The sequence below is a fragment of the Rhodovulum iodosum genome, from assembly GCF_041020385.1.
Taxonomy (GTDB): domain Bacteria; phylum Pseudomonadota; class Alphaproteobacteria; order Rhodobacterales; family Rhodobacteraceae; genus Rhodovulum; species Rhodovulum iodosum.
In genome coordinates this window covers 55,618-164,796 of record NZ_JBEHHI010000002.1, presented here as the reverse complement: position 1 = coordinate 164,796, position 109,179 = coordinate 55,618, and the positions used below count along the sequence as shown (strand labels likewise).

Here is a 109,179-nt window from a genome sequence, read left to right as displayed (position 1 = left end):
TCGTCCTCGTATTCGAACTCGATCACTTCCAGCGTGGCCGGGTGGACCGTCACCTCGATTCGGCGCCCCTCGGCATCCCGACCGTCGATCTCGTAGCAGCCGTCGTCGATCTTGATGCGGCGCACCGTCCAGCCGTTCTCCTCGGCAAGCCGGGCGACGGCGTCGCGCGGCTGCCAGTCGGCCATCGGCACGAAGCAGTCGTCGTCCGCCAGCGCGACGCCGGCCGGGAAGACCGCGAGAAAGCCGAGAATTGTCAATGTCTTCTTCATGGGCCAAACTCCTCGTCGCTCGCCTCTTAATGCACTTCATGCGCGGCGAAGCTGACGGCAGCCTGAAGGGGCTTGGCCCATCGGCTTCAGCTTCGCGTCAGTCAGACGGATCATGGAGGGTCATCGGGACAGGACGGGGACGACCATGCGCATACTGCTGATCGAGGACGACACGACTCTCGGCGCGGCCGTGCGCGACCAGATCGCGGCGGATGGCCAATCGGTCGACTGGGTCATGCGGCTTGACGCGGCGGGCGACGCGGTGCGGGCCACGTCCTACGACCTCATCCTGCTCGACCTCATGCTGCCGGACGGGCGCGGCATCACCTTCCTCAAGGGCCTGCGCGCGCGGGGCGACGTGACGCCGGTCATCATCCTGACCGCGCTCGATCAGGTATCGGACCGCATCGAGGGCCTCAACGCGGGTGCCGACGATTATCTGGTGAAGCCCTTCGACCTTGCCGAACTCTCCGCGCGGATCGGGTCTGTCGCTCGACGCTACAGCGGAAACCCTAATCCAATCGTCACCCACGGGCCGCTGGAAATCGATCTCGCCGCCCGCAGCGTTCATCGCGAGGGCAAGCCGGTGCAACTGACCGCAAGGGAATGGGCGCTGTTCGAAGCCTTCCTCGCACGTCCCGGTCAGCTGCTGTCCAAGGCACAGCTAGAGGAGAAGCTCTACGCCTTCGACGCCGAGGTGGAGAGCAACACCATCGAGGTGCATGTAAGCCGCCTGCGCAAGAAGCTGGGGACGTCGGTCATCGAGACTGAGCGCGGCATGGGCTACAGGCTGGGCCGTCCATGAGATGGCCCGCGAGCCTTCAGGGCCGACTCGGCCTGTCGCTCGGCTTGGCGCTTACGGTGCTGTGGCTGCTCGCGGCGACGGTGACGGCCGTGATCGTCCGGGGCGAGCTGGACGAGGTCTTCGACAGCGCCCTGCGGGAGACTGCGGAACGGATCCTGCCGCTTGCGGTGACCGACATCGTCGGCCGGGAAGATCAGGGCGTGACGCAACGGCTCGCGCCCATCCGGGAGCACGACGAGCTGTTCACCTACCTCGTCCGCGATGCCGAGGGGCGCATCCTGCTGCAATCGCACGCGGCCGACCCTGCCGTGTTCCCGCACTGGGAGGGTCAGGGGTTTCGGCAGACCGCAACCCACCGGCTCTACAGCGACGCGGCGCTTCAGGACACGATCCGGATCACCGTGGCCGAGCCGCTGGCGCATCGAACGGCGGTCGCGCGCGAAATCCAGATGGGCCTCGGCCTGCCGCTGCTGATCGTCCTGCCGGTCGCGCTTGCGGCCATCATCCTGGCGGTCCGCTTCAGCCTGGATCCCCTGCGCCGGTTCCGCGCTCGGCTGGAGGCGCGCAACGCCCGTGACTTGTCGGAGGTTCCCGCGAGCGATCTGCCGACGGAGAATGGTCCGCTGGCCACGACACTCAACGGCCTTCTGGCCCGGCTGCGCGATGCGTTCGAGGCCGAGCGCAGCTTTGCCGCGAACGCGGCACACGAGTTGAGAACGCCGCTGGCCGGCGCAATCGCTCAGGCGCAGCGGCTGAAAACGGAGACGCACGAGCCGGCGACCGAAGCTCGTGCCACTGAGATCGAGGCGACACTCAAACGCCTGACCCGACTCTCCGAACGCCTCATGCAGCTCGCGCGGGCGGAAGGCGGGAGGCTGCGGATGGACCGGAGCGCAGACCTGAGGGCGGTCGCACGCGTCGTGGTAGACGATATCGGACGCGCGGGCGCTCCTGGCCGCATCGTGCTGAATCTTCCCGACGCAGCTGTCATGTCGGACCTTGACCCCGACGCCTTCGCCATCTTGTGCCGAAACCTTGTGGAAAACGCTCTCCGTCACGGAGCGGAAAATTTGGCAGTCGAGGTGACGCTGACGGCGGACGGCCACCTCGTTGTCGCGAACGATGGTCCCGTGGTGCCGCGCGAGATGCTCGACCGCCTGACGGCACGCTTCGAACGGGCGAACGCAAGCACCGATGGCAGCGGGCTTGGCCTTGCCATCGTCGCGGCCATCGCGAACCGGATCGGAAGCTCGCTCGTTCTGAAATCGCCGCGACCTGGTGGATCTTCCGGCTTCGAGGCATCACTCATTTTGCCGACCGATAGCCCCGGGTTCGGCGCCGGGCGCGACGCGTAATCCGCGACAAGTGCCGGAGGATCAGCGCACCCGCGCCTGTTCCCGCATCACGGCGTAGTCGGCAAGCATCTCGCCAATGGCCCAGCCATGCGGCAGCAGGGCCAGTTCCTCGGCCGCCCGCGCTTGGAACTCCCGGCTGTACTCGACCACGGGCGGGCACGTCGCGAGCCTGCCGTCCTCAGAACGAACCGTCGCGCAGCCGCTCAGCAAGCTCGTGGTGATCACGAGGGCGGCGAGCCGCAGCCTCCAGCATCCGGCGGTGGACATCATTGGCCTTCTCCGTGGTCTCAAGGCGTTCGGCGAGGCGTCCCGCTCGCTCCCCGGAGCGCCGAAGCGAAAGGAGGAACAGGAGCACGGCGAGGACAATGGCGCCGTAGCGCACCGCCGCCCGCACCCACGGGCTGGCGGCGAACCCGGTGAGCAAACCGGCAATCACCGCCGCCCCCGACGCCAATCGTCGAGGCGGGCGTAAATCGTGACCGCGATGCCGCCGAGCGCGACGGCGATGAACACCCAGCGCAGCGTGGCAAGATACGGCACGAGCGGCAGGATGGCGGTCTGCGTCTCGGCCAGCACCTGTTGCGCCACCTCCACGCCGGCCGCACCCAGCGTTGCGACGCCAGCCGCCCCTCCGCCTTTCATCGTGCGGCTCTGCACCAGGATCTCGCGCGCCGGCGGGGTCTCGGCCGCGAATGGCGCCGGGCGCGCAGGGAAGCGCTCGCCCCATTGGCGCGCGGGGCCGAGGTCGATGTGCATGAATCCGGACCGCGGGTAGAAGCCGAAGCCGAGGAACCCGACCTTGCGCGCAGCCGCCTCGAACGCCACGGGATCGTGGTTCGCCATGGCGATGTCGAATGCAGCGCCGTCGAGGTGCTTGGAGCGGGTCGCACCACCGACCGCGCGGTTGTGCTCGGGGCTGCGGTAGGCCGAGCGGACGATCAGCGGCTTGCCGAGCCGGTCACGCAGCGCCTGCAGCTTGTCGAGCGCCTGTTCATTGACCAGCAGCTTGCCGGTGCCCCGGCACGCGATTTCGTCCGGGCTGAAATTCGGCCAGCGCCAGTCATCCTCTGGCACCTCGCGCCAGTGGTCGTAGAAATTCGTGGTCATAGGGGGTCCTCCAGAAATGAGAAAACCCGCCTCGAAGGGCGGGTCCGGTGGGTCAAACATGTCGGATGGCTGGGACTACGGGCCGTTGCCGAAGACCTTCAGCTTGATGGCGACGCCCGCGAGCAGCGCGAGAAGGATCGCGGTGGTGACCGCGCGGACGACCGTCTGCACGGCCGTGCGGCGCACCAATCGGAGCAAGTCCAGCATCGAGCGCAGGTCGCGGATGTCGAGCGCGGCTTCGTCGCCCTCGAGTCCGACATCGGCCAGTGCGCGCTTCGCGCCTTCCTCGGCCGCCCGCGCAAGGATCGCCTCGAACTCGTGCTCGGGCATGCGGACGAACCCGTCCTCCGGGCGTTGTGGGGCCATGGCGTGCCTCCCTCAGCCGATCTTGGCCCCCCAGAACGAGGTCTGGTCGGCGGCGAAGTAGCCATCCGCGGCGCGGAAGTTGCCCTGAAGCTCGACGGTGTCGCCGGCGGTGAGCGCGACCATCGTGTGAAGCGAGAGGGCCGTCGCCTCCGAGACATGCGCGCCGCTGATCTCGCCGAACGAGCCGCGGATCTCGGTCGTGCCGTTCAGCACGAGCCGCCCGCTCATCCGCGCCGACGTGCTGGCGTTCATCTTGTAGAGCAGCGTGCCGCCGAAGATGTAGGTGCCGTCCGCAGGCGCCACGAAGTGGTTGTTGGCGGCGTCGAACGCCCCCTGGTCGTTGTAGTCGGCGTTGTTGAGGCCGATCTTCGTCCAGGCCCCCACACCGACATAGTTGTCGTAGTTGGTATAGGCCTTGAACCGCGGCAGCCGGGGCTGGTCGACGATGCCGGTGGCGTTGTCGACGCTGAGCCCGTCGAAGAAGGTGCCGCCGTCGGCGGAGACCGCGAGGCGGAAACGGTCGGAGCCGAAGAGCCCGACCAGCGCCTTGGTCACGAAGCCGGTCTGGAGCGTCAGCCCGAGGTCGTCGCCCGCGGCCTCCTTGTTCATGGTGTAGAACAGATCGCCGGTTCCGCCTTCGGCGACGGTCTTCGCTGTCCAGAGCGCCGCGTTCAGCTTGGCCGAGAACGGGTTCGACGCATCCGCCGTCGTGCCGAGCCCGAGGAGCGCCATGTTCTGCAGCGCCGCGGGCGTCGTGCCGATCCAGCCCGCGCCATCGTAGACCAGCAGCAGGCCCTCGTCTTCGACCCACGCCCGCCAGCCAGTCCGGGGCGGCAGGCGCAGCCACGCGCCGTCGGTCCAGAGTGCGACGTTCAGGTCCCACCCCGCCCAGTCGCCCGTCGCGCCCGAGGCGACAATGTAGCGGTCGCCGTCCGCCGGGCCTGCCGGGGGTGCTGCCAGATCGCGATCAAGGACGGAAAGCTGCACGAGCCCGTCGAGGATCCGCAGCGCCTCGTTGTGGGTGGCATGCTTCTGGGCCTGCGCCGCCAGGATGTACGGCAGCAGCAGATGGGTCGTGGCATCGGACATGGGCGGTCTCCAGAACGAAGAACGCCGCCTGCATGGCAGACGGCGAGCAATGGCGCGGCGATGGACTTTGGCGGGCTACCCGTGTTCGGGCGTCTCCCCTGGGATGGCCGAGAGAACCGGATCGGGCTTCGGCGCATCCCACTTCGCGGTCATCGCGGCCCAGCGATCGATTTCCGCTCGGAATGCCGGATCGTCGATCCGCAGATGGAAGGTGTAGAGCCGGTCCACGATCTCACGCATCAGCGCACGCATCTCGTCGTCATTGATCCGCGAGACCTCGGACCACGGAATGCGTCTGCCCGCAGCGTCCTCGACGATGACGTCGGTGCCATCACCCGTGTGTGACACGGGCGTGAGGCCGGCATGCAGGGTCTCGAGCTGCGTGTTTCGCACGCAGGCCACGGCCATCACTCTGGAAAGCTTCGCGGCAATCCGGTCTTCGTCCTCGGGGCGCATGTCCCGAGCTTACGCCGCAGAGCGCGCGGCCGGCCAGAACTCATTGCGCGGCCTCAGAAGCTCAGCGTGACGGTTTTCGGCGCGCCCCGCCCAACGAGGGCGGAGAGCTGGAAGATGCGGACGTCGAGCGTGTCGCCAGGGGCGAGCGGCCCGCCCCAGTCGGCGGTCTGCTGGGCAGCGGTGTAGACCACGCTGGTGGTGGCGGTGGACAGCACCCGCTTCACGGTGGCGCCGTCGAGAATCTCGACCTCGTAGGCTTCCAGTTCCTCGCCCAGCGGCACCTCGAGCCCGCCCCAGCTGTCGGCCGCGAGAGCTCGGGACCGGCGTGTCCAGCGGATCGTCAGATCGCCGGGCGCGCGTGGAGTGCGCCATGGCTGCTCGATATGGGCGACGGAAAACGGCCGCAGCCCGACGCCCGCTGGCTTGAAGGCCTGCGCGACATAGGTCTCGTCGGTCACCGGGCGGCTCGCGGGGCCGATGCGCCAGTTCCACGGGATGCCGAGGTCGGCCTCGGCGATCGGCAGAGATGCGAGGCTTTCGTCGAGCACGACGACCCGAGCACCCGCGGGCGCCGGATCGCCCATAGCACCTTCCGTGCCACGCTGACCGCGGAGGAGCCGGGTCAGGCGATACCGACCGGGCGCCAGCAGTTCCGCCGCGCCTGCCTGCACGATCTCCCAGACGCCGGGCGCGGTCTCGATGGCCAGCGCGTTCGCACCGCCGAAGAGCGTCAGGTCCGTCACACTTTCCAGCGTGCCGGACAGTAGATCGACCACCAGCACATTTCCGGGGTCGAAGCGCGAGGTTGGCCCGGCGTACAAGTCCGAGACCAGTGTCCCGATCCGGGCGCGCGTGCCGAAGCTGGTGAGCAGCTCGAAGCCGTCCGTTGAGGGGCTGCGGAACACCGCGATCTCGCCCGGCCAAGGGGCGGCACGCGCCGCGGCAAACGGACGGTGCGCGGGCTGATCCTCGGTGAGCTGCGGCAGGTCCAGCAGCACCGCCTCCGGCAAGCCGAAGACGACGGCCTGTGACAACGCCGAGGGCCGCGGCGCGCCGGGCGGCAGGTCATAGGCTTCCCGGTCCTGGCGGACCGCCTCGACGCCGCGGGCATCCGCATCGGCGACGGAGACGAGCCGCAGCGGGATGGAGCGCCCGTCATGGACGAACGACACGACATCGGCCGGGTCGAGCGCGAGGCGCGAGGGCGGCAGTCGGAAGACCGCGCTCTCGCGGCCGGTCCAGGCCTCCATCAGCGCGCGGCGGCAACGCCGTTCGGCCTCCTCGGGCGGGACCGCCATCGGGAAAGACTCGGACGCGATGCGCGTCGTGTCGACGGTGATGCGCCGGGCCTCGACCTGCGCCGCCTCGTAATCCTCGTCGGCGCGAGCGACCTGCCATTTCAGGGCCTGCGGCAGCTCGGTCTCCTGGCCGCGGGTCAGTTCGAGGACATCGCCCTCGCGGGCGGCGACCAGGTCGTCGGGGCTGACGCTCGCCACCGCCGCCCGGCCGCGCATGACGAAGCGGATCACCCCCTCGGTCTCGACCGCGTCGAAGCCGAAATGCCGCGACAGCGTGGTGATCGAGGCGCGCGGGCTTTCGAGTGCGCCGATGGCATATCCCTCGACGGCGCCCCAAAGCCCGGTGACGTCGATGCGATCCTCGGGAAGTCCGGCGCGCAGGCAGAGGTGCCGGACCAGCGCCGCGAGCGACACCGCGCCGAGCCGGCCGGTCAGCCAGTGGCCGAGCCGCCAGTTCGCCCCGTCCGTCCAGACGTCGGTCAGCGCCGGAAAGAACGGATAGGGCCGCGCGTCCCAGGTCCAGGCGGCGCACTCGGGAACATGCACCATCCGGCCGCCGTAGACCGAGGACACCGGGTTGTTCGCGGCCTCGCCCCACCAGAGATACGTCGCCTCGAGATAGGCCCGCTGGATCGCGTCGTCGCGCCAGCCCCGCGAGAAGTGCGGCACAAAGCTTTCGGAGGATTTCGGATCGAAGAAGACGTTCGGCTGGTTCGTCCCCCGGTCGATGGCCGGGCAACCGAGCTCGGTGAACCAGATCGGCTTGGACTGCGGCACCCACGCTGTCGGCGTCCCGCTCTCCACGCCACCGGGGCGGTTGTAATGCGCGTTCGACCACCAGGCGCGGAGATCCTTGTAGCGAAAGACCCACGGCTTGCTGGCCGCTCCGTCGCTGATCGGCGTGCGCAGTTGCGCAGAGCGATCCGGAGCGCTGGCGTAGAACCAGTCGAAGCCCTCGCCACCCGCGATGTTCCCCTGCAGGTAGGCGCGGTCGTAGATCGCGGGCCAGCCCTCGGCCGCGTCGAGATGCTCGAACCCGTCGCGCCAGTCCGACAGCGGCATGTAATTGTCGATCGCGACAAAATCGATCTCCGGATCGGCCCAGAGCGGGTCGAGGTGAAAGAACACGTCGCCCGATCCGTCGCCCGGCTGGTGCCCGAAATACTCCGACCAGTCGGCTGCATAGCTGATCGCGGTGCCCGCGCCGAGGATTGAGCGCACGTCGGCCGCGAGATCGCGGAAGGCCTGCACCGCCGGATAGGCGCTGGCGCCCGAGCGGATCGTGGTCAGCCCGCGCATCTCGGTCCCGATCAGGAAGGCGTCGACCCCGCCGGCCGCCGCGCAGAGATGGGCGTAGTGCAACACCATGCGGCGCAGACCCCAGTCGCCCGGCGCCCCGGTCCAAGCGACGGTCTCTCCCGAGACGGCAAAGTCGGAAGGGCTCGCCCCACCGAAAAAGGCCGCGATCTGGTTTGCCGCGGTGGCCGTCTTGTCGGCGCTGCCGGCATAGCCCGCCGCGGGCGAGCAGGTGATCCGGCCGCGCCACGGGAATGCGGGCTGGCCCGTCTCGGCGGCGTTGTCGCTGTACGGGGTCGGCAGCGTGTTGCCGGGCGGCACGTCCATCAGGATGAAGGGATAGAAGGTCACCCTCAGCCCGCGCGCCTTCATCTCCTGGATCGCCTGCACGACAGAGAAGTCGGCGGGCGTGCCGCCATAGACCGGGCGGTCTTGGTCGTCGCGGCTGACGAGGAAGGCATTGGCGCGGCTGACGCCATTCACCGACCATGTAGCGGGCGTCGTCGACTTGGCCGACACCTCGACGCCCGGCCGGATCGTGCACTCGCCCACGCGGAGGTCGTTCCCGAACCATGCGACGACGAGGCTGACGCTCTCGACCTTGGGCGCCATCGCCTGCAGCCGGTCGAGCGCCACGACCATGTCGGCGGTGTCCGAGAGCGCGTTCAGGTTCTCAGGCGTCTGCGCCCCGCCGCTGCCCTTGCGGATGCCGGTCGTCGCATAGGTGAACTCGCCGGAGGCCGGGATCATCGTCACCGCGCAGGTCAGTCCCTCGGCCGTGTCGGGATCGGCGAGCGGCCGGAACACCTCGAAGGAGAGCTGCGGCAGGCGGTTGCCGTAGTTCCCGAGAGGCAGCTCCTCGAAGACCACGTAGGCCGTACCACGATAGGCCGGCGTGTTCGCGGCGCCCATCTTGGTCGCGATGAACGGGTCCGCCGTCTGCGTCTCGTCGCCCGGGTACCAGCGCCAGGTGACCCCGGCGGTGTCCAGCAGCTTACCGTCCGCCCAGATGCGACCGATGCCGGTGATCGGCCCCTCGCAGAGCGCCACCGCGAAGCTGGCGTAGTAGAGATACTCGGTCGTCTTGACCTTGCCGCCGCCTCCGCCGCCCTTACCGCCGCCCTGTGCCGTGGTCTTTGTCTCCTCGCGGAAGTCGGTCGCCCAGATCACGTTGCCGCCCATGCGCATCCGGCCATAGATGCGCGGGATGACCGCGCCTTCGGTCGAAGACGTGATCCGGAGGCTGTCGAGCCGCGGCCCCTCGATCCGCTGGGTCGGCGCGAGCGATGACACGATCCAGCTGTCGACAACCGACCCGATGGTTGAGCCGACAAAGCCGCCGATGGTCGCGGCGCTCACGCCGAGGATTGCGCCGCCGATGCTGCCGCCAATGGCGGCGCCGGCTGCGCCGAGAACGAGAGTGGCCATAGGGATGCTTCAGCGTTGCGGGAACAGGAAGGCGAAGGCGATGCGCCGCCCCCAGGCTTGTGTCAGCGGTTCCTCGATCACGCCGAGCCGCTCATAGGCATGGAGGAAGCTGTCGGGCCCGGTCAGGATCCCAACATGCTTGGCGATGGCGCGCGGCATCATTCGGAACAGCACCAGCGCGCCGGGACCGGCCTCGGCGGGCGACACCTCGATCATCATGGTGCGAGCGCTCTTGGCCAGCACCTCGCGCGGGCCGGTCTCGCCCCAGTCCCGGCTGTAGGGCGGGATTCGGAACGGCTCGGGGCCGACGACCTCGCGCCAGACGCCCCGCGCGAGCCCGAGGCAATCGCAGCCGACGCCGCGCAGGCTCGCCTGGTCGTGGTACGGCGTTCCCAGCCACTCGCGCGCCGCGGCGATGACCCTCTCCGAATCAGCCCGCGTCACAGCACGCCCCCTTCGTGGCCGCCGTCCTTGGTCGCGTAGCGCAAGATGGTGTCCTGGCCGGGGATGTGCGGGAAGCCGCGGAAGTTGGCGGTGTTGGCGAATTTCGCGCCGCAGGTCTCGATCCGCTTGTCGCAGCCCGCGCGGATGGTGAAGCTGTCGCCCTCGGCGATCGCGCGCACCGGCGCTTCGAGCAGGGTCAGGATTGCGACGCCGTCCGTGACGTCATGACCAAGCACCTCGGCCCGACGCCCCGCATTAGCGCCGCTGGACCACTCGATGGTCCCAAAGGTGAACCAGCCGGAGGCGAAGACGCCTAGCCCCGAGGCGGTAAGGGCTCGGTCGCGTAGTAGGTCGATCACCGCGCCCGTACCCTTGAACGCCGTGTTCTCCAGATTGACGCCGCAGCGCGCGTCCCCGAGCGCGGCGTCGCAGGTCGCCTGGAAGGTCCGCCCGACCGTCTGGCCGAGCACATGGGCGAGCGAGCGTACCTCGGCCACGAAGGCCAGCCGCCCGCGCCGGATCTGGCCGATGGCTCCCCGGCGCATCACCACGCGCTGGCTCGTATGGGCCCAGTTCACCCGCCAGACTTCGACCTCCGCATTGTCCCAGCGGCCGTCGAGGATGTCGGTCTCGGTGATCCGGTCGGAGTTCAGCACGCCCTCGGCGTCCTGCGCATCGACCGAAAGGTCCGATCCAGACCGAACCTCGGAGGCGGTCAGCCCGCTTTCCGGCTCGAAGTCGGTGCCGTCGAAGGCGAGCGTCCGGTCGTGGTCGGTGAAGCCGAAGGTGACGCCATCGGCCCGCGTGATGCGCCAGCACCAGGCGAGCGTCGTGGTGCCCTCGTCGAGATGGGCCTGCAACGCCGGCGAGAGGGATTTCATCGGCGCAGTTCCAGAAGCGGAATGGAGGTGATCGAGCCAAGCCGCTCGAGGTCGAGCGTCACGTCGAGCGCGTCAGTGTCAAAGCGGACCGGCACGTCGAACTCGAACCCCGCGGTGATGGCAACGCCCTCAGCGGGCGCACCATCGAACGTCACGACGCCGGTGGTCGTGTCGACGGACCACCCGCTGGGCTGTTCGGCACCATCGAGCGCGATGCGCACCGTGTCGGCGACCGGCTTTGCGATCGTCCGGCTCCAGGTCTGGCTGCCCGAGGCGTAGCGCTTCACCAGCTGGAACGCGGTCGTCGCGCCGTCGCCGGTGCCGATGACCTGATCGGTCGGCGATGGCGTTCCTGAAGGCGGACAGGACTTGTGGTCGCCCCAGTCCTTGAAGCGGAAGCCATGCAGACGCCCGTTGCGCGCCTCGAAGAAGGCGACCACCGCCGCCAGATCGTCTGCGCGGCGGATGCCATAGGCGACATCGTAGCGACGGCGCGAATTGGCCCAGCTGGCGTTGCGCTCCTCGTCGCCCGAGGCGAGCTCGACGATCTGGGTTCGCCGTTCCGGCCCGCCCCGCGCGCCCCGGCTGATGTTGTCGGGAAACCGGACCTCGTGAAACGCCATCACATACCCCTCCGACCGAGGGACACAGCGCGGGCGATATCGGCGGCCACCTGTGTCCTTGATTGCCGGAAGCTTTCGGCGTCGCGCGCCATGATGGTGACGTTGACCCCGCCGCCCGCGCCGTAGCTCTGCGCCTCACGCCGCGACAGCACACGCTCACCGCGTTGCAGGATCGCGGGCACCTCGTCGTGGCGAAGCCCGGCCATGCCGCCTGAATGCATTCGCGGGGCGGCAGCGAAAGCCATGGCCGGGACCATGCGCGACGGCCCCGCAGAGCCGACCATGCCGCCCGCATGCAGGACGTTGGCGAAGATGCCGCCCGCACCAGCGAAGACACCCGAGAGCGCATTGGCGATCGGCCCGAGGATGAACCGCCGCGCCGCGAGCTGGGCGAGATCGGCCAGCAGCGAGGTGACCAGATCGCGGAAGTTCAGTTTGCCGGTCTTCACGAACTGGCCCACTGCGTTCTCGGCCGACTGGAAGGCGCCGACGAGGCTCTGGCCGATATCGCCGCCGATGTCGCGGGCGCGGCTCGCGTAGTCCGACAGCGCTGCCGTGACCGCCTGCCAGCCGGTGACGGCTGCCTCGGTCGCGGGCTCTGCCGCAGCGGCGGCAGCTCCGGCGGCTGCACCGGCACCCGTCGCCGCACGTCCGGCGTCACCAAGCGCCGTCTCCAGCCGCTGGGCAGCACCGGTGGCCTCGGTCAGCGCATCGGCACTGGCTTCGTCGGTGCCCCGCACGGCATCGCGGAGCGCCTGCCAGCTTTCGAGGGGCGCACGTGCCCCTTCCGCCAGATCTCGCGCGGCGCCGCGGTAGGCATTCGCCGACTCGAGCGCCCGGTTTGCCGCCTCGGTCAGACCAAGGTCGGGCGCGGTGAGCGGGTTGTCCTCGAAGGCCCGGTCGAACGCCGCCTGCGCCGCTGTCGTCGCCGCCGTCGCCGCACCCTCGAAGCGGTTCTCGATCTGCCCAAGGTCAAGATCGGGGATGACGGAGATGCGTCGCTCGGACCCGAGGGCTTCCAGGCCCTGGTTGATCCCCCCGATGAAGCCGTTGATGCGCGAGACCACGCCGTTCAGCATCGCCTCGACACCGTCGACCAGGCTGTTGGCCGCCTGGAACGCCAGATCGCCGATGGCGGCGGGCAGCAGGCCCCAGATCGCCTTGATCGCCTCGTAGGCCCCCTCGAACGTGTTCGCGGCCGTGTTGCCGAAAGCCACAACGCTCTCGATGGCGCTCTGCATGCCCGACGCCGCATCGGCCTTCAGGTCGAAGAACATCGCCGTGGCAGCCGCACCCGCCGCAGCGGCGCCCATCTTGATCCGCTCCCAGACCTCGACGGCGAGGTCTTTCAGCAGCGACATGGCCTCACCGAAGCCACCCGCGCCGGAGACGAGACGGGTGAACTGGTGGACGAGCTCGCCCGCGCCGACGATCAGCGCCCCGATGCCGGTGCGGATCAGTGCGCCGCGCAGGACGACCAGCGCCGTGGCGAGGCCACGGACCGAGAGCGCCGCAGCGGCCATACCGGCTACCCAGCGGCCCGCGAGGAAGGCCGCGAAGGTGGCGGCATAGGTGGTCAGGCGGCCGATGTTGTCGAAGAGACCGCGGATCGCGATGCCGAGCGGGCCGGTGCGACTGGCGACCGCCGCCATGGCGTTGGCCACAGCTTCCAACGCGGGGGCTGCGGCGACGGCCAGCTGGTTCGAGAGGCCGCGCCAGATGAGGCCGAGCCGGGAGATGGCGTCGTTCGTGCGCTCGATCTGGTCGGCATCCTGCTCGGAGACGACGACACCGAAGGCAAGGACATCCTCCGTCGCCTGGCGCAGCGTCGCCGTGTCGATCCGCGACATGGCGATGGAGCCTTCCTCGCCGAAGAGCTGGCCTGCCACGGCCGCGCGTTCGGCGGCGGGCACGAAATCCTCGATGGCCGCGTTGATCGCGCCGACCCGCTGGTCCAACGGCAGGGCGATCAGGTCGTTGGCCGAAAGCCCCAGCCGATCCAGCGCATCCGCGGCGGGGCCGGTCCCGGCGGCCGCCTGGCTGAGACGGCGCGTGAGGTCCTTGGTCGCCTGCTCGATGCCGGACATCGAGACGCCCGCCAGTTCGCCCGCGCGCTCCAGCGTCTGGATCGAAGCAACGGTGGTCCCCAGCGACTGCGCGAGTTTGGCCTGCGCATCGACCGTCTGCAGACCGGAGCGGATCATCGCCACGCCAGCGGCGGTCGCGGCGGTAACTGCGGCAGCGGCGGCCACGCGAACCCGCCGTGAGAAGGCCGCGAGCCGGGCGTTGGCCGCTTCCATCTCCCGGCTCAGCCGCCCGAAGCCGCGCGACCCGGCTTCGCCCACGCCTTCCAGTTCGGCGCGCACCTGTCGCCCGCCGACCGCGGCGAGGCGGACGGACACACGCTTTTCAGCCATTGTGGCGTTCCATCTGTTCGTTGAGCTTGGCCACCATCACCGCCTCGACGGCAGGCAGCAGTTCGGCCATGGCGAGCGGCGGCACGCCGAGCGCGTCACCGAGCGCGAGCGCCGCCGACATATCCCAGCCGATCACCGCGCCGGGCAGGACACGCAGCTGGCCGCCGAGACGGCCGACGAGGTCCCAGACCTGCCAGCCCTCCGGTGTTTCCGGACGGTTCAGCCGCGCCGGGCAGTCCGGGCAGGCTTGCGCACAGGCTTGGCAGTACCGCTCGCCCCCGCCGAAGGACCATTCGGCGAGAGCGCGGAGGCGTTTTTTTCCTGTTCCAGCAGCAGGCCCTTGGAGACGTAGGTCAGCTGGAACGCCTCGAAGATCGGCCAGATGTCGAGCAGCGCGTCGATGGCCTCGGGGCTTGGATCGATCGCGTTCCCATCGGCGTCGCCGATGCCCTCCCAGGCGAGCACTGCGCGCCGCGCCAGCGCCTTGGCGAAGGCGACGGCGCGTTCCTCATCCGAGGCCTCATCGGGCACGGCCTCGACAGCCGGATCGCTTCGGGTCGCCACCATCAGCGCGGTGGTCAGCGGGCGCAGCTGCACGCGGACGCCGGTAGCGAGATCGTGCCAGCGCGGGGCGTTGGTGAGGTCGAGCGTGAGCATCAATACGTCTCCACGTCGTTCACGAGGGTGGCGGTGCACATCCGGCCGACGACGCTGTCGCGGGCCGCCTGCCAGTCGAAGGTTACCTGAACCCCCTGCGGCCCGGAGATCTCGATGCGGGGACGCGGCAGGTAGACGGCGTGCACCGTGAAGGTGAAGCTCTCGCCGGACGGCAGAACGTAGGCGAACTCCATCTCGCAGGCCTCGCCGTTGATGGCCTGCGTCACCAGCGTCTGGTCGGCGAAGCGCACCTCGATCCGGCCGGTCAGCGCCGCGATGGACGGGTCCGCGCCGTCGATGCGCCCGTCCGAGCGGATGGTCTCGATCCGGTCGAGGTTGTTGGCATAGGTGATCTCGGCCGAGACCACGTTGCCGAGGGCCGAGCCATTGCGGGTGATCGCGCCGTTGAAATGGCCGAAGCGCTTGAGCTCGAGCGCAGCGGGTGTCCCGGCGCTGGTGGTCGTCCCGACCGTCTCGCCCTGCGCCACCAGCCGCGCGGTAGCCGTCAGCAGGCCAGACCGCTGCATCTGCCAGGTGATCTGGTCGAGCACGCAGCCCGAATACATGGCGTAGCGCGGGACCTCTGGCATGCCGGTCTCGATGGAGAGGCTCGGCAGCGTCCAGGCACCCGACTGGAACTCGTGGCTATAGGGCGCCTCCACGCCCGTTGTCGTGGGCGCGCCGAAGGCCGCCTTCAGCCAGAAGCCAAGTGCCTCTGCATCGAGCGGCATCACGACATCGCCGTCCGCCGTCACCGCGTCCTTGATCGGCGCCAGCGGATCGCGGCCGTAGCCGAGAAGCTCGGAGTTCAGCAGCGGTTGCTCGGCACCGAGCGAGGTGCTGGCGAAGGGCATGCGGGTGAAGCCGCTGGCGGGCGGCGTTCCATAGGTCGTCTCGAACGCAAGCGCCATCAGCGCCCGCGCCCCCTGGGCTCGTGCCATGGTAGTCTCCTTTCATCGTCTCGCGGGACGGATCGCATGAGGCGGCGTTGCTGCCTCGCGACGCTGGGCTTAGTCTGCCCCCATTGGGCTGGGAGCAAAGCTGCTATGGATTTCAAGGACCTGCTGCGCATTCAAGGATACGACCCGGATGCCAGGGAGCGCATCGTCCTGCTGCGCCATCGGCCTTTCGAACCCCGTCTCGCGCGGGCAATGCCGTGGATAATCGAAGAACGCCCGAACCTTTTTGAAACCTACCAGTCGGTCCCCGGCCGACCTGAAACCGCCCTGCGTCGGGCCGAGTACGTGGCAAGCTTCGTCGGCGTGTCGCCGGGCAAGGCGCATTTCGTCGGGCTTTATCGCATTGGTGAGGCGCGCGAGCTCGACCATGACGCCTTCTGGCGGATACCGGGGAACCTGATCCTCCGGGACATGGGATACGAAGGCTTCACCACTGAAGAGGCCGAAAGGTTGGGTTCGCGCTTTCAGTTCGATCTGGAACGCCTGCCGTTCTACAGCGACTGGCGCGGGCGACTGGTCATCGATTTTCCGCCGCCAGAGCGCTCATGGTTCCGGTGGGTGGACCGTGGCACGTTCCCCGTGAGCGCGATCCTAGAGGAAAGCGCGTTCGCGGCTCCACCGCCCGACTGGCGTGACATCGACCTGACCTTCGCAGAGCTCGCAACCTTGCCAGGCTCGTGGCGGGCGCGGCTGGCCGAATGGCGCGGGATTTACCTCATCTTTGATGAAAGCGACCGCCGCACCTATGTCGGTTCTGCCTATGGTCGCGACAACATCCTCGGTCGGTGGCAGGCCTACGCCCGGGATGGTCATGGTGGAAACCGTGACCTCCGCGGTCGTGACCCTCGCCATTTTCGGTTCAGCATTCTCGAACGCCTCGCGCCGGACCTGCCGCCAGAGGACGTCATCGCCCGGGAAAACAGCTGGAAGCTACGCCTTCACTCCCGGCAACCGTTCGGGCTCAACGCCAACTGAGTCACCCGCCGAGAGGATCGTCAGTTGAATAATGCAAGACCACCGGAATGACCGCCGCCTTCAGGGTGGCCGCGCCCTCGACGGGCAGATCGACCGGCCGTGGCGCTTCCGCCTCGACCCAATCGCAGAGCCCACCCAGCGTCCGGTCGGCAGCGAGCGCTTTGCCGACGCTGGCGGTCAACGTGTCGAAAGCGGCGTCACGGCCAGCGCCTTGTACGACCGCCTCGATCTCCGCCCGGTGCTGGTAATGATAGGCAAGCGGCGACATCGTTACCTCGGGCTCCCCCGGCTCGCCGTCGCGCAGGATCAGCAAACCTTCGACCGGCACACGCTCGGGCAGCACCTCACCGCGCAGGGCGGTGGCAGGCAGCGCCGAGAGCCGCGCGTGCAGCGCGGCGAGGATGGTTTCGCGGGACATGGGCATTTTGGTAGATCACCATGAAGACGGTACGTGGCTTTGGGCGCGAGAACTATGCTTTGGATCGCACGGTAACGGCTCTACGCCCAGGCGAACTCATCTGCTCGGCCGTTTTCTATTGATCATTGGAGACGCGAATTTGTTGCAGCTGAGCGGAGTAATCGTCATTTCTGTTGCAAGTCATCCGGAGGTATAACGCGTGATCTTGGGAACGGCGAAGCAGCATTTCGACGAAGATGTTCAGCGCGCAAGGGACATTCAGGCCCATGCTGCTGGTCTAGCGGATGGACGCTTGAAGGATGATCTCCTCAGGTCTGCTTGGATGGCTGGAGTGGGGGCGAGTGATGCATTCTTCTGCGATGCCTATGCAGACCTGGTCACTCGAACCCTCCGTGCAAAGGAGCGTCAGCCCTCTGGAAACCTTCAGGACAAGCTCAACAACCTCAAAGTGCCCGTTGTTGCAGTCCTCAATTCCAGCAACGGGTGGCGTTGGAGGATGGCTGCGCGAGAGATGATCGAGAAAGAGAGCGTTCTATCCATCCAGCAGATAAAAGATCTGCTGAACATCTTCTGCCGAGATCAACACAAACTCCTGACCCAAGAGACCGTCGAGAGTTGGATTCTACATGCTGATATGAAGCAGCGCCAATTTGGGATCACGAGGCATGCCTACCAACAGACGCCAGCGGGCGGAAAAGCAAAGGCCAAGAAAAACGCCTTGGAGAAATTTGGGCGGCGAATGCAATCCGTTTTTCAGCGGCGCCATGACTGCATCCACAACTGCGATCGCCCCAGATCGGCAATTCAGGCTATTTCAGCGGATGCGACACAAAAGGCGCTCGAGGACGTTTCGTTTCTTGTGAATCGATGCACCGATCACATGCGAGGAGAGTACACGCACTACCTATCAAGTAGGGGCTTCACCGGGCAGACGAGAAACCAAGTCGGCGCCTAAGTCGATTTGGACGTTTTGTCCGGCTACATCTTCCCCTCCACCCAGTTCGCTACGATCAGCCCCGGGACACCATCCAACGCTTGGTCCGCGTCCCGCGTAAGGTCCAGCCGCTTCGGCAGCTTCACCTGTGGCACCAGCAGGAAGATCGGCGCGGTGACCTGGTTGCGGCCGGTCTTGGCGCGCGACGCCACCGCCTGGCCGCGGGTGTTGATGCGGGCCCTGTCGGCGACGAGCAGGCTCGGGCCGCGCCGGCGATAGACGAAGCGCAGGCGCAGGCCGCGGCGGCGCTCCCATTCGCCGGGGGTAAGCTTGGCGCCGCGCAGACCTCGGCCAGCGGCTTCGGTCGGGATCGCCAGCCAGAAGCCTTCCTTCGAGCGGATGAGCGGGCCGGTGTCGTGGGCGCCGACGATAACCGGCGCCTTTGACCAGACCAGCGCCGCGGCGTTCAGGCTTTCGCCGGCCTTCGGGTAGGTCCGGCTCCGGATCGAGTTCGCGAGCCGTCTTCCGAGCCCCGCGCCCGTGATCTGGCCGCGCCAGGCGGTCTTGAGCCCGGTGCCGACCTCGCGCATGGCGGCGGTGACGGCCTTCTCGCCGGCCTTCACCTCCGCGGCCATCGCAGCGACGAGATCGGGCGTGATGTCGAGCTTCAGCTTCATCGGTGTCAGGCCGGCCTCAAATCCACGGTCCAGACGAGCCGCTCGCGATCGCGGACAGGCTCGCCCTGGATGAGGAAGGCCTCGCCGTCGATCTCGATGCGATCGCCCGGGCACGGACTCGCCACCTCGGCGAGGCGCAGATCCAACCGGGTGGTTTCCGACCAGATGCGCGCCTCGCCGAAGCCGGTGACGTCATCCGGCCTGCGCAGGATCGCGCGGACCAGTGCGGGCGCGCCGCCCTCGGCGGTGTAGACGACGTCGCGCGCGAGATGCGCGTCCGCGAAGAGCGCGTCGAGGGTGGCGGCGAAAGCGGTCATCAGAAGCTGCCGTTCAGGCGCACCCGGCCGATGGTGTCGCCCGCGCCGCCTGCGACCGCCTCGACGGCGACGCCGATCAACGTGTTGTCGGTTGCGACCGTGGTGCAGCGCTTGTTGGTGTCATCCCAGTAGACCTTGGCGCCGGCAGTCCAGGCCTGCGAGCCGATCTTGGTGAGGTCGAAGACGCCGGTGAGCGCAGCCTCAACGGTGGCACCGTTGGCGGCATCGCCGGCCGCCACGCCGAAGATCGAGCCGACGAGCAGGCCGTCGCCGGAGGTCACGGCATAGGGCGCGGTCAGGGTGAGGGTGTTGCCCGGTTGGACGTAGTTCTTCATCGCGGGTTCCTTTCGCGGAACGACGACGGGCGGCCCATCAGGACCGCCCGTGCGTCAGGGATCAGGGGTCAGCGGGATGGCCCGGCTTACGCGCCGGGGTTCTTGTAGAGGCCGCGCCAGTCGATGGCCTTGGCGCCGAAGTCGAGGCGGCACTTGATCTCGACGCCGTCGACGTCGAAGCCGTTGCGCGTCTCGATGTACGCGCCCTGCTGGCCCTCGAGATAGGCGTACTCGATGGTGTCGATCTGGTTCGGGCTTGCCGCCAGATACCAGGCGGTCTCGCTGGCCGCGTCGAGCCGGGGCTCGGCGATGGGCGAGAGCGTGCGGATCGACTGCGGCACCACGTTGCCGCTCTGGGCGGGCACGAGGTTCTGGGCGACCAGTTGCTCGGCCTTCAGCTCGAGCGCCGCCGGCACGATCAGGAAGGCGGGCCGGACGTTCAGCACCGTCTTCTTGTCGAGCCCGGTCTGCTTGCGCATCGCCGCCCGCGCGAGGCCCACGCTGTCCACCCCGAGCGCCGCGCCGCTGCCTGCGAGGTTCTTGTGGGTCGCGTGGAACAGCGCCGTGCCGTCCGCCATGGCCGGGTTCGACGTCACGATGTCCCAGACCACGTCCGACTCCAGCTGCGCGATGGAGTTGCCGTACATCGCCGGGATCCGGGTGAAGGCGTCGAGATCGTCGTTGATCAGCACCTGCCGGGTGATGGCGACGACGCGGCCGTAGGTCTCGATGCGGTAGCTCTCCTTGCTCTCGCCGAGCGTGCCGCGCTTGAACTCGCCGCTTTCGCCGACTTTCAGGAGCTGCGGCGCCTCGCCCAGCTGGACCCGGTGCATCGCCTTGAAATCGGTGGCGAGCACCTGCCGGCAGAAGAGCGGGAAGGTCCGCGGATAGGCCTCGTAGGCCTGGCGAAGGGTCTTGTTGGTGACGGCCGCGAGGATCTCGGGGAAGTCCGATGTCGAATGCAGCGCTCGCGTGGCCACCTCGTCGCGCGAGAAACCGCGGGTGCTGGCGCCCGCCGTCTCGAGGCTTTCGCGGGCGAGTTCCATCAGCGTCATGCCGCGGTACTCGCGCGCGGCGTCCTCCAGCGGGAACAGCGTCGGGCTGTAGCGGTGCAGGAGCGCGTTCGAGATCGCCTCGCGCCGGGTGACCGTGGCGTCCCGTCCTCCGAGCGGGATCGAGACATGCGGGAAGGTCCGCGTCTCGTCGGCCTTCGCCGCGACCTGGTCGAGGATCAGCCGGCGCGCCTCGTCGATGGAGACTCCGCGCTTGATCAGGTCGTCGGCGAAGCCGCGCTCGAGCTGGAGCTTGTCGGCGAGCCCGTGGATCGTCGAGACGCGCTCGCGCTCCTGCGCGCGGGCCTCGCTCACCAGCGCGTCGGTGTCGACGCTGCGGCTGCGATCCTCCGGCGCCGGGTCGGCTGTCGGCTTCGCTTTGGGTTTAGGCTCGGCGGCGCGGGTCTGCGTGTCGGCAGCGCCGGTGGTGTCGTCGGTCATGCTCGTCTCCTCGGGCGCTGCCGTGGTGTTGCTCTGCGCGGCCGTCTCGGCCGCGGTCTCGGTCCTGTCGGTCATCGGGGATGCTCCTTCGCTGGTGGGGGCGTCCCGGCGGTGGAGGACGCAGTCGTGATGTTCGCTGTTGGAACGGAAGCCCGCGGCGGGATCGGCGCCGACCGGCACGGCGGAGATCTCGAACGGGGTCCAGTCCACCGCCCGCCAGAGCTCGCGCTGTTTGTCGGGCTTGCTGATCTCGAAGCGGTGGACCTGGTAGCCGATGGAGACCGCGCGGATGTGCCCGGCCTCGATGTCGCGCCAGATGTCTCCCACGGCGTTGCGCTCGGAGAGCCGGATGCGGGCGATACCCTGTCCGTTCTCGATCCGCGCCGATCCCGGCACGACCGAGCCGATCACCGCGTCGAGATCGTGCGCCTCGTGCACCTTCAGGAACGGCGCGCCCGCGTTCAGCCGCTCGAGCCGCACATGCTCGGGCGCCATGCTGAGCTCCTCGTCATGCGGCTCGCCGAAGAGCGCGGCGCGCCGCACGCGGGCGCCGGTCGACCAGATCACCTCGACGCTGCGCGTCTCCGGGTCGATGCTGTTCGGCGATAGCTCCGCCGACCGGCGGAACGCCGGCAGTTCGATCGTCTGCTCCATGAATGGATCCTCGTCAGGCCCCGTCGCCGGGTGTTTCGTCGCCTACCGCTTCGCTGCTTGAGGCGGTGTCATCCGGATAGGTCGCGGGGTCGGCCGGCGCATTGGATTGCGCGCTGCCGGTCTTGGTGACCCGGCGCGGGTCGCTGTCGAGCACGAGGCCCAGCTCGTCGAGCTTCACGTTCGTTGCCGCGATCTCGGCCAGCACCGCGTCGGGGTTGCGGCCCTGCCGGGCGATTGCCTCGGCGAGCGTCATGGTGCCGGAGCGGATGGCCAGCAGGTCGGCCATCGCGTCCTTCTGCGGATCGACAGCCTCGAACTTCGGCGGCGACCACTCCACCGGCACGTCCGGCGTCGGGATCCGCCCCGCCGCCCATGCGGCCTCCGTGAACCAGCGCCAGACCGGCGCACAGAACATCGGTATGAAGAGCTGCCACTGCACCGCGTCGATCATCCGGCGGAACTCCACGAGCCCGGCGCGGATCGACGAGTAGTTCACCTGGCTGAGATCCCCGGTCAGCAGCTCGTAGGGCACGCGGAAGCCCGCCGAGATCGTATGCAGGCTCGCCCGCTTGTACTCGCCGTAGCCGCCCGTGGCCGCGGGCTGGTTGAACCGGATGTCCTTGCCGCCACGGGCATAGGCGATGAGACCTGGCTCGAACTGCTCCACCCGGTTGCCATCGGCGTCGACCACCGCGGGGGCGATGCCCTGCTGCGCCTCCTCGTCGCCGAAGACGATGGCGGTGACGCAGGCCTCGGTCTTCTTGCGGACGATCTCTGCCACCTCGTAGTCGTCGAGATCGCGCAGGGCCCGGATCACCGGCGCGCCCCAGGGCACGCCGCGCGCCTGCGTGCGCTGCTTCTCGTAGACATGGGCGATCTCGCTGGCCGGGACTGCCCGGCTGGTGAGCCCGCTGGTCAGGCTGAGCGTGGCGTCGCCCGGATGCGCGCCGAAGAGCCAGTAGGCCCGGCGCCGGCCGAGCGCGTCGAACTCGATCCCCTGCACCGCCTGGCCCGCGCCGAGCGCGCCGTTGCGGGTGGCGTCGAGGAAGTCGGCCTCGAGCAGCTGCAGCTGGACCGGCGGCACGACGCCGTCGCCGGGGCGGCGCGGGCGACGGCGGACCAGCACCTCGCCGGCCTCGACCATCTCGCGGCAGACGAGCGTCTGCAGCCCGTAGAAGTCGAGCTGACCGTCCGCGTCACAGCCCCGCGCCCAGATCTCGAAGAGCCGGTCCACCTCGCGGTCGAGGGCAGCGTCGCCGCTGGCCGCGCGCGGCATGATCCCGGCGCCGACGATGTTGTTGACCAGCACCGACACCGCCTTGGCCGCATGCGGGTTGTTCCGGACCAGGTCGCGCATCCGGTCGCGCAGCAGCGCGCCGGCCCGGCCGATCTCGGCGTCGGCCGAGGATCCCGATGCGTGCCAGCCGTCGGTGCGCCGGCCGCGGGCCGCACCCTCGTAGGAGCGGGCGAGCCCCTCGAAGGCCTGCCGCGCCAGCACGCGGCGCGTGGCGGTGCGCGGGGCGACGCTCGCGATGGCCCTGTCGAGCCAGGAGACCATCAGCGGTCCCCGCGCGAGAAGCCGGCGAAGCCGGCGATGGGCCGTGCCGTCGTCCCGGCGATCTGGCGCTCGATGGTGCGGATGCGCCCGAGCAGGTCCTCGGCCGAGCCGTAGTCCACCGTCTTGCCGTCGTAGCTCACCCGCGTCGTCCCGCTCGCATATGCACGCCGGAGCGCCGCGAGTTCAGCCTCTGTCCAGTCGGCCATCGTCAGAACCATCCTTCCCGCCGTCCGAGCCAGTCGGAGCGGCGCTTGCCTTGCGTGCCCGCATCAGAGCGACCGATCAGGCCGGCCGGGCTGTCCATCCCACTCGGCACGCCGAGTTGCGCCTCGAGATCGGCCCATGTCGCCTCGGGCCAGCGATCCGCGCCGGCGATCCAGGCGGCGGCGCGGGCATAGACCCGGCAGTCCAGCGCCTCGTTGCGCTCGCGGAGCTTCTGCCATTCGAGCTTGGCGAAGCCGCGCCGGTTGCGCACCGTCACGAGTTGTTCGGCCGTCAGCTGCCGGATCCACTCCGTGTCGGCCCAGCCGGGCAGATGCGCCGTGCCGGGCGGGAACGCCGCGCCGGCCTCCAGTTCCTCGGTCGTCGGCCGTGCCAGCCGCAGGAAACGATAGGTCTCGGCCTTGAAGGTCGATGTCGCCACGGTCCAGAGCCGCGCGCCGCGGCGCAGGCGTTTCCCGCCCGCGGTGGCGTCGACGAAGGTCGGGCCTGAGACCGGACTTGAACGGTTGAAGCCCTCGAGCCCCTTGACCGGCGCCACCAGCGCGAAGCCGACCGAGCGGGCCCAGCCATAGACCGCCGCCGTCTCGTAGCCGGTGTCGATGGCGAGCCGGGCGAGGCCCAGCTCCGCGCCGCCCGCATGGCGCCAGCTGCGGCCAAGCAGATCGGTCAGCGCGGCCCACGCGTCGGGTTGCGCCGGCCCGCCCTCGATCACGACATGATCGACGAGCCAGCTTTCGAGGCCGCGGCCCCAGGCCCAGACACCGACCTCGATCCGGTCCTTCTGCACATCGGCGCCGGCGGTCAGGAACAGACCAGCGGCAAGTGCTCCCTCAACGGTTCTCGCTGCCGCCCAGCATTGTAGAATGCTTTCGATCGAAACGGTTTTGCAGATGCCTTTATCGTGTTGCCTGAAAGCCGGGACACGATAGAGGTTGAAAAAGATCACTATAAATTCGGCCCCTCATCTTACTGCCGCGCTCAATGAGGCTACCCATCAGATAAATTTGATTGAAGCTCCCAGGTCTTTCTATCCACCCCTTCGGAACAACAATAAACTCATCCTCACCCGTCATCAGCGCATGAACCTTAAAACGGCCAGATGGCACCTCAGGATTGCTCGGATGAGCGTAAAAGCTGAACACACCCTCGACCAACCAATCGTCAATTGTAACGCCGTCAAGAATGAGATCAAAAGAAGTTGGGCCTTGGCTGCAATAGTAGTAGCCGGACCATGTGCCGCGCAACTCGTTGGCGGCGGCGACCAGCGGCATCATTAAGATCAAAAGGCAGGACAAGACTAAAGTTCGCATAATCACATCTCCAAGTGCATCACCTGCTTGCGCTTACATAAATGTTTGTTATGCCCGATGTAAACCGAGATCGGCCGGGTAAGCATCGACCTCGTCGAGGAAGACGTAGCGGGCGGGCATCGAGCGCAGCCCCACCGCCGAGTTGGCGCCGGTCATCACCAAGACGCCGCCGGGGAAATCCTTCGACAGCTGCGTGTTGCCGCTGTCGCGCGCCCGCGCCGGGCGGACGCGCTCCTTCAGCGCCGGGCTTTCCTCGATCAGCGGGTCGATCCGCTGGCGCGAGTTCCGCTTGGCCAGCTCCACCGTCGGCTGGACGGCGAGCATCGGGCCCGGCGCGTGGTGGATCACGAAGCCGATCCAGTTGTTGCCGGCCTCAGTCGCGCCGACCTGCGCGGCCTTCATGAACACCACCCGCTGCGTCGGATCGCCGGGCGAGAGCGCGTCCATGATCGCCCGCATGTAGGGCGTGCGCTCGGTCCGGTACCGGCCGGGCTCGGCGCTCGCGCGCGAGCTCAGCCAGCGATGCGTGTCCGACCATTCCGAGACGGTCAGCCAGGGGTCGGGCGTGAGCCCGCGGCCCCAGGCCCGGAGCAGCGCCTCCGCCCCGTCAAAGGCCCCGATATCCTCAGAGGGCGATCCGGGGCTGGGCGAGTTCCTCGAGATGGGCGCGGACATGGGCCTCCAGAACCTTCTGCATGGCCGCCGTCTCCGTTCCCAACTCCGCCGCCATCAGCGCAGCCACCCGCGCCGGCCAGTTGACCCACGCATCGCGTTCCTCGCGCGCGAGCCGGAAGACCAGCGCCGTGGCGCGGTCGCGATCAACCAGTTCGCCCTTCAGCTTGGCGAGCCGGATGCGCCGCTCCTGCGCCTTCAGCACCTCATGCGCCGTCTTCGCCTGCAGGAACGTTGTCCCGCCGCCCGTTGCGGGTGCGGCGATCCCCTGTTCCTTCAGCGTGTCGCCGACCGCCGAGACCGCCGCCTCTGGCACCGGCTTCAGCTTCGGCGCGGGTGCCGTCCTGGTCTTGGAAGGGTCGGTCGCCTCCGCCCGCAGCCGGTCCGAGGCCGCGGCGTCGATGCTGCCATCCTCGTGCAGGACGAGCCGGCCGGCGGCCTTCGCCTTCTGGATTGCGCCGCGCGACAGCCCGACATGGGCGGCGTACTGGCGCTCGCTCATGCCCTGCATCGCCAGCCCCGATTATCATTCAAAGTCAGGCGCTTATCGAGTTGATAAGCCGGGCGCGTGGAGCGAACGTCCGATCACAAGGACGATGCAACTCACCCGGAGGCAACACGATGACCACCCGCCTGAACCCGATCACGACCCCGCGCCACGAACTCCGCGCCGAGAAAGCGCGCCGGAACAAGGACGCAGCCCTGAATGCCTTCATCGGCAAGAAAGCCGAGATCGACGAGATGCTCGCCCGCCTTCAGGCGCTCAGCGACGACCACTTCAACGCTCACCCCGATGAGGTGAACTGGGGCCATGTCGGCACCCTCGAACACTACGCCAGCCTCCTGAAGCGCATCACCGACAGCGCCTTCGGCGAGGGCGAGCACGCCGACTGATCTCCGGCCCAGCCGGAACTCCCGCCGCGCCGACGCGCGGCTCGGGGTCGTAGGAGGGTCGCGACGGTCGCGGCCCCGAAACCGGAGACCCCAGATGACCAAGCTTTCCGACACCCAGCTCGTGATCCTCAGCGCCGCCGCGCAGCGCGAGGACCGCAACGTCCTGCCGCTTCCCGGCTCCCTCCGCGGCGGCGCCGCCGCCAAGGTGGTCGGCGCGCTGCTCTCCCGCAAACTGATCGTCGAGACGACGACGGACAGCCAGACCAAGGCTGACGCCGCCCTCAACCGCATCTGGCGCAACAACGAGGACGGCAACGCCATCCTCCTGCACATCACGAATGCGGGCCTCGCCGCCATCGGCGTCGAGCCGGAGAGCGGCGACAGCGCGCCCACGGGCGCCGACGAAGCGCCGAATGCGGAGGCCTCGCAGGACGCGCCCGCCGAAGCCGATCCCGCGCCCAAGGCGCGCACACCGCGCATGGGCACCAAGCAGGCCAAGCTGATCGAGATGCTCCGCGCCGGGGGCGGCGCGACCATCGACGAGATCGTTGCCGAAACGGGCTGGCAACCGCACACGGTCCGAGGCGCCTTTGCCGGCGCGCTCAAGAAGAAGCTCGGGCTCGAAGTCACCTCGGAGAAGGTCGAGGGCCGCGGTCGGGTCTACAGCCTGCCCAGCGACTAGAGCCGCAGAACACCACCGTCCGATGCCGCCGTCCCGCTTGGGGCGGCGGCTTCCTTCTCTCAGAGCGAGATGTTCCAATAACCGAGCACCTTGCGGACCTCTTCCCGCGGATAGTGCGGACCAGCGGATGCTAGATCTTTACGAATGGCGGCCTTCCTGCGGTCTGCAGCCGCCTTGATCCGAGGCGAGAACTTGGCCGTGCCCAGCGGGAGCGTCGTCCGACCCGGTTTGGGCCAGCTTTCCGGATAGGCGTCCCAATTCGCCCAGTCGGCGACCTGATCCGCGATGTCCGCTACGTCGTCGTGGTCGCAGGACCAGCCGTAGAGGTGCAGCGCACAGACGCGAAGCATCATCTTTACGTCGGTCATGACGTCCGTGAACGCCTTCAGAGGCGTCGGCAGCAGGACCATATTCGCGACGCAGGAGAAGAAGCGTCGGTCCTGAACCACTGCGTTGCTGACTTGGTAGAACGCGTCGTCGACGCCCCAGATGTGGCAGCATGACCAATTCGGTCGTTCTCCAGCCCGAAGGCCGAGAGCAAGCGTCAGCGCCTTGTTCGCATGCACGTTTCCTTCGGACTTGTGGATGCTGACGCCGGTCTGTCGGTTTCGGTTCATCTGCGGTTCGGACCAGTTGGCCTTGTAGAACAGCGCGCGTCGCGCATGCTCCGGGTACCAGACCGGCAGATACTCGAACGTCGTCGGGTCGACCCATCGCGCGGTGCGCTCGATCAGGCCCATCACGTCCGAGAGGCTCAGTTCCCGCCGAAGGGCCTCGAGGCCATCCGGCAAGGTGTCGGAATTCGTCGTCTGCTCGTCTGAAGCCTTCAAGATCTCGATCCCGTCGATTGGCCTGGACGGGAAACGGTTCCTCATGCCCATCCTACACTTCGAGAAATCATAGGAACTGAAAAGGATAGCGACAACTTCGAAACCGACCGTTGGCTCTCCGCTAGTTGGGTCGGTCGTTACTCGACGCGACCCGGATCGCTTCGAACAGCCGCCGCAGGGCGAAGGAACGCGCGATACTCACCACCGTGAACACCGCGCCCATCTTGAGGTTCTGCGCCAGCGTCGTGTGCAGCCCGAAGACCGGGAAGATCAGGATCTGCGTCACGACGGCGACGCCATACCCGACCGCCACGTTGGCGACCGCCTCGACCAGCGACATGGCCCGGCTCTGCTTCACTCCGCCCCCTCATCCATCGGCCAGCAGTTCAGCTGCGAGAGTTCGGAGCGCATGCGCCGCGACCAGCGGGACCACTCCGTTGCCACAGAGCCGAAGCCGGTCCACCCGGTGGGCCAGCCCATCAGCGCCTCGACGAACAGCGGGTTCAATGTCCGGGGCGTGTCGCAGGAACTCCCGCCAGCCATCGGCGTCACCAGGACCTGGCGGCCAAGCAGCCCGTTCACCGGCGTGTTCGCGAGGCTCGTCGCCCCGTCCTTGTGATCCCGCGCCGTCGGCGTCATCCACATTCGCGTCGCATCGCTGAGCGTCGTCCCGTCGTTGCGCGGGCGCGCCGTCTCGCTGCGATTGCACGTCCGGTTCCGCGTGCCCTTGCTGTCGCCGGCCAGCGGCGTCGGCCAGAGCCGCATCATCTCGGTCCGGTTCCCGCCGCTCGACCGCGTCCCAGAGCAGGCGCGCGGGGTCGGCCAGGTGGTCGCGCTCGCGGTGGGCGAGGATGAAGAGCCGCTCGCGCCGGTGGGGCGCACCGACTTCCGCCGCCGTGAATAGGCCTGCCGCAAGCTTGTAGCCCATGCCGACCAGTCCGCTGGCGACTTCGGGGAAGCCGAGGCGGAGATGATGGGCGACATTCTCGAGGAAGACGAACGGTGGCTCCACTTCGCCGATGATGCGGGCGACATGCGGCCAGAGGTGGCGCGGGTCGTCCGCGCCCCGACGCTTGCCCGCGACGGAGAATGGCTGGCACGGATAGCCCGCAGTAACGATGTCCACCGCGCCGTGCCACGGGCAGCCGTCGAAGGTGGCAACGTCGTCCCAGACAGGTGCCGGATCCAGGGCCGGGTCTTCCATCCGCGCCACGAGGACCGCCGCGGCGTAGGCGTCCCGCTCGACGTGACCCACAGTGCGATATCCGGGGCATGCGAGGTGCAGCCCGAGATCGAGCCCGCCGGCGCCGGAGCAGAGCGAGAGGCCGAAGAGGCACGTGTCGCCGGTTCCGGCAGGCAGGCCGGAGGAAGGTAGAGCCACGCCATCCACGTCGTCAGGCCGCGTGGGCCCCCTCGGCCGCGGCCGGGGTCTCGCCCAGCCGCTCGGCCTTCACCTCGGCGAAGGTTCGGCCGTCACCGTCGAGGATCGCGTCGCGGCCGGTCTCGGCCTGCCAGCGCTCCACGGCGACATCGACGTAAGCCGGGCTGATTTCCATCGCGAAGACGCGGCGGCCGTTTGCCTCGCCCGCCATGATCTGCGACCCGGAACCCGAGAACGGCTCGTAGCAGAGGCCGCCGCGGGCGACGTGCTGGCGCATCGGGATGCCGAAGGCGTCGAGCGGTTTCGGCGTCGGATGGTCGGGGCGTTCATCCTTTGCGAAGGACGGCATCTCCCACGTCGAGGGCAGCGTCTGCTCGGCCACCTTCGGCGGACGGTTCGGACGGCGCCAGCCCATGAAGCAGGGCTCGTGTTTCCACAGGTAATGCGACCGGGTCAGAACCCCGCGGTCCTTCACCCAGATAATCTGCTGATGGACGAAGGCGCCCGCCTTTTCCCAGCAAGCCTCCAGCATCGCCTGGCGGCGCGAGGCGTGCCAGCAGTACCAGGCGGCGTCTTCGGCGATGGCCTCGGCGACCGCCGCAGCGATGAAGCCGTCGTAGAGCTCCGCGCCCTGCGAGGAGTCGTCCCAAGTTGTGCCATAGGACGCGGACCAATCCTTGTTGCGGGTCGGATGGTTCGAGCCGTCGTAGTCGACGAGATACGGCGGATCGGTCGCGAACAGGATCGCCCGCTCGCCATTCATCAGGCGGCGCACATCGGCAGCGCTGGTGCTGTCGCCGCAGAGCAGCCGGTGGTCGCCTAGGATCCACAGGTCGCCCGTCCGCGAAGCCGGATTGCGCGGCGGTTCGGGGATGGTCACCGGCGGCACGGAGCCCCTGGCGCCACCTTCTTCGTCACCGCCCCCGTCCGGATCGAAAGCCAGGAGCTTGTCGAGCTCGCCATCGGAGAAGCCGACCAGCGACAGGTCGTAGTCGTCCGCGAGAAGGTCCTGCAGCTCGGCCGAGAGAAGCGCCTCGTCCCAGCTGCCGAGTTCCGTGAGCTTGTTGTCGGCGATGCGGTAGGCGCGCCGCTGCGCCTCGGTCAGGTGGCCGAGCACGATAACCGGCGCCTCGGTCAGCCCGAGCTGCTCGGCCGCCAGCACCCGGCCGTGGCCCGCGATCAGCTCGCCGTCCTCGCCGACGAGGCACGGCACGGTCCAGCCGAACTCGGCCATGCTGGCGGCGAGCTTCGCGACCTGGTCGGGCCCGTGCACCTTCGCGTTCTTCGCGTAGGGCTGCAGGCGCGCAAGCGGCCAGGTCTCGATCCGCTCGGGGGCGAAGGCGAGGGTCATGAAGGTTCCTGTCGATGGTCGATCGGCATCCGCCGGGTGGACTCCGGCACGGCGGGGTCCACCGGCCTCCGCCTGGACTCCGGTATCCGCGGGGTATCCACCCCGCGCGGCCCGTCAGATGTTTGATTTCACGAAGATTTCCGGGCGTCGCGGCTGGACCCCGGACTCCGGTGGCTTCCCAAAAAATCGGCCCTGTCGCTGGCGATATTTCGCGCCAAGCCCGCCAGCATACATAGTCGCCAGGAAGGAACCATTGAATTCAATGGGTTGGCGGTATGGACCCCGGCTGGACCCCGGAAGCCAGCCCCGGTGGCCACCTCGAGATCAGCGTCGGTTCGCCCGAGCGCACGACCCCGAGTATATCTCCATTGATAGCGTCGGCAGGGCGATCCGTCTCGCCGCCCGGTGTCTCGCAGGAAATTGTCTCGGTCGTCGGAAGCAGCTTGACACCACCTACCGCATGTCGACCGCACCGCATCGCAGCACACATCATCTGGTTGGCGTCGCGACCAAAGTCTGATATGTTTCCACTCTGTTCCCGTGGGCGGGGATGCCTGTTGGCCTCGCAGTTCATCGCGGTGCCCGAAACAGTTCAGACGGCGAGGAAATCGGCATGAAACCCCGTACTATCAAGGCGTTACCCGTCAAAAACGATGGAGAGGAAATCACCCAAGGTGTCCTCGATCTGGGTATTGAAAAGGACACCGAGATCAATGGAATCGGCATGGGCGTGCTCTCGGACGGCACGCCATACTTGAATCAGCGGGGACTCGCTGCGCTGTGCGGCGTTCAGAACGCACATATCGGCACGATCAGTGCTCAGTGGGACGACGCAGATCCGAAGCCGAGGATCAAGGCCATCAAGGGGATCCTGTCCAAGCTCGGCCTTGAGGCTTCGGTCGCCCATATAGAAGTGCCGCACAACGGTGTCGTGCACTATTGCTATCCGGCCGAGGTGTGTCTGGCGATTCTTGAGTATTACGCGTTCGACGCCGGGACGAACTGCCAGCCAGAGGCCCGCGACAATTTCCGTATCCTCGCTGGGACGAAACTCCGCGAGATGATCTACTCGCAGGTTGGTTACGACCCGACCGGACGCGCGCGTTTCGACAAGTGGCATGAGCGCATTGCCTTGAACTATCAGTCCGCGCCCAAGGGATTCTTCAGCGTATTCAACGAAGCTGAGACCCTGATCTACGAGATGATCGTGGCAGGCGCACCAGTCGACGAGAAGAACGTTGTCGACATTTCGATCGGCCTGCATTGGTCGAAGTTCTGGGACGAGAACGGCTTCAATGAGCGGTTTGGCGATCGCAACAAGTTCCCTCACCGGTACCCCGATAGCCACCCGCAGGCGAAGTCCAACCCTCAGGAGGCCTGGTGCTATCCGCTCGAAGCATTGGGTGCGTATCGGGAGTGGCTGCAGGATCACTACATCGGCGGCGGCAAATTCCGGAAATACATCAATGACAAGGCGAAGAAGGGCACCATTCCGCCGTCTATAGCGCAATTGACGATTGCGAAGATCGAGGCCCCGCAGATTACCAACTATTGAGCGGCTCGGCGGACCACGAACTCCATCGACCGCTTGCCTGGTACCCGCCTCCCGTTCAACCGCCATACGATGACCGCGATGCCGTATTGCCAGCGCCGGTTCGCCGTGGCGCGGCTTATGCCGAGCTCCCAACAGATGGGCTTCCAAGGCGTGCGGTTGGCGCGCAGCCAGACGAGGCGAGCGTCGTCCTTCTCGAGCCAGCGCAGCCATAGCATCGCTTCCTCGGCCTCGGTGATCTGGCGAGGGCTCGGGCGTGGCCGACGCATCTGCGGCTCCTGACCGACCTGGTCGGCGAAGCTGTGGAAATACTCGGGCCACGCGTTGAAGTAGCCCTGCGGCTTCACCGCGGGCTGCTGCGCGAAGACGTCGGCTGCGAGTTCCAGGCGGTCCTGCACTTGCGCGATGGTCCAGTCAGTCATGGCGCACCTCCCGGACCGCGGGTGGCTTGCCATAGAGCTTGTCCCCGAGTTGACGGATCAACTCTCGCTCCGGCCAGGTGAGCCGCTGGTCGTCCAGCGAGACCGCCAGCATCCGCTGTTCGTGCCAGCCCTCGCGCTTGACCTGCTCGGGGTCACGGCGGCGGCCGCCATAACCCTTGGGCGTGTAGCGCATCCTGCTCATGCCACGCCTCCTGCGGTCTCGATCGCCCAGAACAGGATAGCGATGGCGTCGGCCTCGTTGTCGTCGGCCGGGCTGAACCCGCGGGCGCGGGCCGCCGCGATCATCGCCTCCTTCGGGGCGTTCCCCTTGCCGGTTGCGTGGCGCTTGATCGTGCCCACCGGGACGCCCTGATAGGGCACGCCCGTCGTCTCAGCCCATGCGGTCAAGGTGGCGAGCAGGCCGCCGAAGACGTGGGCCGCGTCGGTCCCGACATGCCGGCGCACCTCCTCGAAGTGGATCGCGCCGATGGGCCCTGCATCCGCGGCCAGCCGCTCCAGCCAAGCGCGGAAGCGGACATAGCGCATGCCGCCGCCGTCGTAGCGGCTCGGCCGGAACGACACCGTGCCGCTGGTGATCAGCCCGTCCGCGGCGCGCAGCGCCCAACCGGTAGTGGTGCCGAGGTCGAGGGCGAGAAGGACCGGCGTGCCGCCCACGGGCGTGATCGCGGGCGACGGGGTGAGGGATGCATGGGCCATCGGGGGCTCCTTTCCTGTCTGCTGCTCGATGAAGGGATGAGGGCGGCGCGCGGGGCTCATCGGTCGAGCTCCCGCAGCCAATCCGGGCGCGGTGAGGCCTGTGAGCCTGCCGCGGGAGGCTCACACGGAGGTTCACACCCGCAACCCGTTGAAACGACGATGCTTTGTGAGCCTTGTGAGGGTTGTGAACCTTTTCCGGCATCTCCTTTCGTGCGCACGCGCGTGCACGCACGCGTAAGGGTGGAAAAAGGTTCACAAGGCTCACAAGGTTCACATTTCGGTTTGGTATCAGAGCGTTGCGCATGTGAGCCTTCGTTTTCGAGGCTCACACGACCGGCCCGAGGCTCACACGGATCGGCGCTGCGGCGGTCCGCTGCCGAGGGGCGCTCGTCCTCGGTGACCTTCAGCTGCCACTTCGTGGCGCGCCGGTAGGTGCCGGCTTTCACCAGCCGGACGCGGAGATCGCCGAGGCGGAACACGCGGTCCCGCATGCGCCCGATGGACATCCCAAAGCTGGTCTTGCGGGCCTGCTCGTTGGCGCCGCTCATCGGCGGCGGCGGATCGCAGAAGAGCGCGATGTCGTAGACCTCCGCGGCCGTCACCTCGGCGGTGCCGAACCTGTCCCACCAGGCGCCGATGAAGACGTTCCAGGCGGCGCCCTCGCTGTCGGAGGACTCCATCATCTCTTCGAGATTGCCGAGGAAGCCCGGGATGCCCGCCACCTCGAGCACGCCGCCGAGCACATGGGCCCAGTTCTCGAAGGAGCCGATGCTGCGCCCACCGCGGGGCCGGCCGGCGGCGATCCACGCCTGGCAGAGCGTCAGGCAGGCCGCGACCAGCCGGGCCCGGTTGGCGCGCACCCAGCTCATCAGGTCGGGGTGGCGGAAGTCCGAGCGCTGCCAGGGGCGGTCGGTGTGCGGATCGAGCCGGATGCGCACGAGACGCCGGGCCATTTCGTTGGAGAACTCCGGGTTATTCCCGGTGGCGATCCACAGGCAGCGGATCGGCAGCCGCGCCATCTCGGAATGACCGAGGATGCGGTCCTCCCAGAAGGGCGCCGTGAGCGCGGCAGCGAGCGCCGAGCTGTCGAGCGTGGCGCGGAGGTTGTCGATCAGCACGATGGAGGGGATCTGACGGAGCTTCGCGGTCACGCGCTTGCGCCATTCCTCGTCGTCGCGCCCCTCGGTCATCACGCTGGCGCCCGCACCGGTCAGGATGCCGGTGATCGCATCGACCATCAGCGTGGCCCCGGTCCCGGGCGCGGGCTTCTCGATCAGATGCAGTGGCGTCGGCCCGTCGATCATGCCGCGCAGGAAGCCCAGCAGCAGGAGCGCCACGACGTGGGAGCGCTCGGCATCGCCGGTGAAGGGGAAGTCCCCGAGCAGATCCTCGCAGATCAGCGCGCGCGCCGCGGCGATTTCGGCCGGGGTTGGCTTGGCGGGGATGTCCGGCACGGCGAAGCCCGGCGCCGGGACGTAGAGCAACCGCGCGTCGGGATGGTAGCCGGGCGTGGTGAGCAGCGTGCCGTTCCGGCCGAACACGGGGGTGTTCACGATGCCCGTCAGCACGGGAAGCGCGGGATCGGGCGTGGCGAGGACCGACTTGACCACCGGCAAAGGCGGCGGCGCCGAGATCGGCTCGCCCTTGGCGTTCACGCGCACCCAGCGGGCAAGCCGCGCAAGCATGTGGCGGAGCTTCTCCTCGTTGAGCGCGGTGGCGACGGGCCGGCCCTCGTCGTCGGGGACGACCCATGTGGGCTGGCCTGCCAGGCGGAAGAGCCATGGACAGCGGTTCGAGGCCATGAGCAGGCTCCAGACCTGCTCGTTCGCACGCGCCAGATCACCCTCGTCGGCGCGCAGCGTCGGGACCGTGTCGCCCGAGCCCTGATAGTTGAGCGGGCGGTGCTGCCCGATCTGCATCACCGTCTCGGCCTCGACGACCGACTCCGCCGCGGCGATCACGCGCGCCACGGCCGCGGGGCCGTCGCTCAGCAGCAGGTCGTTGAAGTCCTGGCCTTCCTCGGGGGGCACGGCGATGGCGACATCGCGCCCCTGCGCGCGCAGCCGTCGCGCGGCGGCATCCGCGGCGCGAAGGCCGGCGCCCGAGGCGTCGTTGTCGGCGAGGATCACGACGCGCCGGGCGGCCGGCGGCAGCTCGACCTGTTCGAGGCCGGAAGTCGAGAGCGTGGCCCAGACCGGCAGATCGGGACAGGCGGTCATGGCCGCGAGGCCGGTCTCGATCCCCTCCGAGAGCGCGAGCCTGTCGCCGTCGCCGAGGGGCGCGAGCCGCACCGCGCCGCCGGCCACACGGCCGAGCATCTTCTTCGCCTTGTCGAGCGGCGCCTTGCGGATGCTGCCGTCGGGGTCCGCCGCGAGCCAGGTCCGATGCAGCCCGATGACGTCGCCGTCCCGGTCGCGCACCTGACCCACCAGCGCCGGATAGCCCGCCTTCGTCTCGTAATGCGCCAGGTCGGGATGGAAGAGCAGATCAGCCCCAGTGGGGACATCCAGACCGCGTCCCGCTAGGTAGTCCGCAGCCGGCGTCCCGGCGATCGGCTGGGCCGACGACAGGATATGCGCGATCTCCCGAGTGGCATCGCGCTTCGGCGTCGGCGGTGTCGCGGGCGCGCGGCGCTCGGGGGCGCCGGGGGTGACATCGGCGATCTCGGCGGCCCGCGCGATCAGGGCGCGGCCATCGAGCCCGGTCGCCTCCTCGATCGCGCTGATCGGCCCGCCGCCATGGTTGCCGTCAAAGTCGATCCAGTCGCCCGCATGCGCGCCGCGCAGCGTGATGACGCAGGAGCCGGTGTTGCGGGGCGCGTCGCCCCGGATGTTGGCGAGCCGCCACTCGTCGCCGGAGCGGCGACCGCGCGGGAAGAGGTCGGGCACCCAGTGCGGGGCGGTCTCGCGGAGACGCTCGACGATCAGGTCGAGATCGTAGCGCGGCGCCTCGGTTGCGGGCGGGAGGGCGTCGTTCAGATCAAGCAAGGATCACCAGCCCCCGCTCGGCCCGCGTGATCGCGGTATAGAGCCAGCGGTTCCTGTCGGCCGCCGAGCGGCCGAAGCCATCGTCGAAGACGACCACGTTCTCCCATTGCGAGCCCTGCGCCTTGTGGCAGGTGATGGCGTAGCCCCAGCTGGTCTCGATGAGACCGCGCTTGATCTGCCATTCGCGGCGTCCGCGCTCGGGGTCGTAGGCGATGTGGTCGGCGTATTCGCCGCGCCAGAGGCTCTGCCGCCCGGCGATGGTCTCGCCGTCCTCGGTCTCCACCATTGCGCTGAAGGCGAAGGTGTCGTCGGGGTCCTGGCGCACGTCGCTGAGCGTCAGGAACATGCCGTTGATCAGCCCGAGATCGTGACGGTTCTTCAGGCAGATGATCTTCTCGCCGCTGCCTGTCGGATAGTCTGCCGCGAACCCGGCCGCGCGCTTCATGGCGGTGTTCAGCCAGCGCCGCGTCGCGTTAGTGCCGCAGAGCACCTGTCCGCCGCGCAACATCTGCTCCGGGCCGACCTCGTGGCGCGACATCTTCCAGACATGGTCGTCATGCGCGCCCATGGGGATCGGCGCGCCCTGCCGCGCCAGCGTCGCCAGCCGCAGGATGGCGCTGTCCTTGGCCTGCCGGTGCACCTCGGTCAGCATCACGTCGGGCGCGGCCTTAGTGAAGAACCCGGCGCCCTTCACCGGGGGCAGCTGGCCCGGATCGCCAAGCACGAGGATGGGCTTGCCGAAGGCGAGAAGGTCGCGCCCAAGGTCCTCGCCCACCATCGACACCTCGTCGAGGACGAGGAGGTCCGCGTCGCGCAGGATCGACTGCTCGTTGATCAGGAACTTGGGCTGGTGGATGTCCTCGAGCCGCATCTCGAGCTGGGCGATCCGCGTCATGGCGAAGTCGCGCTCGGCCGGCCCCATGCGCGGCAGCTCGCGACGCAACTCCGCCAGGTCCTCGGTCACCCGCTCGATCTCTTCCGGCGTCGCCTCGGAGACGCGGTAGATCAGGCTGTGGATGGTCTGCGCGGGCGTGCCCTTGCGCGTCATGACGAGCGCGGCCTTGCCGGTGAAGGCGCCGAAGAGCACGCCGCCCGGCGCGCCGGGGGTCATCGGCGCCAGCCCCAGCGCCTCGATCGCCTGCGCGGTGGTCGTGGTCTTGCCGGTGCCGGCATAGCCGAAGACCCGGAACACCTGCTGCTCGTGGCGGCGGGTCTCGTACCAGTCGCGGATGGCCGCGATGGCGCGGCTCTGCATGTCGGAAAGTGTGACGGTCATGCCCTGGCCTCCGGCCGTTCGCCGCTGAAACGCTCCACCGGAGCGTTTCCGGGACGCGGCTCACCCCAGCAGCGTGCCGAGAACGGGCAGAACCGGCAGAGATAGAAATCGGGGTTCGTCGCGATCCGCGGCAGCAGTTCGCCCGCATCCGCGGCGCGCAGCACGGCGACCGCCTTGTCGGACAGTTCCTGCGCGGTCGCCGGGTCGAAGAGGACGTGCTCGTGGTAGAGTTCGCAGCTGTCCTTGTTCAGCGCGGTGAAGAGCGCCGACCCGAGGCCCATATAGGCCATGTAGATCTGCAGCTGGCCGTAATAGACGGGCTTGGAAACCTGCACGCCCTTCTTCGCCGTGTCATTCCAACTGGAAGCTTTCAGCGCCTTGTGCTCCCAGAGAACGGGCCAGGTCAGGCCGAGAGCCGGGCCATCGACGATCACCCCATCGACATGCCCGCGGATCCGGCCGCCGGCGGTCTCGAAGCCGAACTGGCCGCCCTCGCGGGTCTGGGTCCGCAGGTCGAATCCGGCCAGCCGCAGCCAGCGGATGGCGAGATCCTCGAAGACGTGACCCGCCTCGAAGATGCGCAGGGTCCGTCCCTCGAAATCCTTGCCCGGATCGACCGGCGTCTTTCTGAACTCGTAGACGAGGCGGCGCGCGCATGGCTCGCCGATCCGGCTGGCCCCGAGATAGTCGCGGGGCCGCTGGCCAGCGCGCTCCGCCACGAGCGCGTCATCAAGCAGCGCGTTGATCCGGGCGCCGAGCGGCGGCGGGGCATCGGCGGCGCGGCCATAGACGAAGCCCGAGCGGTGGTTGAGATCGATCATGGATGGCGAGCCTTCTTCTGGCCCTTGATCCAGGGACTCTGCTCACCCGTCCGGTTCTTGCAGTATTCGAGGAAGCCGGGAGCGTTCAGGTTCTCCTTCTGCGTGCCCCATTTCAGGTTGTCGGCCCGGTTGTTCGCAGCGTTCTCGTCGAGATGCATGACGATGGCGCCGTCGAAGGGCGGCGGGCCATGGAAGGCCTCCGCGACGAGCCGGTGCACCTTGTAGGTCTTGCGCTTCACCTGCACGCAGAACCGACCATCGGTCTTGTTCCAGACGCCGAAATACGGCTGACCGCCATAGGGCCGCACGCCACCGCCCGGCATCGGGTATCGGTAGGGCGTGACCATCACCCGCCCCTCGCTGCTTACGAGGATGCCAGGGACGCTGGGAACGTCGCGCCAGATTTCTCCGAAACTCATCGGCAGTTCTCCGTGATCAAAATGGGCAGTCGCCGGCGTCGGACTGGCGCTGCATGGACGCCTGAAATCCGTCGACGCAGGCCTCGATCAGGCGGTCGATGTCCTCGGCCGGCCGGTCGAAAAAGGGCGCCATCAGCCCCATCTCCGTCAGCGCCTCGGCCAGCTCGCGGCGCGCCTCGCGGATCGCGCGGGTTTCCATGTCGGTCTTGTCGATCATGCCGTGGTTCCTTTTGGCGTTGGCCGAGCCCGCCGTGAGGCAGGCCATCGAGCAGAAGCGGTGACGGGCATGGCGGTCCCAGCGCAGGCCGTGGCAGTAGCCGAAGCCCCGAGCTTCCCGGCCGCAGAGCGCGCAGGGCACGCGACGGCCAAGTTCGGCGCGGGATAGAGGGCTCCGCCCGTTCGCGGCTGGAACGCTCCCCGTTCGGCGGGGAAACGCGCCACTGGCGCCTTTCCCGCTCCGCCTCACCCTTCCCGAGACGCCGCTCACCCCATCAGGAGCAGGTCGAGCGCGTCTCGCTCCTCCTCGTTGGGCGCGGCGGTGCGGCGCTCGGAGGCCAGCACGATGAAGCGGCTGATGGCGTTGGAGGCGATGCATTCCAGATCGCGCCGGGTGAGGCTGGCGATGGGACGATCGAGCCGCCCGCGCGCCTCGAGCCAGCGCCCCATCGCAAGGGCCGCTTCTGTGGTGACATGCGCCTGCCATTCGTCCGGGCTCACGGGTTGAGCCAGGCCGGGCCGCCCGCGGCCTTCGGCGCGGCGGGCTCGGACGCAGATTGGGCGGCGGGCTGGGCGGCGGGCGACGACCACGCGGGCGCGGCTGGCGCCGCGGCGGGCTGCGACTGCCCCCAGGCGGGAGTTGCGGGCTGCGCGGGCGCAGTGGCCGGCCGGGGCTTGTTCGAGGGCTGCGCCGGCACCGTTTCGCCGGCCATCACCCTCTGCCACTCGGGCGCGGTGGGCAGCACGACATGGTCGAGCTTGTTGGCGTCCTTGTAGGCGGGGTTGCGGTTCGGCTCGATCTGGATCTTCGCGACGAATGTGATCCCGTCGAGATCGGCGAGCCCGCGCAGCACGCGCTTCGCCTTGGCCGCTTCGCTCATGTCCTCCGGGTTCAGGCCGAGCGCGCTGTCGATCATGGCCCGGAACTGGCTCTTGGAGATCTTCCAGCCGATCGACTGGCCCTGTTCGTCGAGCTTGCCGCCCTGCACGGTGAAGTTCTGCCAGAACTTGCGCCGGGCATGCGGTCCCTCGGCCACCGTGAACTCGGCGTCGAGCATCAGCACGTCGCTGCCGGGCTGGTTCGAGGGCTTCAGCAGCCCGCGATCCACCTCGCTCGCCCCGTCAGTGCCGCCCTTGCGGATGGACATGGTCACCTTGGCGAAGGTGCCGTCGGGGATCAGGTCGCCGGATTGCTGCGGCGCCACGTCGTTCATGTCGAAGGTCATCTCGTTCATCCTTTCGGTGCGTGGTTGATCTTGGAGAGGAGCGCGCCGAGATCGGCCGGCTCGGTCAGGTCGAGGCGCCCGGAGCGATCCTTTGCGGGCAGGCCCCACGGGTTGCCGGAGCGGCAGACGAGGCGGCGCGTCCCGCCCTTCTCGGGGTCGTGCCGCCACGCGGTCGCACCGTCCGGGCCGGTCTCGGGGCTGAAGAGGCCAAGCGTCATCACCTGGTCGACGATGCCGGGCAGCTCGCGCGCGGCCTTGCCGCCCTCCATCTGCGGCTGCCAGATGGTGCGGTTCATCTCGTCGGTGATCCGCTCGAGGATGCCGACGAAGATCACCGTCCGGCCTGGCGCGTGCTGGAGGTGCTTGAGGAGCCCGATCACCTCGCGGGCGAGCAGCCCGTAGGCGCCGCGCGTGTCCGGCTTGCCGGTCCGCTCCGACATCGCCTCGGGCCGGGTCTTGGCCCAGGCCATCGCCTGCCGCGTCAGGTCAGTGATGCTGTCCACGAACACGATACGCTTGGCGTCGAGCCGCTCGGCAAGCTCCGGGTGCTGTCCGCGAAGATGCGCGTGGTGCGCCTCCGAGAAATGCTCGTCGGGCTGGGCCGCGGGGTTGGCCCCGCCGATCAGGCAGGCGATGTCCACGGCGTCGGCGAAGCGGCGGATCGGCAGGCTGTCGCCGCGCCAGTCCTGCACCGATTTCAGCCCGGCCTCGAGATCGAGGCAGACGGTTTCCTCGGCCGGCAGCGTCTTCAGCAGCGTGGTCTTGCCGGCGCCGCTCGGGCCGAACAGCGCCATGGTGGTCTTGCCCTGCGCCTCGCGCAGCCGCTCGTCGGCGGTGACGATCCGGAGGCTCATGCCGCGCCTCCCTGCGGCAGAAGCTCCACCTTCAGCGCTCCGGTGCGCACGGTCCGCGCGGGCTCGAACACCGCCCGGATGTTGTCGGGCCAGGCGGCGTATTTGCGCTCCGGCACCTTGATGGCGATCTCGACATACTGGGCGGGGTCGTCGCCCGAGCCGCGGATGCGCTCGACGATTTCGCCGAGCCGATCCTGGTCCCAATCGACCCGCTTCGGCAGATCGGCCACCACGGTGAAATCGCCGTCGTCGAAGCGGACCGTCCCGGTATCCTTGGCCCGGGCCTGTCGTTCCTCGGCGGCGCGCATGGCGTAGCGGATGGTCAGCGCGGCATCGAGGCGGGCCTTCGCCGCCTTGGCGCGCTTCAGCGCCTCATCGGTCTCGCGCTGCAGGATGGCGAGCAGTTCGACGGGAAACTGCGCGAGGTCGGCGTCGGGGATGCCCGGCAGGTCGTCGGGCGTGGGGCTGTTGTTCGGCCAGGGCATGAACGGGTCTCCGTGATCGGCGAAGGGGGTCCGGATGGGGGATGTCACGCCGCCTGCTCCTCGAGCAGCAGCGCCGACAGCGAGGCGGCGGCGGCCTTCGGCTTCGGGCGTGCGACGGCGATGTAGGCGAAGCGGTCGGAGCCCACGCGCTCCTGCACGAGGTGGACGAGGCCCTGCTCGGCGGCCCAGAAGGCGCGCGACCCGAGCCGCGCCAGTTCCTCCCGCTCGCGGTCCGCGAGGCGGCCAAGCATCGGGAAGATGTCGAGCACGAGGAAACCGCGATGGTATTCGAGCCGGTCGCCGGGCGCGGCCTGCGCCACCCATGCGCAGAACTCGATCTCGGTCAGCGGGCGGCTGGCGCGGACGGTGATGAAGGGGGTGTTGCCCATGAACATGATCTCCTCCACGCGCCGCTAGGCGGCCTGTCGGGAAATCGGCCCGACCGGGCGGGTGCGGAGACCGGCGACCGGGGCGGCGGCGGCAGGATCGGCCGGGTCATCGCCGTCACAGGCGGCGTAGACCGCAAGGAGCGGCGTGCCGTCCTGATGCGCGCCGGCATCCTCGATCCGGTAGGCCTGGTGGTTCTTCAGAACCTCGGGCAGTTCCCAGCGCCGATAGAGGCCCGGGATCCTGACCATCTCGGCTGCGGGGACTGGGTGTCGTTCCTGCATGGTCCATCCTTGTTCGTGCTGTTCGGCGGCGTGCTTGCCGGTCACTGGGGAAAAGCCATCCGGCGCCCCGGATCGGGACATCGGGTCAGACGATTTCCTGGAGGCGATCGCGGAGCCTGCGGGTGGCGCGCTGGTATCGCTTGCGGGCGGCGGCTTCGGTGAGGCCCAGCTGGACCGCCGCTTCGGCCTGCGAGCAGCCCTCTACGGCGACGCGGTTGACGAGGTCCGCGTCGCCGCCGATCAGCGTGCGCATGTCGTCGACGAGCCGCGCGCGATGCAGGGCTCGGTCAGGCTCACCCTGCGCCGCGGGGATCCCATCGGGATCGATCTCGGCGGCGACGCCCTGCCGTTCCGCTTCACGCTTTCGCGCCCGGATGATGTCGCGCTCGACGTTCCGCAGGACCGTGGCGGCGATCGAGGTGACGCGGTCGGGATCGAGGCTGCGAATAGCCTCGGTCGTCCGGGCGAGAATGTCGGAGACGATTTCATCGGCGGGCGCGATCCTGCGCGCCATTGCGCGACGTCGGATCGCGTCGAGCCCGGGCCAGAGGGCCAGCAGCAGCACCGTCGCGGCGCAATCGGACGCGCCATCGTCGTCCTGCGCCGCCGCGATCAGCGCTCTGAGGATCCGGTTCTTGCCGGCCGGGCTGTCGGGACCGCGGTGCAACGCTTCGAGAAGCGCCGCCCGGTCCGGAAACCGTGCGATGGATCCGTGCGCGCATCGGAGCGCGTCGAAGCTGCGCTGGAAGCCGAGAGTGGAAGAGGATTGCATGAGGTGGTCGCGGATTTCGTGCCACGCGAAGGACATCGGACGCCTGCCTTCCGGCCAGGCGTCCGGCGCCTTGTGGTGGCCAGGTCAGGACGTCGCGCGTCTCTGCTGTTTCAGGGGGGGTGGGTGGATGCGCGCGTCAGCGCGCGGGTGCGGTCGCGTGGTTCAGCGTGCCGCAGCCGCGACAGGTGGCCTGAACCGGGAAGCCCACGAGATACTCGTGGCCTCGCGCGAAGCGCAGGTGCATGCGGCCGTCGCGGCAGACGCCGAGCAGCTTGTCGCAGCGCGTGCAGCGCCAGTACGCAGTGGTGGGATTTGCGTTCGCGGCGCCGGATCGCCTCGTCGGGGCCGCCTGGCGCGATGGGAAGGGAGTCGGCATGGAAGTGCTCCTCTGAAGTGGAGCCCTTCCAGTAATCAGCCGCTTGTTAGACCGTCCCGCACGCCATGTTAGACCGTTGTTAGACGGCCGCCTCGGGCGACGCCCCGTCGATCACCAGCCGCCAGTAGCCGCGCTTCTCGCCCTTGGCGATGTAGACGTTCAGGATGCTCTCCCAGGTCTTCGGCCGGAATGCCTGCTGGGGACTGCGCGAACCGAGCCCGTCCATCAGATCCTTGACCTGCACGTCCGGGCTGCCCGTCTTGGAGGCTGCCACAAGACGCTCGAAGATCGTGATCTGGTCTGGGCCGGTAAGAGGCAGCGGATCCTTCCCCGGCACATGCAGCATCCCCGACTGCTTGCCGGAGCGGAGCACTTGCGGTGTCGCGCCGCCGCGTGCCAGCGCGAAGTTGCTGCGGAACGCCATCTCGAGCCCGTCGCGCGCGACCGCGAATTCCTCCTCGGCCGGCGCGATGTTCGACAGCAACGGCACCACGACGTTCGGCCCGAGATGGGAGGGCATGTCCTCGCTGGCCGACAGCACGATGCCGACGCCGGCCTGGTTGCGCGCGCGCATCGCCAGGTCCAGCCGTTCGACGGTCTTCGGGTCGTTCAGCCGCCGCGCGAAATAGAGCGGCACCTCGGCGCCGCCGATCTCCATCGCGCCGAGCAGGGTCAGGTCCGGGTCGAGGATCTGTTGCGACCCGCGCCGCGTCAGCAGCGGTTTCAGCAGCCGCAGGATCGTCTCGCGGAGCCAGTCCGCGTTGAGCGAATACTTGTCGAGATCGCCCGCGGGCACGTCGCCGGCTTCCTCGCCGAAAAGCCCCACGGTGCGGACCATCCCTGGCTTCTCGGACGGTTTCACGGCTCCTTCGCCATCGATGTCGCCATCCTCGATCAGTACGACGTCCTGGCGGTCGCGCCGCTCGAGCAGCCCGCCTTCGATCAGCCGTTGAGCGTCGAGACCGAGCTCACGCAGGTACTGGCCCGTGACCTCGTCTTCGACGCGGTCGTGCAGCTTGATCAACTCGGCGAACATCGCTCGCAGGTCTGACGGGTCGATCTGACGGAAGGCGCTGAGGATGCCCCACTCCTGGAGCAGCATGAATCCGAGGCTGCGCTCTTCCGGATCCTTGTGGCTCTGGAGATTGCAGCTCTTCGTGCCCGAGATCGTGATGTTGAGCGTCCGCTCGGTCGCATCGCCGGCCCGGCTGTAGACCACCGCGATGCCGATCCGGCTGAAACGCTCGGCACGCCGGAACACGTTGCGCGCGCCGAGGTACTGGTCGGCGACCTCCTCGATGTCGTCGTCGATGGTGACCTTCAGCAGCAGCTTTCGCCGCCAATGGCCGAGGCGCACTTCCGCCTCCAGAACGCGGGCGTCGCTGATGTCGTAGCCCTCGATGGCGGGGCGTTCGAGCGCCAGCGAGGTCCGGAAGCGCGTGAGGTTGTAGCGCTTCCAGGTGAGCGGCTTCTGGGAAATGTCGTGGTTGAGCGCGACCTCGGCGAAGGTGTCGCTGACCTGTTGGCGGACGAGCGGGCTGTCCGCGCAGACCTCGATCTGCTGCAGCGACGGCGTGTAGATCAATGTCGCCTCGTTCGGCGGGCGATAATAGATCGCCGCGCGCCGGCCGTCGTCGCGATGGTTGTATACGCTTGAGAGCGGCCCGCCATGGCGCACGATCAGCATGATCGACGCGGGGTGCGCGTCGGTCTTCGGCAGGTCGAGCGCGCGGACGGTGCAGGAGATCGCCGGCTTGAGCTCGAGGACCTCCTTGATCCTGATCGACAGCGCCCGCTCGTCGACGGACGCCGCATCGAGCGGCGTTGCGGTTTCCAGATCCACCTCGAAGGCGTCATAGAGCTTGCGGTGGTCGCGAAACTGTCGGGCGAAGTGGAAGCTCTCCGCGTCTTCGAAGGTCTCGCGGGCATTGAGAAAAGCCCAGATGCTCCTGCAGAGCGGGTCGGGCTGATCGTCGAATTCCTGCGCCCGTTCGTGATCGAGCTTCTGGGCCACGATGGTTTCGAGCGACGTGACGCCCTTGCCGCTGGCGAGCGCGCGCATGCGGCGTGACCGGGTTTCTGTTGGGCGAAGCTCGTCCGGGTCGAACTCGGAGAGGATCTCGATCAGCCGCTCCCGAAACGCATGGGTGGCGTCCTCGTCCTCGAGATCGGGCATATCTTCGGGCAGGTCGAATTCGGGTTCGCTATCATCGTCCCGAACAGCGAGCGCCGCGCAAAGTAAATCGATCCGCGCATCTTCGATCAGACCGAGGGATTCGGGGCCCAAAGGAAGAGACTTGCGCGGCATGAACACACCTCACTCAACTGCTGCTCGATAGGGATTCAACCGGAGAGGATCGCGGAGTCGCAGGCCGCAGGCAAGCATTTTTGTTCCTTGTCTGTTCCAATGGCCGGTGTGGGTGTCCCATCGGGGCACCGAAGGTGGCTTTTCCTCTGTGACGACACCACAGACACCGGCCCCCTCGATATGAAGCGCCCCAATCCCCTGCCGCCCGACCGGATGACCGCCGCCGAACGCCGCGCCGAGCTGTGCGGATTGCTGGCGCTCGGGCTGGTTCGGTTGCGGATGCGGGAGACGGGCGAAGTATCTGACGATACTGGAGAAAGTTGCCTACACTCTCCGACCGACCGATGCCGTCATGCAACTCCAACTCACCGGAGACCCGCATGACGACCCACGATCCCATTCCCGCGCGCCTGGCCGCGCTGAAGACCGCGACGACGCCGGAGCTGAAGGCGCAGTGGCGCGACCTGTTCGACAGCGAGCCGCCGCCGTTCAACCGACGCTACCTGGAGAGCCGGCTCGCATACCGCATCCAAGAACTCGCCTATGGCGGCCTGAAGCCCGAGACGATCCGGCGGCTGGAGCGGCTGGGCGAAGAGCTCGACGGCGGTGACAGGAAAAAGAGCCGCGTCCGCGCCGACACCATGCCCATCGCCGGCACCCGGCTGATCCGCGAGTGGCAGGGCGTCGAACACGTCGTCACCGTCACCGCGGACGGCTTCGAATGGCAGGGGCGGCCCTACAAGTCGCTGTCCGCCATCGCCCGCGCCATCACCGGCACGAGGTGGAACGGGCTCGTGTTCTTCGGTCTTAAGAACCGGCGGAGGCGGACATGACCAAGCCGGTCGTCCGCAAGCAGCGCTGCGCGATCTACACTCGGAAATCCTCGGAGGAAGGGCTCGAGCAGGAGTTCAACTCCCTTCACGCCCAACGCGAGGCCTGCGAGGCGTTCATCGCCAGCCAACGATCCGAGGGCTGGGTGCCGGTCCGCGACCAGTATGATGACGGCGGCATCTCCGGCGGTACGCTCGAGCGCCCCGGCCTGCAGCGGCTGCTGGAGGACATCGAAGACGGGCTCGTAGATGTGGTCGTGGTCTACAAGATCGACCGGCTCAGCCGCTCGTTGGCGGATTTCGCCAAGCTGGTCGAGGTGTTCGACCGAAACGGTGTGACCTTCGTCTCGGTCACGCAGAGCTTCAACACGACCACGTCCATGGGGCGACTGACGCTCAACATCCTCCTGTCCTTCGCCCAGTTCGAGCGCGAGGTCACCGCCGAGCGCATCCGCGACAAGGTCGCCGCCAGCCGAAAGAAGGGCATGTGGATGGGCGGGGTGCCGCCCTACGGCTATCGGGTCCAGAACCGGAAGCTGGTGATCGATGACGAAGCCGCCGAGCATGTCTGCTGGATCTTCGCCCGCTTCCTCGAGATCGGCTCGGGCACTGAACTGGCCCGCGAGGTGGCGAAGCGCGGCATCCGCACGCCCCGCGGCAACCGGATCGACAAGAAATACCTCTACCGGATGCTGAACAACCGCGCCTACATCGGCGAGGCGGTCCACAAGGGCGAGAGCTACCCGGGCGAGCACGGCGCGATCATCGACCGAGAGACGTGGGATCGCGTCCACGCCATCCTGCAGGAGAGCCCGCGAAAGCGCGCCGCGCGCACCCGCGCCGAGACGCCCGCCTTGCTGAAGGGCCTGCTGTTCGGCCCAGACGGCGCGGCCTTCTCCCCGACGCATACCCGCAAGGGCGGGAAGCTCTATCGCTACTACGTCAGCCAGACCGTGCTGAAGCACGGCGCCGGATCGTGCCCGGTCGGCCGCGTGCCCGCGGGCGAGATCGAGGCGGCCGTCATCGACCAGCTCCGCGCCGTGTTCCGCCAGCCCGAGATCGTAGCGGGCACGTGGAAGGCGGCGCGCGCCCATGCCGACGCCATCACCGAGACCGACGCCCGCGCAGCGTTGCACCAGATCGACCCGCTGTGGGACGAACTGTTCCCGGCCGAGCAGGCGCGCATCGTGGCGCTGCTGGTCGAGCGGGTCGACATCGGCGTGGACGGGCTAAACGTCCGCCTGCGCGTCGACGGCCTCGGCGGTCTGGCCCGCGAGATGCTGGCCGGTGGAATCGGAGAAGCAGCGTGACATGCGGCGCGCCAGTCCCCGACATCGTGACACTCCACGTCCCGTTCCGCATCGTGAAGCGCGGCGGGCGGAAAGAGATGAAGATGCCCGAGGGCGCTGTGCAACCACGGCGGACTGACAACACGCTGGTCAAGGCGCTGGCGCGCGCCTTCCGCTGGAAACGCATGCTGGAGTCGGGCGAGTTCGCAACCATTGCCGAACTGGCCGAGCGCGAGGGGATCGCGCCCTCCTACATGACCCGCGTCTTGCGGCTCACGCTGCTCGCGCCCGACATCGTCGAAGCGATCCTAGACGGGAAGCAGGCACCGGGGGCGACGCTGGCCGGATTGCTCAAACTAAGGGAGGCGCGCTGGAGCCGCCAGCACCTCATCCTCCAAAGCCAAGATGCGGACACGGATGCTGCTTGCTGATAGTGGCCACGCAGCGAGCCCTCACCGTCCATCTTTCCTCCGCCTCCTCTGTCAAGATATTGTCTTCACCTTTGAGCCCAAGCCCACTATCGTGTATTTGAGGGTTGGGTGATGAGCCTGCGTCATCGCGGGGTCGCGCGCCTAGCCAAGGGTTGCGGGACAACAACGCCAGCCGCAGCGAAACGAGAGCAAAGCAAGAAAGCAAGTCCTGTGAACTATTACCGCTCGCTTCCCGAACGTCCCCTTCAAGATACACTGCGGGTCGTCGACCTTTTTTGCGGAGCCGGCGGCCTCTCATGCGGCTTTGATAATTTCAATGGCGCTAGGCGGTTCAAAACAGTTCTCGGGATCGATAACGATCCATCGGCAATTAAGATCTTCAACAGGAACTTTCGCAGCCTTGGCGACCGAGCTTCACTGCCTATCGGCCGTGTCGCTGATATGACATGGTTCCAGCACCCTACTGAGATACGCCTTTTTTATCTCGTTCACCTCGCGGGTTCGTCTTTCCATCCCGAGCTATTCGAGCGCCTCAATGAAATCGGCTTGTCGGAATTTCTTGCGCGAATTCGCAATATCGACAAAAAATTCTCATCACTTGCTGCCGAGATTTCGCAAAGTGATGACTACGTAGAAGAGTTGTCTCGTGTACCGCCGCAGACTTTCACACTCGCTTTAGTCAAAGCGTTCGTAAACAGGTTAGGAGTTTCCTCGTTCAGTAGGCCGTTGGCAAGCACGCGGAGTCTCCCGTGGGGTGAAGAGTGTGAAAGCCTCCTCGAAAACGCCGAGGGGGAACCAGCCCTTGGTTTTCCAAATCGTGAACTGGTCCATGATATGGAACAAGAGTGGTCAGCACGATTCAATGAAATCCAAGAAGCCGCCGGTAAATCTGGCCGCGGCCAGAATTCTAACAACTCGAAACGCCTTACACGACTTTGTGAGTTTCTGAGCACCGACGCATTTTCCAGGCTGAAGGAAGCATGGATCGATTGGCGTGCCTCACGTGCATCTGTCCGTGCCGAATTCTGCCTTGAAAACAAGTCGCAGCTTGAGGAGCTCTATTTTGATCGATATCGGGCGCACATCGTGCTCGGCGGACCACCGTGCAAGGGATTCAGCCGTATTGGGCGACCGGTAATCCAAAGCCTCCGAGACCAAGGAGTGCATGCGTGGTCGCACAAAGAATATGGTGACGAGCGCAATGCTCTCATGGTGCAATATGTGCTCTTTCTCGAGGCGCTTCAGCCCGAAGTATTCCTCTTTGAGAATGTATCCAACTTCCAGTCGGCACTAAAAACTCCGAATGGCACCTTCGATGCTCCCGCCTTGCTAGTTGAGCTGATTGAAGAATTGGCCACCGATAAACTGACGTATCATGTCAGTCACCAGGTCATTAACGCTCGTGATTATGCGGTACCTCAAGACCGTCGCCGCTTCATAATGTTTGGCGCGAAGGCTGGGGCTGCTCCTCACAATATTGCTTCGAAGTTCTTTGAACTTAAGTCCGCTGCTGCGGACGTGCCTCTGCGTGTGGCGCTCACTGGCTTGTCTGATCCGCAAGAGTTTGATCCAAAGGGTGGGATAAAGACAGATCATTCAAGCGCAGTGTACGACGTTTGGGATCCCAAGCTTCCTCCGGAGCAACGTGATTATCTGTCTTGGGTTCAGCAGCCTGACCCCGTCTCTGGAGTAAGGCCAGCCGCTACTGATGCTCACATCTTCCGAAAGCCGCGTGATGATGATCGCGTCTTCGCGTCTTTTGTCGCCCCTGGTATAAGGTGGATGGATCTCAAAGTTGACCGTTCGCAGACCCTTCAGGACCTAAGAGACGGCATAGAAGCCGCCATTGAAGAGGTTCAATCGTCAAAGACAAAGCACGCACTTGAGAATCTGCTTGGCAAAGTAGATGGAAGCCTGATGCTTCGTCTCCTTTTGGAGCACACCAAGGAGAGGTTCAAACTTCCTGAACAGCACTTGTTGCTCGAAGGCTACCTGAAGAACGGTGGATCAACACATGGCGACTGGTTCGAACGGCTTTCTGCAACAAAGCCGTGCAGGACTATCGTGGCACACATCGGCAAGGATACCTATGCATACTGGCACCCGACGGAGCCTCGGTCTCTGACCATCAGGGAAGCGGCTCGCGTCCAATCGTTCCCTGATTTTTTCCGTTTTGATGTTTCAGGGGTCGTAGATACGTACTCAGCTATAGGAAATGCCGTGCCACCTTTGTTGTCTCGCTTGTTTGCCGCGCGGATTTCCGAGCTTGCAGAAGAAATTCAAATCTTCCCGCACGAGGGGGAATGTGCCAATCATAAGACAGATCTTCTTTCTGCGAGCTGACAGCCACTATGCAAGATAAACGTATCTATTTTGGGAGCGGGAATTTGAGCTTGATAAGGTCAATCAAACACCCAAGCTCGTGAAAGAGAGCGCCACGCTCTGCTAGAGAAATCTTGTTTTCGACGTGGGGGATTCCGACCTTCGAGACAAAAACGTAGTCGAAGAAAGATGCGTCCATAGCTATGAGGTTTCGCGGCATGTCGCGTTCTACATCTGGTCCTTGACTATTTCTACCACCTTCCCTGACCATGTCGGCTGTGGCAAACACGTAAAGCACTTCCGAGACGTCTGAGCCAGCGGGTGCCGTGAGTCCCCATTTGTCCAGGCAATACTCATCATCAATTGTGTCAAACAGAAGCTTCCACATGGTCCCAATGTGGAAAACTTCTTTTAAACGAGTCTTCGCGCTGATGACTACCGCATTAAGCGGATTTCTTCTGGAGAATATGGCCATGTCCCCTTCAATTGGGATAGAGATGTCCATATCTCCCGTCTTAAGTGGAACGGTCCTTCTCAACTCAAGAGCGGCTTTCAGTGCGGGTGGAAGGCCCTTGTCTATGAGAATCTCGTCCTGATCCGAAAGCGTGTCGGCCAAAGCATAGACAATAAGATTTACAAAGTTCTCGCCAACATTCTTGGCAACGCCTTGCGAAAGGGTGGTTCTGAATCCTGCTTCGTTTACGAGGCCAGGATTCAGTCTCTCGGCGAGCTCTTCTGCAATATCGTAGCCAAACAGAAGCTCTGTCAGCTTATTTAGAGCCTCCCTGTGCGCGATGGCTCGATCAAGGCCAGCTGAGATTGCGACATCCACTGCTTCCATGTACTTCTGGCGAACGCCATCGAATGCTGCAGGACTTGTGTGTTCCCTTATTGGGAGGTCGCCTTCAAGCCAGCTCTTGACCATCCTGTTGAACTCAGGAGCGGGAACGCCGTCGGCACCGTAGAGTCGGGCCTTTCGTGCTCTTTTTGCCATGTGACTTCCATTCGGATCTTCTCGAACTCCCTCCTAGGTCAGACAAGCAAGATCATCTAGACCCAGACAGCCACACTGCCCCTTACAGGAGGCTTGACCGCAAAACGGAGCATCTCCAACGGTCTTCACGCGATTGACCTCCTGGCGCCTGGGCCACCGCGGAACGAGATCGATTGTGCAGCGACTGCTGCCCCCGCAGGAGTATGCATCGTCAATCGAACTGGCTTAAGCTTAGTATATGTCTGATGTCGTCGACGCCGTCACTCGTTCGCGGATGATGGCTGGGATCAAGGGAAAGAACACGAAGCCTGAGATGGCTCTTCGGCGGGCGCTGCACGCACGCGGCTTCCGCTACTGTCTTCACTCGAAGAAAGTCAAAGGTAGGCCTGACCTCGTCCTCCCGAAGCACCGCGCGGTCATCTTTGTGCACGGGTGTTTCTGGCATCGGCATGAGGGGTGCCGCTACGCTACCACTCCCGCGACGCGCGTAGCGTTCTGGCAGGCAAAGTTCGACGCGAACGTTGCGCGGGACAGCGCGGTTCGGGGCGCGCTGCTTGCGGCGGGCTGGCGCGTAGCGACGATCTGGGAGTGTGCCCTTCGAAAACCGGAACAGATCGCGGCAGCGGCCGACCAGCTTTCAACTTGGTTGCTCTCCGAAACGGAGACGCTCGAGCTCGGCGAACGCGGGGTCTCGCCACCTACAGGAGAAGGCGAATATGTCAGCTCGTCCAGCTGATTGGTTCAGCCCTCAGGGTATAATGCGCCTGTTGAAAGTTCGATCTGAGTGTCATCTTGCGCACGCCACTGGCGCCGAAGTGTTTAGCCGGGAACTCCGAAAAGCCATCTTATTTCAGAGTCTTGCAACCTGAACACCAAACTCCCGCAGTCATGAGGTCCAGAGAATACCGGCAATGAGAGACCGCCTCCGGGCCTCCGGGCACCGAGGTCGGTGCTCAGCCCGTCCCGCATAACCCTCGAAAACAACGGAAAAATCCGGCCGGAGCCGGATCGGGAGAACGCTTTCGCGGGGGCAGGTGGCGGAGAGACAGTCCGAAAGTGCTTTCTTTCCATGTACCTAAATGACTGAATTTGCGAAAATAATGGGCTTCTCGTGTTGCGGTTTGTGCAGCAAAATGTGCAGCAAAAAGCTCAGGGTGGGCCATCCGAATTAATCAGGTGGATAGCCGTGCGAGGTTTTTGGTCAGGAGGCCCCCTACCGCAGGTCGCCAAAAAAGCATCGAAGTCACGCCACCAAGAGTTCCGGGGCTGAAACGGCTTCATTGGTGTCATAGATCGCTATGCGAAGCTGGTCTGCATACTCGCTTACTGCCTCAGAGGGTTCCAGACCTCCGTCGATCAACTCGAAAACAGGTTGGAAGCGGCTTTGAAGGATTTCGATGGCTCGAGCATCGTCCATTGCGCTGGGGCTGCGCAAGCGGCCATCGATTTCGCGTGCAGCAACTGCGTCTCCAAGAATGGCCCGTGCGAGCAAGATCAACGACTCCAACCGCGGCATCTGTTCCGTCAGCGCAGTCAGCCGTTCGATGTCCTCGCTCGCGAGCGCCTCTTCGAAAGCGGCGGCAACTGGCGGAAGCGCCTGTTCTGACGCATGCCAGAGGTTGTGTCGCGCTGCGAGGATTTGAGCATAGGCAAAGCTCGGGTCGGTATTCAGTATCTCCTGCAACTCCTCAACGGCAGATGCATCACTCTGCAGGCGCTGACGCAAGTGCCGCAGATGTCCACTGCGTCCGAGTTCCGCGATTACTTCGTCGCTTGAATCGGCATCGACAGCGTCAATCACTCTTTTCCGAGCAGCGGCCAATAGAGGGAGCGGTTTGCCATCATCCAAGTAGGAGCGCCATTGCGTCGGAATAGCATTCTCAGAGTCGATCGTGAGGCCATCTTCAATTGCCGTGCGCGCTGCTTCCATATCTCCCCTATTGGCCAAGAGGCGGGCAAGAATTGCGTAGGTCACGGCATTGAAAGCCTGCGCCTCAATTGCGTCGTCGAGCAAGGCCAAAGCCACGTCTGCTTGATCCAGCGCAATCAGGATTTCAGCCAATTCGTTGCGCATCAACGGATTACTCGGAAACCGGCGAACTGTTTCCCATCCAAGCGCGACCGCAGCATCGTAAGCGCCGCCACTAAACAGCGCGTCGCGCCAAAGCCCCCATGCAATCGGGTTGCGGGGTTGATATCGCAGTGTTTTGCGAGCCAAATTCTGCGCAAAACGTGCTACTTCACTGTGATCATTCACAGAATTCCGAAGCAGAATGTTGCCCACGTTACAGAAAGATCGCACCAGAAAATAGACGTCTCCGGTCGCGTCAGTATAACGTTCGTAGCGCTCCACCATCGTGTTCAACCGATCATCCAAATCTGAAAATCGGACGCCGTCACGAAGGTCATGAATGATGCTCTCACGCAGCTCCGGTGCCGGTGGTTCAAGCGAATGAGCACGCCCTTTGGAGTCTTGCAATTTGGGGAACACTGGATCGCTTGCCCACCAACCGGGCGTTTCTATCCCAGCGTCCACATAGGTCTTTTGCGAGAGGACATTGAATACATTTTGCCGCAGAACTTTTGGTCCTGCGGGATGCAGTCGCTTCAACGGCGACCAAGCCCGCATGAACTCCTTGTCCGAGGGAGCCTGTTCGAGTGCCCAAGCCGCAAGCCCGGCAATCCAAGGTCGCTCGCCGCGCTCGATTGCACCAGGCAACCGACGAAGGCCCAGCAATCCGATCTGCAAGTACCCTTTTGGATAGGTGGAGCCAGACTCCCTGCAAAGGCGCATCCAGAAGGGTGCGAGGGCGTCGGGATCGGCAAGACGCTCTGCAAGGATCGGTTGCGTGTTGGCGAGCATGCGGAAGTAACTGGCCCGCGCGTCCCGAGAAGGTGTCAGGTTCAACCGGTTCGCCCACGCGAACCATCGTACGTATTTGTCGCGCAATTCGAGGGCCGGCTCGGTCTGATCGAGAAGAGCAATGATTTCGAATGCTTCTGAGACCTGGCGAATGAAATCCTGTAGTCTGGCCCGATCGGCAGGTAGGTGCTCGTCGCGTTTCATTCGAAGCCAGGACAGAATGCCTGAGGCCAAGGCTATTCGCGCCGGGTCTTCGGCAGGTAAATGGCCGACGAGCGTGCGAGCAGCATCCGGAGCATCGGCGCGTGTATACGGGAACACGGCAGCGTAGCCCGCCATGAGATCAGACACAGACGCCTCCGGCGAAGCCTCAAGTACTTCGAGCCAAGGATGCCGCTCCGGGCCTTTTTGTTTCAATGCTTCTGTCATGTTCCGAACGTATGATCGCCAGATGCGATTTGCAGCGCTAGCAGGTGCAGCGCGCGCAGGTCGCTAATATCGGAGGTAGGGGCCGGTGTCACTATCATACCGATTTTCCAGATGTTTTTGTGCGAGTATGTCACGCGAGAGTTAAGAAACTCCACCTTCAAGTTTTCGTCACCGTCACAGGGCGTGAGAGCCATAGCGCGACCAAACTGCAGCGACTTGGGAGCGGGAAAGTAATGCTCCCAAGGTTCGCTGTCCAAGACGGTCGGCATGGTGATTGGAAAACCGGTAGTTGCTTCATTTCGGACGTCGGCGACTGAATACTTGCACAAGGCCACGGGTTCTGGCGCCGTATTCGCGGAATAGTGGGCAAGACCAAGCAGGTCGCGCAAAGCGTCAGCCCAATCAATCTGGTCAATCTCATCTTTCACTTCGCTAAGGAGCGTTGAAAATGCGGGTCTAAGATCGCGTCTTTGATTCCAGAATTCGCAAAACTCATCGAGAAAAACGGTGTCATCGGCGTCACGAGCTGCTTTCAGTTCGTCAAAGGTGCAACCGAATTCCCACATTGGTCGAGCCAAGCCCTCCAAGCGAACAATCAATTGCGCGTGGTCTATGTCTCCAACATCATTGGGTGCAAATGTATCTTGAAAGGTATGAGGCTGGTCCAAATCCGTCTTCACATACCGGTTCACATAGTCAATGTGGCGCCTCGTTAAATCGCCCCAAGAGCTGCTCAAAGGTGCAAATGCTTCATCTTCAAAGAACTTTCGCCGCTCATCTGAGACGCCCTGTTCTAAGTGCACATTAGTCGCTTGCGCATTTTGGTTTGCATCAAGCGACGCCAAACCCGACTGGAGCGCTTTGTCTAACTCGTTATCTTCGAACTGCATCTACTTCCTTACGGTCCGGCTTGGTTGGCTGGGTCGATTTCCCATTGTTTTCGAGCGACACTACTATGGCTGTTGATCGGATGCTATCAAGAAGAAGGTGTGCACTCGGCTAAGTTGCTGCATCGTGCGTGCGGAGGTTTAAGCTTTTTCCGGCAAAAGTCCTGCAACAGTGGCCCTTGGGGGCGGGAGTTGGCTCACAAACCCAACCCGCGCTTCCGCCTAAACGACCAGTCAACGCCACCGCCCGGCATTCCGACGCCCCCAATCTGCTGGCCGATCCGTCGTTCCAGAGCGTCGTTCCAGGGGACGAGGCTGAAGCCTAGGCCGTTGTCGATCATGGCGAAGCGGCCGCTGGGGAGTTGGGTGCTGCCGACGAGTTCTCCGCCGAAGCGGCTGCCGGGTTTGATGGGGGTCCAGTCGCGGCCGCGGTCCGCGGCCATGGCGCGGCCGACGCGGGCGATCTCGCGAGCTTCCAGTCTCTGGACGAGGTCGCGCGCGGCGCGGATGCGGCCCTGGCCCAGGTCTTGCACATCGCCGCGTTGGACGAGGACCTGCTTGCGGCGTCCCATGGCGCGTTTCATCTCCAGCCCGAAGCCTGTCTCTCGCAGATCGGTACTGCCCTGTCGCATCAACTCCTTGTCGAGCCAGGTCGCGCCATCATGGGTGACCTGCTTGTCCAGCCCGATGGGGGAGAGCATCTCCATCCGCGCGCCGGGGCCATGTCCTTTCCGGTCATGGGCCAGACCGCGTTCGGGCAGGTCCTGCGGCACCTTCCAGTAATCCTCGCCCCAGCGTTCCACGATCCCGGCCCGGCGCAGGGCCTCGAGGCGGCGCAAATGGGCGGTGACGAAGCGCTCCGGGTCGGGCGTGATCTTCTCTGCCCGGGCGATCTCGATATGCCGCGACGGGTGATAGGTGCCGTCGCTATCCGTCGCAGCGAGGATGTTCCGGTCGGCCGTGCGGGGGTCGGTCGGTGGCGGCACAGCGGCGACGATCATGCCGCGACCGATGCCGTCGCAGCGATCCGCATGAAGCTCGATCTGGTGCACGCGCCCATCCGTACCGTCGATCACCAGCTGCACCCGGTCGCTATTGCCGTCGCCCGCGAGGTCGCGCGCCAGTACCCGGCCGGTGATCCGCTCGCGCAGCTTGTCGCGATGCATCGCCAGTTGGGACGTTCCGCGCGCATCGTTGAGATCGTTGCCGTCCAGCGCCCGGTGCATCGACTTGATGATGTCCTCGCGCTCGCCCAATGCGCGCAAGGTGCCTTCGGCACGATCGGAGATGTGCCATTCGCCGGGCCGCACTTCCGTCGCCAGCCCCATCTTTTCGAGCCGCCGGGCGCGCGCGATCAGCAGCGCGCGGTTGCGCTTCATGGTCTCCAGCGTGTCGTGATCCGGGCGCAGATCGGCGAACTCGCTCGCGGCTTCCTGCTCGGCAATGAGCATGCGGTCGAGACGTGTGAAGCGGTCGGCTTCGACCTCGCGCCGCAGCTGGTCGGTGACCTCCAGCTCGGTCTGGCGGCCCAGTTCAAGCGTCACGATCTCGCTCGCCCATTCGCGGATGCCATGCGCGATGTAGTCGCCCGCGATGTTCAGGATCTTCCCCTGGTCGGTCACGCCGCGGACCAAAATATGCGTGTGCGGGTGCCCGGTGTTGTAATGGTCGACCGCGATCCAATCGAGCCGCGTCTGCAGATCGACCTCCATCTGTGCCATCAGGTCACGTGTCGTTTGGCGCAGGTCGGACAGTTCGACGCCTTCCTCGGCGGAGACGATGAAGCGGAACTGGTGCCGGTCGTCGCGGCCGCGGTCGAGGAAGTCCCGACCGTCGGCGGCATCCTCACTCGCGGAATAGACCTGGGCCCGTTCACCGTCGCGCGTGACACCATCGCGTTCCAGGTAGCGCAGATGCGCATCGACCGCCTTGGCGCTGACGAAGGAGCGCCCGCGCGCCGCGCCCCGCTGCGGGTTGAGCTTCACGATCCGCGCCTTCACGGTCACCCGTCGGGCGCGCGTCCGGCTTCCGTCCGGACCGCGCGACCACGGGTTCCGGCCTTTCAGTTCGGCGGCCACCTTCGCACCCCGGCCGCGCGCGTTGTACCGTCCGCTTGCCTTTCCCTTCCCGGCCAACTTGTTCGGATCGCCACCCGCGCGGCGCACGGCCTGGTGCACTTGGGCAAGGAAGCCCTGCGGCTTGCGGCGCACGCGCGAGGTGCGCGGCTGGTGATCCCGGGGCTTGCCGGGGCGGATGCGGAACTCAGTCTCGTCGCGGGTCATGGAGAGACGATTGGGGGTCGTATTGGGACGGATCAAGGGGCGTCAGGAGGCCATCGAAGCCTAGCGCGCAAAGACAGGCCGTAGCGTAGGTTGCTCCCCGGTTGCGGCGCCGCGTGGCAGGAAAGAGTGTTGAATTCATGGAAGAAAGTGTCGATCCATGCCGCACGATATTCGCACGCCGACTCCGATAGAGCTCAAAAAACAATGTGCAGACAACAGCTTAGGGCCAGAGGCCCGGCCAGCGAGGCACTCGCTTTATCTTGCCATCCCTCCTGTCGTCTCCCGCGGCCCTCCCAGGCGAGCGTTTTTCGCTGTCCCAATAGCCGAAACATGCTGACCCGGGCGAAGCTCCTGGACGCATGAGTCGTGATCCTGAAGTGACCGCCCAAGTCAGGGCACCGACGACCTATATCGGTCCAAGGCCGCACGATCATCCCATCCGATTTGCACGCTGTGACAGGTCGCTTTGCGCGGCGTGTTCGCTTGCTCTGCACAAGACGCACGCGCCGCCTCATGTTGCTCGACATGGCACCGTCGCGCCCATCAGCAACACGCACCGAACCGGCCCAGCCGATCGATGCCACGCGGATCGAGGCGGCGTTGGTGAAAGTCGCCGCGCTGGTCGCGGAGGACCCGACCTTCGCACCTGTCTTCGAGCGGCTGGAGGCGGAACTGGCTGCGGCCGTGAAGAAAGAGAAGCGGCTGTCGCAGGCGCAACGCCGGGCGCGGGCGCTGCTGGCTCAGAAGGCAATGCGGGCGACGAGTTCTGCGACGTGTTCCAGCGATGCGCCCTTACCGTATCGCTCGCGGTCGAGCCGGTGACCGAACAGGTCGCGGCGGATCCGGTCGTCGATCCCGGCGGCGAGCATGCGGTCCTCGAAGGCATGGCGCAGGGAATACATCGAGTGGCGCGGGGTCTCGAGCAGGCCGTTGGCGCGGAGGAACTTGTTCACGACTGCGCTGAGGGTCGCCCGATTTCGGTAACGCGGGAAGCCTTGAGGGTACTGCTTGAAGGCCTCGAGCGAGACACCGGTCAGCGGGATCACGCGGCGGGCATAGTGCGACTTCAATTGTCGCCCTTCCGGTTCGATCGAGATATGCGGAACGTCGCAGTCGAGCCGGATCGTCTCCGCCGTCAGCGCCGCGCCCTCGGACGGCCGATAGCCGGTGTTGATCATGCCGAGCAGCAGGGCGCGGGCCTGACCGTTCAACCCGTCCAGCGTACCGGGGGCGAGCAGTCGCGTCCTGATCCAGTCCTCGCTGAAGGGCGGGCGCGTCTGCTTCTCGCCCTCCTTGAATGACAACTCGCCCAGCGGCAGCGAGAGGCCAAGGCGCTTCATCGTGGTGACGGTCTTCAACACGTCGCCCAGGTGGATCAGGTCCTTGTTGGCCGAGTTCGCCGTGACCTCGCCCGCCTCAATCCGGTCGAGCCAGTGCTGGCGGAAGTCCAGCATGTCGTCGCGGGTGATGTTGGCGATCTCCTTGTTGCCGACGACTGCGACAAAGTTCTTGATGGCTTTCTTGCGGGGCGCTTCCCAGCGGCGCAGCTGATCCTCGCTCTTGCCCAGCGTCTTTTCCTTGGCGAGGCCCCAGTAGAGTTCCAGTGCCTTGGTGACCGTGATGCGGGGCTCGGGAACGGTGCCGAGAAGGGCCGCGGCCTCGATGGCATCGGGTTGCTTCGCCGGGGCTGGGATCGCCTCGACGCGCTCGACGACTTCCTCAACCGGCAACTTGGCCACCGCCCCCGCATCCAGATACCGAAAGCCGCGCGCCCGGGCGAGGTCGCGCGCGGCTTCGTAGCGGGCCTCTGCATCTTCACTGTTCCCGGCCAGCCGCGCCTCCCAAGCCTCGATCATCTGGCTCCACGCGCGATCCGCCTTGCTGCGGGCGATGGTCTCCGAGTCGGTATGCAGGCTGATCCAGACGGTTTCGCGCGGCTCGATCCTTCGATACCGGCGCGGCACACGGCGGCGGAGGTGAAAAAGACGGCCTCGTTTGGCAATGCTCATGGCGGAGAAATTCCCCATTTGTGCAGCAAATTGTGTAGCAAAATGTGCAGCAAATCAAGCGGACCGAACACCGCCATCAGCGCGAAAACGCCGATTTTCGTCGCACTATCAGTATATTGGGATGGATCGTCGAATGCCTAAAGTGGCGGAGAGACAGGGATTCGAACCCTGGAGACGGTTTCCCGCCTACACGCGTTCCAGGCGTGCGCCTTCGACCACTCGGCCACCTCTCCGTGCCGCTTCGTGTAGCCTGCAACGGCGGGCCTGTGCAAGGGGCTGAAAACGGGCTCAGGTCTCCAGATGCAGGTTGACCCGGCGGTTTTGGCGGCCCTTCTTCTCGATCTTGCCCAGGCGCACCGGCCCGATCTCGCCGGTGCGCGCCACATGGGTGCCGCCGCAGGGCTGCAGGTCGACCTGTGCATCGCCCTGCCCGATCCGGATCAGCCGCACCCGGCCCTGCCCCGTGGGAGGCGCGACAGACATGGTTTTCACCAGGCCGGGATTGGCGGCGAGGTCGTCATCGGTGATCCAGTCCTCGGTGACGGGCAGGTCGCGGGCGATCAGCGCGTTCAGCGCCTCTTGCAGCGCGGCCTTGTCTTCGGGGGCCTCTTCCATGTCGAAATCGAGGCGGCCCTTCTCGGCGCCGATGGCGCCGCCCGTGACCGGCAGGGGAATAACCACCGACAGCAGATGCAGCGCGGTGTGCACGCGCATGTGGCGGTGGCGGCGGTTCCAGTCGAGATGCTGGACGACGGCGGTGCCCGGCGGCGGCGGTGTCGCGCCCTCGGCAGGCACCAGCAGGATAGCTGCGCCCGCGCCCTTCACCGTGTCGGCCACGGCCATTTCGCCGCCCGCCCAGACCAGTCGCCCGCAATCGCCGGGCTGGCCGCCCCCGCGCGGGTAGAAAAGGGTGGCGTCGAGCGCGACGCCGCCTTCGGCAACCTCGGTCACGGTGGCCGGCGCCTCGGACCGGTACGCATCGTCACGAAACAGCATGCGGGTCATCGGCCGTCTCCATCGCCACCGTCGGTGCCATCGGTGCCGTCGTTGTCGATCCGCGGCACGTACTCTTCGGGCTGCGAGGTCGCGGCCGGGGCCGGTGCGCCGGTCTCCGGCGCCGGTGCGATGGTTTCGGATACCGGCCGCGGGCCCGAAAGCGTCTCGGGGTTGCGCAGCCAGATATCGCGCTGGGCGAACGGGATCTCGATCCCCTCTTCGGCAAAGCGGCGGGCGATCTCGTGGTTGAGATCGTTGCGCACCGAGAGGCTGTAATTGACGTTGCTCAGGATCACCCGCACCTCGAATTCCAGCGCGTCGGCGCCGAAATTCATGAACAGGATCAGCGGCTCGGGGTTCATCACCACCAGCGGATGGGCCCGCGCCACTTCCCTGAGGATTTCATCGACCTTCTTCGTATCGGTGCCATAGGCCACGCCCACCGGCACGATCACCCGGCCCATCAGGTTGTACTTGGTCCAGTTGGTCACCTGCCCCGACACCAGGTCGGCATTGGGCACGATCACGTTGGTACGGTCGAAGGTCTCGATCCGGGTCGCGCGCACCGAGATGTCCTTGACCGTGCCCATCACCCCGCCGACCTCGATCCAGTCGCCCTGGCTGACGGGCCGCTCGATCAGCAGGATGATGCCGGAGACGAAGTTCGACACGATGGTCTGCAGGCCGAAGCCGATACCGACCGTCAGAGCGCCGGCGACCAGAGCGACCGAGGACAGGTCGATCCCCGCCGTGGTGATGGCGATGATCGCGGCGAGGAAGATACCGACATAGCCCAGCCCCGAGATGATGGCCGTCTGCCCGCCCGGGTCGATCTTTGTCTTCGGCAGCACGGTCGAGCGCAGGGTTCCCTGCACCACCCGCGTCAGCGTATAGCCGACGGCGAAGACGAGGGCGAAGGTCAGGAAATCGGTGGGCGAGACGCGCGTCTCGCCGATGGTGAACCCTTCGATGAAGCGTGCCCAGACCTCGGTCAGGTCGGCGACCCGCGCCCCCCAGATCAGCGCCAGCACCGGCATCGCCAGAAACGCCAGCACCATGCCCACCAGCACGGGGATCAAGCCCTCGGTCGCACCGTCGCCCGTGGGCGCCCCGGTGAGCAGGTCGTAGACGTCGTAGACGAACCGCTGAAGTATCATCAGCAGGCCCAAAAGGGCCAGCGTCATGATCGTGGGATGCACCAGGAACTCGGCCGCCTCGACATAGCCGATCGCGGCCAGAACGGGCCCGACAACGGCCACGACGACCACCGCCCGGCTGATAAGGCCGATGATCCGGTTGCGGTAGTGGCGCTCCTCGGTCGATGCATCTTCGGCCTCGACATGGGACCGCAGCAACCGGCCGACGCGCCACAGCAAAAGCCCGCCCACCACGATCAGCGGAAAGCTGAGCACCGCGCGGGTGGCGTCGCTGAAATCCTCGCTCTGGGCGAAGCTGGCCCCGAGCAACGCGATGCCCAGCAACAGACCGAGGCTTGAGGAATAGAACCTGCCGGCGGCCATCTGCTCCTTGCTGAGATTCAGGATCGGGCGGCTGACCTCGGTCAGGGAAAAGACGCGCCCGCCCAGCCAGCGGCCCACGAAGACGACCAGCCCCATGACCGGTATCAGCTCGACCAATTTCAAGCCCCGTGGCGCCATCATGCCAGTGGATTTCGCCGCAGCCACGAGGATGAACAGCCCGACCACCGGCACGATGATCTGAGCGATCGACGAAAGCGACGCGTAAACGACCCGCCCGCGTCCCTTTCCGCTATTCACGATGCGGCTGGTCAGATTCTGTGTCCAGCGCCGCCCGCGCAGCACCAGGACCCCGGCGAGCGCCAGGTAAAACAGCGTCGCCGGCAGGTTCTCGCGCATCACCGTCCGCCGGGCGGGGCTCTCCCAATTGGTCGAGATCTCGCCCCAGATCGCGGAAAACGATCTGGCGGTCTGACGGCCGGCCTCCGGCCAATGCACCGGGTTGAGCGGCGACGGGCCCAACAACAACAACTCGTTGGCCTGCCGTTCGCGGATCAGCACGTCGATCTCGCGGATCAGGCCGTCGGCCCGGCTATACGCCTCCTCGGCCTTGCGCACCGGCGCCTGAAGTTCGGAGAGCTGCCTGTTCAGTTCGGCCCTACGCTGGGCGATCTCGTTGGCCTCGCTTTCGCCCTCGGCGGGGGCCGGTCCCAGCGACTCGATCTGGGTTTGCAAGGTCTGGATGCGGTTGGAATTGACATCCTGCGCGGCCAGGAATTTGGCTCTCCAGTCGGCGATTTCCTGGCGCAGCGCCTCCATGGCCGCGTTCGAGGCGCGGCCGGTCTGCAACACGTCTTCGGCGCGCGTCGCGGTCTTTTCCCAGGCCTCGTAATCCAGCGCGTCTTCGGTTTGCGCCTCCTGGGCGACGGCCGGCGCGGGGCTCAGGACCGGGCCGAGCGACGCCAAGGCGAGGCTCAGCACCAGAAGCAGGCGGACAAAAACGGTCATGGCTCGAACACCTCTGGCAAAGAGCGCGCATCGGCAGCCATCCAGCCCGGCACCGGCAGGCCCTTTTCGCGCAGGAAATCGGGATTGAAGAGTTTCGACTGGTAGCGCGTGCCGTAGTCGCACAGCACCGTCACGATCGTATGGCCCGGCCCCATCTCGCGCGCCATGCGCATCGCGCCGGCCACATTGATGCCCGACGAGCCACCAAGGCACAGCCCCTCTTTTTCAAGCAGGTCGAACACCACCGGCAACGCCTCGCGATCCGGAATGCGGTAGCACAGATCGGGGGTGAACCCGTCGAGGTTGGCGGTGATGCGGCCCTGGCCGATGCCCTCGGTGATCGAGCTGCCTTCGGAGGCGAAGGCGCCGGTCGTGTAATAGCTGTAAAGCCCCGCTCCCTCGGGGTCGGCCAGCCCGATGCGCACGCCGCGGGGCTGCAAGACCGTGGCGACACCGGCCAGCGTGCCGCCCGAGCCCACCGCACAGATGAACCCGTCGACCTTTCCGCCGGTCTGCTCCCAGATCTCGGGGCCGGTGCCGTCGATATGCGCCTGGCGGTTTGCGACGTTGTCGAACTGGTTGGCCCAGATCGCGCCTGAATGTTCGGATTGTGCAAGAACATGCGCCAAGCGTTCGGAATATCGCACGTAATTGTTCGGATTCTTATAGGGTGCGGCCGGCACTTCGACCAGCTCGGCCCCAGCCAGCCGCAGCATGTCCTTCTTTTCGCGGCTCTGCGTCTCGGGGATGACGATCACCGTTCTGAACCCCATCGAGGCGCCCACCAGCGCCAGCCCGATGCCGGTATTGCCCGCCGTGCCCTCGACGATGGTGCCGCCCTCGCGCAGGGTGCCGCGCGCCAGCGCATCGCGTATGATCCAAAGCGCGGCGCGGTCCTTGACCGACTGGCCAGGGTTCATGAACTCGGCCTTGCCGAGTATCTCGCACCCCGTTGCCTCGGACGGCCCCGCGAGCCGCAGCAGCGGCGTGCCGCCGACAAGTCCGGCGAAATCCGGTATGATCTGCATGGCTGCCCCCTGTTCCCGCCCCTGCCTATCGGGCGTCCGGATCGAACTCAAGCCGCGGCGCGCAGCCGCTCACGATGCCGTGCAAGCCACAGTGCCGACAGGATCAGCGGCGCGTTCTCGATCTCGCCGCTTTCCAGCAATTCCATGAGGCGGGTGAAGTTCACCACATGGGCGCGGATGTCCTCGCCCTCGGACAAAAGCCCGCCCAGCCCGGCAGCGCTGTCCGGCAGGTCGGCCTCGGCCACGAAGGAATAGATGTACTCGCTCTTGGCCCCCGGCGAGGGATAATAGGCATAGACCTTGTGCAGACGCCCGATCTCCAGCCCCGCCTCTTCCAGCGCCTCGCGCCGAACTGTCTCTTCGGCCGCCTCGCCCGGATCGATCAGGCCGGCGATGGCCTCCAGCGACCAGCACTCGCTGTCGCCGCGGGCATAGGGGCCGGTGCGGAACTGCTCGATCAGAAGCACGGTGTCGCGCGCCGGGTCGTAGGGCAGTACCGTGGCCGCATCGCCCGATATGAAGGCGGCGCGGTTCACCTCTTCGCTCATGCCGCCGTCAAAGCGGCGGTGGCGAAACTCGTACTCCTCGACGGCAAAGAACTTGGCATAGGGTTCGCGCCGTTCGCGCAGGGCGATGTCGTCCGGCCGGGTCGCCCGGCGCAGCGTGGTGGGCGACGGGCTTCGCGCCTTGCGCCTGGCCTCGGCGCGCACCCGGATACGGTTGACCCGCCGCGCGATCTGCTGCGGCGGCACCTCGCCGTAGCGCGCCATCACCTCTTCGGCGGCCAGAACGCAAAGCTCGCCCCAGCGCGCCGCCCAGTCGGCAAGGCGCCACGGCGCGCCGGGGACCAGACCGTTGCCGCGCGGCGCGTAGAACGCGGCCTCGGCCGGGCCCTGGGCCGTGGTCACCGTGACCGGCGCCCGGCGGAAGCCAAAGCCGCCCTCGTAATAGTCCAGCCGCGCACGCGCCTCGGCGTCAAGCCCGGACAGGACCAGGCCCTCGGCCACATGGCCCTCGGCGGGGCGGATCATCGGATAGCTTTCGCCGGCGACCCAGTCGACGCGGTAGCCCTCGGCCCGGGCCGGCGCGGCGTCGAGCGCGGCCTCGGGCCGGCCCAGCACCACCGACAGCAGCGGCAGATGGCACAGCGTGCCATAAAGGAAAACCGTCTCCATTCCCGGGCCTGTTATCTCCAGCGCTGCGCCGCCCATTCCGCGAATAGCCCGCCCAGTATTCCGCCGACGATGAGAATGCCCATCACGCTGGGCGAGGAAAGCGCGAGAAAGCCGAATTCGCCGGACAGCTCGACCATGCCGGTCAGCGCGTCCATCGGCCCGTCATAGCGAAGGTCGGTCGAGCGTTTCAGCATCTCGGCCACGGCCTGGATCAACAGCCCGTAAAACAGGATCACCGCCGAGGTGCGCAGCCCCGAGCCCATCGCCTTGCCATAGCCCCGCCCGGCCAGCCGCCCCATCACCAGCCAGCCCGCGCACATCCCCAGCCCGGTGTTGAGCGGCGTGAAGATGCCGAACTGCGCGCCCTCGGGAAACAGCGGTTTCACGCTTTCCGAGGCGAAGAACGCCACCGCGGCGAAGGCGAGCGCGGCAAAGAGCTTGGCGGCGGTGGGCATGTGTCAGGCGGGCCTTGTCAGGGTGATCTGCGTCACATCGCAGTTTCCGCTGTGAAACGTGGCGGCGCAAGAGGTCAGGTAAAGGTTCCACATGCGCCGGAATCGCGCATCGAAGCCCAGGGGCGCGATCTCGTCCCAGCGCGCGTTGAAGGTCTCGCGCCAGCGGCGCAACGTCTGCGAGTAGCTTTCTCCGAACTCGACCGAGCGCGTCACCTCCAGACCGGCCGCGCGGGCCTGGTCGCGCAGCACCGTGGGGCTGGGCAACATGCCGCCGGGGAAGATGTATTTCTGAATGAAATCCACGCCCTTGCGATAGATCTCGAAGCGCCGGTCCTGCACCGTTATGATCTGCAGCGTCGCGTGCCGGCCCGGGTGCAGGCAGTTTTTCAGCGTGCCGAAATAGGTGGGCCAGTATTTCTCGCCCACCGCCTCGAACATCTCGATAGAGCCGATGCCGTCATAGACCCCGCGCTCGTCGCGGTAATCCTGCAGCTTGATCTCGACCCGGTCTTGCAGCCCGGCCCGGCGGATTCGTGCCACCGCATAATCGTGCTGCTCGCGGCTGATCGTCAGCCCGGTCACCTTCAGCCCGCGCTGGCCGGCCGCGTATTCGGCGAATCCGCCCCAGCCGCATCCGATCTCCAGCACATGGTCGCCGGGACCGACGCCCATCTCGTCGAGCATCGAGGCGTATTTCTGCTCTTGCGCCTTTTCCAGGCTCTCCTGACCGCTGAGGAACATCGCCGAGGAATAGGTCATGCTCTCGTCGAGCCACAGCCGGTAGAATTCGTTGCCGAGGTCGTAATGGGCGGCGATGTTCTTGCGGGCCTGCCGCTTGGTGTTGCGCTGCAGCCAGAAGCGCAAGCGCTCGTAGGCCCGCACCAGCCCCTGCCCCGGAAAGCCGTCGTAAAGCTCGTCGTTGTCGGCGTGGACGAGATCCATGAAGGCCTGCAGGTCCGGCGTCGACCAGCCCTCGTCGAGATAGGCCTCGCAAAAGCCCAGGTCGCCCTCGCGGATCAGCCGGGCAAAGATCTCGGGGTCGTGGATGTCGAGTTCGGCCACCGGGCCGGCCCCCCGCCCGTCGGCGCGGAAGAGCCGGCCGTCGGGCATGCGAAAGTCCAGCCTGCCACGGGCCATGCCGCCCGCCACGTGGAAGACCTGGCTGAAATAACGCGGCAGGTTTTCCTGCCCCTTGGTGGTTGTCAGGACTGTCATCCCCGCTCCATCGCTTTTTTTGTATCTATGCAGAATCGACCCGCTTCCGGCAATGGCGCATCAGAAATCGCGGCTCTCGTAGGCCGCGAGGGCGCGCTTGCGGCCCTCTGCGGGCGTCACCACCATGTCGGGATAGGCGTCGTGGGGCGACAGGCCCCAGCGCTTGGGGATCGCATCGAAATAGGCCAGCGCGGTGGCGGGCGGGCGCCGGCGACCCTCGGCGATCCAGGCATCGACATAGGCCTGGTCGGGGTCGAACTTTTTCAGCTGCGTCTCGGGGTTGAACACCCGAAAATAGGGCGTGGCGTCGGGGCCCGAGCCTGCCGACCATTGCCAGCCCATCGCGTTTGCGGCCGGGTCCCAGTCAATCAGGTGTTCGGCGAACCAGTCGAGCCCGATTTTCCAATGGGTAATCAGGTGCTTTGTAAGATACGAGGCCACGATCATCCGGCCGCGGTTGTGCATGGTGCCGGTGACGTGCATCTGGCGCATCGCCGCGTCGACGAACGCGACCCCGGTGCGGCCCTGTTTCCAGGCCAGTACCTCCGGGCGCTCGGCGTCCTCGTTCCAGGGGAAGGCGTCCCATTCCGCGCGCCAGTTGGCGCAGGCGATGCGGGGCGTGTGGTACAGCAGGTGATAGGCAAACTCGCGCCAGACCAGTTCTTTGAGAAAGGCCTCGGCGCCTGGGTTGCCCTCGTGACGGGCGCGCAGCGCCGCGTGCCAGACGTGGCGCGGCCCGATCTCGCCCCAGGCCAGGTTCTCCGACAGGCCCGAGGTGCCGGGGCGGTCGGGGCGATCGCGGTCGGTCGCGTAATCGGCCAACCGGTCGGCCAGAAAGGTTTCCAGCCGATCTGCCGCCACGGCCTCGCCCACCCTGACGTGGCCGGCCACGACGCCGGCCCCCCGGCGCATGGCCGCGCCCATCCGCCAATCGGCCGGCGCCTCGCTCCTGGGCCAGGTTCGGGGGCAGACCAGTCCGGCGGGTTCGGGCGCGGGCGCGTCCACCCCGCGGTCCTTCACCGCGCGCCAGAAAGGGGTGTAGACCTTGTAGAACCCGCCGGTCTTGGTCTCGACTGTCCAGGGTTCGAACAGCAGGTGCCCACCAAAGCTGGCCGCCCTGACGCCACGCTTTTTCAACGCCGCCTTGACCGCGGTGTCGCGCGCGATCGCCTCGGGCTCGTAGGCCCGGTTCCAGACCACGCCGCAGGCGCCGGTCTCCTCGACCAGCGCCGTCAGCGTCCGCAGCGCCGGGCCGCGCCGGCAGGTCAGGCGCAGGCCCAGCTGGGCCAGGCGCTTGCCCAGACGTTCAACCCCGAGCCCAAGCCGCCACTTGGGCGCGGCGGCCAGTGCCTCGACCGTCTCGTCATGCACGAAGACCGGTATCACCGGGCGCTCGCGGTCGGCAGCCGCTGCCAGCGCGGGGTTGTCCGAAAGCCGCAGGTCGCGCCGGACCCACCAGATGATGGGAGATGTTGTCGCCATTGCCTCTGCTTCGGAACGCGCCGTCCGGATCGGAAAAAACGCTTTACAATTCGGTATCTAGGGCGTCGATCAGCCGGTCAAGCTCTGCCCCGGTGGTGTAGTGAAGAAAGCTGAGGCGCAGCACGCCTCGCCGCGGGTTCACGCCCATCGCCTGCAACAGCCGCGGCGCGTAGAAATCGCCGCCGCCGGCCATGACGCCGTGCTGCGCCAGCCGCGCCGCTGCCGCCGCCCCAGGCTCTTCCAGTGCAATCGCGATGGTGGGCGCGCGCCGCTCGTCGGCCGCAAGCCGGCCCAGCACGCGCAGGTCCGGGCGGTCGGCCAGATAGCGCACCAGCCGGCCCAGCAGCCCCACCTCGCGGGTGCGGATCAGATCGCGCAGCTTGCCGGTGCGGCCCAGCGCATCGCGCCCGGCCTGAAAGTGATGACCGTAGATCGCGTCTATGTAATCGGCCATCCCTGCGCAGGCGGCGACCTGGGCATGGTCGGGCCCCGCCGGCGTAAACCGCTTGGTCGGGTCATCGGCGTTGAACCCGTGCCCCTGGGCCGGCAGTTTCACCGCCAGCTCATGGCGGATCGTCATGAGCCCCTGGTGGGGGCCGAAGGTCTTGTAGGCCGAAAACAGGTAGATATCCGCCCCAAGCCGCCCGATATCGGGATAGCCGTGGGGCACGAGGCTGACACCGTCGACGCAGCTATAGGCCCCCGCCGCGCGCACCTTGGCGCTGATCGCGGGCACGTCGTTGATCTCGCCCACGATGTTCGAGCAATGCGGAAAGCAGACCAGCCGCACCTTGCCGTCCAATAGCCGCTCCAGCTCTTTCGGGTCGAGATGCCCGGTCTCGGGATCGACCCGCCATTCGCGGATCTCGATGCCGTCCTCGGCCAGCCGCCGCCACGGGCCGCTATTGGCCTCGTGGTCCTGGTTGGTCACCACGACGACCTCGCCGGGGCGCAGCCAGCGCCGGAACGCCTGCGCCAGCACGAAGGTGTTGGCCGTTGTAGAGGGGCCGAAATGCAGCTCTTCGCGTGCCACGCCCAGATGCGCCGACAGCCGGATGCGCGCCTCGTCCATCTCCTGGCCCGCGCGGGCCGAGGCGTCGTATGGCCCGAAGGGCTGGACCTTGCGCTCGGTATAAAACCGGTTGAGCCGCCAGATCACGTAGCGGCAGGGATACGAGCCGCCGGCATTCTCGAAAAAGGCTTGCTCACGCAGCGCCGGGGCACGAAACGCGGGAAACTGGTTGCGCACATAGTTGATGTCGAGGGCAACCATTGCGGGCTCCGGCAAGAGAAACGGGCATATCCCCGTTCCTGATTACGAAGGGCGTCAGTTTGATGCAACGCCTTGAAATGGCGTTGAATCGCGCTAGCGCCCTTCGCAAAAGGCCGGTTACCGCTCGGACTGGAGCCCGCGGAAGATGGCAAAGCACATCGCCAAGAGAACGACCGTGAACGGCAGCCCAGTGGAGATCACCATGGCCTGGAGCGCGCCCAGCCCGCCGCCGATCAGCAGAACGATGGCCACCGCACCCTCGAAGGTGCACCAGAACACCCGCTGCGGCACCGGCGCGTCGATCTTGCCGCCCGCCGTGATCGTGTCGATCACCAGGCTGCCGGAGTCCGACGAGGTGACGAAGAACACGATCACCAGCACGATCCCGATCACCGAGGTGATGGCCGACAAGGGCAGCCCCTCGAGCATCGCGAACAGCGACATCGGCGGGTTATAGCTGTCGATCACCTGCGCCTTGACGGAGCTGGCGTCGGGGTTGCTCAGCACCTGGTCGATGGCGGTGCCGCCGAAGACGGCCATCCACAGCACGCAGACGAGGCTGGGGATCAGCAGCACGCAGATGATGAACTCGCGCACCGTGCGGCCGCGGCTGACGCGGGCGATGAACATGCCGACGAAGGGTGACCAGGAAATCCACCAGGCCCAGTAGAACGAGGTCCAGCCCTGCATGTAGCCGGTATCCTCGCGCCCGATCGGGTTCGACAGCGCCGGAAGGTCCTTGCCGTAGGCGACGATGCCGGCGACGAAATCGTTGAGGATGGTCAGGGTCGGCCCGGCCAGCAGCACGAACACCAACAGCAGCGCAGCCACGCCCATGTTGATTTCGGACAGCACCTTCACCCCGCCGTCAAGGCCGCGCAGCACCGAGATCAGCGCCACCGCGGTGATCGCGGTGATCAGGAACACCTGAACCGAGATGTTGACGGGAATGCCAAAGACATGCTCAAGCCCCGCATTGGCCTGCTGCGCGCCGAAGCCCAACGAGGTGGCCAGCCCGAAAAGCGTGGCAAACACCGCAAGCGTGTCGATGATATGGCCCCACCAGCCCCAGACACGCTCGCCCAGCAGCGGGTAGAAGGCCGAGCGGATCGTCAGCGGCAGGCCCTTGTTGTAGGTGAACAGCGCCAGTGCCAGCGCCACCACCGCATAGATCGCCCACGGGTGCAGCCCCCAGTGATAGATCGTGGCCGCAAGCCCCATGCGCTTGGCCGCCTCGACGTTCTCGGGGATGATGCTGCCGTCCTCGGCAATCGGCGACGGCACGCCCAGCGGCTCGGAAATCGCCATGTGGTAGACGGGTTCGAGCACGCCGAAAAACATCAGCCCGATGCCCATGCCGGCGGCAAAGAGCATCGCGAACCAGCCGATGTAGCTGTAATCGGGCTTGGCGTCGCGCCCGCCCAGCCGCACGCTGCCCACCGGCAGCACGATCAGGACGAGACAGAACACCACGAAGATGTTGGCCGCGCCCAGGAAAAACCAGTCGAAAGTCGAAGTCAGCGCGGGCCGGAGCCAGCCGAAGACGGCCTCGGCCTGTTCGGGCAGGGCCAGCGCGTAAAACACGAAGGCCATGATGGAGAGGCCCGAGATCATGAAGACCGGGTTGTGAATGTCAAAGCCGAATGGACCGACCTGGCCCTCGATATTGTCCTGCCCGATCGCGTAATCGGTATCGATCAAATCGGCGGCGCCTTCCGGCGCTGGAATGCCTTCGGGTGTCGGATCATCTGTCATGTTGCGTGTCCCTCTGCTGTCGCTCGGGTTTATCTTGATTGGCCGGCCGCTCAGTCCTCGTGATCGCGCACCAGGAAGATCGAGGCATGCGCGTGCAGCGCCAGCTTGCCGCCGTGAGACGGCCAGACGTAATCGCCCACATTGGGCAGATGCGAGGCCATGACCACCAGATCGGCCCCCACCTCCTGGCGCGCCTCGCGCAGCGCGTGGTCGAGATCGACCGACGGGTCGTGGCTGATCACGGTCTTTGCCGTGGCCTTGTGGCCGTGGCGTTCCGCCTGATCGGCGGCAAAGGCCTGAAGCTTGGCGTCGAACTCCTCGGGACTGTGGGCCACCGTGCCGGGTTGCGGCGTGGTGACCGCCGCATAGCAGACCGGAATGCCGTAATGGCGCGCAAGGTCCGCGGCCACGTCAAGCGCGCGTCCCAGCCGGTCGATATGAGCAAGGTCGACCGGGGCCAGAATCTGGGTGAACATCATCGCTCTCCCTGTTGGAGGCGCCGGCGACGACCGGCCGGCGCGCGTGTCGGTGTTGACAGGGGTGAGTTGCGGGTCGTGTGCCCGTCCCCTGCGACCTAGCCTAACAGGAAAATTTGATTGGACAACCAAAGCACAATGCCGTGACCGAGGCCCCCCGCCGCGGACCCGGGCTGCGGCCGCGACACCGGCGCATGCCGGAGCGGCCGCGATTGAGCGGCGCGTCCGTCGTTCGCGGGGTGCGCCGGCGGCACGGGGGGCGCAAGATTTTTGTTCGAAGACCGTACAAAAGTCCTGCGAGCGTTTTGCCTGCGGCGGCTTCAGCCGTTGACGTCGACCACCACGCGGCCTTTCACCCGGCCTTTCAGGATATCGGCGCCCAGCCCCGGCAGATCGGCCAGCGTCGCGGGCTGGATCATCGCCTCGAGCTTGTCCATCGGCAGGTCGCGGGCGATCCGGCCCCAGGCGCGCACGCGCTCCTCGTGCGGCTGCATCACGCTGTCGATGCCCAGAAGGTTGACGCCGCGCAGGATGAAAGGCGTGATCAGCGCCCCCTCGATGGCGGCCCCGCCCGCAAGCCCGACGGCGGCCACCGACGTGCCATAGGTCATCTGCTTGAGCACCCGGCCCAGCATGACACCGGCCACCGCGTCGACGCAGCCCGACCAGCGTTCGCTTTCCAGCGGTTTGCGCGTGACCTCGGTCAGCTCATCGCGCGGCACGATCTGCGCCGCGCCCAGCTCGCGCAGGTAGCCTTCGGTTTCGGGCCGGCCGGTCACCGCGGCCACCTCATATCCCAGCCTGGCCAGGATCGCGGTCGCCACCGAGCCCACGCCGCCCGCGGCCCCGGTCACCAGCACCGGCCCCTGCCCCGGCGCGAGCCCGTGATCCTCCAGCGCCATGACCGCCAGCATCGCGGTAAAACCGGCCGTACCCACCGCCATCGACTGGCGCGTGCTCAGCCCATCGGGCAGCGGCACCAGCCAGTCGGCCTTCACGCGCGCCTTTTGCGCGTAGCCGCCCCAGCGGGCCTCGCCGACGCGCCAGCCGGTCAGCACCACCTTGTCGCCGGGGCTGTAGCGGGCGTCGTCGCTGGCCTCGACCGTACCGGCGAAATCGATCCCCGGCACATGCGGATAGCTGCGCACCAGCCCGCCGCCGGGGCCGATGCACAGCCCGTCCTTGTAGTTCACCGTGGAATACTCGACGGCCACCGTCACGTCGCCCTCGGGCAGCCGGTCCTCGGCCACCTGCTGCACGGCAGCCTGGGTCTTGCCGTCTTCATCCTTCTCGACGACGAGCGCGTTGAACATCTCATTTCTCCTCAGTTGGTCATGTCGGGCATCAGAAACAGGTCGGTGTCGCCGGGCGCGGCCCCGGCGGCGGTCAGCATGGCGTGCACCTGCCCGCGATGGTGGGTCTGGTGGTTGAACATGTGCAAGACGCAAATCGCCCGTGGCCGCGCAACCTCGCGCCCCGCCGCACCGGATTGCCAGACCAGATCGTTCGCCAGATCGGCCGGGCCGAGCGCCCCGGCCCAGCGGGCGATGCGCGCATCGGTGATCCGGCGCCGGGCGCGCAACTCGGCCCAATCGGGCGCGTAGCCGTCGCTGTCGGACAGCCCGCCCCCCGGCGGCGGCCAGCCGTCGAGCCGGGCCATCCAGACGTGATCGGCCCACAGGATATGGCTGAGCGTGCCGTGAATCGAGCCCCAGAAGGCACCGCGTTCGGCCAGAAGCGCCGCAGGCTCCAGCGTCTCGGCCGCGGCGATCAGCGAGGTGTTCTGCCAGCGGTTGTAGCGCGCCATCAGCCGGCACCAGTCGGGCGTCACCAGCCCGTCGTGCCCTGCCCCGGCCGCCTGCGTGTGCATTTTCGTCCTCCTGTCGCTTTCGCCCCTTTTGGCAGAAACCGCCGGCGGTGACGAGACCCGCCCGCCACGCGCATGGCCCTTGAGCGGCCCCCGCCGCTCCACTAGCGTTCGCTACGGACCACTGCCCAAGGAAAGGGACCTGGCATGACCGCACGACTGATTCTCGCCGGCACTACGGCGCTATTCGCCGCTGGCGCAGCGTTCGCCGCCGACGACGAGCTTCTGGTCTTCGACTATTCCGGCTTCGAAGACCCCGCCTTTCATTCGAAATACATCGAACAACACGGCCAAAGCCCCGCCTTCGCCTTCTTCGGCGACGAGGAAGAGGCGTTCCAGAAGCTGCGCTCGGGCTTTCGGGCCGATGTCAGCCATGTCTGCGCGGGCTCGGTGACGAAATGGATCGAGTCCGGGATCGTGGAACCCTGGGATACATCGAAGATCAGCGCCTGGGGCGATCTCAACGCCGATCTGACCGGCACCGACGTGACCGATGTCAGCGCCGAGGTCTATTTCGTCCCGACCGATTTCGGCTCGACCGCCATCGCCTACAACACCGAAGAGGTGGACGACGCCGACCTGGCCACGCTCGATATCTTCCTGAACCCGAACTACGCCGGCCGCGTCACCCTGCCCGACAATGTCGACGACGCCTACGCGCTGGCCTATCTCGCCACCGGCACCCAGAACTGGGCGACCGCCACGGACCAGCAGTTCGCGGCCGCCTCGGACTGGCTGCGCGCGGTGCATCCCAACCTGCGCACCTACTGGGTCGACCCGGCCGAGCTTGCGCAGCTTCTGGCCTCGGGCGAGGTGGTAGTCAGCTGGGCCTGGAACGAAACCCTGCCGACCATGGTTGACGCGGGCTTTCCCATCGGGTTCCAGCGCGAGCCGGTGCAAGGCTCTTCGCTATGGCTGTGCGGGTACGTGAACCTCGCCGACGGCGAGGGCAGCGAGGAAAAGGCCTATGATTTCCTCAACGCCATGCTCGACCCGTCATCCACCGAGCCACTGCTCGAGGCAGGCTACGGCCATGCCAACGCCAAGGCGATGGCGGCCTATGGCGAAGAGGCCCTGACCGAGGTCGGGCTCGGGCCGATCGACGCGCCGGTGCTGGCGCAACTGCCGATGCCCAACGAGCTGCGCGAGCGCCAGTCCGCCGAGTTCGAAAAGATCAAGGCCGGGTTCTGAGTCCAGTGCCCCGGCCCGCGCCCACGGGCGCGCCGGCCGGGGCCGAAGATCTTGAAGGATTTTTGCCAAGGCCCTTGAACAAGCGCCTTGGTGGCGCCCCTTGTCGCCTGCCGCTACCGCCCCGGCGGAAGGCGCGGCTGCGCGGCCAGAAACGCCGCCTCGTCCATCACCTTCGAAAGCCGTGCCCGGCGGAAATCGATATGCACGATGCGCCGGGTGCGGTTTTCGGAATCGACACGCCGAAACAGGAACGAGCGGTCGGTGAAGTGTCCCGGCACCATCACCCAGCGCACCATGCTGGATGTTAGGCCGCGATAGGGGGCGATCAGGTCGACGATCCAAAGCCTCTCGCCCGCCGCCCAGTCCTCGGGGTCGAGCGGGTCACCGACGATCAGCCGCCGCTCGGCCTCGGGGGTGAGCCAGGCCCAGGTGTACATCCCCCGCGGCACGCCGTCGAAGCGGAACAGCCGGAACTGCCCATGCGTCAGGGGGGGCTCGAGATAACGGCGCAGCTCACCGACCGACATTGCCCCGTGGCGCGGGCTGCGGAACGCCAGGAAGGCCATGTCGCCATAGGCGCGCAAAAGATCCGCCGACGGCGCCTCGACCGCCGGCAGCGCGGCACCGGTCGCATCGGTCAGCTCGCCCATCTCTGCTCCTCGCCGGCCCCGGCCGCGCCCGCCCCCGGACGCCCGTGGCCGAGAAGCTTGCCCTCCCAGGCTTTGAGCGCCGGGCGCGCCGCCGCCCATGGCGCCACCCCGCCAGAAAGCTCTGGGAAGAGCCGGACGAGTTCGGCGCGTGCCGGCGCGGCGAGTTCGCGCATCGCATAGGGGCCGGGATGGAAGCTTTCGGTCGGGGCGCCTTCGGTGAACATGATCTCGTGCCGGTCGAACAGCAGGTGAAAATACTCGACCTCTTCGGCCAGGTGGTCCACGCGCACCTTGTCATCGTCGAGCAGGCTTTTCGCCGGCACCAGCACTTCGGCCTCGCCGAACAGAAGTTCCGCCCGCCAGTCCTGCAGCAGAACCCGATGCTGGGGCGAGACCACCAGGTCGCGGTAAGGCCGTCCAGACCCCAGGGCCCCCGCCGCGATGCGCACCGGTCTGAGCTCGGGATGCGCGGTCAGTTCGGAGGCGTTTACCCGGCGCGATCCGATCCAGCGGATCGGCGCAGAGCCTCCGTCATAGGTGCGAACCGGATCTCCCTGTCGCAGCGTCTCGACCGGGACCGCGCCCTCGACGGTCTCGATCAGCGTTCCGCGGGCGACGCAGATCAGGATATTGATAACCACCGTATCCTGGTCGGAATTTCCCCCGCTCGACCCGGTTACGGTAAAGCTCAGCGTCTGGTCGCTGCCCGTCGCCAGCACCGCGGCGCGGTCGACGATAAAGGTGAAGGTGCCATCGCTGCTATTGGTGGTAAGGGTGCCCAAGCCCTGCTGGTTGAGGGCAGAAAAGCTGTAGCCGTCCGTGGCCTCGCTGCTGGCCCCGCCCCCGAGGGGAACCTGGTCGAAATCGCCGCTGATCGTGGTGGCGCCCACACCCAGGTCAAGGGTGAAGGTCCATGTATCGAGGTTCAAGGTACCGCCGCCCTCGGCGCCGGACACCTCGCTGATATTGTATCCCATGACGGGTCCTGCTCGACGTGCCTCTTTACGGACACATTTGACCGAGTTTTAGCATCAGATCGCTCGTCAATCCAGCCCGGCGTCGACCCGGCCCGACGGCGCGCGTTCTTTTTTTTGCCGCCCAGGACGGTCATGGCACGCCTGAGGCACCCGGGGCGCGAAAAGCGTTCCGCGTAAACTGCCCGATCGGGAACGCAAGATTTCTTCGCCGCGATGCGGTAGGCTTTGTTTGCCGGCGCGGTCTTGCACTCCGGCTTGACGCACAACAGGTTCTGGCCAGACACAGGAGGATCCGAGATGACGAAACACCTATCCAGTGCTGCCCTCGCAATCACGCTGCTCGCCTCTTCGGGCTGGGCGCAGGACGCGGGTTTCGGCCCGCTGATCGATCCCCAGGGGCTGGCCCAGGCACGTGAAACCGTCGCCCCGCTGGTGCTCGATATCCGCACCGACAAGGTGGGCGAGACCGAGCAGACGGTCTATGCGGCGGGCCATATTCCCGGCGCGGTGCACGCGCCCTACAACCTCTTCCGCGGGCCCAAGGAAAACCCCGGCCAACTGGTCGCCGAGGACAAGCTGACCGAGGTGCTGCGCAGCCTCGGCGTCACCAAGGACCGGCCGGTGGTGATCGTGCACCAGGGCAAGGACCAGACCGATTTCGGCGCCGCCGCCCGCGTCTACTGGACGCTGAAATCGAGCGGCGTCAGCCCGCTGGCCATCCTTAACGGCGGGATGAACGCCTGGGAGGAGGCCAAGCTCGAGGTCTCGACCGACGCGGTCACGCCGACACCCAGCGCCATCGAGGTCAGCTTTTCCGACAAGTGGCTCGCCACCGAAGAAGACGTGCAGGCCGTGGTCGAGGGCCGCGCCGAGGGCCAACTGGTCGACGCCCGTCCCGAAGCGTTCTGGAAGGGCAACGCCAAGCACGGCGCGGCCGCCCGCCCCGGCACCCTGCCGCAATCGCGCTATTTCACCCATTCCTCTTGGTTCGGTGACAGCGCGCCGTCGCTGATCGAGGCCGACACCGCCAAGGCGTTGGCCGCCGAGAACGGGTTCGAGTCCGGCGACAGCCTGGTCTCGTTCTGCAATACCGGCCACTGGGCGGCGACCAACTGGTTCGCGCTGAGCGAACTGGCCGGGATCGAGGGCACGCGGCTTTACCCCGAGTCGATGGTCGGCTGGTCCAAATCGGGGCACGAGATGGCCAATGTCCCCGGCCCCGTGCGCAACCTGTGGAACAAGGTCACCGGCAAGTATTGAGGAACGGGTATGAGTGAAACGGCAACGGCGGCGCCCCGCGGGGCGCCGCGCCTGGCCGGGCGGGCCGGGATGGCGCTGGCCGCGCTTTTGGCAGTGCTGGCGGTCGCGGCGATGGCCGGGCCGCGCTACGGGTTGCTGCTGCTTCTCGGGCTGGGCTTCGGTCTGGCGCTCGAGGGGCTGCGCTTCGGCTTTACCGGGCCGTGGCGGCGGATGATCCTGTTCCGCGACCCCTCCGGGCTGGTCGCGCAGATGGTCTGCATCGGGCTTGTGGCGCTGGCCGCCTTTCCGATGCTGGCCGCGCACGGGTCCGAACTGAAGGGCGCCCACGCGCCCGTGGGCTTTGCCATGGTCGGCGGGGCGTTCGTGTTCGGCGCCTGCATGCAGATCGTCCTGGGCTGCGGATCGGGCACGCTGGTGAATGCCGGCTCGGGCAACGCGGTCAGCGCGGTCGCCCTGCCCTTTTTCGCGGTCGGCAGCTTTGCGGGCGCCTATCACCTGACCTGGTGGACCGGGCTGGGCACCCTGCCTTTGGTCGCGTTTGCGGGCACCGGCGGGCTGGCGGTGACGCTGGCGGGGCTGGCCGCGGTGGCGCTGCTGGTGCTGGTGCTGGGCGCCCCCGAAAAACGGCGCCTGCCGGGGCGGCTGTGGATCGCGGCCATCGTGGTGGCCGCGCTGGCCATCGCCCATCTGGCGGTCGCCGGTCAGCCCTGGGGCATCGTCTACGGGCTGGGCCTGTGGGTCGCCAAGGGCGCCACCGCGCTGGGGGCGGATCTCTCCGGCTCGGCCTTCTGGGCGGCGCCGGGCAATGTCGAACGCGTCGAACAAAGCGTGCTGACTGACATAACCTCGCTGACCGATATCGGCCTCATCGCCGGCGCGGCGCTGGCCGCGTGGTGGCGCGACGGGCTGTCTGGCCCGCTCAAGGGTTACCCGCTGGGCGCCTGGGTCGCGGTGATCGTCGCGGGGTTTTTGTTGGGCTATTCCTCGCGGCTGGCCTTCGGCTGCAACGTGGGCGCCTTCTTTAGCGGCATCTCGACGGGCAGCCTGCATGGCTGGGCCTGGTTCGCCGCGGCCTTCCTGGGCTCTTACTACGGTATCAAGCTGCGCCCCTACCTGGGGCTGGAGGCCCGCCGATGACCCGCCGCCCTGTCGTGATCGTGCTGCTGATCGTCGTGGCGGGCCTCTTGGCCGTCGACCTCGCGGGCTCGGCGCCGCTCGACCCCTACGGTGCGCCGCCGCTGCTGGCGCTGGGTTCGGGCCAGGCGGCCACCGGCGCCCATTGCGCCGCCCTGCCCGGGGGCTGACCCGCCCCCTCGCCCCGCGGCGGTTGAAACCGGCGCCGCGCGGGTTTATCTTAGGTCTGTCTCGCAAGAGACTATGGCGATAAACGCGCCCGTAATAAGCGGATCGGACCCGGGGGCGGTACCCGGCGGCTCCACCAGAACTCCCACATTGGCGGGATCATGGGGCCGAAACAGGATCGACGGACGTCTAAAGGGGTTAGCTTTCGCCCGGTGAGCTACCACCGTTATCGGTGCAAGCATGATAGTTGCCAATGACAACCGTGCTCCGGTGGCCGTTGCTGCGTAAGCAGTAACCAAACCGAAAACTTAAGCCCTGTTCCTCTAGCAAGGGCAGGCGGGGTTCGCAGGTACCTGGCAACAGAAACCTGCACCTTCTCCCCATTCGAAAAATCGCGGCGCCGTTCAGCGCGCATCAACCTTTGTCGCCGACAAGGGGGACAGGCAGCAACCCGAGGGCGGCGCGATGACCAAGGCAGAACTTCTCGACCGGTGGTACCGGCGGGTCTATATCGAGGGCGATCTCGACGCGGTCGATACGCTCTTTACCGACAGCACCCGGGCCGCGGGGCTGATGGACGATTTGCAGGTGGGCCCGGAGGATCTCAAGGTCTTCGTCGCGGCAATGCTGCAACTGGTCGAGGATCAGGGCTACCGCATCGTCCATACCATCGAACACGGCGACTGGATCTCGGCGCTGTTCGACGTGCGCGCGGTGGCGGTGGGCAGCCTGAAACCGGTGCGCCTGTCGGGCCAGATCATGGTGCGGTTCGAGGGCGAGCGCATTGTCGAGGCCTATAACAACTGGGATATCCTGAGCTTTTTCGAGCAACTGGGCCTCTTGCCCGAACACAGCCTCGAGCTGGGCATGACCGGGCAAAAGATCGCCTGAGGCTTTTCATCGCCCCGTTGCATGGGCCGTGCTAGGGGGGCGGGATGGATCGCCCCGCCCCGCCCCTGCCCGAGCTTGTCCGCGTCTTCGGCCGCATCGGCCTGTTGTCCTTCGGCGGCCCCGCGGCGCAGATCGCGCTGATGCACCGCGATCTGGTGGAATCCCGCGGCTGGCTGGACGACGAGGGCTTTCTGCGCGCGCTCAGCTTTTGCATGCTGCTGCCCGGGCCCGAGGCGATGCAACTGGCCACCTACGCGGGCTGGCGGATGCGGGGCGTGGCCGGAGGGCTGATCGCCGGCGGCCTTTTCGTTCTGCCCGGCGCGGTGGTGGTGCTGGCGCTGGCCGCCGCCTATGCCGCCTTCGGCGCGGTGCCATTGGTCGAGGCGCTGTTTCTGGGGGTCAAGGCCACGGTGGTCGTGGTCGTCATCGACGCGCTGCTGAAAGTCTCCGGCAAGGCGCTGAAAACCCCTGCGCGCTGGGTTATCGCCGGGCTCTCCTTCCTCGGCATCTTCGCGCTCGCCCTGCCCTTCCCGCTGATCATCGCGGCCGCCGCGGCCTATGGCTATCTCAGCGCCCGCGGCGCGCCGCTGCCAGCGCCTGGCCCGCGTCCGCCCGCCGCCCGTCCGCTGGTCACCATCGCCACCTGGTCGGCGCTCTGGCTGGCGCCCGTTGCGCTGCTCTGGGCCGCCGGCCCGCCGATCCTGGCCCAGATCGCGGCGTTCTTTTCCAAGCTTGCCGTCGTCACCTTCGGCGGCGCCTACGCGGTGCTGGCTTACATGACCCAGGAGGTGGTGACCGGCAAAGGCTGGCTCGACACCGCGCAGATGGTCGACGGGCTGGGCCTGGCCGAAACCACGCCGGGGCCGCTGATACTGGTGACCGAGTTCGTGGGGTTTCTCGCGGCCTTCCAGGCCGGGGGCTGGGCAATGGCGCTGGCGGGGGCGGCGGTCACGCTGTGGGTCACCTTCGTGCCCTGTTTCCTGTGGATCTTCGCAGGCGCCCCCTACATCGACCGGCTGGCCGGCATGCCGCGGCTGTCGGCGGCGCTGGCCTGCGTGACGGCGGCGGTGGTCGGCGTCATCCTCAACCTCTCGATCTGGTTCGCCGCGCATGTGTTCTTCGCCCGTGTCGAGATGCTGGAGGCCGGACCGCTGCGCCTGATCGCCCCCGACCCCGCATCGCTCAACATACCCGCGCTGGCGCTCGCGGGTCTCGCAGCGCTGCTGCTGTTTTGGCGCCGCTGGCCGCTGCCGGCGGTGCTGGGCCTGGCGGCCGGTTTGGGGGCGCTCGGGGGCATCGCGGGGTGAGCGCGAAGTTTGCGCGACGGGCCTTTCAATCGAGTCCGAATCCCCTATGCTGGCTTCAATTAAAGGGAACGAGGACCGCCCCCACATGTCGCGCCAGATCGACTATGGCAAGCTGATGCACCGCGCCATGCGCGGGCTTATCCAGCAGGTGCTTGCCGATGTCGCCGAGCAGGGCCTGCCGGGCGAGCATCATTTTTTCATCACCTTCGACACCACCCATCCCGAGGTGGCGCTGGCCGATTGGCTGCATGCCCGCTACCCCGAAGAGATGACGGTGGTCATCCAGCACTGGTTCGAAAATCTCGACGTCACCGATGACGGGTTTTCGGTCACGCTGAATTTCGGCGACAGTCCCGAGCCGCTTTATATCCCCTACGACGCGATCCGCACCTTCGTGGACCCCTCGGTGGAGTTCGGCCTGCGCTTCGAGACGCAGGAAAGCGAGGACGAGGACGACGATGCCGACGAGGCGTCGGACGAGGAGGCGCCGGAGGACGAGACGGCCCATGTGCAGGACGCCGAAGTGGTCAGCCTCGACAAGTTCCGCAAGTAACCCGGCCGCGCACACGGCGCACACAGGGCGTGATTGCCAAGCGCAGGCGCGCGCCCTATAGCCCGTGCCGACGCCAACGCGAGGAGATGCCGATGACCGCAACCCGCACCGAGACCGACAGCTTTGGCCCGCTGGAGGTGCCCGCCGACAAGTACTGGGGCGCCCAGACCCAGCGCAGCGTGATGAACTTTCCCATCGGCTGGGAGAAGCAGCCGCTTGCCATCGTGCACGCGCTGGGCGTCATCAAGCAGGCCTGCGCGCAGGCCAACATGGATGCGGGCAATCTCGACGCGCGGCTGGGCGGGGCCATCGTGCAGGCGGCAAGCGAGGTTGTCGCGGGCAAGTTCGACGACAATTTCCCGCTGGTCGTCTGGCAGACCGGATCGGGCACGCAATCGAACATGAACGCCAACGAGGTGATCGCCAACCGCGCGATCGAGATCCTGGGCGGCACCATCGGCACCAAGGACCCGGTCCACCCCAACGACCATGTCAACATGGGCCAAAGCTCGAACGACACCTTCCCGACGGCGATGCATATCGCCACCGCGACGACGGCCCATAACGTGCTGCTGCCGGGGCTTGCGCATCTGCATTTCGCGCTGGACTCGAAGGTGCGCGCGTTCGAGGGCATCATCAAGATCGGCCGCACCCACACCCAGGACGCCACGCCGCTGACCCTGAGCCAGGAGTTTTCGGGCTACACCCATCAGGTGGCGATGGGCATCGAGCGGGTCAAAGGCGCGCTTGGGCACATCTACGAGCTCGCGCAGGGCGGCACCGCCGTGGGCACCGGGCTGAACACGAAAAAGGGCTGGGCCGAGACGGTGGCCGACAACATGGCCGAGATCACCGGCCTGCCCTTCGTCACGGCGCCCAACAAGTTCGAGGCGCTGGCCGCCCATGACGCGATGGTCGAGATGTCGGGCGCATTGAAAACCGTTGCGGCGAGCCTCTTCAAGATCGCCAACGATATCCGCCTGTTGGGCTCGGGCCCGCGCTGCGGGCTGGGCGAGCTGATCCTGCCGGAGAACGAGCCGGGCAGCTCGATCATGCCGGGCAAGGTCAACCCGACCCAGGCCGAGGCCCTGACGCAGGTCTGCGCCCATGTGATGGGCAACGACGCGGCGGTCGGCTTTGCCGGGTCGCAGGGCCATTTCGAGCTGAACGTCTACAAGCCGATGATGGCCTATAACGTGCTGCAATCCATGCAGCTTCTGGGCGACGCGGCCGCCTCGTTCACCGACAATTGCGTCACCGGCATCGAGGCCAACCGCGACCGGATCGACAAGCTGATGCGCGAGTCGCTGATGCTGGTCACCGCGCTGGCCCCCAAGATCGGCTATGACAACGCCACCACGGTTGCCAAGACGGCGCATAAGAACGGCACCACGCTGAAGGAAGAGGCGATCAACCTCGGCTTCGTCGATGCCGCGACATTCGAAGACATCGTGCGGCCCGAGCGGATGATCGGCCCCTCGGACTGACCGCTCCGCCCCGCCGCCTGCAGTGGCGGGGCGTTTCACATCAGCCGATGACGCGAAACACCTCCCAGTAGGACGAGCCGGACACGACATAGCCGCTCATCTTCTTGCGCCAGTCGGCATGGAGCTTGACCGACCCGATCTTCTCGAAGAACACATCCAGATCGGCCAGGCTGGCGATCGGGATGTCTTCCTCGATCTCGGCCTCCGCCGCCCCGACAGAGCCGGTCACCAGCCGCGCCGCGCTCATGTCCAGTTCGGTCTGCGCGCGGATCTCGGTCTTCCATTCCTGGATCAGGTCGATCGCGGCTTGCTTGTGGCCGAACCTGGTCTGGATATGCCAACGCGCAATCATCATCGGTCTTACCCCCCTGTTGTCCGCCCCCCGCAACGCGGGTAGTGAAAGGGTGTCACGAGGCCGGGGCGCGCCCCAAATCCGAAGAGAAACCCGATGTCCGCAGACCGCCCGATCAACCTCAACAAGGCCCGCAAAGAGGCGGGGCGCGCCGCCAAAAAGGCCCGCGCAGACGAGAACGCAGCCCGCTTCGGGCGCACCAAGGCGCAGCGGCTGCTCGAGGCGACGCAGGCCGAAAAGGCCAAGCGCCACCTCGACCAGGCGCGGTTCGACGACGAGTGAGCGGCCGGCCGGTCAAGCGCTCGCTCACGCTGCGCGGCCACCGCACCAGCGTGTCGCTGGAGGAAGAGTTCTGGCACGCCTTCCGCGAGATCGCCGCGCGCGAGGGCAAGCCGATCAACGCGCTCGCCGCCGAGATCGACGAGGCCCGCGGGATGGAAAGCGGGCTCGCCTCGGCGATCCGGGTCTACGTGCTGCGGCACTATCGGGGGTAAGACGGGGATAGCCATGGCGCGGCACCTATGCGGCGCAAATCCTTCGGAGGGATTTTGCCAAGCGTTTTCCGAAAACTCTTGAGCGCCAGCGCCTTAACGTCGTGCCAAGGTCAACCAGATCCCGTCTTTCGCCCGCACGGTCAGATGTGCCACCGGCACCGGGTCGCGCCCCGCCACGGGCGCGAAGCGGAACGCCCTGACAAGCATCGCCAGCAAGAGCGGCCCCTCGGCCATCGCAAAGCCCGCCCCGGTACAGACCCGCGGACCCGCCGAGAACGGGATATAGGCCTCGCGCAGCCCCGCCTTTCCGTTCTCGGTCGCGTAGCGGTCGGGGTCGAATTCGTCGGGGCGCTCCCATATCCGCTCGTGCCGGTGCAGGTGCCACGGGCTGATCACCACCTGCGCGCCCTTCGGCAGGTCGCGGTCGCGGAAGCGTTCGGGCCGCGTCGTCTCGCGCACCATCATCGGCACCGGCGGGTAGAGCCTGAGCGCCTCGCGGAACACGTCGCGGGTTAGCTTTAGCCTTGAGAGGTCTGAAAACGATGGGTTTTCTGGGAACTCCGCCACCTCTGCCGCGACCCGCTCCTGCACCTCGGGCTCACGCGCCAGAAGGTAGAGCGCCCAGGCCATAGCCGAGGCCGAGGTTTCGTGCCCGGCCAGGAAGAAGATCGCCACCTGGTCGACCATTTCGGCCGCATCGAAGGTCTCTCCGGTCTCGGGGTCGCGCGTGGTCATGATCTTGGTCGCAAGGTCGTTGGGCGCGGTGCCCGCGGCGATATCGGCCTGCCGGGCCTCGGTCAGCCCCGCGATCAGCCCGCGTATCGCCCGCGCCGTGGCGCGCGTCCGCGCGCGGTGCAGTCGCGGCATCCAGGCCGGCCCCGGCACGAAGGCCGCAAGGTTCAGGATCGGTTGGCTGCGCTGGTAGTCGCGGAATTCGTGGAATACCGCGCTGGCGGTTTCATCCTCGATCGGCAGGGAAAACAGCGTGCGAAAGATCACGTCGGCCGCGGCATGGCTGGTGATGGCCTCGATTTCGATCTCGCCCTCGCCCAGACGGCCCACCGCCGCGCGGCCTGCCGCGACCATCGCCGGAAACGTGTCGCGCAGCCGCCCGCCTTCGAAGGCCGGGTCGATGATGCGACGCTGGCGCAGCCATTTCTCGCCGTTGGTCAGGAAGACCGAATTGCCCAGAAGCGGGCGCAGCCCCGCGCCGATCCGGTCGGATTTCGGAAACGCCATCGGCCGGGCCTGCAGCACCTCGCGCACCAGATCGGGCTGGTTGACGAGATACGACCGGAAGAACGGCGTGCGGAACTCGGCCATCTTGGCGCGGTAAAGCTTGGCGGGCTGGGCCGACAGGATGTCCTGCCGGAACAGCCGCAGATAACGCAATAGCGACACGCGCTCGGGGCGGGCAGCAGGCTTGGGAGGGTGCATTCAGCGGGGCTCCGTGTCGGTGTAGCGGTTGAGCGGGGTTTCGATCCGGCTGGCCGAGGGTTTGCGCCCGGCATAACGCGCGCCCAGCGTCAGGGGCCCGGCGGTGATGCGGAAATAGTCGTAATCGCCGGGCCGGTCGAAGGCGCAGAGATACTGGAAATGCAGCCGGAAAAAGCGCCACCGCAGTTCGCGCCAGCGCGCGGGCGACAATGTCTGCGTAAAGGCCGCCGAGATCACCAGCGGCCAGCGCCGGCCCTCCGGCGCCACGCCCGACACCGCAGCCGGATCGCACAGCGCAAAGGCGCAGCCGTCGCCCGGCGCGGTCACGTCGACCCATGGGATGCGGTCCTGCCCGGCCATCAGCCTCAGATCCGCCCTCAGCCGCCCGGCGCGCGGCAGAAAGCTGACCATCGGCACCACCTGCCCCAGCGTGAGAAAGGACAGCCGCGCCCCGGGCACCCGGCCCGCGCGGATGAGGTCGGCCAGCACCGACACGCCCAGATGCGCGCCCGAGGAATGGCCGACCACCAGCACCTCGTCGGCCTCGCCCTCCAGCGCCGCGGCGATGGTGTCGGCGAACCGCGCCAGGCGGGCCTCCAGGTCGGCCGGGTAGGCCCCGCTTGCCTGCGCCGTGTGGGCGTAGTCGTGCATCAGGTAATAGGCATAGATCTTGCCGTCGCGGGCGCGGAACCAGGCCAGCAACGGCCAGACGGCAGCCAGCCCCAGCCAGCCCAGATAGGGCAGCCCGGTCAGTGCCAGGGCCGCCCCCAGCCCCCGCGCCACCATTAGCGCCACAAAGAGCTGCAACAGCAGCGCGCCGATCGGGTAAAAGGCCGCGATGGTCGGCCCTTTCCTGAGCCGCGCCAGCCGCCAGATCGCGCCCGAGCCGATATAGGCCCAGGCGGTGCGGGCAAGCTGCCAATAGGTGGCGGCGATGGACTGGCCCATCGAATTGCGTACCAGGTCGGCCCAGACCAGCACCTCGATATCGGTCTCGACCTCGGCGCCGTCCATCCGCGCCGTCACGTGCCAGCCGAAGGGCCCGCCGAGGGCCTTCGGCCCCAGCGCGATATCATAACCCGAGAGGGCCGCCTGGGCTGCGGATTCCTTTCGGTAAAGCTCGCGGTAGCGGCGCGGCGGGAACGGGTCGTAGCCGGGGATGTAAAACACCCGCCGCCTGCGCACCTGCCCTGTCGTGGTCTCGCCCATCCGCGCCCCTCAGCCTCGCCGGGGGCGAGCCTATGCGGCCTAGCCCAGCGTGGCCAGTGACGGAAATGTCTCAAGCAGCCAATAGCTGAACGCACTGAATGCCCCGGTCAGAAGCGCAAGACCGACAAGGATGAGAAGCGCGCCCATCGCCTTTTCGATCAGGCCCATGTGGCGCTTCAGCCGGCCCATCACGCCCATCGCGCGCTGGATGAAGAGCGCCGCCAGCAGGAACGGGATGCCCAGCCCTGCGGCATAGACCGCCAAGAGCAGCGTGCCGCGCGTGACATTGGCCTCCGACGCCGCCAGCGACAGGATGGCCCCCAGTTGCGGGCCGATGCAGGGGGTCCAGCCGAAGGCGAAGGCGAGGCCCAAAAGGTAGGCCCCCAGCGCCGACCCGCCCCGGTCGCCCGCATCGAGCCGCGCCTCGCGGTCGAGCACCGGGATGCGGAAGACATGCAGGAAGTGCAGGCCGAAGACGATGACCACCACGCCAGAGATCCTTGCAAAAAGCTCCTGATTTTTCAGAAAGAACGCGCCGAAGGCCGAGGCGGTGAACCCCAGCAGCAGGAACACCGTCGACAGCCCCAGCACGAAGAACAGCGCCGAGACGAAGGCCCGGCGCCGCGCAGTTTGGGCAGTGGTCAGCTCGCCCATGGTGATGCCGCCCATATAGGCCAGGTAGGGCGGCACGATGGGCAGGACGCAAGGCGAGAGAAAGCTCAAGAGCCCCGCCAGCAGCGCCACCAGCATGGCCGGGGCAAGCCCCGCGTCGATCAGCTCGATTCCGAACATCGCCTCTCCTCTTCGCGTCGGGGATAGCCAAGTTGCCGGGCGCCGTCACGCCGCAACGGGTCACAAAGCCGTGGACAGGGTGCCGCGGCGGCCCTAAACCCCGCGACGATGGACGAGGAACGGCTGATCGATGCGCGGGGGCTGCGCTGCCCGCTGCCGGTGCTGAAGGCACGAAAGGCGCTGGCTGAGATGGCGCCGGGGGCCGTTCTGCGGCTGTGGGCCGACGACCCGATGGCCGAGATCGACCTGCCCCATTTCTGCGCCGAGGCGGGCCATGCCCTGCTGGCGCAGGACATGGCCGACGGCGTCGCTGTCTTCGTCATCCGCCGGGGCTGAGAGGGCCTATCGGCTCAGCGCCCACCAGCCGCGCTTCTTGGGTTTTTGCGAGTCGTCCTCGTCGGACGGCTCTCCGGCGAATTCCGTCTCAAGGCTGGGCTCGGGCTGCGGCTCGGGCTGCGGCGCCTCTGCCGGTGCCGATTGGCCCTCTTGGGCGTCAGGCGCAGGTTCCGGCGCATGCGCGGCCTGAAGCTGCTCTTCCTCCTGCGCCACGGGCGCCGGGGCGTCGTGCTGCGCGACAGGTGCCGGTTCGGGCGCTTGGGCGGCCGTTGCCGGTTCGGGCGCGGCGTCGGGCGCCGGCATATCCGTCACCTGTTCGGCCTCCGCGACAGGCGCAGGCGCTTCGGGCTCAAGGCTCGACTCGGCCGGAGCGGCCTCGACGGGTGTCGCCTCGGCCTCTGACGGGGCCTCGTCGGACCTGGACCTGCGGTTGCGCGAGCGGCCGCCGCGGCTGCGCGAGCGTTTCGGCTTGTCCTCGGAGGGCTGCGCCGCCTCGCTCTCGGCACCGGCCTCTGCGGGGGCCTCGGCCTCGGTCGACTCCGACCCTGCCTCTTGCGGCGCGGGCTGCTCGCCATTGCCGTTGGGTTTCTTCTTGCGGCGCCGGCGCCGGCGCTTTTTCGACGGGCTCTGCCCGTCGTCACCGCGCGGCTCTTCGGGGGTGTCCTCGACCGCCGGGACGACCTCGGCAACCTCGACGGCCTCGGCCTCTTGCAGATCGGAGGTATCGACCGAGATCACCTGCACGGCCACCTCGGGCACCGCGCGCGTCGCGGTCTTGAAGCGTTCGATGGCGTAATCGGGCGAGATCAGGAACGAGTCGGCCTCGATCCGCACCGACAGCCCATACCGCGCCTCGATCTGCGCGACATGCTCGCGCTTCTGGTTCATCAGGAAGTTGACGATGCCCACGGGCGCCTTGATCAGCACCTCTTTCGACCGGCCGCGCACGCCCTCTTCCTCGATCTGGCGCAGGATCGACAGCGCGAGGTTGTCGTCGGAACGGATCAGGCCGGTCCCGTGGCAATGCGGGCAAGGCTGGGTCGTGGCCTCGATCATGCCGGGGCGCAGACGCTGGCGGCTCATCTCGAGCAGACCAAAGCCGGAGATGCGGCCCAGCTGGATGCGGGCGCGATCGGTCTTCAGCTTGTCCTTCAGGCGCTTTTCGACGGCGGCATTGTTCTTGCGCTCGTCCATGTCGATGAAATCGATCACGATCAGCCCGGCAAGGTCGCGCAGGCGCAACTGGCGCGCCACCTCTTCGGCGGCCTCAAGGTTGGTCTTGAGCGCGGTCTCCTCGATCGAGCCCTCCTTGGTGGCCCGCCCCGAGTTGACGTCGATGGCGACCAGCGCCTCGGTGACCCCGATCACGATATACCCGCCCGAGCGGAGCTGGACCGTGGGGTTGAACATCGACGACAGGTAGCTTTCCACCTGGAACCGCGCGAGCAGCGGCATCGGGTCGTGGTAGTGCTTCACGTTCTTGGCGTGGGACGGCATGATCATCTTCATGAAGTCCTTGGCCACGCGATAGCCGGCCTCGCCCTCGACCAGCACCTCGTCGATCTCGCGGTTGTAGAGGTCGCGGATCGAACGCTTGATCAGGTCGCCCTCTTCGTAGATCGGCGCCGGCGCGATGGATTTCAGCGTCAGCTCGCGGATCTGCTCCCACATCCGCTGAAGGTATTCGTAGTCGCGCTTGATCTCGGCCTTGGTGCGGTTGGCCCCCGCGGTGCGGATAATCAGACCCGCCCCTTCGGGCACGTCCAGCTCGCCCGCGATCTGCTTGAGCTTCTTGCGGTCGGTCGCGTTGGTGATCTTGCGGGAAATGCCGCCGCCGCGGGCGGTGTTGGGCATCAGCACGCAGTAGCGGCCCGCAAGGCTGAGGTAAGTGGTCAGCGCGGCGCCCTTGTTGCCGCGCTCTTCCTTGACCACCTGCACCAGCATGATCTGGCGGACCTTGACGACTTCCTGGATCTTGTAGCGGCGCGGGCGCGGCTTGCGCGGGCGGATGTCGTCCGAAACATCCTCGTCGCCCACCGACTCGATCTGGTCATCGCGGCTGGCCGCGTCGGGCATGGCCGCCTCGCCATCCTCGTCGTCGTCGCCCTGGTCGCCGTCTCCACGGCCCTCATCGGCCTTGCCAGCCTCGTCGTCCGCGACGGGCGTCTCGGGCGCGGCGGACTCGGCGGTCGGGTCTTCGGCGGCAGGCGCCTCGGGCTCGGCGGCACCGGCATCGCTCTCGGGCGCCGCGGCGGCGGGCGCTTCGGCCTCGGCCGCCTCGGGCGCGGCGCCTTGCGGGCCGGCCGGCACGTCCGTCGCGGCGGGCACGTCGCCCAACTGCGAGGCGAGGATTTCGGGCTCGGTCGCCTCGGCGTCTTCGCCCAGATCGACGACATCCATACCGGGGATGTCCGCGCTCACATCGCGGGTTTCCACCGCGTCGCCCGAGCGGGTCTTTTCCGCCTTGGAGTCGGAGCGGCTGCGCGAGCGGCGCGAGCGGCGCGGTTTCGGCGCCTCTTTCGCCTCGTCATCGTTCAACGACTCGGCATAGGCGCGCTCTTCGGCGAGCAGCGCCTCGCGGTCGGCAACCGGGATCTGGTAGTAATCGGGGTGGATTTCCGAAAAGGCCAGAAACCCGTGGCGATTGCCGCCGTAATCGACGAAGGCCGCCTGCAGCGACGGCTCGACCCGGGTTACCTTTGCGAGGTAGATATTTCCGGCAAGCTGTCGCTTGCTGGCCGCCTCGAAATCGAACTCTTCGACCTTGGTTCCATCGACCACCACAACGCGGCATTCCTCCGCGTGGGTGGCGTCGATAAGCATCTTCTTTGCCATTGTGTCTCGTTGCATCGCGGCAGGCCGCCCGGCCCTGGTGGGCGGACGGTCGGCGGCGGATGTCTTGTTTGGGCTTGGGCGTGCGCGGCTCGGGCGAACGGGGCCACGGCCATCGGCCGTCCCGTTTCTTGCCTGATCCTGCTCGCGCGTTCCATCGCGGTTTGTCTCCGATGCCGGTTTGTCGGCATCCGTTTATACGCCCGGTCCGCCTGCGACGATGCGCGACGTTGCCGAGCCTGCTTTGACCCATCGGGGGCCGATCGGTGCGTTTCACGCCGGTCCGGCACTCGCCTCAAACGGCGCGAAAAACAGCGAAACTCAACTTAGGGTGAAATGCGGCCAATCGCCTGCACTCCCGCCCCGCGACAATAGCCACTTCGCCGGGGCAAGGGCAATGCCTTTTTCCAACTGCGCCGGTCAGAGATAATCCGACCGGCTCAGCCCGTACTTGGCCATTTTCTCGTTCAGCGTGCGCCGCGGCAGGCACAACTCTTCCATGACGTTAGAGATCGAGCCCTTGTGGCGGCGCATCGTGTTGTCGATCAGCATCCTCTCGAACGCCTCGACATATTCCTTCAGCGGCTTGCCCTCGGTCGTCATCACCGGCTGGGCGGCCTCGTTTTCGGCCATCAGCAGGCTTGCGATCGTGCCGGTGCCGCGCCGGCTTTGCAGCACCGCGCGCTCGGCCACGTTGATCAGCTGGCGCACATTGCCCGGCCAGGGCGCCTGCAACAGCTGCGCCGCCTCCTGCGCACTGACCTCGGGCGCCTCGCAGCCGTATTCGTCGGCGAACTGCTCGGACAGGCGGGTGAACAGCGACAGGATATCCTCGCCCCGCGCGCGCAGCGGCGGCAGGGTGATCTTCATCGCCGCGAGCCTGAAAAACAGGTCGGGGCGCAGCATGTCCTCGCAGGTCTTGTCCTGCTCCTGCAGGTTCGAGACCGCCACGATGCGGGTCTCGGCCGGGCTGCCCTGCTCGTTGATGAAGGTCAGGAGACGCGCCTGCAGCGACGGCGGCAGCGCCTCTACATCCTCCAGGCACAGCGTGCCGCCGCGCGCCTCTTCGACCGCGGGCAGTTGCGGGCCGTCGGTTTCGGCCATCGGGCCGAACAGCCGGCGCGACAGCGCCTCTTCCTCGAAGGCGGAGCAGGCCACCTGCACGAACTTGCGCCCCGCCCGCGGACCGACCGCGTGCAGCGCGTGGGCCACCAGCGTCTTGCCGGTGCCGGTCTCGCCGTCGATCAGCACATGCCCATCGGCCTGGCCGAGGTCGAGAATATCCTCGCGCAGCCGTTCCATCACCGGCGCGGTGCCGATCAGCTTTTGAATGATGCCCGCGCCGTCGCCCAGCTCGCGCCTGAGCGCGCGGTTGTCCAGCGTCAGCCGCCGGGCCTGGGTGGCGCGCTTGGCCAACTCGGTCATCCGGTCGGGGTTGAACGGCTTTTCCAGAAAGTCGTAGGCGCCGATGCGCATCGCCTCGACCGCCATGGGCACGTCGCCATGGCCGGTGATCATGATCACCGGCAGGTTGCTGTCGACCCCCATCAGCCGCTTTAGAAACGCGATGCCATCCATGCCCGGCATCTTGATGTCGCTCACCACGATGCCGGGGTAATCCGCCCCCACCGATTTCAGCGCGTCCTCGGCCGAGCCGTAGGTCTCTGTCTCGTAGCCCGACAACGCCAGCCACTGGCTGATCGACTGGCGCATGTCCTGTTCGTCGTCGACGATGGCTATCTTCATGGTCCGGGGCATCGGTTTTACTCCGCCGCTTCTATTTCTTCGCCCAGAATGGGCAATTGCACCTCGAACACCGCGCCGCCGGCGCGCCCGTTGCGCGCGGTCAGGCGGCCGCCGAGGTCGCTCACGATCCCCGACGAGATCGCCAGGCCGAGGCCGACGCCGTCGCCGGGCCGCTTGGTGGTGTAGAACGGCTCGAACAGCGCGTTGATATTCTCGATGCCGTGGCCGTTGTCGCGCACGGTCAGCGTCGCCGTCTCGCCGGCCGAGAGGAGCAGGTCGATCTGCGCGTCCGCGGACATCTTGGTGGCGTCGAGCGCGTTCCTGAGAAGGTTGATGATGACCTGTTCCAGCCGGATTCGGTCGGCCATGACCAGCACCGGGCGGTCCGGCAGGGTGCGGGTGATGGTGACCTTGCGTCGCTTGAGCTGCGGCTCCATCATCGACAGCGCCGACGAAATGCAGGCCCGCATGTCCAAGGGCTCGAACGCCTCGCCGCCCTTGCGGGCATAGCTTTTCAGCTGCCTCGTGATCGCGCCCATCCGCTCGATCAGGTCGTCGATGCGCTGGAACGACGAGAGCGCCTCGTCGGGCCGGCGGCGTTGCAGCAGCAGCCGCGCACCGGCGAGATAGGTCTTCATCGCCGCAAGCGGCTGGTTCAACTCGTGGCTGACAGCCGCCGACATCTCGCCCAGCGCCGCCAGCTTGGAGCTTTGCGCGAGCGTCTGCTCGGCCACTTCGAGGTTTTTCTCGGCCTTCTCACGCTCGGCGATCTCGCGTTGCAGGCGCAGGTTCAGCTTGCGCAGCTCCGCGGTTTCGCGCTGAAACCGGATCGAGCGCAACTGCGCCCGGCGCGACAGCAGGTAGAAGGTCAGCGCCAGCAGGATCGCAAAGCCCATGATCTCCAGCGCCAGCACCGCGTTCACCCGCTCGCGGATCGAGGCATAGGTGGTGAACGACGAGATCCGCCAGCCCTGGAACGAGATGCGCGCGTCGTTGCGCATCACCGCCTCGCCCATCAGGTAGGCATCGGGCGGCAGCGTCCCCCAATCGGCCGTCGCCTGGATCGCGCGCGCGATCGCCGAAGGGGCCGAGCGTGCGGCCAGCGCCTGCTCGATGGTGCGCCCGCGCCAGCGCGGCTCGGTCGACAAGATGATCTGGCCCTCGCTGTCGGTCACCAGCACCGCGTCGGAAATGCCCGCCCAGCTCTGTTCGAACTTGGCAAGGTCGACCTTGACCACGATCACCCCGATATTCTCGCGCTCCGATGTGACCTTGCGCGAATAGGTGAACTCGAACCCGCCCTGCTCGGTCTGCGAGGTGATGAACACCGTGTCGTTGGCGCGCCGCGCCTCGACGAAATAGGCACGGGTGCGCTGGGTCGCGCCAATCGTCGAGCGGTCTGTCGCCGCCACAACGCGCCCGGACTCGTCCAGCAGGGTCAGCGCCGCCGCGCCGATCTCGTCGAGATACGATATCAGCCTTTGCGAGCTTTGGGAAAAGTCGCCCGAGTTCAGCGCGCCGATCAGCGTAGGGTCGCGCGACAGCAAAAGCGGCACGACAGAAGCGCGCTGCAACTCGCTGACAATATTGCCGGAATAAAGCGCCAGCCGCACTTGCGCGCGGTTCCGCGTGGTCTCGGTGAAACGTTCGGTCAGAAAGCTGTTGGTGACCCACACGATGGCCACGGCCACCACGCACAGCAATGACACCGCCAGGCGCAGGCGCCAGTCGCGGCCACCCCGCCGGCCGCCATTGCCATTCTCTCTTCCCGGGCGTTTCATGAAAGCAAGGTAAGCCCCTGGGACGCCACGCTCAAGCGCGCGTGGCTCAGGCCGGCGTAAGCGCGCCGGTCAACGCGCGGAAAAGCGCCGCCCCGTCGGTGCCGCCATGGGCCGGTTCTGCCGCACGTTCGGGATGGGGCATCATGCCCAGCACCCTGCGGTTCTCGCTCAGCACGCCGGCGATGTCGCCGGCCGAGCCGTTCGGGTTATCGACATAGCGAAAAGCGACGCGGTCCTCGTCGCGCAGCCGCGCCAAGAGCCTGTCGTCGGCCACGTAATTGCCATCGTGATGCGCGATCGGGATCGAGACGCGCTGGCCCTTGCCATAGCCCGCGGTAAAGGCGCTGGCGGTGGTCCCGACGACCATCTCCACGCTCTTGCACAGGAATTTCAGCCCTGCATTGCGCATCAGCGCCCCCGGCAGCAGCCCGGTTTCGGTGAGCACCTGAAAGCCGTTGCAGATGCCCAGCACGTAGCCGCCGCGCCGTGCGTGATCGACCACCGACCCGGTAATGGGCGAGCGCGCGGCGATGGCCCCGCACCGCAGGTAATCGCCGAAGGAAAACCCGCCGGGGATGGCGACCACGTCGGTGCCCGCGGGCAGGCGGCTGTCCTTGTGCCAGACCATCGTGACATCGGCGCCGGCATTGCGGAACGCCACCGCGAGGTCGCGGTCGCAATTGGAGCCGGGGAAGACAAGAACAGCGGCTTTCATGGATATCTCCCTGATCAGGCGGCGAAATCGGTGATGACGGCGACGCCGGGCGGGGCCGGCGCATCAAAGGCGGCCAGTTCGGCCGAGGCATCCGACAGGGCCACGCGCCGGGCGATCAGCGGGGTCAGGTCGACATGGCCGCCATCGATCAGCGACAGAAGGCTCGGGTAGCGCCAGGCGGCCATGCCGCGGGTGCCGAAAACGGCAAGCTGGCCCGAATAGACGGCATCCATCGGAATTTCCATCGTGCTGTGGTCGCCGGCCGGCATGCCGATCTGCACCATCCGGCCCAGCTTGCGCAGCGATTTCAGCGCGCCGACGGTCGTATCGGGGATGCCCAGCGCCTCGATGGCGACATCGGCGCCGCCGCCGGTGATCTCGCGCACCGCCAAGGCCGCGTCGCCCGCGCGGGCATCGACCACCGCATCGGCGCCCAGGCTTTTGGCGTGATCCAGCTTTTCCGGCACCACGTCGACCACCACGACCCGCGCGCCCAACGCCCGGCCCAGCAGCAGCGCCGAAACGCCCACCCCACCGCCGCCGAACACCGCCAGCCATTCGCCGGGACGCAGCGCCGCGCGCCCCGTCAGCGCCTGCCAGGCGGTGGTCACCCGGCAGCCCAAGGCGGCGGCAAGGTCGGGGGCCATGCTGTCGGGCAGCGGCGTGAGATTGGTGTCGGCAAAGGGCACGGCCACGTATTCGGCGAACGCCCCGGCCTGGGTAAAGCCCGGCAGCACCTGGTTGGCGCAGATCGTCTGGTTGCCCGCGGCGCAGTCGGGGCAATGGCCGCAGGCCAGGATGAAGGGCGCGATCACCCGGTCGCCCAGATGCCAGCGGGTCACGCCCGGCCCCACGGCCTCGACCACGCCGCAATATTCATGGCCGGGGATGTGGGGCAGCGCCACATCGGGGTCGGCGCCCGTCCAGCTGTGCCAGTCGGACCGGCAGATGCCGCAGGCCAGCACCTTCAGCACCACGCCGCCCGCGGGGCAGTCGGGGTCGGCGACCCCGGTCACCTCCAGCGGCTGGCGCCAGCCGGTGAGCAGCGCGGCGCGCATTCTCAGCCGATCTCGATGTCGTAACGCTCGATGACCGTGTTCGCGAGCAGCTTCTCGCACATCGCGCGCACCTCGGCCTCGGCAGCGGCGGCATCGGTCGCGGCGATCTCCAGGTCGATCACCTTGCCCTGGCGCACGCCCCCGACCCCGTCAAAGCCCAGCGCGCCCAGCGCGTGGCGCACCGCCTCGCCCTGGGGGTCGAGCACGCCGTCCTTCAACATCACATGAACGCGGGCTTTCATCGGCGGGACGTCCTTCTTTCAGTTGATCAGCGTGGGTTTCGTCGTGTGGGTGACGTTGGTGGGCAACACGCCCAGCCGCCGGGCCACCTCTGTATAGGCATCGGTGAGGTTGCCGAGGTCGCGGCGGAACACGTCCTTGTCGAGCTTCTGGCCGGTCTTGATGTCCCACAGCCGGCAGCTGTCGGGGCTGATCTCGTCGGCCACCACGAGGCGCATGAAATCGCCATCGTAGATACGGCCGATCTCGATCTTGAAATCCACCAGCTTGATGCCGACACCGTACATGACCCCCGACAGGAAATCGTTCACCCTCAGCGCCAGCGCCACCATGTCGTCGAGGTCCTGCTGCGAGGCCCAGCCGAAGGCGATGATGTATTCCTCGGGCACCAGCGGATCGCCCAGGCTGTCTTCCTTGTAGGAAAATTCGACGATGGGCCGGGGCAGCGGTGCGCCCTCTTCCAGCCCCAGCCGCTTGGCCATAGAGCCCGCGGCCACGTTGCGCACGATCACCTCCAGCGGGATGATCTCGACAGAGCGGATCAACTGCTCGCGCATGTTGATACGCTTGATGAAATGGGTCGGCACGCCGATCGTGTTGAGGCCGGTCATGAAGAACTCGCTCAACCGGTTGTTCAGCACGCCCTTGCCATCGACCGTCGCACGCTTTTCGGCGTTGAAGGCGGTGGCGTCGTCCTTGAAATACTGCACCAGGGTCCCCGGCTCGGGGCCTTCGTAGAGGATCTTTGCCTTGCCTTCGTAAATCTTCTTGCGCCGTGCCATGGGAACTCCAAATAGGCGAAGGGCGCGCAGCCAGAGCCTGCACGCGCGGTGCGGCTGTCTTAGTGCAAGGCGCCCGCTACCGCAAGGCGCGCTTGGGAAAGGCGGAATGCGGTCCGCTGCCTCTAGGCATCGCGCGTGCGATCTAATACATCTTCTGTTCAGAATCTGGAGGAGCGAGGTCTATGACCACATTCGACGACCGCGAGAACGCATTCGAGAACAAGTTCGCGCACGACCAGGAAATGCAGTTCAAGGCGATGGCCCGCCGCAACAAGCTGTTGGGCCTGTGGGCCGCGGGCCTGATGGGCCTGAGCGAGGAGGCCTCGCTGGAATACGCCAAGGAAGTCGTCAAGGCCGATTTCGAAGAGGCCGGCGATGAGGACGTCTACCGCAAGGTGGCAGGCGATCTGGGAAACAAGGCCGACGAGGTCACGATCCGCACCAAGATGCTCGAGTTGCTGGCCGACGCCAAGGCCCAGCTGATGGACGAGGTCTGAGTCTGACGCAGGCGCGCGCGCGCGCCTCGTGCGCGCCGCCCAACTCGTCATGACCAGACCGCATTTGCGCGGCAGCGTGCCGACGTGGCACCCGCCGCGCCAGAGGCGGCCCATGGGGCCGCCCGCGTGATTCCGAAAGGACCGAAGATGACCGACGCGCTTTCCCGCCTGCTCGACACCAACGACTGGCTGATGGCCGATGGCGCCACGGGGACCAACCTGTTCAACATGGGGCTGTCCTCGGGCGAGGCGCCGGAGCTGTGGAACGTCGACCAGCCCGACAACATCCGCGCGCTCTACCGCGGCGCGGTCGAGGCGGGGTCGGACATCTTCCTCACCAACTCGTTCGGCGGCAACGCCGCCCGGCTGAAACTGCACGACGCGCAAAACCGCGTGGCCGAGCTGAACCGCATCGCCGCCGAGCTGGGCCGCGAGGTGGCCGACGCCGCGGGACGCACGGTGGTGGTTGCGGGCTCGGTCGGCCCGACCGGCGAGATCATGGAGCCGATGGGCGCGCTCTCTTACGCCTCGGCGGTCGAGATCTTCCACGAGCAGGCCGAGGGGCTGAAGGCCGGCGGCGCCGACGTGCTGTGGGTCGAGACGATCAGCGCGCCCGACGAGTTCAAGGCCGCCGCCGAAGCCTGCAAGATGGCGGGTATGCCCTGGTGCGGCACGATGAGTTTTGACACCGCGGGCCGCACGATGATGGGCGTCACCGCGACCGCCCTGGCCGAACTGGTCGACAAGCTGCCCTACCAGCCGCTCGCCTTCGGCGCCAATTGCGGCGTCGGCGCGTCGGACCTCTTGCGCACGGTGATGGGCTTTGCCGCCGCGGGCACCGAGCGGCCGATCATCGCCAAGGGCAATGCCGGCATCCCGAAATATGTCGATGGGCACATTCATTACGACGGCACGCCCGCGCTGATGGCCGATTACGCCGTGCTCGCCCGCGATTGCGGCGCGCGCATCATCGGCGGCTGCTGCGGCACCACGCCGGAGCATCTGAAGGCCATGCGCGAGGCGCTGGAAACCCGCGCGCCCGGCCCGCGCCCCAGCCTGGAAGCGATCGCCGAAAAGCTGGGCGGGTTTTCCTCGGCCTCCGACGGCACCGGCGAGAACGCGGCGCCCCCGCCCCGCCCGCGCCGCCGCCGGCGGAGCTGAACGCCGGGCGCCTCAGAACAGGCTCAACTGGTCCCCGGCGCGCGGCGGCACCCTGAAACGGCTGCAATCGAGCGGGGGCAGATCCGCGTCGAGCCCCAGCCGGGCCGCAGCCACGCGGAACCGCTGGCCGATCATCTGCGCATAGGGCCCCTGCCCGCGCATCCGCCGGCCCCAGGCCGGGTCGTAGTCGCGCCCGCCATGCATCTCGCGCAGCCGCGCCATCACCCGCGCGGCGCGGTCGGGGTAATGCGTCTCCAGCCAATCGCGGAACAGCGGCGCGACCTCCAGCGGCAGGCGCAGCATGATCCAGCTTGCCGCCGCCGCGCCGGCATCCTTGGCGCGGGCCAGGATCGCCTCGATCTCGTGGTCGGTCAGCCCCGGCACGACGGGTGACACCATCGCCCGCACCTCGACCCCCGCCGCGGCCAGCCGCGCGACGGTCTGCAGCCGCCGGGCGGGGGGCGGCACGCGGGGCTCCATCCGGCGGGCAAGATCGCGGTCGAGCGTGGTCAGCGAGACCCCCACGCGCACCAGCCGCCGCCGCGCCATCTCGGCCAGCAGGTCCAGATCGCGCTCGATCAGCGTGCCCTTGGTGACGATCGCCACCGGGTGGCGATGGTCCAGCAGCACCTCCAGCAGCCCGCGCATGATGCGGTGTTCGCGCTCGATGGGCTGATACGGGTCGGTATTGGTGCCGATGGCAATCGGCGCCGGCCGGTAGGCGGGCCGCGCCAGTTCGCGCGCCAGCCGCTGCGGCGCCTCGGGCCGCGCCACCAGCCGCGTTTCGAAATCCAGCCCCGGCGACAGCCCCAGCCAGGCATGGCTGGGCCGGGCAAAGCAATAGACGCAGCCATGTTCACAGCCGCGGTAGGGGTTGATCGACCGGTCGAAGGGCACGTCGGGAGAGCTGTTTCGGGTGATCACCCGGCGCGGCCGTTCCAGCGACACCTCGGTGCGCAGTGGCGGCAGGTCCTCCTCGGGCGCCCAGCCGTCCCAGGCCGCCTCGGTCGAAAGCCGGTCATAGCGGTTCGCGGGGTTGCCTCCGGCCCCGCGGCCGGGGGTGCGCACAAACGGTCGATCCATCGCCCGAGACTGGAACATTCCGCGAACATTGGCAAGGTCCGCCAGCCCGCGCACCGCCCGGACAGCCCCGTTTTCGCGGCGCCCCCCGCGGCCGACTTGAAGCCGGCGCATAAACTAACAGCGGATTCTTCATTACCATCCGCCGCCATTCCCGGCTAAAACGTCGCGCGACGCACGGTCCATGTCGCAAGAGGCCAAGTGGGGCCGCCCGAAATGGCCGTAGATCGCTGCAAGGCCGCCCGAAACGCCGGGACCGGCCGGGGAACCGGAGACACCGCCGATGGCCGACGAAGAAGAAGACGACATCATCCTGTCGGAATTGCCCGACGACGAGCTTGTGCCCCAGATGGGCGACGATCTCTATGACGGGCTGAAGGACGAGGTCGCCGAGGGCGTCAACATCCTGCTGGAACGCGGCTGGGCGCCCTACCGGATCCTGACCGAGGCGCTGGTCTCGGGCATGACGGTGGTCGGCAACGACTTCCGCGACGGCATCCTCTTCGTGCCCGAAGTGCTGCAGGCTGCCAACGCAATGAAGGCCGGCATGGCGATTCTCAAACCGCTCCTGGCCGAAACCGGCGCACCCAAGATGGGCAAGATGGTGATCGGCACCGTCAAGGGCGACATCCACGACATCGGCAAGAACCTCGTCTCGATGATGATGGAGGGCGCGGGCTTCGACGTGGTCGATCTCGGCATCAACACCGATGTCGACCAATATCTCGGCGCGCTGGAAACCGAACAGCCCGACATCCTCGGCATGTCGGCGCTGTTGACCACGACCATGCCCTACATGAAGGTCGTGATCGACACGATGGCCGAACGCGGCATCCGCGGCGACTATATCGTACTGGTGGGCGGCGCGCCCCTGAACGAGGAATTCGGCCGCGCCATCGGCGCCGACGCCTATTGCCGCGATGCCGCCGTGGCGGTCGAGACGGCAAAGGCGTTCGTTGCACGCAAGCACAACCAGATGGCGGCGGGCTAGGCCGCCGCCCCGCCGCGCCCCCAAAGGAAGGCCGCCATGCCCATCCGCATCCTCGCCCTGATCCTCGCCACGGTCATCGCCGCCGCGGCGGCGACGGTCTGGGTGCTCGCGGCCCTGCCCGGCGGCGCGCTGGCGGTGGCGGTGCCGGTCGTGCTGGCCGCGGCGCTGGCGGTGCGCCTTTGGTCATCGCGGCGATGACCTCCCCCGACGACCGGACGCTCACCGAAACCGGACTGCCCCCGCGCGGGCGCGGGCGCATCCTGGTCATCGCCTGCGGCGCGCTGGCGCACGAGATCACCGCGCTCAAGCGCGCCAATGGCTGGGATCACCTCGACCTCGCCTGCCTGCCGGCGATCTGGCACAACCACCCCGAGCGCATCGCGCCGGGCGTGCGCGCGGCGGTCGCGCGCCACCGCGACGCCTACGATGCGATCTTCGTGGCCTACGCCGATTGCGGCACCGGCGGCGGGCTCGCCGCCACCTGCGCCGAGCTGGGCGTGGCGATGATCGCCGGGCCCCATTGCTACGCCTTCTTCGACGGGCTCGACCGCTTCACCGCCCGCGCCGATGACGAGATCGCGGCCTTCTACCTGACCGATTTCCTCGCCCGCCAGTTCGACGCCTTCGTCTGGCGCCCGCTCGGGCTCGACCGCTACCCCGAGCTGGCCAAGACCTATTTCGGCAATTACGAGAAACTGGTCTACCTCGCGCAGACCGACGATCCCGCGCTCGAGGCCAAGGCGCGCGACTGCGCCGCGCGGCTGGGGCTGGACTACGAGCGCCGGTTCACCGGTTACGGCGATCTCGAAACCGCGCTGGCGCGCCTGGGCTGACCGGCCTCGGCAATGCCCTGCCGGTCTCCGGCCGCGTCCCGCGCCCTGGCTTCTTCTTGGCAAAAATACCCAAAGACGCATCCGGTGCCACGGGCCGCGCGCCGGTCACGGGGTCTGGCCGCGCCACGACCGGCCCGAAAGGTCCGGCCGCTCACAGCCCCGCCGCGGCACCCGCGGCCAGTTCGCGGATCCGCTCGACCATGGCCCGCAGCCCGTTGGAGCGCTGCGCCGACAGATGGTCGTCGAGCCCGAGGCGCGCCAGCTCGGCGCCTGCATCGGTGGTCAGCACGTCGGACACCCGCTCGTCATTGTATAGCGCCGACAGCACGGCGATCAGTCCGCGCACGATCATCGCGTCGCTGTCGCCGTGAAAGCGAAAGGTGGCCGACGGCCCCTTGCCCTCGATCTGGGGCATCAGCCAGACTTGGCTGGCGCAGCCGTCGACCTTGGTCGCCGGCACCTTGAAGGCGTCTTCCAGGGGCTTCATCGCCTTGCCCAGCTCGATCACGTGGCGGTAGCGATCTTCCCAGTCGTCCAGAAACTCGAAGGTCTCCACGATCTCTTCAAATGCCGCGCTCGCCAATACCGCCTCCGTCTTCTCCTGGACGTGACCTAGCGCCCCGGCCGCGAAAGGTCCAGCCGATGCTGCGTCACGGGTTTTCAAGCGGCCCGCTTCGGGCTAACACTTTGCGCGTCAACCCGGGGGTCCGCATGAAAAAACCGCTTATTGCCGCTCTTGCGCTCGCCCTTGCGCTCAGCGCCTGCGGGCGGGTCCGCGACAGCCGGCTCAACCCGTTCAACTGGTTCGGCGGCTCGACCGAAGAGAGCGTGGCGATCACCGCCACCGAAGACGGCGGCGCCCCTGCGCGCGCCGCGGCCGACCCGCGCCCGCTGGTGGCCGAGGTCGTGCAGATGCGCGTGGAGCGGATGCCGGGGGGCGCGATCGTTCACGCCACCGGACGCCCGCCGCGCCAGGGCTACTGGGAGGCCGATCTGGTGCCGGTCAATGACGAGCGGCCCGAGAACGGCACGCTGGCCTACGAGTTCCGCGCCGCCCAGCCGCCGGCCCCGACCCGGGCCGGCACCGCGCCTTCGCGCGAGATCACGGCGGGGCGTTTCGTGTCGGACCAGACGCTCGCGGGGGTCCGGCGCATCGTGGTGATCGGCGCCGGCAACCGGCGCACCAGCAGCCGCTAGCGGATCACAGCGCGATCACCTCGACCGCACTGCCCCTGGCGGCGAGCGCGATCTCGCCGTTGCAGAGCCGCAGCGCATCCTCGCCGAACACCTCGCGCCGCCAGCCCTTCAGCGCCATCGCGTCGCGCTCTCCAGAGGCGATCGCGTCGAGGTCGGCGGCGGTGGCGATCAGTTTTTGCGCCACGCCCGCGCTTTCGGCCTTGGCCTTCAGCAGCACCCGCAACAGGTCGGCCAGCGCGGGGTTGACCTGCAGCTTGTCCTTGGCCTTGTCGATCTTCGGGTACTCCTCGGGCGGCATGTCCAGTGCCACGCCGACCGCCTCGATGATGCCCTCGGCAATCTCGCCCCTGCGCGCCTCGCGCAGCAGCAGCCGCGAGCGGCCCAGATCTTCGGTCGAGCGCGGCTTGGTCGAGGCGAGTTCGAGCAGCGCATCGTCCTTGAAAACCCGGTTGCGCGGGATGTTGCGCGCCTGGGCATAGCCTTCGCGGAAGCGCGCCAGCTCGCGCACCAGCGCCAGGAACTTGCCCGAATGGGTGCGCGTCTTGATCCGCTTCCATGCCTCGGAGGGCTTGACCACGTAGGTCTCCGGGGCGGTCAGCACACGCAGTTCCTCGTGCAGCCACTTGGCCCGCCCGGTCTTGTCGAGCTCGGCCGCGAGGTATTCGTAGATCACCCGCAGATGGGTGACATCGGCCAGCGCGTAGGTTTTCTGCGCCTCGGTCAGCGGCCGGCGCGACCAGTCGGTAAAGCGCGAGGTTTTGTCGAGGTTCGCCTTGGCGATCTTCCTGACCAGCGTCTCATAGCCCACCTGCTCGCCGAAGCCGCAGACCATCGCCGCCACCTGGGTGTCGAAGAGCGGCTCTGGAAAGACCTCTCCCTCGGTGAAGAAGATTTCCAGGTCCTGCCGCGCGGCGTGGAATACCTTGACCACGTTCTCGTTTCGAAAAAGCTCGAACAGCGGCTCCATGGACATGTCGCCGACCAGCGGATCGACCAGCACCGCCTCGCCGTCGTCGCCGGGCAGCGCAAGCTGGACCAGGCAAAGCTTGGCGTAATAGGTGCGCTCGCGCAGAAATTCGGTATCGATGGTGACGTATGGGGCTGCCGCGGCCGCCTTGCAGAAAGCGGCGAGTTCGTCGGTGGTGGTCAGTGTCTTCATATCTGCCCGTATGATTTCCCGGCCCGCGCCGCACATGTCCGTCGGTGATACTGAAATGCCGCGGGCTTGGAAAGTGCGCAATACCCGGCATTGCTGGCGGCCCCGAATGTGGCTAACTTGCGCCCATTGCATGAAATCCTGGGGGGATGGAATGCAAGGGGCAGCGGCTTGGCAACGATCGAGCTTTTCGTCACGGGCGACCAGATCGGAACGTTCTCGTCGTATTCCGTCAGCGGGCAGAGCAACGGCACCAAACTCTTTCTTTACAACGCCCTGGCGTTGGGGACCTCGAACGATGTGTTCCGCATCGTCGTCGAGGATGTCGATCCGGGCGACAGCTATTTCAACGCGGGCCACAAGGTCACGATCTACTCCTACCCCGCCAACGACGAAGTGTTCTCGGTGCTCGACGCGGACGATACCTCCTTCAACGGCCGCGCCTCATCGAACGAACACCAGGTGCTGACGGACGGCACCGGCGGCGGCCTGGTGATCGACCTCGACGGCATCAACGAGAGCACTTTGAAATACGGGCCCGGCAATGTCGATCCGCTGAGCGAGGTGTTCGAGTTCACATCCCTGCCGCCGACGCCGCCGGGCGTGCCCTGTTTCTGCCTCGGCACGCTGATCGAGACCGCGGCCGGCCCGCTGCCGGTGGAATGCCTGCGCGAGGGCGATCTGGTGATGACCGCCGATCACGGGCCGCAGCCGATCCGCTGGATCGGGCGGCGCAGGATCGCGGGCCGCGGCACGTTCGCGCCGATCCGCATCGCGGCCGGTGCGCTGGGCAACCACCGCACGCTCACCGTCTCGCCCCAGCACCGGCTGCTGGTCGACGACTGGCGCGCCGAGATGTTCTTCGGACAGGCGCAGGTGCTGGTCGCGGCCAAGCACCTGATCAACGGCACCACGATCCGGCCCGCCGAGATGCCCGAGGTCACCTATCTGCATTTCGCCTTCGACCGGCACGAGATCGTCTATGCCGAAGGCATCCCGACAGAGAGCCTGTATCTGGGCGCGATGACGCTGAGCGGTGTGGACCGCGCCGCGCGGGAAGAGTTGATGGCGCTGTTTCCAGAGCTTGCCGATGTCGCCGCGGGCCCCGGCCCCACCGCACGCACCTGCCTGCGCGGCTGGGAGGGTCAGCTATTGGCGCCGTCCAGCACCACGGGCGTTTTGTCATCGGCCGCGTAACGGCGCAGCACCGCCGGGTAGAGCCTGTGCTCCATCTCCAGCACGCGGGCGGCCAGCGTCTCGGCGGTGTCGCCGGGCAGGATGGGCACCCGCGCCTGGCCCAGCACCGGCCCGCCGTCCAGTTCCGCCGTCACCTCGTGCACAGAACAGCCGGCTTGCGCGTCGCCGGCCTCGATGGCGCGGGCATGGGTGTTGAGCCCGCGATATTTCGGCAAAAGCGAGGGGTGGATGTTCAGCATGCGCCCCTCCCAGTGCGCCACGAAGCCCGGCGTCAGGATACGCATGAACCCCGCCAGGCACAGGATGTCGGGCGCCGCCTTGGCGAGCTCCGCCTGCAGCGCCGCCTCGAAGGCGGCACGATCCTTGCCAAAGGGCCGGTGGTCGACCGCCGCCGTGGGGATGCCGCGCGCGCGCGCCTTTTCCAGCCCGCCCGCGCCGGGGTCGTTCGACAGCACCAGAACAGGGCGCGCCGGATGGTCGCCGACCATCGACTCCGCCAGCGCCACCATGTTGGACCCGCCGCCGGAGATGAGAATCGCGACCCGTTTCACAAAAGCCGGCCCGAGTAACGCACCCCCTGCCCCGGCGCGACCCGGCCGATGGCAAAGACGGTCTCGCCCGACTGCGCCAGCAGCTCGGCCAGCGCGTCGGCACGGTCGGGGGCGACGGCCAGCACCATGCCGATGCCCGAATTGAAGGTCTTGAGCATCTCCGCCTCGGCCACGCCCGCGCTGTCGGCCAGCCATGCAAAGACGCGCGGCAGGTCCCATGTCCCAAGCTCGATCTCGGCGCCCAGCCCCTCGGGCAGCACCCGAGGCAGGTTCTCGCTCAGCCCGCCGCCGGTGATATGGGCCAGCGCATGCACGCCGCCGGCCCGGATCGCCGCCAGCGCGGGGCGCACGTAAAGTCGCGTCGGCGTCAGCAGCGCAGCCCCCAGGGCCCCGTCCGCGAAGGGCGCGGGCGCGTCCCACGCCAGCCCCGCATCGCTCACTGCCCGGCGCACCAGCGAGTAGCCGTTGGAATGCACCCCGTCCGAGGCCAGCCCAAGCAGGATGTCGCCATCGGCCACGCCGGCGGGCAGCGCAGCGCCGCGTTCCATCGCGCCGACGGCAAATCCCGCGAGGTCGAACTCGCCGGGTGCATACATCCCCGGCATCTCGGCCGTCTCGCCGCCGATCAGGGCGCAGCCCGCGCGCGTGCAGCCCTCGGCGATGCCTTCGACCACCGTGGCGGCATGGTCGACCGACAGCTTTCCGGTGGCGAAATAGTCGAGAAAGAACAGCGGCTCCGCCCCCTGGCACACCAGGTCGTTCACGCACATCGCCACCAGGTCGATGCCCACGCCCGAAAGATGCCCGGTGTCGATGGCGATCTTCAGCTTGGTGCCCACCCCGTCGGTCGCGGCCACCAGCACCGGGTCGGCGTACCCCGCCGCCTTGAGATCGAAGAGCGCGCCGAAACCGCCCAGCCCCGCCATCACCCCGGGCCGGTCGGTACGTTTCGCGGCCGGCTTGATCCGCTCGACCAGCGCGTTGCCGGCATCGATATCGACCCCCGCATCCGCGTAGCTCAGCCCGTTCTTGCGCTCGGTCATGGCCGCCCCCATCTGGTTTTGCGCTGCACTAGCCCAAGCGCACGGCCCTGTCCACGGTCCAGCTTGACGAGACGGGCCGGTCTGCTAGGGAAAAGGGCACGGTCGGGCCTGTAGCTCAATTGGTTAGAGCAGAGCGCTCATAACGCTTTGGTTGGGGGTTCGAGTCCCTCCGGGCCTACCGTTTTCCCTGCCCCCGCGCCACCGGCAGCCAACAGGGCACCCGAACCCGGCTCGCGCACGATGGACCACGCCATCACATCGGCGTGCATCCACGCCGAACCCTGGCCGCAAGGGATTGACCGCCGCGCCCCGCGCACAATTTCGGAGGCAGGAGGCCTAGAATGTTCGACAAATCCAAAGAGACCGAAATCGCTCTCGACACCCACAAGGCGCCGGCGGACATCCACGACCGCATCGCGCTGCGGCTGGTCAAAGCCATGCGCGTGTTCGCCGATGCGTTCTTCGCGAAACGCTACGGCCACCGCGCCGTGGTGCTGGAAACCGTCGCCGCGGTGCCCGGCATGGTCGGGGGCTTGCTGCAGCATCTCAGCGCGATCCGCCACATCCGCGACGATGAGGGCTGGATCCGCGAGCTTCTGGACGAGGCCGAGAACGAGCGGATGCACCTGATGACCTTCATCAAGATCGCCCAGCCCTCGGCGCTGGAACGGGCCGTCATCCTCGTCGGGCAGGCGCTGTTCTTCAACGCCTATTTCTTCCTCTACCTCTTCGCCCCGCGCACCGCCCACCGGGTGGTCGGCTATCTCGAGGAAGAGGCGGTGATCAGCTACACCCAGTACCTGGCCCAGGTCGACAAGGGGCTGGCCGAGAACGTGCCCGCGCCCGAACTTGCCATCGACTACTGGGGCCTGCCCGCCGATGCGCGGCTGCGCGAGGTGATCGTCGCGGTGCGCGCCGACGAGGCGGGGCATCGTGACAAGAACCACGGCTTCGCCGACGCCCTGGCCGGGCGCTAAGAGCGCGCCGGGCGTCTCAGACGGGGTTCTGGGCGCCCGCGTAGAACAGAAGCTGCCCCTGGTCGTCGAAAATCGGCCGGATGCGCAGCCGGTTCATGAAGGGTGTGCCATCCTTGCGGTAATTCAGGATGTCGATCGTGAACCGGGTCTGCGCCTTCAGCGCATGGCGGATCGCCTCGACCGCATGCGGGTCGGTGTCGGGCCCCTGCAAAAAGCGGCAGTTGCGGCCCACAGCCTCTTCGGCGGAATACCCGGTCTGCGTCTCGAATTCCTCGCTGACATAGATCATCGGGTTGTCGGGCAGCGACGGGTCGGTAAAGACCACGCTGACCTCGGTTTCGTCGCTTTCGAGAAACGCACGCAGATCCTGCGTGCCGAGCTTGTCTTGGGCCATGCCGCACCGTCCTGTCTTTCGTTCAGATTGAACCCTGCTACACTTTTAGCGACAGGCGGCGCAACGTCCGTGCGCCGCCGCGACGAGCCGACTGAGAGAGGATACCGCCCTTGCCCTTCAAGATTGCGGCCCGTCTGGCCGCCCTGCCGATCGCCCTCGCGGCCTGCGTTCCGGTCGTCGTGCCGATCCCGCTCAGCACCTCGTCGGTGCAGGAGGCCCCTGCCCGCGCCGCGCCGCGCGACCTGGGCCGCCCCCCGGCCAGCGCGCGCTGCGCCGCGCCCGCCGGCATCCGCACGGCCCGCGCCAAGGTGCTGTCCGCCGTCAACCGCGAACGGCGGGCACGGGGGCTGGCCGCCGTGACCCCCGACCGGCGGCTGAGGGCCGCGGCGCAGGGCCAGGCCTGCGACAACGCCGCGCGGGGCAGCTATTCGCATACCGGCTCGGACGGGTCGGACCTGAGCGTGCGGGTCAAGCGCGCGGGCTTTCCCTTGCGCCTTGCGGTCGAAAACACCGCCCGCGGCTTTGACAGCCCCGAGCGTCTGGTGGCGTACTGGATGGGCTCGCCCGGGCACCGCGCGAACATCCTCAACCCCCGGACCCGCGGTTTCGGCCTGGGCCTGGCAGCGCCGCCGGGCGACCGGCCCCACTGGGTACTGGTGATGGGCCGCGCGCTTTAGGTTATCGGGCGATCTCGAATTCCACCCGCAGCCCGCCCAGATCGGCGCTGTCGGACAGCCGCAGCACGCCGCCATGGCTGCGCGCGATGTCGGCGGCGATCGCCAGCCCCAGCCCGACGCCGGTCCCCCTGTCCTGGTTACGCGCGGCATCGAGCCGGATAAAGGGTTTCAGCGCTTCGGCGCGGGCCTCGGGCGAAATGCCGGGGCCGTCATCCTCGATGACGAACCGCAGGC

General features: G+C 67.1%; 112 protein-coding genes, 2 tRNA genes, 1 other RNA gene and 1 pseudogene (2 of these 116 cut by a window edge). 34 read left to right on the top strand and 82 right to left on the bottom strand.

The genetic code is table 11. From position 1 onward, the window contains the following. Positions 1-269: the 5' portion of a PepSY domain-containing protein gene (locus Ga0609869_RS09930; RefSeq protein ID WP_125406671.1), read on the bottom strand. Its footprint begins 49 nt before the window's first position; 269 of the gene's 318 nt are visible here — the first part of the coding sequence; its start codon is at positions 267-269; its stop codon lies off the left edge, out of view. Positions 270-414: 145 nt separating this feature from the next. Here Ga0609869_RS09930 and Ga0609869_RS09925 point away from each other — a divergent pair, with 145 nt between their 5' ends. Together Ga0609869_RS09925 and Ga0609869_RS09920 are read left to right on the top strand one after the other, a co-directional pair. Further along, complete coding sequence (locus Ga0609869_RS09925) at positions 415-1,074, top strand: response regulator transcription factor (protein WP_125406668.1); 660 nt, start codon at positions 415-417, stop codon at positions 1,072-1,074. Further along, positions 1,071-2,429, top strand: a complete 1,359-nt coding sequence (locus tag Ga0609869_RS09920; RefSeq protein ID WP_369022854.1) for an ATP-binding protein — start codon at positions 1,071-1,073, stop codon at positions 2,427-2,429. The genes Ga0609869_RS09925 and Ga0609869_RS09920 overlap by 4 nt, the downstream gene beginning before the upstream one ends. Positions 2,430-2,450: 21 nt before the next feature. Here the strand turns inward: Ga0609869_RS09920 and Ga0609869_RS09915 are convergent, their stop codons facing one another. The 13 genes from Ga0609869_RS09915 to Ga0609869_RS09855 all read right to left on the bottom strand — a co-directional run bounded on the left by Ga0609869_RS09915 (position 2,451) and on the right by Ga0609869_RS09855 (position 15,432). Beyond that, positions 2,451-2,699 (bottom strand): hypothetical protein, encoded by a 249-nt coding sequence (locus tag Ga0609869_RS09915; RefSeq protein ID WP_125406663.1) that lies wholly within the window; start codon positions 2,697-2,699, stop codon positions 2,451-2,453. Between the two features lie 162 nt (positions 2,700-2,861). Continuing rightward, entirely contained in the window at positions 2,862-3,536 is a 675-nt protein-coding gene (locus Ga0609869_RS09910; protein WP_125406658.1) for a YcbK family protein, read from the bottom strand. A gap of 75 nt (positions 3,537-3,611) precedes the next feature. Next, a complete protein-coding gene (locus Ga0609869_RS09905) occupies positions 3,612-3,866 on the bottom strand; it encodes a DUF6127 family protein (RefSeq protein ID WP_211336817.1) in 255 nt (84 codons plus the stop codon). A 48-nt stretch (positions 3,867-3,914) separates the two neighbouring features. After that, positions 3,915-4,991 carry a DUF2793 domain-containing protein gene (locus tag Ga0609869_RS09900; RefSeq protein WP_125406649.1) on the bottom strand — a complete coding sequence of 359 codons (1,077 nt, stop codon included), beginning with the start codon at positions 4,989-4,991 and terminating at the stop codon, positions 3,915-3,917. Between the two features lie 75 nt (positions 4,992-5,066). Continuing rightward, positions 5,067-5,447, bottom strand: coding sequence for a hypothetical protein (locus tag Ga0609869_RS09895; protein ID WP_170168836.1), 381 nt, complete (start codon positions 5,445-5,447; stop codon positions 5,067-5,069). A gap of 53 nt (positions 5,448-5,500) precedes the next feature. Further along, the gene (locus Ga0609869_RS09890; RefSeq protein WP_125406647.1) at positions 5,501-9,469 is read right to left on the bottom strand and encodes a baseplate multidomain protein megatron; all 3,969 of its coding nucleotides are present in this window, start codon (positions 9,467-9,469) and stop codon (positions 5,501-5,503) included. Positions 9,470-9,478: 9 nt separating this feature from the next. Then, positions 9,479-9,913 (bottom strand): NlpC/P60 family protein, encoded by a 435-nt coding sequence (locus tag Ga0609869_RS09885; RefSeq protein WP_125406644.1) that lies wholly within the window; start codon positions 9,911-9,913, stop codon positions 9,479-9,481. Continuing rightward, positions 9,910-10,794, bottom strand: a complete 885-nt coding sequence (locus Ga0609869_RS09880; protein ID WP_125406641.1) for a phage/gene transfer agent baseplate hub protein — start codon at positions 10,792-10,794, stop codon at positions 9,910-9,912. The genes Ga0609869_RS09885 and Ga0609869_RS09880 overlap by 4 nt, the downstream gene beginning before the upstream one ends. Continuing rightward, a complete protein-coding gene (locus Ga0609869_RS09875) occupies positions 10,791-11,417 on the bottom strand; it encodes a DUF2460 domain-containing protein (RefSeq protein ID WP_125406638.1) in 627 nt (208 codons plus the stop codon). The genes Ga0609869_RS09880 and Ga0609869_RS09875 overlap by 4 nt, the downstream gene beginning before the upstream one ends. Then, positions 11,417-13,834: a phage tail tape measure C-terminal domain-containing protein gene (locus tag Ga0609869_RS09870; protein WP_125406636.1), complete on the bottom strand. Its 2,418-nt coding sequence runs from the start codon at positions 13,832-13,834 to the stop codon at positions 11,417-11,419. The genes Ga0609869_RS09875 and Ga0609869_RS09870 overlap by 1 nt, the downstream gene beginning before the upstream one ends. Continuing rightward, entirely contained in the window at positions 13,827-13,970 is a 144-nt protein-coding gene (locus Ga0609869_RS09865) for a DUF7697 family protein (protein ID WP_245972324.1), read from the bottom strand. The genes Ga0609869_RS09870 and Ga0609869_RS09865 overlap by 8 nt, the downstream gene beginning before the upstream one ends. 83 nt (positions 13,971-14,053) lie before the next feature. Beyond that, positions 14,054-14,491: a phage-derived protein YdaY family protein gene (locus Ga0609869_RS09860; RefSeq protein WP_125406631.1), complete on the bottom strand. Its 438-nt coding sequence runs from the start codon at positions 14,489-14,491 to the stop codon at positions 14,054-14,056. Then, entirely contained in the window at positions 14,491-15,432 is a 942-nt protein-coding gene (locus Ga0609869_RS09855; protein WP_125406628.1) for a phage tail tube protein, read from the bottom strand. The genes Ga0609869_RS09860 and Ga0609869_RS09855 overlap by 1 nt, the downstream gene beginning before the upstream one ends. A gap of 105 nt (positions 15,433-15,537) precedes the next feature. On the opposite strand from Ga0609869_RS09855, the gene Ga0609869_RS09850 reads away from it, so the two are divergent. After that, positions 15,538-16,425, top strand: coding sequence for a GIY-YIG nuclease family protein (locus Ga0609869_RS09850; RefSeq protein WP_125406626.1), 888 nt, complete (start codon positions 15,538-15,540; stop codon positions 16,423-16,425). A 1-nt stretch (position 16,426) separates the two neighbouring features. Here Ga0609869_RS09850 and Ga0609869_RS09845 read toward each other — a convergent pair whose 3' ends face one another. Next, entirely contained in the window at positions 16,427-16,849 is a 423-nt protein-coding gene (locus Ga0609869_RS09845; protein WP_125406623.1) for an acyl-CoA transferase, read from the bottom strand. A 193-nt stretch (positions 16,850-17,042) separates the two neighbouring features. Between Ga0609869_RS09845 and Ga0609869_RS09840 the strand changes: the two genes are divergently transcribed. After that, complete coding sequence (locus tag Ga0609869_RS09840; RefSeq protein ID WP_125406620.1) at positions 17,043-17,798, top strand: hypothetical protein; 756 nt, start codon at positions 17,043-17,045, stop codon at positions 17,796-17,798. Between the two features lie 23 nt (positions 17,799-17,821). Here Ga0609869_RS09840 and Ga0609869_RS09835 read toward each other — a convergent pair whose 3' ends face one another. The 8 genes and pseudogenes from Ga0609869_RS09835 to Ga0609869_RS09790 form a co-directional block, all read right to left on the bottom strand. Next, positions 17,822-18,454, bottom strand: coding sequence for a DUF6441 family protein (locus Ga0609869_RS09835; RefSeq protein WP_125406616.1), 633 nt, complete (start codon positions 18,452-18,454; stop codon positions 17,822-17,824). 5 nt (positions 18,455-18,459) lie between these two features. After that, entirely contained in the window at positions 18,460-18,771 is a 312-nt protein-coding gene (locus Ga0609869_RS09830) for a head-tail joining protein (protein ID WP_125406614.1), read from the bottom strand. Further along, positions 18,771-19,106, bottom strand: coding sequence for a DUF2190 family protein (locus Ga0609869_RS09825; RefSeq protein WP_125406611.1), 336 nt, complete (start codon positions 19,104-19,106; stop codon positions 18,771-18,773). The genes Ga0609869_RS09830 and Ga0609869_RS09825 overlap by 1 nt, the downstream gene beginning before the upstream one ends. An 86-nt stretch (positions 19,107-19,192) precedes the next feature. Then, positions 19,193-21,253, bottom strand: a complete 2,061-nt coding sequence (locus Ga0609869_RS09820) for a prohead protease/major capsid protein fusion protein (protein ID WP_125406608.1) — start codon at positions 21,251-21,253, stop codon at positions 19,193-19,195. 13 nt (positions 21,254-21,266) lie between these two features. Further along, entirely contained in the window at positions 21,267-22,811 is a 1,545-nt protein-coding gene (locus Ga0609869_RS09815) for a phage portal protein (RefSeq protein ID WP_211336816.1), read from the bottom strand. Continuing rightward, a complete protein-coding gene (locus tag Ga0609869_RS09810) occupies positions 22,811-23,017 on the bottom strand; it encodes a phage head-tail joining protein (protein ID WP_008887551.1) in 207 nt (68 codons plus the stop codon). The genes Ga0609869_RS09815 and Ga0609869_RS09810 overlap by 1 nt, the downstream gene beginning before the upstream one ends. Before the next feature lie 2 nt (positions 23,018-23,019). After that, a pseudogene (locus Ga0609869_RS18360) lies at positions 23,020-25,018 on the bottom strand (phage terminase large subunit family protein). Next, positions 24,969-25,526 carry a hypothetical protein gene (locus Ga0609869_RS09790; RefSeq protein WP_125406599.1) on the bottom strand — a complete coding sequence of 186 codons (558 nt, stop codon included), beginning with the start codon at positions 25,524-25,526 and terminating at the stop codon, positions 24,969-24,971. Before Ga0609869_RS09790 ends, Ga0609869_RS18360 begins: the two are co-directional and overlap by 50 nt. A 110-nt stretch (positions 25,527-25,636) precedes the next feature. On the opposite strand from Ga0609869_RS09790, the gene Ga0609869_RS09785 reads away from it, so the two are divergent. Then, positions 25,637-25,909 (top strand): hypothetical protein, encoded by a 273-nt coding sequence (locus tag Ga0609869_RS09785; protein ID WP_125406596.1) that lies wholly within the window; start codon positions 25,637-25,639, stop codon positions 25,907-25,909. Between the two features lie 94 nt (positions 25,910-26,003). Beyond that, positions 26,004-26,591, top strand: a complete 588-nt coding sequence (locus Ga0609869_RS09780; protein ID WP_125406593.1) for a DUF3489 domain-containing protein — start codon at positions 26,004-26,006, stop codon at positions 26,589-26,591. A 59-nt stretch (positions 26,592-26,650) separates the two neighbouring features. Here Ga0609869_RS09780 and Ga0609869_RS09775 read toward each other — a convergent pair whose 3' ends face one another. The 4 genes from Ga0609869_RS09775 to Ga0609869_RS09760 all read right to left on the bottom strand — a co-directional run bounded on the left by Ga0609869_RS09775 (position 26,651) and on the right by Ga0609869_RS09760 (position 30,153). After that, positions 26,651-27,466 (bottom strand): hypothetical protein, encoded by an 816-nt coding sequence (locus tag Ga0609869_RS09775; protein WP_125406590.1) that lies wholly within the window; start codon positions 27,464-27,466, stop codon positions 26,651-26,653. Positions 27,467-27,542: 76 nt separating this feature from the next. Then, the gene (locus Ga0609869_RS09770) at positions 27,543-27,779 is read right to left on the bottom strand and encodes a DUF7220 family protein (protein ID WP_125406587.1); all 237 of its coding nucleotides are present in this window, start codon (positions 27,777-27,779) and stop codon (positions 27,543-27,545) included. Positions 27,780-27,788: 9 nt separating this feature from the next. Continuing rightward, positions 27,789-28,802, bottom strand: coding sequence for a DNA cytosine methyltransferase (locus tag Ga0609869_RS09765; RefSeq protein WP_369022853.1), 1,014 nt, complete (start codon positions 28,800-28,802; stop codon positions 27,789-27,791). Positions 28,803-28,815: 13 nt separating this feature from the next. Beyond that, the gene (locus Ga0609869_RS09760; RefSeq protein WP_125406581.1) at positions 28,816-30,153 is read right to left on the bottom strand and encodes a site-specific DNA-methyltransferase; all 1,338 of its coding nucleotides are present in this window, start codon (positions 30,151-30,153) and stop codon (positions 28,816-28,818) included. A gap of 613 nt (positions 30,154-30,766) precedes the next feature. Here Ga0609869_RS09760 and Ga0609869_RS09755 point away from each other — a divergent pair. Then, positions 30,767-31,708 (top strand): BstA C-terminal domain-containing protein, encoded by a 942-nt coding sequence (locus Ga0609869_RS09755; protein WP_093361787.1) that lies wholly within the window; start codon positions 30,767-30,769, stop codon positions 31,706-31,708. Here Ga0609869_RS09755 and Ga0609869_RS09750 read toward each other — a convergent pair. From Ga0609869_RS09750 to Ga0609869_RS09670, 17 genes are all read right to left on the bottom strand, one after another. Then, positions 31,702-32,127 (bottom strand): DUF6362 family protein, encoded by a 426-nt coding sequence (locus Ga0609869_RS09750; RefSeq protein ID WP_125406578.1) that lies wholly within the window; start codon positions 32,125-32,127, stop codon positions 31,702-31,704. The genes Ga0609869_RS09755 and Ga0609869_RS09750 overlap by 7 nt on opposite strands. Then, positions 32,120-32,329 (bottom strand): hypothetical protein, encoded by a 210-nt coding sequence (locus Ga0609869_RS09745; RefSeq protein WP_241094982.1) that lies wholly within the window; start codon positions 32,327-32,329, stop codon positions 32,120-32,122. The genes Ga0609869_RS09750 and Ga0609869_RS09745 overlap by 8 nt, the downstream gene beginning before the upstream one ends. After that, positions 32,326-32,844, bottom strand: a complete 519-nt coding sequence (locus Ga0609869_RS09740; protein ID WP_125406576.1) for a crossover junction endodeoxyribonuclease RuvC — start codon at positions 32,842-32,844, stop codon at positions 32,326-32,328. Before Ga0609869_RS09740 ends, Ga0609869_RS09745 begins: the two co-directional genes overlap by 4 nt. Positions 32,845-32,900: 56 nt before the next feature. After that, positions 32,901-35,831 (bottom strand): DUF7146 domain-containing protein, encoded by a 2,931-nt coding sequence (locus Ga0609869_RS09735; protein WP_125406573.1) that lies wholly within the window; start codon positions 35,829-35,831, stop codon positions 32,901-32,903. After that, positions 35,824-37,107, bottom strand: a complete 1,284-nt coding sequence (locus Ga0609869_RS09730; protein ID WP_125406570.1) for an ATP-dependent DNA helicase — start codon at positions 37,105-37,107, stop codon at positions 35,824-35,826. Before Ga0609869_RS09730 ends, Ga0609869_RS09735 begins: the two co-directional genes overlap by 8 nt. After that, positions 37,104-37,928 carry a PD-(D/E)XK nuclease family protein gene (locus Ga0609869_RS09725; protein WP_125406568.1) on the bottom strand — a complete coding sequence of 275 codons (825 nt, stop codon included), beginning with the start codon at positions 37,926-37,928 and terminating at the stop codon, positions 37,104-37,106. The genes Ga0609869_RS09730 and Ga0609869_RS09725 overlap by 4 nt, the downstream gene beginning before the upstream one ends. Next, positions 37,925-38,347: an HNH endonuclease signature motif containing protein gene (locus Ga0609869_RS09720; RefSeq protein WP_170168834.1), complete on the bottom strand. Its 423-nt coding sequence runs from the start codon at positions 38,345-38,347 to the stop codon at positions 37,925-37,927. Before Ga0609869_RS09720 ends, Ga0609869_RS09725 begins: the two co-directional genes overlap by 4 nt. Positions 38,348-38,363: 16 nt before the next feature. Next, entirely contained in the window at positions 38,364-38,564 is a 201-nt protein-coding gene (locus tag Ga0609869_RS09715; RefSeq protein WP_245972322.1) for a DUF6511 domain-containing protein, read from the bottom strand. A 266-nt stretch (positions 38,565-38,830) separates the two neighbouring features. Continuing rightward, positions 38,831-39,064: a hypothetical protein gene (locus tag Ga0609869_RS09710; protein WP_125406562.1), complete on the bottom strand. Its 234-nt coding sequence runs from the start codon at positions 39,062-39,064 to the stop codon at positions 38,831-38,833. Next, positions 39,061-39,798: a hypothetical protein gene (locus Ga0609869_RS09705; RefSeq protein ID WP_245972321.1), complete on the bottom strand. Its 738-nt coding sequence runs from the start codon at positions 39,796-39,798 to the stop codon at positions 39,061-39,063. The genes Ga0609869_RS09710 and Ga0609869_RS09705 overlap by 4 nt, the downstream gene beginning before the upstream one ends. Next, positions 39,795-40,643, bottom strand: a complete 849-nt coding sequence (locus Ga0609869_RS09700; protein WP_125406559.1) for an ATP-binding protein — start codon at positions 40,641-40,643, stop codon at positions 39,795-39,797. Before Ga0609869_RS09700 ends, Ga0609869_RS09705 begins: the two co-directional genes overlap by 4 nt. Next, positions 40,640-41,128, bottom strand: a complete 489-nt coding sequence (locus Ga0609869_RS09695; protein ID WP_125406556.1) for a hypothetical protein — start codon at positions 41,126-41,128, stop codon at positions 40,640-40,642. The genes Ga0609869_RS09700 and Ga0609869_RS09695 overlap by 4 nt, the downstream gene beginning before the upstream one ends. Before the next feature lie 44 nt (positions 41,129-41,172). Further along, positions 41,173-41,535, bottom strand: coding sequence for a hypothetical protein (locus Ga0609869_RS09690; protein WP_245972319.1), 363 nt, complete (start codon positions 41,533-41,535; stop codon positions 41,173-41,175). A gap of 6 nt (positions 41,536-41,541) precedes the next feature. After that, positions 41,542-41,766 carry a hypothetical protein gene (locus Ga0609869_RS09685; RefSeq protein ID WP_125406553.1) on the bottom strand — a complete coding sequence of 75 codons (225 nt, stop codon included), beginning with the start codon at positions 41,764-41,766 and terminating at the stop codon, positions 41,542-41,544. A gap of 118 nt (positions 41,767-41,884) precedes the next feature. Beyond that, complete coding sequence (locus tag Ga0609869_RS09680) at positions 41,885-42,607, bottom strand: RNA polymerase sigma factor (RefSeq protein ID WP_125406551.1); 723 nt, start codon at positions 42,605-42,607, stop codon at positions 41,885-41,887. A 100-nt stretch (positions 42,608-42,707) separates the two neighbouring features. After that, positions 42,708-42,947: a hypothetical protein gene (locus Ga0609869_RS09675; RefSeq protein ID WP_125406548.1), complete on the bottom strand. Its 240-nt coding sequence runs from the start codon at positions 42,945-42,947 to the stop codon at positions 42,708-42,710. A 79-nt stretch (positions 42,948-43,026) separates the two neighbouring features. Next, complete coding sequence (locus tag Ga0609869_RS09670) at positions 43,027-45,255, bottom strand: hypothetical protein (RefSeq protein ID WP_125406545.1); 2,229 nt, start codon at positions 45,253-45,255, stop codon at positions 43,027-43,029. Between the two features lie 380 nt (positions 45,256-45,635). On the opposite strand from Ga0609869_RS09670, the gene Ga0609869_RS09665 reads away from it, so the two are divergent. The 4 genes from Ga0609869_RS09665 (at position 45,636) to dcm (ending at position 50,148) form a co-directional block, all read left to right on the top strand. After that, positions 45,636-46,088, top strand: a complete 453-nt coding sequence (locus tag Ga0609869_RS09665; RefSeq protein ID WP_125406539.1) for a DUF2924 domain-containing protein — start codon at positions 45,636-45,638, stop codon at positions 46,086-46,088. Continuing rightward, positions 46,085-47,395 (top strand): recombinase family protein, encoded by a 1,311-nt coding sequence (locus tag Ga0609869_RS09660; protein ID WP_125406537.1) that lies wholly within the window; start codon positions 46,085-46,087, stop codon positions 47,393-47,395. The genes Ga0609869_RS09665 and Ga0609869_RS09660 overlap by 4 nt, the downstream gene beginning before the upstream one ends. Before the next feature lie 77 nt (positions 47,396-47,472). Then, positions 47,473-47,805, top strand: a complete 333-nt coding sequence (locus Ga0609869_RS09655; protein WP_438826874.1) for a hypothetical protein — start codon at positions 47,473-47,475, stop codon at positions 47,803-47,805. A 111-nt stretch (positions 47,806-47,916) separates the two neighbouring features. After that, on the top strand, positions 47,917-50,148 hold the full coding sequence (gene dcm, locus Ga0609869_RS09650; protein WP_125406534.1) for a DNA (cytosine-5-)-methyltransferase: 2,232 nt from the start codon (positions 47,917-47,919) through the stop codon (positions 50,146-50,148). A 25-nt stretch (positions 50,149-50,173) separates the two neighbouring features. Here the strand turns inward: dcm and Ga0609869_RS09645 are convergent, their stop codons facing one another. Next, positions 50,174-51,121, bottom strand: coding sequence for a hypothetical protein (locus Ga0609869_RS09645; protein WP_125406531.1), 948 nt, complete (start codon positions 51,119-51,121; stop codon positions 50,174-50,176). A gap of 238 nt (positions 51,122-51,359) precedes the next feature. On the opposite strand from Ga0609869_RS09645, the gene Ga0609869_RS09640 reads away from it, so the two are divergent. Then, a complete protein-coding gene (locus Ga0609869_RS09640) occupies positions 51,360-51,857 on the top strand; it encodes a very short patch repair endonuclease (protein WP_125406528.1) in 498 nt (165 codons plus the stop codon). 507 nt (positions 51,858-52,364) lie between these two features. Here Ga0609869_RS09640 and Ga0609869_RS09635 read toward each other — a convergent pair. The 17 genes from Ga0609869_RS09635 to Ga0609869_RS09555 all read right to left on the bottom strand — a co-directional run bounded on the left by Ga0609869_RS09635 (position 52,365) and on the right by Ga0609869_RS09555 (position 73,802). Then, complete coding sequence (locus tag Ga0609869_RS09635) at positions 52,365-54,413, bottom strand: tetratricopeptide repeat protein (RefSeq protein WP_125406525.1); 2,049 nt, start codon at positions 54,411-54,413, stop codon at positions 52,365-52,367. Beyond that, positions 54,410-55,303 (bottom strand): hypothetical protein, encoded by an 894-nt coding sequence (locus Ga0609869_RS09630; protein WP_125406522.1) that lies wholly within the window; start codon positions 55,301-55,303, stop codon positions 54,410-54,412. Before Ga0609869_RS09630 ends, Ga0609869_RS09635 begins: the two co-directional genes overlap by 4 nt. Before the next feature lie 194 nt (positions 55,304-55,497). Next, positions 55,498-57,582 carry a DUF3363 domain-containing protein gene (locus Ga0609869_RS09625; RefSeq protein ID WP_125406519.1) on the bottom strand — a complete coding sequence of 695 codons (2,085 nt, stop codon included), beginning with the start codon at positions 57,580-57,582 and terminating at the stop codon, positions 55,498-55,500. Positions 57,583-58,322: 740 nt separating this feature from the next. Then, a complete protein-coding gene (locus Ga0609869_RS09620) occupies positions 58,323-59,591 on the bottom strand; it encodes a DUF6538 domain-containing protein (protein WP_125406516.1) in 1,269 nt (422 codons plus the stop codon). A gap of 143 nt (positions 59,592-59,734) precedes the next feature. Continuing rightward, a tRNA-Ser gene (locus tag Ga0609869_RS09615) sits at positions 59,735-59,824 on the bottom strand. Between the two features lie 55 nt (positions 59,825-59,879). Next, positions 59,880-60,596 (bottom strand): alanyl-tRNA editing protein, encoded by a 717-nt coding sequence (locus tag Ga0609869_RS09610; RefSeq protein ID WP_125406513.1) that lies wholly within the window; start codon positions 60,594-60,596, stop codon positions 59,880-59,882. Next, the gene (locus Ga0609869_RS09605) at positions 60,593-63,073 is read right to left on the bottom strand and encodes a DUF3772 domain-containing protein (protein ID WP_125406511.1); all 2,481 of its coding nucleotides are present in this window, start codon (positions 63,071-63,073) and stop codon (positions 60,593-60,595) included. The genes Ga0609869_RS09610 and Ga0609869_RS09605 overlap by 4 nt, the downstream gene beginning before the upstream one ends. After that, positions 63,070-64,101, bottom strand: a complete 1,032-nt coding sequence (locus Ga0609869_RS09600; protein ID WP_125406509.1) for a cysteine synthase A — start codon at positions 64,099-64,101, stop codon at positions 63,070-63,072. The genes Ga0609869_RS09605 and Ga0609869_RS09600 overlap by 4 nt, the downstream gene beginning before the upstream one ends. A gap of 47 nt (positions 64,102-64,148) precedes the next feature. Next, the gene (locus tag Ga0609869_RS09595; RefSeq protein ID WP_125406506.1) at positions 64,149-65,276 is read right to left on the bottom strand and encodes an NUDIX domain-containing protein; all 1,128 of its coding nucleotides are present in this window, start codon (positions 65,274-65,276) and stop codon (positions 64,149-64,151) included. Positions 65,277-65,287: 11 nt separating this feature from the next. Continuing rightward, on the bottom strand, positions 65,288-65,731 hold the full coding sequence (locus Ga0609869_RS09590; protein ID WP_125406503.1) for a TrgA family protein: 444 nt from the start codon (positions 65,729-65,731) through the stop codon (positions 65,288-65,290). 3 nt (positions 65,732-65,734) lie between these two features. After that, a complete protein-coding gene (locus Ga0609869_RS09585) occupies positions 65,735-66,946 on the bottom strand; it encodes an SAM-dependent methyltransferase (protein WP_125406500.1) in 1,212 nt (403 codons plus the stop codon). Positions 66,947-67,006: 60 nt separating this feature from the next. Next, entirely contained in the window at positions 67,007-68,428 is a 1,422-nt protein-coding gene (locus Ga0609869_RS09580; protein WP_125406497.1) for a cryptochrome/photolyase family protein, read from the bottom strand. 43 nt (positions 68,429-68,471) lie between these two features. Further along, the gene (locus Ga0609869_RS09575) at positions 68,472-69,701 is read right to left on the bottom strand and encodes an aminotransferase class V-fold PLP-dependent enzyme (protein ID WP_125406495.1); all 1,230 of its coding nucleotides are present in this window, start codon (positions 69,699-69,701) and stop codon (positions 68,472-68,474) included. Between the two features lie 117 nt (positions 69,702-69,818). Beyond that, entirely contained in the window at positions 69,819-71,456 is a 1,638-nt protein-coding gene (locus Ga0609869_RS09570) for a BCCT family transporter (RefSeq protein ID WP_369022852.1), read from the bottom strand. A gap of 50 nt (positions 71,457-71,506) precedes the next feature. Then, entirely contained in the window at positions 71,507-71,932 is a 426-nt protein-coding gene (locus tag Ga0609869_RS09565) for a universal stress protein (RefSeq protein WP_125406490.1), read from the bottom strand. Between the two features lie 320 nt (positions 71,933-72,252). Continuing rightward, positions 72,253-73,245 carry an acryloyl-CoA reductase gene (acuI, locus tag Ga0609869_RS09560; protein WP_125406487.1) on the bottom strand — a complete coding sequence of 331 codons (993 nt, stop codon included), beginning with the start codon at positions 73,243-73,245 and terminating at the stop codon, positions 72,253-72,255. 11 nt (positions 73,246-73,256) lie between these two features. Next, on the bottom strand, positions 73,257-73,802 hold the full coding sequence (locus Ga0609869_RS09555; RefSeq protein WP_245972315.1) for a DinB family protein: 546 nt from the start codon (positions 73,800-73,802) through the stop codon (positions 73,257-73,259). 144 nt (positions 73,803-73,946) lie between these two features. On the opposite strand from Ga0609869_RS09555, the gene Ga0609869_RS09550 reads away from it, so the two are divergent. Then, the gene (locus Ga0609869_RS09550) at positions 73,947-74,990 is read left to right on the top strand and encodes an ABC transporter substrate-binding protein (RefSeq protein WP_125406485.1); all 1,044 of its coding nucleotides are present in this window, start codon (positions 73,947-73,949) and stop codon (positions 74,988-74,990) included. 113 nt (positions 74,991-75,103) lie between these two features. Here Ga0609869_RS09550 and Ga0609869_RS09545 read toward each other — a convergent pair whose 3' ends face one another. Both Ga0609869_RS09545 and Ga0609869_RS09540 read right to left on the bottom strand, forming a co-directional pair. Beyond that, positions 75,104-75,640, bottom strand: coding sequence for a toxin-activating lysine-acyltransferase (locus Ga0609869_RS09545; protein WP_170168833.1), 537 nt, complete (start codon positions 75,638-75,640; stop codon positions 75,104-75,106). Further along, positions 75,628-76,617: a Hint domain-containing protein gene (locus Ga0609869_RS09540; RefSeq protein ID WP_125406479.1), complete on the bottom strand. Its 990-nt coding sequence runs from the start codon at positions 76,615-76,617 to the stop codon at positions 75,628-75,630. Before Ga0609869_RS09540 ends, Ga0609869_RS09545 begins: the two co-directional genes overlap by 13 nt. A 297-nt stretch (positions 76,618-76,914) precedes the next feature. Between Ga0609869_RS09540 and Ga0609869_RS09535 the strand changes: the two genes are divergently transcribed. From Ga0609869_RS09535 to fumC, 8 genes are all read left to right on the top strand, one after another. Then, positions 76,915-77,877, top strand: a complete 963-nt coding sequence (locus Ga0609869_RS09535) for a sulfurtransferase (protein ID WP_125406476.1) — start codon at positions 76,915-76,917, stop codon at positions 77,875-77,877. A gap of 9 nt (positions 77,878-77,886) precedes the next feature. After that, entirely contained in the window at positions 77,887-79,014 is a 1,128-nt protein-coding gene (locus tag Ga0609869_RS09530) for a YeeE/YedE thiosulfate transporter family protein (protein WP_125406473.1), read from the top strand. Continuing rightward, positions 79,011-79,181 (top strand): hypothetical protein, encoded by a 171-nt coding sequence (locus Ga0609869_RS09525; protein ID WP_170168832.1) that lies wholly within the window; start codon positions 79,011-79,013, stop codon positions 79,179-79,181. The genes Ga0609869_RS09530 and Ga0609869_RS09525 overlap by 4 nt, the downstream gene beginning before the upstream one ends. Positions 79,182-79,200: 19 nt before the next feature. Then, positions 79,201-79,553, top strand: a transfer-messenger RNA (tmRNA) gene (gene ssrA, locus Ga0609869_RS09520). Positions 79,554-79,644: 91 nt separating this feature from the next. Then, complete coding sequence (locus tag Ga0609869_RS09515) at positions 79,645-80,070, top strand: ester cyclase (protein ID WP_125406471.1); 426 nt, start codon at positions 79,645-79,647, stop codon at positions 80,068-80,070. Positions 80,071-80,114: 44 nt separating this feature from the next. Further along, positions 80,115-81,377 (top strand): chromate efflux transporter, encoded by a 1,263-nt coding sequence (gene chrA, locus Ga0609869_RS09510; RefSeq protein WP_125406468.1) that lies wholly within the window; start codon positions 80,115-80,117, stop codon positions 81,375-81,377. A gap of 85 nt (positions 81,378-81,462) precedes the next feature. Further along, positions 81,463-81,930: an SspB family protein gene (locus tag Ga0609869_RS09505; RefSeq protein ID WP_125406466.1), complete on the top strand. Its 468-nt coding sequence runs from the start codon at positions 81,463-81,465 to the stop codon at positions 81,928-81,930. A 92-nt stretch (positions 81,931-82,022) separates the two neighbouring features. Continuing rightward, positions 82,023-83,417, top strand: coding sequence for a class II fumarate hydratase (gene fumC, locus Ga0609869_RS09500; RefSeq protein WP_125406463.1), 1,395 nt, complete (start codon positions 82,023-82,025; stop codon positions 83,415-83,417). 40 nt (positions 83,418-83,457) lie between these two features. Here the strand turns inward: fumC and Ga0609869_RS09495 are convergent, their stop codons facing one another. Beyond that, positions 83,458-83,772, bottom strand: coding sequence for a hypothetical protein (locus Ga0609869_RS09495; protein ID WP_125406460.1), 315 nt, complete (start codon positions 83,770-83,772; stop codon positions 83,458-83,460). Positions 83,773-83,865: 93 nt separating this feature from the next. Here Ga0609869_RS09495 and Ga0609869_RS09490 point away from each other — a divergent pair, with 93 nt between their 5' ends. Together Ga0609869_RS09490 and Ga0609869_RS09485 are read left to right on the top strand one after the other, a co-directional pair. Then, positions 83,866-84,051, top strand: coding sequence for a DUF4169 family protein (locus Ga0609869_RS09490; protein ID WP_125406457.1), 186 nt, complete (start codon positions 83,866-83,868; stop codon positions 84,049-84,051). Beyond that, a complete protein-coding gene (locus tag Ga0609869_RS09485) occupies positions 84,048-84,263 on the top strand; it encodes a ribbon-helix-helix domain-containing protein (RefSeq protein WP_125406454.1) in 216 nt (71 codons plus the stop codon). Before Ga0609869_RS09490 ends, Ga0609869_RS09485 begins: the two co-directional genes overlap by 4 nt. Positions 84,264-84,356: 93 nt before the next feature. Here Ga0609869_RS09485 and Ga0609869_RS09480 read toward each other — a convergent pair whose 3' ends face one another. From Ga0609869_RS09480 to Ga0609869_RS09470, 3 genes are read right to left on the bottom strand one after another with little or no spacing between them, the layout of a single operon-like run. Then, the gene (locus tag Ga0609869_RS09480) at positions 84,357-85,700 is read right to left on the bottom strand and encodes a cytochrome P450 (RefSeq protein ID WP_125406451.1); all 1,344 of its coding nucleotides are present in this window, start codon (positions 85,698-85,700) and stop codon (positions 84,357-84,359) included. Further along, positions 85,701-86,909, bottom strand: a complete 1,209-nt coding sequence (locus Ga0609869_RS09475) for a hypothetical protein (RefSeq protein ID WP_125406448.1) — start codon at positions 86,907-86,909, stop codon at positions 85,701-85,703. It lies immediately after the preceding gene. Positions 86,910-86,948: 39 nt separating this feature from the next. Then, the gene (locus tag Ga0609869_RS09470) at positions 86,949-87,701 is read right to left on the bottom strand and encodes a cytochrome c biogenesis CcdA family protein (RefSeq protein WP_125406445.1); all 753 of its coding nucleotides are present in this window, start codon (positions 87,699-87,701) and stop codon (positions 86,949-86,951) included. Positions 87,702-87,809: 108 nt separating this feature from the next. Here Ga0609869_RS09470 and Ga0609869_RS09465 point away from each other — a divergent pair, with 108 nt between their 5' ends. Next, entirely contained in the window at positions 87,810-88,037 is a 228-nt protein-coding gene (locus Ga0609869_RS09465; RefSeq protein ID WP_125406442.1) for a sulfurtransferase TusA family protein, read from the top strand. Positions 88,038-88,043: 6 nt separating this feature from the next. On the opposite strand, the gene Ga0609869_RS09460 is transcribed toward Ga0609869_RS09465, so the two are convergent. The 7 genes from Ga0609869_RS09460 to purC form a co-directional block, all read right to left on the bottom strand. Further along, entirely contained in the window at positions 88,044-90,872 is a 2,829-nt protein-coding gene (locus Ga0609869_RS09460; RefSeq protein ID WP_125406440.1) for an Rne/Rng family ribonuclease, read from the bottom strand. Between the two features lie 417 nt (positions 90,873-91,289). Further along, positions 91,290-92,627 carry a sigma-54-dependent transcriptional regulator gene (locus Ga0609869_RS09455; protein WP_125406437.1) on the bottom strand — a complete coding sequence of 446 codons (1,338 nt, stop codon included), beginning with the start codon at positions 92,625-92,627 and terminating at the stop codon, positions 91,290-91,292. A gap of 5 nt (positions 92,628-92,632) precedes the next feature. Beyond that, on the bottom strand, positions 92,633-94,396 hold the full coding sequence (locus tag Ga0609869_RS09450) for a sensor histidine kinase (RefSeq protein ID WP_125406434.1): 1,764 nt from the start codon (positions 94,394-94,396) through the stop codon (positions 92,633-92,635). A gap of 46 nt (positions 94,397-94,442) precedes the next feature. Next, positions 94,443-95,111, bottom strand: a complete 669-nt coding sequence (purQ, locus tag Ga0609869_RS09445) for a phosphoribosylformylglycinamidine synthase subunit PurQ (RefSeq protein WP_125406431.1) — start codon at positions 95,109-95,111, stop codon at positions 94,443-94,445. 14 nt (positions 95,112-95,125) lie between these two features. Further along, positions 95,126-96,169 (bottom strand): alcohol dehydrogenase catalytic domain-containing protein, encoded by a 1,044-nt coding sequence (locus Ga0609869_RS09440; protein WP_125406428.1) that lies wholly within the window; start codon positions 96,167-96,169, stop codon positions 95,126-95,128. A 2-nt stretch (positions 96,170-96,171) separates the two neighbouring features. Beyond that, on the bottom strand, positions 96,172-96,411 hold the full coding sequence (gene purS, locus Ga0609869_RS09435; protein ID WP_125406425.1) for a phosphoribosylformylglycinamidine synthase subunit PurS: 240 nt from the start codon (positions 96,409-96,411) through the stop codon (positions 96,172-96,174). Between the two features lie 18 nt (positions 96,412-96,429). Beyond that, positions 96,430-97,191 (bottom strand): phosphoribosylaminoimidazolesuccinocarboxamide synthase, encoded by a 762-nt coding sequence (purC, locus tag Ga0609869_RS09430; RefSeq protein WP_125406422.1) that lies wholly within the window; start codon positions 97,189-97,191, stop codon positions 96,430-96,432. Positions 97,192-97,373: 182 nt separating this feature from the next. Here purC and Ga0609869_RS09425 point away from each other — a divergent pair, with 182 nt between their 5' ends. After that, on the top strand, positions 97,374-97,688 hold the full coding sequence (locus Ga0609869_RS09425) for a DUF1476 domain-containing protein (RefSeq protein ID WP_125406419.1): 315 nt from the start codon (positions 97,374-97,376) through the stop codon (positions 97,686-97,688). 147 nt (positions 97,689-97,835) lie between these two features. After that, positions 97,836-98,849 (top strand): betaine--homocysteine S-methyltransferase, encoded by a 1,014-nt coding sequence (gene bmt / locus Ga0609869_RS09420; protein WP_125406416.1) that lies wholly within the window; start codon positions 97,836-97,838, stop codon positions 98,847-98,849. A gap of 12 nt (positions 98,850-98,861) precedes the next feature. Here the strand turns inward: bmt and Ga0609869_RS09415 are convergent, their stop codons facing one another. After that, positions 98,862-99,932, bottom strand: coding sequence for a PA0069 family radical SAM protein (locus tag Ga0609869_RS09415; protein ID WP_125406413.1), 1,071 nt, complete (start codon positions 99,930-99,932; stop codon positions 98,862-98,864). A gap of 280 nt (positions 99,933-100,212) precedes the next feature. Between Ga0609869_RS09415 and Ga0609869_RS09410 the strand changes: the two genes are divergently transcribed. Genes Ga0609869_RS09410 through Ga0609869_RS09400 form a run of 3 tightly spaced genes read left to right on the top strand, consistent with a single transcriptional unit; the run spans position 100,213 to position 101,753 of the window. Continuing rightward, entirely contained in the window at positions 100,213-100,920 is a 708-nt protein-coding gene (locus Ga0609869_RS09410; protein ID WP_125406410.1) for a corrinoid protein, read from the top strand. A 36-nt stretch (positions 100,921-100,956) separates the two neighbouring features. Further along, positions 100,957-101,118, top strand: a complete 162-nt coding sequence (locus Ga0609869_RS09405; RefSeq protein ID WP_170168831.1) for a hypothetical protein — start codon at positions 100,957-100,959, stop codon at positions 101,116-101,118. Continuing rightward, the gene (locus Ga0609869_RS09400) at positions 101,115-101,753 is read left to right on the top strand and encodes a DUF1638 domain-containing protein (protein ID WP_125406408.1); all 639 of its coding nucleotides are present in this window, start codon (positions 101,115-101,117) and stop codon (positions 101,751-101,753) included. The genes Ga0609869_RS09405 and Ga0609869_RS09400 overlap by 4 nt, the downstream gene beginning before the upstream one ends. Positions 101,754-101,904: 151 nt before the next feature. Here Ga0609869_RS09400 and Ga0609869_RS09395 read toward each other — a convergent pair whose 3' ends face one another. Then, complete coding sequence (locus Ga0609869_RS09395) at positions 101,905-102,336, bottom strand: SufE family protein (protein ID WP_125406405.1); 432 nt, start codon at positions 102,334-102,336, stop codon at positions 101,905-101,907. Between the two features lie 128 nt (positions 102,337-102,464). Between Ga0609869_RS09395 and Ga0609869_RS09390 the strand changes: the two genes are divergently transcribed. Continuing rightward, the gene (locus Ga0609869_RS09390; RefSeq protein ID WP_125406402.1) at positions 102,465-102,950 is read left to right on the top strand and encodes a hypothetical protein; all 486 of its coding nucleotides are present in this window, start codon (positions 102,465-102,467) and stop codon (positions 102,948-102,950) included. A gap of 4 nt (positions 102,951-102,954) precedes the next feature. Here Ga0609869_RS09390 and rnd read toward each other — a convergent pair whose 3' ends face one another. Further along, positions 102,955-104,109, bottom strand: a complete 1,155-nt coding sequence (gene rnd, locus Ga0609869_RS09385; RefSeq protein WP_125406399.1) for a ribonuclease D — start codon at positions 104,107-104,109, stop codon at positions 102,955-102,957. 168 nt (positions 104,110-104,277) lie between these two features. On the opposite strand from rnd, the gene Ga0609869_RS09380 reads away from it, so the two are divergent. Beyond that, complete coding sequence (locus Ga0609869_RS09380) at positions 104,278-105,303, top strand: Hint domain-containing protein (protein ID WP_170168830.1); 1,026 nt, start codon at positions 104,278-104,280, stop codon at positions 105,301-105,303. Here the strand turns inward: Ga0609869_RS09380 and purN are convergent. Continuing rightward, positions 105,252-105,854: a phosphoribosylglycinamide formyltransferase gene (gene purN / locus Ga0609869_RS09375; RefSeq protein WP_125406393.1), complete on the bottom strand. Its 603-nt coding sequence runs from the start codon at positions 105,852-105,854 to the stop codon at positions 105,252-105,254. The two genes, Ga0609869_RS09380 and purN, sit on opposite strands and share 52 nt — an antisense overlap. Continuing rightward, complete coding sequence (gene purM / locus Ga0609869_RS09370) at positions 105,851-106,897, bottom strand: phosphoribosylformylglycinamidine cyclo-ligase (RefSeq protein WP_125406390.1); 1,047 nt, start codon at positions 106,895-106,897, stop codon at positions 105,851-105,853. Before purM ends, purN begins: the two co-directional genes overlap by 4 nt. A gap of 104 nt (positions 106,898-107,001) precedes the next feature. Here purM and Ga0609869_RS09365 point away from each other — a divergent pair. Both Ga0609869_RS09365 and Ga0609869_RS09360 read left to right on the top strand, forming a co-directional pair. Further along, a tRNA-Ile gene (locus Ga0609869_RS09365) sits at positions 107,002-107,075 on the top strand. 163 nt (positions 107,076-107,238) lie between these two features. After that, positions 107,239-107,874, top strand: a complete 636-nt coding sequence (locus tag Ga0609869_RS09360) for an alternative oxidase (RefSeq protein ID WP_125406387.1) — start codon at positions 107,239-107,241, stop codon at positions 107,872-107,874. Between the two features lie 16 nt (positions 107,875-107,890). On the opposite strand, the gene Ga0609869_RS09355 is transcribed toward Ga0609869_RS09360, so the two are convergent. Continuing rightward, a complete protein-coding gene (locus Ga0609869_RS09355; protein ID WP_125406384.1) occupies positions 107,891-108,268 on the bottom strand; it encodes a PAS domain-containing protein in 378 nt (125 codons plus the stop codon). Positions 108,269-108,378: 110 nt separating this feature from the next. Here Ga0609869_RS09355 and Ga0609869_RS09350 point away from each other — a divergent pair, with 110 nt between their 5' ends. Continuing rightward, positions 108,379-108,945: a CAP domain-containing protein gene (locus Ga0609869_RS09350; protein ID WP_369022851.1), complete on the top strand. Its 567-nt coding sequence runs from the start codon at positions 108,379-108,381 to the stop codon at positions 108,943-108,945. Position 108,946: 1 nt separating this feature from the next. Here the strand turns inward: Ga0609869_RS09350 and Ga0609869_RS09345 are convergent, their stop codons facing one another. Then, positions 108,947-109,179 carry the final stretch of an ATP-binding protein gene (locus Ga0609869_RS09345; protein ID WP_125403144.1) on the bottom strand. Its footprint extends 1,084 nt past the window's final position, so only the last 233 of its 1,317 coding nucleotides appear in the window; its start codon lies off the right edge, out of view; the stop codon is at positions 108,947-108,949.

What these genes read in the sequence shown, in the direction of transcription:
- Ga0609869_RS09925 (WP_125406668.1), top strand. Translation starts at nt 415, where the DNA reads ATGCGCATACTGCTGATCGAGGACGACACGACTCTCGGCGCGGCCGTG.
- Ga0609869_RS09920 (WP_369022854.1), top strand. Translation starts at nt 1,071, where the DNA reads ATGAGATGGCCCGCGAGCCTTCAGGGCCGACTCGGCCTGTCGCTCGGC.
- Ga0609869_RS09915 (WP_125406663.1), bottom strand. Translation starts at nt 2,699, where the DNA reads ATGATGTCCACCGCCGGATGCTGGAGGCTGCGGCTCGCCGCCCTCGTG.
- Ga0609869_RS09910 (WP_125406658.1), bottom strand. Translation starts at nt 3,536, where the DNA reads ATGACCACGAATTTCTACGACCACTGGCGCGAGGTGCCAGAGGATGAC.
- Ga0609869_RS09905 (WP_211336817.1), bottom strand. Translation starts at nt 3,866, where the DNA reads ATGCCCGAGCACGAGTTCGAGGCGATCCTTGCGCGGGCGGCCGAGGAA.
- Ga0609869_RS09900 (WP_125406649.1), bottom strand. Translation starts at nt 4,991, where the DNA reads ATGTCCGATGCCACGACCCATCTGCTGCTGCCGTACATCCTGGCGGCG.
- Ga0609869_RS09895 (WP_170168836.1), bottom strand. Translation starts at nt 5,447, where the DNA reads ATGCGCCCCGAGGACGAAGACCGGATTGCCGCGAAGCTTTCCAGAGTG.
- Ga0609869_RS09890 (WP_125406647.1), bottom strand. Translation starts at nt 9,469, where the DNA reads ATGGCCACTCTCGTTCTCGGCGCAGCCGGCGCCGCCATTGGCGGCAGC.
- Ga0609869_RS09880 (WP_125406641.1), bottom strand. Translation starts at nt 10,794, where the DNA reads ATGAAATCCCTCTCGCCGGCGTTGCAGGCCCATCTCGACGAGGGCACC.
- Ga0609869_RS09875 (WP_125406638.1), bottom strand. Translation starts at nt 11,417, where the DNA reads ATGGCGTTTCACGAGGTCCGGTTTCCCGACAACATCAGCCGGGGCGCG.
- Ga0609869_RS09870 (WP_125406636.1), bottom strand. Translation starts at nt 13,834, where the DNA reads ATGGCTGAAAAGCGTGTGTCCGTCCGCCTCGCCGCGGTCGGCGGGCGA.
- Ga0609869_RS09860 (WP_125406631.1), bottom strand. Translation starts at nt 14,491, where the DNA reads ATGCTCACGCTCGACCTCACCAACGCCCCGCGCTGGCACGATCTCGCT.
- Ga0609869_RS09855 (WP_125406628.1), bottom strand. Translation starts at nt 15,432, where the DNA reads ATGGCACGAGCCCAGGGGGCGCGGGCGCTGATGGCGCTTGCGTTCGAG.
- Ga0609869_RS09850 (WP_125406626.1), top strand. Translation starts at nt 15,538, where the DNA reads ATGGATTTCAAGGACCTGCTGCGCATTCAAGGATACGACCCGGATGCC.
- Ga0609869_RS09845 (WP_125406623.1), bottom strand. Translation starts at nt 16,849, where the DNA reads ATGCCCATGTCCCGCGAAACCATCCTCGCCGCGCTGCACGCGCGGCTC.
- Ga0609869_RS09835 (WP_125406616.1), bottom strand. Translation starts at nt 18,454, where the DNA reads ATGAAGCTGAAGCTCGACATCACGCCCGATCTCGTCGCTGCGATGGCC.
- Ga0609869_RS09830 (WP_125406614.1), bottom strand. Translation starts at nt 18,771, where the DNA reads ATGACCGCTTTCGCCGCCACCCTCGACGCGCTCTTCGCGGACGCGCAT.
- Ga0609869_RS09825 (WP_125406611.1), bottom strand. Translation starts at nt 19,106, where the DNA reads ATGAAGAACTACGTCCAACCGGGCAACACCCTCACCCTGACCGCGCCC.
- Ga0609869_RS09820 (WP_125406608.1), bottom strand. Translation starts at nt 21,253, where the DNA reads ATGGAGCAGACGATCGAACTGCCGGCGTTCCGCCGGTCGGCGGAGCTA.
- Ga0609869_RS09815 (WP_211336816.1), bottom strand. Translation starts at nt 22,811, where the DNA reads ATGGTCTCCTGGCTCGACAGGGCCATCGCGAGCGTCGCCCCGCGCACC.
- Ga0609869_RS09810 (WP_008887551.1), bottom strand. Translation starts at nt 23,017, where the DNA reads ATGGCCGACTGGACAGAGGCTGAACTCGCGGCGCTCCGGCGTGCATAT.
- Ga0609869_RS09790 (WP_125406599.1), bottom strand. Translation starts at nt 25,526, where the DNA reads ATGCAGGGCATGAGCGAGCGCCAGTACGCCGCCCATGTCGGGCTGTCG.
- Ga0609869_RS09785 (WP_125406596.1), top strand. Translation starts at nt 25,637, where the DNA reads ATGACCACCCGCCTGAACCCGATCACGACCCCGCGCCACGAACTCCGC.
- Ga0609869_RS09780 (WP_125406593.1), top strand. Translation starts at nt 26,004, where the DNA reads ATGACCAAGCTTTCCGACACCCAGCTCGTGATCCTCAGCGCCGCCGCG.
- Ga0609869_RS09775 (WP_125406590.1), bottom strand. Translation starts at nt 27,466, where the DNA reads ATGAGGAACCGTTTCCCGTCCAGGCCAATCGACGGGATCGAGATCTTG.
- Ga0609869_RS09760 (WP_125406581.1), bottom strand. Translation starts at nt 30,153, where the DNA reads ATGACCCTCGCCTTCGCCCCCGAGCGGATCGAGACCTGGCCGCTTGCG.
- Ga0609869_RS09755 (WP_093361787.1), top strand. Translation starts at nt 30,767, where the DNA reads ATGAAACCCCGTACTATCAAGGCGTTACCCGTCAAAAACGATGGAGAG.
- Ga0609869_RS09750 (WP_125406578.1), bottom strand. Translation starts at nt 32,127, where the DNA reads ATGACTGACTGGACCATCGCGCAAGTGCAGGACCGCCTGGAACTCGCA.
- Ga0609869_RS09745 (WP_241094982.1), bottom strand. Translation starts at nt 32,329, where the DNA reads ATGAGCAGGATGCGCTACACGCCCAAGGGTTATGGCGGCCGCCGCCGT.
- Ga0609869_RS09740 (WP_125406576.1), bottom strand. Translation starts at nt 32,844, where the DNA reads ATGGCCCATGCATCCCTCACCCCGTCGCCCGCGATCACGCCCGTGGGC.
- Ga0609869_RS09730 (WP_125406570.1), bottom strand. Translation starts at nt 37,107, where the DNA reads ATGACCGTCACACTTTCCGACATGCAGAGCCGCGCCATCGCGGCCATC.
- Ga0609869_RS09725 (WP_125406568.1), bottom strand. Translation starts at nt 37,928, where the DNA reads ATGATCGATCTCAACCACCGCTCGGGCTTCGTCTATGGCCGCGCCGCC.
- Ga0609869_RS09720 (WP_170168834.1), bottom strand. Translation starts at nt 38,347, where the DNA reads ATGAGTTTCGGAGAAATCTGGCGCGACGTTCCCAGCGTCCCTGGCATC.
- Ga0609869_RS09715 (WP_245972322.1), bottom strand. Translation starts at nt 38,564, where the DNA reads ATGATCGACAAGACCGACATGGAAACCCGCGCGATCCGCGAGGCGCGC.
- Ga0609869_RS09705 (WP_245972321.1), bottom strand. Translation starts at nt 39,798, where the DNA reads ATGAACGAGATGACCTTCGACATGAACGACGTGGCGCCGCAGCAATCC.
- Ga0609869_RS09700 (WP_125406559.1), bottom strand. Translation starts at nt 40,643, where the DNA reads ATGAGCCTCCGGATCGTCACCGCCGACGAGCGGCTGCGCGAGGCGCAG.
- Ga0609869_RS09695 (WP_125406556.1), bottom strand. Translation starts at nt 41,128, where the DNA reads ATGCCCTGGCCGAACAACAGCCCCACGCCCGACGACCTGCCGGGCATC.
- Ga0609869_RS09685 (WP_125406553.1), bottom strand. Translation starts at nt 41,766, where the DNA reads ATGGTCAGGATCCCGGGCCTCTATCGGCGCTGGGAACTGCCCGAGGTT.
- Ga0609869_RS09680 (WP_125406551.1), bottom strand. Translation starts at nt 42,607, where the DNA reads ATGTCCTTCGCGTGGCACGAAATCCGCGACCACCTCATGCAATCCTCT.
- Ga0609869_RS09675 (WP_125406548.1), bottom strand. Translation starts at nt 42,947, where the DNA reads ATGCCGACTCCCTTCCCATCGCGCCAGGCGGCCCCGACGAGGCGATCC.
- Ga0609869_RS09670 (WP_125406545.1), bottom strand. Translation starts at nt 45,255, where the DNA reads ATGCCGCGCAAGTCTCTTCCTTTGGGCCCCGAATCCCTCGGTCTGATC.
- Ga0609869_RS09665 (WP_125406539.1), top strand. Translation starts at nt 45,636, where the DNA reads ATGACGACCCACGATCCCATTCCCGCGCGCCTGGCCGCGCTGAAGACC.
- Ga0609869_RS09660 (WP_125406537.1), top strand. Translation starts at nt 46,085, where the DNA reads ATGACCAAGCCGGTCGTCCGCAAGCAGCGCTGCGCGATCTACACTCGG.
- Ga0609869_RS09655 (WP_438826874.1), top strand. Translation starts at nt 47,473, where the DNA reads ATGAAGATGCCCGAGGGCGCTGTGCAACCACGGCGGACTGACAACACG.
- dcm (WP_125406534.1), top strand. Translation starts at nt 47,917, where the DNA reads ATGAGCCTGCGTCATCGCGGGGTCGCGCGCCTAGCCAAGGGTTGCGGG.
- Ga0609869_RS09645 (WP_125406531.1), bottom strand. Translation starts at nt 51,121, where the DNA reads ATGGCAAAAAGAGCACGAAAGGCCCGACTCTACGGTGCCGACGGCGTT.
- Ga0609869_RS09640 (WP_125406528.1), top strand. Translation starts at nt 51,360, where the DNA reads ATGTCTGATGTCGTCGACGCCGTCACTCGTTCGCGGATGATGGCTGGG.
- Ga0609869_RS09635 (WP_125406525.1), bottom strand. Translation starts at nt 54,413, where the DNA reads ATGACAGAAGCATTGAAACAAAAAGGCCCGGAGCGGCATCCTTGGCTC.
- Ga0609869_RS09630 (WP_125406522.1), bottom strand. Translation starts at nt 55,303, where the DNA reads ATGCAGTTCGAAGATAACGAGTTAGACAAAGCGCTCCAGTCGGGTTTG.
- Ga0609869_RS09625 (WP_125406519.1), bottom strand. Translation starts at nt 57,582, where the DNA reads ATGACCCGCGACGAGACTGAGTTCCGCATCCGCCCCGGCAAGCCCCGG.
- Ga0609869_RS09620 (WP_125406516.1), bottom strand. Translation starts at nt 59,591, where the DNA reads ATGAGCATTGCCAAACGAGGCCGTCTTTTTCACCTCCGCCGCCGTGTG.
- Ga0609869_RS09610 (WP_125406513.1), bottom strand. Translation starts at nt 60,596, where the DNA reads ATGACCCGCATGCTGTTTCGTGACGATGCGTACCGGTCCGAGGCGCCG.
- Ga0609869_RS09605 (WP_125406511.1), bottom strand. Translation starts at nt 63,073, where the DNA reads ATGACCGTTTTTGTCCGCCTGCTTCTGGTGCTGAGCCTCGCCTTGGCG.
- Ga0609869_RS09600 (WP_125406509.1), bottom strand. Translation starts at nt 64,101, where the DNA reads ATGCAGATCATACCGGATTTCGCCGGACTTGTCGGCGGCACGCCGCTG.
- Ga0609869_RS09595 (WP_125406506.1), bottom strand. Translation starts at nt 65,276, where the DNA reads ATGGAGACGGTTTTCCTTTATGGCACGCTGTGCCATCTGCCGCTGCTG.
- Ga0609869_RS09590 (WP_125406503.1), bottom strand. Translation starts at nt 65,731, where the DNA reads ATGCCCACCGCCGCCAAGCTCTTTGCCGCGCTCGCCTTCGCCGCGGTG.
- Ga0609869_RS09585 (WP_125406500.1), bottom strand. Translation starts at nt 66,946, where the DNA reads ATGACAGTCCTGACAACCACCAAGGGGCAGGAAAACCTGCCGCGTTAT.
- Ga0609869_RS09580 (WP_125406497.1), bottom strand. Translation starts at nt 68,428, where the DNA reads ATGGCGACAACATCTCCCATCATCTGGTGGGTCCGGCGCGACCTGCGG.
- Ga0609869_RS09575 (WP_125406495.1), bottom strand. Translation starts at nt 69,701, where the DNA reads ATGGTTGCCCTCGACATCAACTATGTGCGCAACCAGTTTCCCGCGTTT.
- Ga0609869_RS09570 (WP_369022852.1), bottom strand. Translation starts at nt 71,456, where the DNA reads ATGACAGATGATCCGACACCCGAAGGCATTCCAGCGCCGGAAGGCGCC.
- Ga0609869_RS09565 (WP_125406490.1), bottom strand. Translation starts at nt 71,932, where the DNA reads ATGTTCACCCAGATTCTGGCCCCGGTCGACCTTGCTCATATCGACCGG.
- acuI (WP_125406487.1), bottom strand. Translation starts at nt 73,245, where the DNA reads ATGTTCAACGCGCTCGTCGTCGAGAAGGATGAAGACGGCAAGACCCAG.
- Ga0609869_RS09555 (WP_245972315.1), bottom strand. Translation starts at nt 73,802, where the DNA reads ATGCACACGCAGGCGGCCGGGGCAGGGCACGACGGGCTGGTGACGCCC.
- Ga0609869_RS09550 (WP_125406485.1), top strand. Translation starts at nt 73,947, where the DNA reads ATGACCGCACGACTGATTCTCGCCGGCACTACGGCGCTATTCGCCGCT.
- Ga0609869_RS09545 (WP_170168833.1), bottom strand. Translation starts at nt 75,640, where the DNA reads ATGGGCGAGCTGACCGATGCGACCGGTGCCGCGCTGCCGGCGGTCGAG.
- Ga0609869_RS09540 (WP_125406479.1), bottom strand. Translation starts at nt 76,617, where the DNA reads ATGGGATACAATATCAGCGAGGTGTCCGGCGCCGAGGGCGGCGGTACC.
- Ga0609869_RS09535 (WP_125406476.1), top strand. Translation starts at nt 76,915, where the DNA reads ATGACGAAACACCTATCCAGTGCTGCCCTCGCAATCACGCTGCTCGCC.
- Ga0609869_RS09530 (WP_125406473.1), top strand. Translation starts at nt 77,887, where the DNA reads ATGAGTGAAACGGCAACGGCGGCGCCCCGCGGGGCGCCGCGCCTGGCC.
- Ga0609869_RS09525 (WP_170168832.1), top strand. Translation starts at nt 79,011, where the DNA reads ATGACCCGCCGCCCTGTCGTGATCGTGCTGCTGATCGTCGTGGCGGGC.
- Ga0609869_RS09515 (WP_125406471.1), top strand. Translation starts at nt 79,645, where the DNA reads ATGACCAAGGCAGAACTTCTCGACCGGTGGTACCGGCGGGTCTATATC.
- chrA (WP_125406468.1), top strand. Translation starts at nt 80,115, where the DNA reads ATGGATCGCCCCGCCCCGCCCCTGCCCGAGCTTGTCCGCGTCTTCGGC.
- Ga0609869_RS09505 (WP_125406466.1), top strand. Translation starts at nt 81,463, where the DNA reads ATGTCGCGCCAGATCGACTATGGCAAGCTGATGCACCGCGCCATGCGC.
- fumC (WP_125406463.1), top strand. Translation starts at nt 82,023, where the DNA reads ATGACCGCAACCCGCACCGAGACCGACAGCTTTGGCCCGCTGGAGGTG.
- Ga0609869_RS09495 (WP_125406460.1), bottom strand. Translation starts at nt 83,772, where the DNA reads ATGATGATTGCGCGTTGGCATATCCAGACCAGGTTCGGCCACAAGCAA.
- Ga0609869_RS09490 (WP_125406457.1), top strand. Translation starts at nt 83,866, where the DNA reads ATGTCCGCAGACCGCCCGATCAACCTCAACAAGGCCCGCAAAGAGGCG.
- Ga0609869_RS09480 (WP_125406451.1), bottom strand. Translation starts at nt 85,700, where the DNA reads ATGCACCCTCCCAAGCCTGCTGCCCGCCCCGAGCGCGTGTCGCTATTG.
- Ga0609869_RS09475 (WP_125406448.1), bottom strand. Translation starts at nt 86,909, where the DNA reads ATGGGCGAGACCACGACAGGGCAGGTGCGCAGGCGGCGGGTGTTTTAC.
- Ga0609869_RS09470 (WP_125406445.1), bottom strand. Translation starts at nt 87,701, where the DNA reads ATGTTCGGAATCGAGCTGATCGACGCGGGGCTTGCCCCGGCCATGCTG.
- Ga0609869_RS09465 (WP_125406442.1), top strand. Translation starts at nt 87,810, where the DNA reads ATGGACGAGGAACGGCTGATCGATGCGCGGGGGCTGCGCTGCCCGCTG.
- Ga0609869_RS09460 (WP_125406440.1), bottom strand. Translation starts at nt 90,872, where the DNA reads ATGGCAAAGAAGATGCTTATCGACGCCACCCACGCGGAGGAATGCCGC.
- Ga0609869_RS09455 (WP_125406437.1), bottom strand. Translation starts at nt 92,627, where the DNA reads ATGCCCCGGACCATGAAGATAGCCATCGTCGACGACGAACAGGACATG.
- Ga0609869_RS09450 (WP_125406434.1), bottom strand. Translation starts at nt 94,396, where the DNA reads ATGAAACGCCCGGGAAGAGAGAATGGCAATGGCGGCCGGCGGGGTGGC.
- purQ (WP_125406431.1), bottom strand. Translation starts at nt 95,111, where the DNA reads ATGAAAGCCGCTGTTCTTGTCTTCCCCGGCTCCAATTGCGACCGCGAC.
- Ga0609869_RS09440 (WP_125406428.1), bottom strand. Translation starts at nt 96,169, where the DNA reads ATGCGCGCCGCGCTGCTCACCGGCTGGCGCCAGCCGCTGGAGGTGACC.
- purS (WP_125406425.1), bottom strand. Translation starts at nt 96,411, where the DNA reads ATGAAAGCCCGCGTTCATGTGATGTTGAAGGACGGCGTGCTCGACCCC.
- purC (WP_125406422.1), bottom strand. Translation starts at nt 97,191, where the DNA reads ATGGCACGGCGCAAGAAGATTTACGAAGGCAAGGCAAAGATCCTCTAC.
- Ga0609869_RS09425 (WP_125406419.1), top strand. Translation starts at nt 97,374, where the DNA reads ATGACCACATTCGACGACCGCGAGAACGCATTCGAGAACAAGTTCGCG.
- bmt (WP_125406416.1), top strand. Translation starts at nt 97,836, where the DNA reads ATGACCGACGCGCTTTCCCGCCTGCTCGACACCAACGACTGGCTGATG.
- Ga0609869_RS09415 (WP_125406413.1), bottom strand. Translation starts at nt 99,932, where the DNA reads ATGGATCGACCGTTTGTGCGCACCCCCGGCCGCGGGGCCGGAGGCAAC.
- Ga0609869_RS09410 (WP_125406410.1), top strand. Translation starts at nt 100,213, where the DNA reads ATGGCCGACGAAGAAGAAGACGACATCATCCTGTCGGAATTGCCCGAC.
- Ga0609869_RS09405 (WP_170168831.1), top strand. Translation starts at nt 100,957, where the DNA reads ATGCCCATCCGCATCCTCGCCCTGATCCTCGCCACGGTCATCGCCGCC.
- Ga0609869_RS09400 (WP_125406408.1), top strand. Translation starts at nt 101,115, where the DNA reads ATGACCTCCCCCGACGACCGGACGCTCACCGAAACCGGACTGCCCCCG.
- Ga0609869_RS09390 (WP_125406402.1), top strand. Translation starts at nt 102,465, where the DNA reads ATGAAAAAACCGCTTATTGCCGCTCTTGCGCTCGCCCTTGCGCTCAGC.
- rnd (WP_125406399.1), bottom strand. Translation starts at nt 104,109, where the DNA reads ATGAAGACACTGACCACCACCGACGAACTCGCCGCTTTCTGCAAGGCG.
- purM (WP_125406390.1), bottom strand. Translation starts at nt 106,897, where the DNA reads ATGACCGAGCGCAAGAACGGGCTGAGCTACGCGGATGCGGGGGTCGAT.
- Ga0609869_RS09360 (WP_125406387.1), top strand. Translation starts at nt 107,239, where the DNA reads ATGTTCGACAAATCCAAAGAGACCGAAATCGCTCTCGACACCCACAAG.
- Ga0609869_RS09355 (WP_125406384.1), bottom strand. Translation starts at nt 108,268, where the DNA reads ATGGCCCAAGACAAGCTCGGCACGCAGGATCTGCGTGCGTTTCTCGAA.